Below are 114,871 nucleotides of genomic sequence, written 5' to 3'. Positions count from 1 at the left end.
TCCAGACAGAGGATGAGTGCCTTGAAGTGATGGTTTCACTGTTTGGGGAATTAGAAGCCAGGTTAAAACGGGTATCACCCAATATGGAGATAGCCCGGCAGGGCGTGAAACTTAAGTTTTCGGACTTCCAGCAAACGACTGTGGAACACCGCCAATGGCGTTATGACAATGCCATGTTCCCGGTGTTGTTGCGGGAAGCATTAGCACGGCAGCAAGGGCGGGGAATCCGGTTGATTGGCCTCTCTGTCGGGCTGAAGTCGGAAGAGAAGGACAAGCCATCCCAGCTCAGTTTTGAATGGTAGATAAAGTAAGAGCGCCAGCTGGCGCTCTTACTGATATCACGCTTTTTCCGGAATCGCTTTCAGAATGGCAATCATCTGCTCCCAGAACAGGCCAACTGTGGCAATGTCCACCTTTTCATCCGGCGAGTGTGGGAACTTGATGGTTGGGCCGAAAGAGATCATATCCATGTTCGGATAGGGTTCTTTAAACAGGCCACATTCAAGTCCTGCATGGATCACCATGATGTTAGGGATCCGGCCGTAAATCTTTTCATAGGTTTTTCTGAACACATGCATGATTTCAGAATCAGGGTTCGGCTTCCAGCCCGGGTATGCACCGGAGAACGTCACATCAGCGCCAGCCAGTTCACCTAACGATTCCAACATGCTTTCCACATAGCTGCGACCACTGTCTGCCAGTGAGCGGATAAGGCAAAGCAAGGTCATCTGATCGGCTTCTGTGGTGATAACCCCAAGGTTGAGTGACGTTTCCACTACACCTTCAATATCGTCACTCATGCGGACTACGCCGTTTGGGCAGGCATTGATAGTTGCAATGATACGGCGTTGAACCTCTGGCTTCAGTACTTGTTGCTCTAAGTCTGCATCAAGCACAGAGAGTTCGATCGAGGTTTCAATTGCACTCAGTTCTTCTTTTAGCAAAGATTCGAAATGACTGAACAGGTTGGCAAGCTTTTCTTTATTCGCTGCTGGAACGGCAAGGTGAGCAAAAGCTTCACGTGGGATGGCATTGCGCAGTGTGCCTCCACGAATTGAGAACACACGAAGGCCCAACTCTTCTGCGTGACCAGCCAAGAAACGGCCCAGCAGTTTGTTGGCATTGGCACGGCCTGTGTGAATATCGCAACCCGAGTGTCCACCCTTCAGGCCTTTGATTTGCAGGGTTTTGCCCACGTATCCAGCGCCCAGAATTTCGCGCTCCAGTGAAAAGGTGATTGAAGCATCGACACCACCGGCACAACCCATGTAGATTTCGCCTTCCTGTTCGGAGTCGGTGTTCAGGAGAATCTCGCCTTCCAGCCAACCTTCTTTCAGGCCAAATGCACCGGTCATGCCAGCTTCTTCATCAATGGTCAGCAGCACTTCCAGTGGGCCATGTTCGATGTCGTTAGCGGCCAGTACGGCCAGGCAGGTTGCCATGCCTATGCCGTTATCCGCCCCCAGTGTGGTGCCGTCTGCTGTGACCCAGTCGCCATCAATGTAAGGACGGATAGGATCGGTAGTGAAATCGTGCTCGGTATTTTCGTTTTTCTGCGGCACCATATCGATGTGCGCCTGAAGTACGACTCCTTTACGGTTTTCCATTCCCTCTGTTGCTGGCTTTTTAATGATGACGTTGCCAACCGCGTCACGACAAACAGCAAGACCTTGCTCAGTGGCCCAGTCAACGATGTATTGTGCCAGTTGCTCTTCGTGCTTGGAAGGATGGGGGATAGAACAAATCTTATCGAAAAATTGCCACACAGGTTGTGGCGATAGTTGGCTGATTTCTGACACAGGCTTTCTCCAGAAAACGAGGAATAAAAAGGCATGCAATATTGCATGCTGTTAAATTACCAGAACTTGTGACGTAAAAGTATGCTTAGTTGAACGCATCCTTCTGGTTAGGAGCTGGGGGCTACATATTAGACTGGCCGAGGGCACTTTATCGTGCTTCTTCAAAGAGGAGGTGGTGTCGGACTGTGACTAGGCTTGTTACTTGGTGCAGTAATATTTTTCAAATTAATGAAAGTTGGTAATTTAATTACAGGTTAAGGGCTTAATTCGAACGATTGCTGTATTTATCGCCAGTAATATTGTAATTAAATAACGCTTTGGGTATTATTCCGCCGTCTTCAGAAATGGGCGACCCGTCTGAGACATGGTTGTGCGCTTTCATTGGTTTATGGATAAGCCCGAAATATGTTCGTCTCCACGGAACCGAGCTTTTAACGAAGCTGCATCCTTTTCGAACTTTTTGAGGTATAGATTGATGAAAGGTCGTTCTGCGAGCCGCTACTGGAATCGTGGCTCTGTGTACACCACAAATTTTCGTTATCCGGCTACGTTCGGATACAAGCGTAAGTAATCACGACGTTTGATTTCTCTTGGGCGCTTCGTACCCAAGAGAATTTCTTGTTTTAATAAATGCTTTGACTGCTGTTTGGAAATGTGGCTTGTATTTTGTGCCATGTTGAGCGTGGCGTTTTTTGCCTCTCACTTGGTGAAATACTATGTGCCTCCCCCTTTTTCAGCGTCGTTTTTTATTTATCTCCCAGAATTTGCACGACACAGTTACTTACCGTTGACTGGATCTATCATGGTAGGAAAACGCAACAGGAGGTAGAAGTAGCGTGATTCCGGCCTATTCGCCATTATTTGAAGATCTTACACAGCTATTCGCGCTGGAAATTTTGTTATGTGGCGGGTAATATTCGCGTCAAATTTTTACGCAAACGTTTACGACAAACGATTGCGTAAGCAACCCACACACACTTCCCAAGGAACCGAAAGCCATGCTTGAGCGTCTTTTTAAACTGAAAGAGCAAGGTACAGATATCAGAACTGAAGTCATTGCGGGATTTACCACATTCCTGACCATGGCTTATATCATTTTTGTTAACCCGGCTATTCTGTCAGAAACTGGCATGGATCGCGGTGCAGTTTTTGTTGCAACCTGTTTGGCTGCAGCTATTGGCTGTTTCATCATGGGTCTGGTGGCGAATTACCCGGTGGCCCAGGCACCAGGAATGGGGCTGAATGCCTTCTTTACCTATACCGTGGTATTCCAGATGGGGTACTCTTGGCAGGTTGCTCTGGCTGCGGTATTCCTGTCTGGTCTTTGCTTTGTTGCGCTGAGCCTGTTTAAAGTCCGTGAATGGATCATTCACTCCATCCCATTGTCCCTGCGTACCGGTATTTCTGCCGGTATCGGCATGTTTCTGGCACTGATTGCCCTACAAAATGCCGGTATTGTGGTAGACCACTCTGCAACTTTGGTTTCGATGGGCGATTTGTCTTCTTTTGGTCCTGCAATGGCAGCACTGGGGTTCTTCCTGACCATTGGCCTGGTTAACAGAGGAATAAAAGGTGCAGTGATGATTGCCATCCTTATCGTAACTGCGCTGGGGGTGTTGTTTGGCGATGTGCAATATGGAGGGATCATGTCTGCCCCGCCAAGCCTTGCGCCAACATTTATGCAACTGGATTTCGCCGGTGCCATGGAAGTGGGCTTGATTTCTATCGTCTTTGCATTTTTGTTTGTTGATTTGTTTGACACTGCCGGCACCTTGGTGGGAGTGGCACAAAAAGCTGAGCTTTTGGACAAGGATGGCAAACTGCCACGCCTGAACCGTGCATTACTTGCTGACAGTACAGCGACAACTGTGGGGGCAGTTCTGGGTACGTCAAATACGACCTCATACATCGAGAGTGTGTCGGGGGTTGCTGCTGGTGGTCGTACAGGCCTGACTGCGGTGACCGTAGGCGTAATGTTCATGCTGGCTCTGTTCTTCTCGCCACTGGCTGGTATGGTACCGGCTTACGCGACAGCCGGTGCTTTGTTCTATGTTGCCATCCTGATGATGTCAGGTCTTGTCAGCGTTAACTGGCGTGATCTGACAGAAGCAGCACCTGTGGTCGTGGTGTGTTTGCTGATGCCACTGACGTACTCCATTGCTCATGGTATTGGTCTGGGCTTTATCTCCTACTGCGCTATCAAGGCATTCAGTGGCAAAGGACGTGATATACCTATCAGTATTTGGGTTCTGGCCGCACTGTTCTTGCTGAAATTCGTTATGTAAGACAAAATACGCCGCAATCTTTTGAGTGCGTTAAATTTGGCGTCCATCGCCTGAGGTTTTTTAAAATGAGCAACAAGTTTGTTATCACCTGGGACAACATGCAAATGTACACCCGTCAACTGGCTGAAAAACTGCTTCCGGCAGAGCAGTGGAAAGGCATTATCGCGGTAAGCCGTGGTGGTCTGGTTCCTTCAGCGATTCTGGCGCGTGAACTGGGTATTCGGTATGTTGACACTGTATGTATCTCTAGCTATGACCATAATCACCAGCGTGATATGCAAGTTCTAAAAAAAGCAGAAGGTGATGGCGAAGGTTTTCTGATTGTTGACGATTTAGTGGATACAGGTGGCACAGCGGAAGCTATCCGCCAAATGTACCCGAAAGCGAAATTCGTGACCGTGTGTGCAAAGCCTGCAGGTAAACACCTTGTTGATGATTACATTGTTGATATCGCTCAGGACTGCTGGATTGAACAACCTTGGGATATGGCTGTCACCTATGTTGACCCTATTGCCAAGCGTTAGTATGACATTGTCGAAGAAAAGCCCCTGATGGGGCTTTTTTTTGCAGACTTTGATTTCAGTGAAGAACGTGGTTTTCTGGGTTTCATCATATACACTAAATCGGGTCTAGACTTTACAACAAGGAGAGGTTCTGTGAACGCAGCCGAATCCGAAAACCTTTCAATTAAGCTCTTCAAACAGCATAAACACGCCAAAGAAACATCAACCATTGTAGGTTCAGTTAACCAGCCCCGAAACGGTTTGCACAATGCTATTGATGGCGACAGCCACAGCAACTGGTATCGTATTCTTCGACGTCCGCAATGGATATGGCAAGGCGTCGACCCCCTTGAAATGGAAGCTTTGCTGGCACGTATTGCCGGTTCTCCCAACAACCGCAGCAGCGAAGCCTTGTTGGACACGGTGGTGGGGTATCGTCCGGGAAATTGGTCTTATGAATGGACTCAGGCTGGGATGGTGCATCAAAAGTGTGCGGTTGGGTGTGAAGAAAAGGGCAACCGGATAGAGGCCGTTGAACACTGGTATCGCGCCTGTACTTACTTCAGCATTGCTGCTTACCCTCACTTGAAAGGTGATCCCTTGTCTTTACAGGCTGAAGTGTTGGCAAACAAAGCGTTCCACGCGGCAATTGAAAAATCCCCGTTTAAAGTCAAAAGCCTGGTAACACAAGTGGATGGACGTGCCTTGGAGGGCTTTCTCTATTTACCACACACAGATGCCCCGTTGCCTACGGTGATCATCAGTGGTGGTCTGGATGCACTACAGACTGATATGTGCCGGATCTTTGAAACCTACTTTGCCCCTGCCAATATAGCGATGTTGACGCTAGATATGCCATCTGTTGGCAGAAGCAGTCATTGGGCGTTGACGCAAGACACCAGTAGATTACATCAGGCGATGTTAAACGAGCTTTCCTCTGTGCCCTGGGTAGATCATCACCGTGTGGGGTGCATGGGCGTCAGATTTGGTGGTAATGCGGCCGTTAGAATGGCATTTGTCGAGCAGAACCGGGTGAAATCCTGTGTCTCTATTGGTGGCGTGTTGCACGCGATGTTAAGCGATACGCAGCGTCTCAACCGTATTCCGCCAATGTATCTGGATACCATGGTATCACGGATGGGGAAAATGCAGGCGTCGACATCATTTTTGACTCAACTGCAAGCACTGTCACTGAAAAACCAGGGGCTATTGGCAGGACGTAAAACGAAAGTGCCAATTCTGGCGATGAGCCTGGAAGGAGACCCGGTTTGTCCTGAATCAGATAATCAACTGGCGGCACTTTACAGCCAGGGTGGAAAGGCGAAGACCCTACCGAACAAACCACTTCATGATGGGTATCACAGAATCATGTTAGAAGCAGTGAAATGGTTTAAGGAAACATTGTGATTTAGATCTCCTTAATGTCCAGATTCTGGGTAAAAATCGCGAAAGCGCCATGCATCAGGACGAAATTGCAACGGTTGCATGTTATACAAACAGTGTTTACTGGCTAATAAACTCATAATAAAACAGGGGCTTTAGGATAGAGCGCCGGGTTAGTCAGCAATGTTGATTGATAAAAAACCGATTGAATCTCGTCTCAGGGAGCTTGCTATGACCGACGAAACCAAAACGCTTTCTCATGGACGATTGCTGACGCGCTTCGCCCAGCTCGGTCCTTATTTGCGTCAAAATAAATGCACGGAAGACAGGTATTTCTTCGATTGTCTGTCTGCTTGTGTCAATGCCAAAAAGAGCCCGGATAGCCGAGAGTTCTGGGGATGGTGGATGGAAATTAACCCGAAAGAGGGGGGGTTTGAATATGTCTACACGTTTGGCAAATTCAATACAGAGGGCGAATGGAAAGAGGTGAATGTGCCTAATAAATCCTCTGACGAAGTTAAAGCCTCGTTAGATGCCTTTTACAGTAAGATTACTGAATTTGTAGAAGGCGAGCTTATACTTGAAATTACTGCCAAACCTTCCCTTAAACAGCCCAAACTGGGTTCAGCAGCCTGATTTAACGGAAACAGTGATTATTCACGAACAGATGCTTTAATCACTTGTTATCTTGGTCTGGGATTGATAAAAGAAGGGCTTAATCGCTTTTATATTGTCAATGTCATGTCAGGCCAAGAAAACGTTTCATCTATCAATTCCGGTGCTAGCGATATAGCTAATCGCCAGACCATTGTCGTCAAACTCGGTACCAGTGTACTGACTGGCGGCTCCAGAAAAATCGACCGTGCCCATCTCGTTGAATTGGTACGTCAGTGTGCCATGCTCATTCGTCAGGGACACAAAGTGATCATTGTCACTTCAGGCGCGATAGCAGCCGGTCGTGAACACCTCAACTATCCAGAACTCGCCAACACCATCGCCAACAAGCAGATGCTGGCTGCTGTGGGACAAAGCCGCCTTATCCAGGAATGGGAAAGTATGTTTGCCATTTATGGTATTCATATTGGCCAGATGTTGCTGACCCGTGCAGATCTGGATGATCGTGAACGCTATCTGAATGCACGTGATATGTTGCAGGCACTGCTGGCGAATAATATCGTTCCTGTCGTGAATGAAAATGATGCGGTGGCGACGGCTGAAATCAAGGTGGGGGACAACGATAACCTGTCTGCACTGGTGGCCATTTTGGCGGAAGCCGACAAGCTTTTGCTGCTGACTGACCAACCCGGTCTGTTTACTGCTGATCCACGCAGTAATCCAGACGCGGAGCTTATCCGCGAAGTCCACACCATTGATGAGACCCTGCATAAGCTGGCTGGTGGTAGCGTGAGTGGCTTGGGAACCGGGGGGATGGCAACAAAATTACAGGCTGCAGACGTGGCACGCCGTGCAGGTATTGAAGTCACTATCGCGGCAGGCAGCCGTCCGGAAGTGATCCAGCATTTAGTGGATGGCAAAGAAGCGGGCACCCGTTTTCTGCCGCTTGAATCGCCACTGGAGAGCCGTAAACGCTGGATTCTGGCAGGGCCCCCACCGGCGGGTAACATCATCATTGACGATGGCGCGGCGAAAGCAGTGGTTGAGCGCCACAGCAGTTTGCTATCAAAAGGCATTACCGGTGTAGAAGGCCATTTTGACCGGGGAGCAGTCGCGCGTATTTGCGACCAGAAAGGCAAGTTGCTGGCACGTGGTATTTGCCGCTATTCAAGCAAAGATCTGAGTGCGATTGCAGGCCGGCACAGCCAGGAGATCCAGGATATTCTGGGCTACGCCCATGGCGCGGTTGCGGTACATTGCGACGATTTGGTCGTTATCGATTAATCAGGCAGTGGCATTTGCCACTGTCAATCAGGAAGAGCAATAGAGGCTGAAATGAGTCTTCAACAAATGGGACGCGCAGCGAAGGACGCTGCCTATATTCTGGCAACAGCGCCTACCGCACAGAAAAACAGAGCGCTGGCGGTGATGGCTGATGAGTTAGAAGCAAATGCAGCAACCATTCTTGCTGCCAACGCAAAGGATATTGAAGCAGGTCGCAAGGCGGGGTTGCCGGACGCGATGCTCGACCGTCTTTTACTGAATGAAGCGCGATTGGCTGGTATTGCCGCAGACGTTCGCAATGTGATTTCGCTTTCTGATCCGGTGGGCAGCGAGATCGACTGCAAGGTGCTGGAAAACGGCATGACATTGAGCCGTCGCCGTGAACCTATCGGCGTCATTGGCGTGATTTATGAAGCCCGCCCGAATGTCACCATTGATATCGCCTCTTTGTGCCTGAAAACCGGTAACGCCAGCATTCTGCGCGGTGGTCGCGAGACCTTTCACTCTAACGTTGAGCTGGTCAAGGTGATCCAGACTGCGCTGGAGAAAGCAGACTTGCCTGCGGCATCGGTTCAGTACATTGAAAAGCCGGACCGTGAACTGGTGGGTGAACTACTTCGCCTTGACGAATATGTCGACATGATTATTCCGCGTGGCGGCGCTGGTCTTCATAAAATGTGTAAGGAAAACAGCACAATCCCGGTGATCATTGGCGGTTTTGGTATCAGTCACCTGTTTGTCGATAAAACGGCAGATTTGGAACGCTCACTGGATGTGATCATCAATGCCAAGGTTCAGCGCCCGTCTGCCTGTAATGCGCTGGATACCCTGTTGGTGCATGAAGCGGTGGCTGAAGCTATCCTGCAAAAGCTGACGCCACTGTTCAACGATAACAACCTGGACATTGTGGCGGATAAAACGGCATTACCCCTGCTGGATGGCGTGAACAAACTGCGTGAAGCTGGCGAAGGTGATTTTGATACCGAGTGGTTGGGTTATACCTTAGGTGTTGCCGTGGTGGCGGATGTACATGCTGCGCTTAAACATATGCGTGATCATAACGCGAGCCATTCAGATGCCATCCTGACCAATGACCTGACCTCGGCAGAAGCCTTTATCAATGGTGCGGGTTCTGCGGCGGTTTATGTGAATGCATCGACCCGCTTTACTGATGGTGCACAGTTTGGGCTAGGAGCGGAAGTGGCAGTGTCAACCCAGAAACTCCATGCCCGTGGCCCGATGGGGTTGGAGGAGTTGACCACCTACAAATGGGTGGGCAAGGCAGATTACCTGCCCCGCGCATAACTGATCAATAACAAAAACAAGGCGCTCAATGAGCGCCTTGTTTTTTGATAACAGAATACAGAGTTATCGGTTTTATTTGATTTCTACGCCTTGCGCTTGCAGGTCAGCATGGTAGGACGAGCGCACGAATGGACCGCATGCGGCATGGGTAAACCCTAAATCCAGCGCGATTTGTTTCAGCTCGTCAAACTCTTCTGGCGGCACATAGCGCTCTACCGGCAGGTGATGGCGGCTTGGCGCCAGATACTGGCCAAGAGTCAGCATGGTGACACCGTGTGTACGCAGATCTTTCAACACATCGATGATCTCTTCTTTTGTCTCACCAAGGCCCATCATCAGACCCGATTTGGTTGGGACATCCGGGTGCATTTCGCCAAATCTCTTCAGCAACTCCAGCGACCACTTGTAGTTTGCGCCCGGGCGCGCTTTACGGTATAGACGTGGTGCGGTTTCCAGGTTGTGGTTAAACACATCCGGTGGGTTGTCTCTCAAAATGTCCAGCGCTGTATCCATGCGGCCACGGAAGTCAGGTACCAGGGTTTCGATACGGATATCTGGATTCAGTGCACGGATCTCACGAATACAATCAGCAAAATGTTGAGCACCACCGTCGCGCAGGTCGTCACGGTCTACCGAAGTGACAACAACATACTTGAGTTTCATGTCACGGATAGTCTGGGCCAGCTTCTGCGGCTCCTGTGCATCCGGTGCCAGCGGGCGGCCATGGGCAACGTCACAGAATGGACAGCGGCGGGTACAGATAGCACCCAGAATCATAAAGGTAGCTGTCCCGTGGTTGAAGCATTCTGCCAGATTCGGGCAGGATGCTTCCTCGCACACCGAATGCAGATTGTTCTTACGCATCGCGGATTTGATGTCCTGAATACGTTTGCTGTCCGCAGGCAGCTTGATCTTCATCCACTCAGGTTTGCGCAGCATCTCCTTTTGTTCGGTCGGCATGTTCTTGACCGGGATGAGCGCCATTTTGTCTGCGTCGCGGTACTTAACTCCGCGTTCCATCTGGATCGGTTTGCTCATAGTTGATTGCTTTCTGTTAGGGACTCGACCTGATCATAGCCCAGATGCGAAGTCAGTTTTTCTACTAACACAGGGTATAGCTCGGCAAGTGATGCCGGGCCCCCTAAATCGATGGTTTGTGTCATTGCCATGCCTTCATAACCACAAGGGTTGATACGAAGGAACGGTGACAGGTCCATATTGACGTTAAGCGCCAGCCCATGGAAAGAGCAGCCTCGGCGGATTCGAAGACCCAGCGAGCAGATTTTGTCATCGCCCACGTAAACACCCGGCGCATCAGGACGCGCACGGGATTTGATACCGTAATGGGCGAGGGTATCGATCACAATATTCTCAATCGCGGTGACCAGCTCACGAACGCCCATTTTTTTGCGTTTCAGATCGATCAGGAAATAAGCCACCTGTTGACCCGGTCCATGGTAGGTCACCTGTCCGCCGCGATCACTCTGGACAACGGGAATATCACCGGTTGCCAAAAGGTGCTCTGCCTTTCCAGCTTGCCCCTGAGTAAAGACAGGTTCGTGTTCGACTAACCATACTTCGTCCGTGGTATCGCCTTTACGCTCATCGGTAAAAACATGCATAGCTTTCCATGTTGGCTCGTAGGGGCGCAGTCCAAGTTGTCTGATAATGAGGCGGTTCTGCTGCAATTTACACCTACCAGGATTGAAAAATGATGGGGTGAGCGGTTTCAGTCACGACATTATAATGACAGACGGCTGAAATAACAGCCGTCTGTTTGTATGGGTATTGGCGTTTTGCTGTTAGCGAAAAGGGATGGTTACAGCACCATGCGTACAATGTCTATCTCACCCAGCTCTTTGTACAGGGTTTCAACTTGCTCGATAGACGTGGCTGTAATGGTGACAGAAACGGCGTTATAGGTCCCTTTTCCGCTTGGTTTCACACTTGGGCTATAGTCGCCCGGCGCGTGGCGCTGTATCACTTCCAAAACCAGATCTGTCAGCTCTGGCTTCGCATATCCCATAACCTTATAGGTAAACTTACAGGGGAATTCCAGCAGGTCTTTGAGTTTTGGTTGCTCTTGCATTTGTTACTCCAGAACGGGTCAAAGCTGGGATGCTGTGAACCCAGAATAGTTGTGCGGGTGATCACGCAATTTGTTGGGAATGAATACTAATCGTCCTGTAGGGAGAAAACAAGTTGGCAATGTGATCCCCGAAGTGTAGACCCCTCGTGATAATAAAAAGGGCAGCGACTGGCTGCCCTGATAGCGTCGATTCTGGTTTAAAACAAGCTCTTTAAGAACATCATGATATAGTCCAGAAGACGGCTGAAAAGACCGCCTTCCTGAACATCGATTAAAGCAACCAGCGGGTATTCTGCGATGTCTTCACCGTCAATCTGGTAGTAAAGCTTACCGACAACATCCCCTTTAGCAATAGGCGCTTCCAGGGTTTTCTCAAGTACAAAACTGGCTTCCAGATTTTTTGCTTTACCACGTGGCAGTGTGACATAAGTGTCTTTAGCGACGCCGAGTGCGACCTGATCTGTGTCACCCATCCACACTTTCTCTGTCACAAATGTTTCGCCTGCTTTGTGTGGTGCAACCGTTTCGAAGAAGCGGAAACCGTAGTTCAACAATTTCTTGCTTTCTGCTTTACGTGCATTGGCGCTTTCCGTGCCCATGACCACGGCAATCAAGCGCATGTCGCCTTCAGTGGCAGAGCTGACCAAGCTGTAACCGGCTTTCTCGGTATGGCCAGTTTTGATGCCGTCCACGTTCATGCTTTTATCCCAAAGCAGACCGTTACGGTTGTATTGGGTGATGCCGTTATAGGTGAACGATTTTTCGTTATAGATACGGTATTCTTCCGGTACGTCACGGATCAGTGCCTGACCGAGAAGTGCCATATCATAGGGGGTAGAGTACAGGCCATCGTCATCCAGGCCATGGGAGTTGGAGAACTTGGTGTTGTTCATGCCCAAGGTTTTTGCCCAGCCGTTCATTAGATCAACGAATGAATCTTCAGAGCCAGCAATGTGTTCAGCCATAGCAACACATGCGTCGTTACCGGACTGGATGATGATGCCACGGTTTAGATCTTCCACTTTAACTGTGGTGCCGACCTCGATGAACATTTTTGAGCTGCCCGGAAAGTTTTTCGCCCAGGCGTTTTTGCTGATGACGACATCGTCATCGAGACTGATGTTACCGCGCTCGATTTCCTGGCCGATGACGTAGCTGGTCATCATTTTGGTCAGGCTGGCCGGGTTAAGACGTTCATAGGCGTTGTTTTCGGCCAGGATCTTACCCGAATTGTAATCCATTAAAACGTACCCTTTTGCCGCGATTTGAGGCGCATCTGGTACAACGGTTGGGGCTGCAACAACTGCAGCAGATGAGAAGACAGCAGTCGAGAGGACTAAAGAGCGCAACAATGAGGGTGATTTATTCATAGGTATAAGTACTTACTTGGTATTTCTTCAGTCAAAAACTGTCGACACTATATCAGATAGCCAGTGCAGTGTCAGACGAGGTTACAACAACTTACTAAAGACGATGTTTAGTTACTGACACTGGATTTCTGCGTCGGTTCATCAGAAATCGGTTCAACCACGACAAAGGCCCCGTTTATTTGCTTTTCACGGGCAAGCAAGGCGGCTTGCTGGGTTTTGTCGTAGTCATAAAATGGCCCCAGTCGGACACGGTAAACACTGCCGGATTGACGAATGTCGGTGGGCAGTTCAAATTGCTTGTTGAATGTGTTTGCAGCCTGCTCGGCCTTCTCACGATCGGAGATGGCGGCCAGTTGTATAAAATAGCGGTTTAGCCGCGCACTTTGCCATTCATTATTGTCCTGGGGTTTATCAACCTTGAGTAGCGTCACTTTTACCGGTGCGGTGCCCGTTTTTATGATGTCGAGTTTTGACGCTGCGGCATAGCTGAGATCAATGATACGACCTTCGTGGAATGGCCCCCGATCATTGACACGGACAACCGCTTTTTTGCCATTGGCGGTATTTTCTACTTCTACATAGCTTGGCAGCGGCAGGGTTTTGTGCGCTGCTGACATAGAGTACATGTCATAAATTTCCCCGTTCGAGGTTTTATGACCATGAAACTTTTTGCCATACCAGGATGCGATGCCTTCCTCGGTATAGTTCTCAGGGTGCTTCAGTATCTGATAGTTTTTCCCCCGCACCGTATAATCTTTATTTCCGGCCCGGCTGTAGGGTTCATAGCGTGGTTGTGCATTCTCAACATGGGCGAGCGTTGGCAACGCTTCCGGCGCTTTGTCGTGTTCCAGGCTGTAGCGGTCGTCACTTTGTGTGGCGCAGCCAGCAAGAAAAAGAGCGATGATCACCAGTATTTTTTTCATTACAGAGCCTTAGAAAGCATTTTTCTATGAGTATGGATAGACATTAAGATGCCAAAACCTGCCATTAGAGTCACCATGGATGTGCCACCATAGCTCACCAGTGGCAAGGGGACACCAACAACCGGAAGGATACCGCTGACCATGCCGATGTTGACGAAGACGTAAACGAAAAAGCTCAGCACAATACTGCCTGCCATCATGCGGCCAAAGGGGGTTTGTGCACGGCCAGCGAGTAGTAGGCCACGACCAATAATAAACAGATACAACGCCAGCAGGCAGGCGACACCAATCAGCCCCCATTCTTCTGCGATGACTGCGAAGATAAAGTCTGTGTGCCGCTCTGGCAAAAACTCGAGTTGTGACTGGGTGCCTTGCAGCCAACCCTTACCGGACAGCCCTCCTGAGCCGATGGCAATTTTTGACTGGATGATGTGATAGCCTGCACCCAGAGGGTCTGACTCGGGATCGAACAGGGTACGTACACGTACGCGCTGGTATTCACGCATCAGAAAGAACCAGAGCACAGGCAGGAAAGCGGCGACCAAGGCGGCGGCAGACAGAGTGATCCGCCAGCTGATGCCGGACAAAAATAACACAAAAATACCGGAGGCAGCGATCAGGATAGAAGTCCCCAGATCCGGTTGTTTGGCGATAAGAATGGTGGGAACAAATACCATCACAAGGCCAATCACTAAGGTCTGGAACCTTGGCGGTAATGGCTCTTTACCGATAAACCTGGCAATCATCAATGGTACAGCCAGTTTGATAAGCTCCGACGGCTGGAAAGTGATGATCCCCAAATCCAGCCAGCGTTGCGCCCCTTTGGCGGTTTCACCAAACAGGAGCACGGCAACTAACATCATCAAGCCAGTAACGTACAGATACGGTGCCCAGAACTCATAATGTCTGGGAGAAACCTGGGCGAGGACAAACATCACGCCCAATGAGAGAAAGATGCGGATAACCTGCCGCTCCATCATAGCAACGCTTTGGCCGCTGGCACTCCACATGACTATCAGGCCAAACCCCATCAGGGCAAGGATCCCCAGCAGTAAAGGGAGGTCGATGTGCAAACGTTCGAACAGAGTTTTCTTTTGGCCTGTTGATGCCAATAAGCTCATTGAACCGGCTCCTTTTCTGCTTTCCCTTCGTGTTTTTCAATCAGCATGTGATCGAAGATGCGACGCGCAATAGGAGCACCGTTGCTCGAGCCGCCCCCGGCGTTTTCCAACACCATAGAAACGATGACTTTCGGGTTCTCAAACGGGGCAAAACCGGTGTATAAGGCGTGGTCACGAAGGTGTTCGGCAAGTTCATCGGCATTGTACTTTTCATCCTCACCCAGCCCAAACACCTGTGCGGTCCCAGATTTGCCGCCGGTGTCATATTCGGCGTTGGCAAACGCACGGCGCGCGGTGCCTTTTTTACCATGGTTGACCAGACGCATTCCTTCCAGGGCCGCATCCCAATACTTCGTATTCACACCCGAAATAGGAGGGTAGGGTGTCAGCGCCACTTTTTTCATTACGCCCCCGTCTTCGATACTTTGCAGCAGGTGGGGAGGATTGACCACGCCACGGTTTACCAAAACAGCGGTTGCTTTGGCAAGTTGCATTGGGGTTGCTGTCCAGTAGCCCTGGCCGATACCAACAGGAATGGTGTCCCCTTTGTACCAGGGCTGGCGGTGACGCGCCATTTTCCACTCCCGTGTTGGCATGTTGGCCTGACTTTCTTCATGAATATCAATACCGGTGTAATCACCAAAACCAAAACGACTCATCCAGGTTGATAATTTATCGATCCCCAAATCATAGGCTATTTGGTAGAAGAAAGTATCGACGGATTCTTCTATGGACTGAACAATGTTAACCCGACCATGGCCCCATGGCAGCCAGTCACGGAAAGGACGGGATGTGGAGTTTGGCAGGCGCCAGTAACCCGGATCGTTTCGCGTTGTGTTCAGCGTGATTGTTTTTTCTTCCAGCGCAGCCACAGCAATAAAAGGTTTGACGGTAGACGCGGGGGGATAGATACCCAATGTCGCCCGGTTTACCAGAGGCCGGTTTTTGTCGTTCAGAAGCTCCCGGTAGTCTTTGCTGGAAATGCCATGGACAAACAGGTTTGGGTCATAACTTGGCGTGGACACCATCGCCAGTACTGATGAGTCTTTGGGATCCAGCACCACCACAGCACCGCGACGCTCGCCGAGGATATCGCGGATATAGAGCTGTAGATCGACATCCAGGTTCAGCACCAAATCCTTTCCTGGCTCAGGCGGCACATATTTCAGGGTACGGATAATGCGGCCACGGCTGTTGACCTCCACTTCTTGATAGCCAGCAGTACCGTGCAGCTCAGATTCGTAGAAACGTTCAATCCCAAGTTTGCCGATATCACGTGTCGCCTTGTAATTGTTAATGACCCCCTGGCGTTCCAGACGGTTAATGTCTTTGTCGTTGATTTTTGCAACATAGCCCAGCACGTGTGTCAGTGCATCACCATAGGGGTAATAGCGCTTCAGATAACCTTTGATTTCAACGCCGGGGAATTTGTGCTGGTTGGCGGAGAAAACCGCGACTTCGTCTTCTGTCATCTGGTTTTTCAGCGTAACAGAGTTAAAGCGCCGGGTTCGTTTTTTATCCCGTTCAAAGGCCTGCAGTTCACTCTCTGAGATAGGCAGCAGCTCTTTTAGGCGTGCAATGGTGTCAGGAATATCTTTGACCTGTTCCGGGGTGATTTCCAGTGCGTAGACCGGACGGTTTTCTGCCAGCAGTTTGCCGTTGCGGTCGTAAATAAGGCCGCGGTTTGGTGCGACAGGCACGACTTTGATGCGGTTGTCGTTGGAACGGGTGATGTAATCATCATGGTCTTCCACCTGAATGTTATACAGATTGAGGAGCAGGACACAGACAAGAACGAAAATACCGCCGAAAGCCACAACGGCCCGGCGGAAAAACAGTGAAGACTCGGCTTGGTGATCGCGTATCGGACTACGCTTGCGCTTCATGAATTATTCCCGGTGGTAAGGGTGATTTGCTGTGATGCTCCAGGCGCGATAGAGGCTTTCAGCCATCACCACACGAACCAGCGGGTGAGGGAGTGTCAATGGCGACAGGGACCAACTTTGGTCAGCAGCGGCTTTACAAGCTGGTGCCAGCCCCTCAGGGCCCCCAATCAGAATAGACACGTCACGACCATCCAGTTTCCAGCTTTCCAGCTGTTCCGCCAGTTGCTCGGTGTCCCAGCGCTTGCCCGGAATATCCAGCGTAATGATGCGGTTGCCTTTGGGAATGGCGGCCAACATGGCTTCCCCTTCTTTTTGCAGGATACGTGGAATATCAGCATTTTTTCCACGTTTGCCTGCGGGGATTTCAACCAGCTCCAATGGCATGTCTTTCGGGAAGCGGCGACTGTATTCTTTGTAGCCTTCTTCTACCCATTTTGGCATTTTTGTGCCAACCGCAATCAGTTGTAACTTCATCGTGTCAGTTCCACAGCTTTTCTAGCTGATATAACTGACGCTGCTCTTCTTGCATGATATGCAGCATCACATCGCCAAGATCCAGCACGACCCATTCGCCTTCGTTTTCACCTTCCATGCCCAGCGTATGTATATTGGCAGCACGGGCTTCATCGGCGACATGCTCTGCGATGGAGGAAACATGGCGCTTAGAATTGCCTGTGCAAAGCACCATAAAATCAGTAATGCTGCTCTTGTCGCGGACATCGAGTGTGACGATGTCCATGGCTTTCATATCATCTGCTTTATCGACAACAAAGTGTTGAAGTTGTTCCGGAAGCAATGTGTTCCCCTTATCGGTGTTTGGTACCTTACTCTGCAAACAAATGCAGGATAAACCTCAAAATTATACCATTGGTCATGGCGAAAGAAATCAAGCACAGTCTAGGTTTGACGCATCCCTGACAGGTATTTATGGCGCCAAATGGACGGGATGACCGCACATGTCGAGACAAAACGCTGACAGCGCAGGCCAAGGCTGGCTGTCAAAGTCAGTTTTCACCATGACTTCTATCTCAGCAAGGCGTTGTAGCAGGTGCATCAAGGTCGGTTGCGTCAGCCGGTGTAGGGCTGCAGTCATCACCGGGCGGCGTGCTTGCCAGACCCTGAAGTGATCAAAGATTTTACCCAGCCCCATACCGGATGCCCCGAACTCCTGCATTTTGCAAAGCTGGACCAGCTCTTTTTGGATCACCCGCAGCAGGAGGGTGATTTCCACGCCTTCCGCTTCAAGCTGCCGTAGGATACGCACGGCACGTTTAGCTTTGCCCTCCACCAGTGCGTCAGTTAGCTGGAACGGCGTGTAGTGATTGTGGCGGGAAAGTGCTTCCTGGAGTCGCAGCAACGTCAATTCGCCGTCCGGGTAGAGGAGCTGGAGTTTCATCAGGCTTTGCGAAAGGGCCAGCAGGTTGCCTTCGTGCCATTGCGCCAGCAGCATCACAGATTCGTGATCGGGATGCAGGCCAAGGCGGTGGCAACGGTTCTCAATAAAATGGGGCAATTGACGCGAGTCCGGCGTATTGCAGGGCACATACAGGCCAGTTTGCTGGAAGGCAGTAAACCACGTTGCTGACTCTTGCTTCTTGTTCAGGCGCGGGCCATCCAGTATCAGCACCAAATCAGGGTGAAGCAGACGTTGCAATTCTTTGAGCGCATTCGCTTGTGAGGTGGTCAGCGGGTTGTCCGGTAATGTCAGGATGATCACCTGGCGGCTGGCAAACAGGCTCAGTGCCTGACAAACGTCATACACGTCCTGCCAGTTCAGCTGGTTGTCAACCACAAAGCGGTGTTTTTCATCAAATCCCTGTTTTTGGGCGGTGTCGATAATGGCCTGCTTGGACTCTTCTTTCAGCAGCGGCTCGTTGCCAAAAATCAGGTAGGTTTGATACAGCCCCTGTGAAAGGCGCTGTGCCAGTTGTTCCGGGTAAATCCTCATTGCGGTGCTTCTTCACCGCCGGTGGTAAAACTCGACAAGGGCTTACCTTTTCTTTCGTCATCTTTCCCGTCAAAACGGGTTTCGACACTGATCGCTGACTTGTCGCTTTCCACGCCCTGATAAAGCTCACGCAATGCTTTTTCTTCGGCTTCTTTACGTTCGAAGTTCTCAATGTGTGCAGTCATGCGGGCAAGCTGTCGCATGATTTGTTTCGTGGCTTCCACACGCATTTCCTGTGCCAGCATTTCTTCCTCGACTGACTTTGCCAGGGCCGTCAGTGGGTTGTCGAGGTAAGTACGACTCAGTGACGTTGAAAAGTTATAGCTGCCTTTTTCCGGTACTGTCACAGAATAGCTGACAGTATAAGCAAATTGCTTTTCAGCCACACGGCTGTTCTGGTAAAGCGACAGGGTGTTTTCACCATAGCTTTCGCTTTTTAGGTGTAGGTTGGCTATCGACTGGGCTGGCGGAATGACATCAATGTCATGAAGACGCAGTTGGGTCTTCATTTCCCGGGTGAGCTTACCGTACCTGTCGAAGCTGGTGACGGACAGTTTTTGGATTTCGTCTGGCAGGTTGTAACTACCGCGAAGGTGGAATCCGCAAGACGCGGTGGCCAATGCGGCCACCACGACAAGCAGGGTTCGGAGAGAGCGAAACATCGATTTCACCGAATACTCCCTGTGTTAGTTTGCAACGATATTAACCAGTTTACCCGGCACGTAGACCACTTTACGGATGGTTTTGCCTTCCGTGAACTTCACGACATGCTCGTCATTTTGAGCCATCGCTTCAACGTCCTCTTTGGCTGCATCAGCAGCCACAGTGATTTTCGCGCGAAGTTTGCCGTTCACCTGAACAATAATCAGCTTCTCGTCTTCCACCATGGCGTCTTTGTCAGCCACCGGCCATTCGGTATTGTCAATGTCGGTCTGGCCCAGTGCCGCCCACAGTTCGGTACTGATATGTGGTGTGATTGGGTACAGCATGACCACAATGGCTTTCAGCGCTTCATCCAGGATAGCGCGATCAGTTTCTGTGTCCTGAGGCGCTTTGGTCAGGCGGTTCATCAGCTCCATCACAGCGGCAATCGCGGTGTTGAAGGTCTGGCGGCGGCCGATATCATCGCTTACCTTGGCAATCGTTTTGTGTACTTCACGGCGCAGTGTCTTCTGGTCAGCATTCAGTGCCGTTGTATCCAACGCAGCAACATCACCTTTTGATGTGTGCTCGTAAACCAGTTTCCAGACACGTTTCAGGAAGCGGTTTGCTCCTTCCACGCCGGACTCTTGCCACTCCAGAGTCATGTCCGCCGGAGAGGCAAACATCATAAACAGGCGCACAGTGTCGGCACCGTATTTATCCACCATCTCCTGCGGGTCGATACCGTTGTTCTTTGACTTAGACATTTTTGTCATGCCGGAATGAACCAGCTCATGGCCTTCGCTGTCGACCGCTTTGGTGATGCGGCCTTTCTCATCACGTTCAACGGTCACCTCAGTTGGAGAAACCCATACTTTCGCGCCTTTATCGTTGTTGTAATAGTACGCATCAGCCAGCACCATGCCCTGACACAGCAGGCGTTTGAACGGCTCGTCGCTGTTGACCATGCCTGCGTCGCGCAGCAGTTTGTGGAAGAAGCGCGAGTACAGCAGGTGCATCACAGCGTGCTCGATACCACCGATATACTGGTCAACCGGCAGCCAGTAGTTTGCTGCGTCTGAGTCCAGCATTTCATCGGCTTTTGGCGAGCAGTAACGCGCGTAGTACCAGCTTGACTCCATAAAGGTGTCGAAGGTGTCTGTTTCACGTAGCGCAGGCTGACCCTTGTAGGTGGTCTGAGCCCACGTTTTGTCCGCTTTGATTGGGCTGATCACGCCATCCATCACCACATCTTCTGGCAGGATCACCGGAAGCTGGTCTGCCGGTACCGGATGCACTTCACCGTCTTCAGTAGTCACCATTGGGATTGGCGTGCCCCAGTAACGCTGGCGGGAAACACCCCAGTCACGCAGACGGAAATTCACGGTCTTGCGACCTTTGCCTTCTGCTTCCAGTTTCGCGGCAATCGCGTCAAACGCCTGCTCGAAATTCAGGCCATCAAATTCACCAGAGTTGAACAGCACACCTTTCTCGGTGTAAGCCGCTTCAGAAATATCCGGCGCATTGCCGTCCGCATCTAGGATGACCGCTTCGATACCCAGGCCATACTTGGTCGCAAACTCGAAGTCGCGCTGGTCATGCCCCGGTACCGCCATAACGGCACCTGTGCCGTAATCCATCAGGACGAAGTTGGCGATGAAGACAGGTACTTCGCGGCCATTAAGAGGGTGGATTGCCTTAAGGCCAGTATCCATCCCCTTCTTCTCCATGGTTGCCAGCTCGGCTTCAGCAACTTTGGTGTTTTTACATTCGTCGATAAACGCTGCCAGCGCAGGATTGTTTTGCGCGGCTTTGGTTGCCAGCGGGTGACCGGCTGCGATGCCCACGTAGGTCACGCCCATCAGGGTGTCAGGGCGGGTGGTGTAGACCTCCAGATCGTTTTCGCCAGGCACCTGGAACTTCAGCTCAACACCTTCAGAGCGGCCAATCCAGTTGCGCTGCATGGTTTTCACCTGCTCAGGCCAACCGTCCAGTTTGTCCAGATCGTCCAGCAGCTCCTGCGCATAAGCAGTGATCTTGATGAACCACTGCGGGATCTCTTTTTGCTCTACCGGGGTATCACAGCGCCAGCAGCAGCCGTCTTCGACCTGCTCGTTTGCCAGTACGGTCTGGTCGTTTGGGCACCAGTTCACGGAAGACGTTTTCTTGTAAACCAGGCCTTTTTCGTACAGCTTGGTGAAAAACTCCTGCTCCCAGCGGTAGTATTCTGGCGTACAGGTCGCAAACTCGCGATCCCAGTCATAGCCGAAACCCAGCAGTTTGAGCTGGTTCTTCATGTATTCGATGTTTTCGTAAGTCCAGGGCGCTGGTGCGGTTTTGTTTTTTACCGCGGCATTTTCTGCCGGCAAGCCAAACGCATCCCAGCCAATCGGCTGCATCACGTTTTTCCCTTGCAGGCGCTGGTAGCGGGAAATTACATCACCGATGGTGTAGTTGCGCACGTGACCCATGTGCAGACGACCACTTGGGTATGGGAACATGGAAAGGCAATAAAACTTTTCTTTACTTGGGTCTTCTTTCACCACGAAGGTTTTGTTGTTGTCCCAATTGGCCTGAACTTTAGGCTCAATGTCTTGTGGACGATATTGTTCTTGCATCGATGACATCCGGGAATTTGTGAGATAGGTATAAAATGAACCAAAATAATCGACATAGAATAACTAAAGGTAGAAGACGCAACAACCGTTGAATGCAGAGGTGGCCTATGTCAAAGCAAAAAGCAGAGTACAAGGTGCTGATCGAACGGATCAGCGAAGCACTAAAGCACAGCCCGGAAGCGCTCCAACGTTGGCTGGATGTGTCCGAACGGTATGTAAAAGCGGCGTCAGACATGACAAAGGATGAATTGGCGCTGATTGAAGCCTATTTCCAGCGTGATGTGCAAGAGTTTGGCAATCGCTACAGTGGGCAGGACGCGCGTAACGACGAGGGTGGCCTGTTTCGGGACCTTATCGCCAATACCCTCTGGGAGCAATTGGCGGAGATCACGGACAAAACCCAGTTGGAGTGGCGCGAAGTGCTGCAGGATATCCAGCACCATGGCGTCTATACCGCAGGGGAAGTGGTTGGGCTGGGGATCCTGATTTGTGAAAAATGTGGCAACCAGACTGAGCACAACTATGTAGATGTGCTGCGGCCTTGTATCAAATGTGGCCACAAGCAGTTTAGCCGTAAGCCATTTCCTGCATAGATTGTCGTAAAGGGGGATGCGGGTATTATAGGACCCAGGACCCAGGACCCAGGACCCAGGACCCAGGACCCAGGACCCAGGACCCGCTTTCCCTAATTCCCCAATGGTTCGATATTGAATTTTTGCCCTGCGAGCGCAGCTTCAACCATCAAACCACCTTTGGCCTGAGTGAAGATGGCGATCCCATTAATGTAATAGGCTTTGGATTGGGTATTGCTGGCACTGGCCGAAGTACCTGTGGTGCCTACGTGCGCCGCCGCACCTTCTGTCAGGGCGGTGGCTGATGCCTGTGCACCCAGCTCAAAGCGCCCGGACAAAAAGTTATCGAAAGTGCGCTTATCTTCGAAAAATAGAATTTCGCTGAATGCTTGTCCCCCAAACGTCAGGCCGACAGAAACCTGAATCAGCTCCGCTTGAGCTACCGTCTGGTTTCCCCGATACACTAACCCATTGCCGTAAGCGCCACCGATCCAGAATCCGCCTTTGCCCACGGATGGAAACACCGCGTATCCGTATGCGTTTTCGAAGAAGGGTTTTACCTGCGCATAGCGATTGAAGTTTGCCAGAGCGGCCCGGGCATCTGCGAACAGCTTGACATCCTGTTCAGCGTGAGTGAGGGGGGTAAACAGGGATGCGATGAGGATAACAACAGAAGATACGATTCGGGCGACGGCACGCATAAGACTCTCCATAGCAAAATCAAACAAAATCAGGTCCGGGGAATGGCTCCCCAGACCTGATTAAGACATGACCATATGGCGCTTGTACACTCTTATTATTGCGACGCAGCGACACTTGTTGTGTTTTTACGCCGGGTTAACACAACCAGCACAAACCCTGACAAAACAATCCAGAGGTAAAGCGGCCAGTCACCAAAACGGGTATAGGGCGTTTGCCCTGACGTAGTCGGCACATTGGTGCGCAGGACCTGGGTTTCAAACTGCGGAATCTGTGCAATCAGGTTACCCTGATAACCAATGGCGGCTGTTAAGCCGGTATTGGTGGCACGGAGCACGGGTTTGCCGTTCTCCAGCGCACGCATGCGGGCAATTTCCAAGTGCTGGTGCGGCCCTATCGAGGTGCCAAACCAGGTGTCATTAGATAACGTCAGGATAAAATCGGATGTCTCGGTGAGGTTGTTACGTACCTGATCGTTAAACGCGATTTCGTAGCAAATCGCCGGTGCAAGCTGGTAACCCTTGGCATGGATATTGGGTTGGGTATATTCCCCGCGGCTGAATGATGACATTGGCAGGTTAAACAAGGGCGCGAGTGGGCGCAGAATATCAGCAAAAGGCACAAACTCCCCAAAGACCAGAAGATGGTGCTTGCTGTAACGTTGCGCGGCCGGGTAGTGATAGCCGCCTTCACCGTTGTCACCCAGGGTGATCACGTTGTTGTAGAACTGTCCATCCGCGTTCTGGTCGAGTACGCCAGTAATAACCGCGGTACCGTTGTGGGTGGCTGCGGCATCCAGACGCGCCAGAAAGTCGGGTAAATCGCGCTCCAGTGCAGGGATAGCTGCTTCTGGCCAGATCACAATATCAGCCCCCCAGTTTTGGCGTGTCATGTCCTGGTAAGCCAGCAGGGTCGGCCAGCGCTGGCTGGGCAGCCATTTGAGTTCCTGTGGCACATTGCCCTGAACCATGGCGACATCTGCCTGCTTGCCCGTTTCCTGTACCCAGGGGATAAACGAAGACATTGTGCTGACCAGTGCAACAGCCAGTACAGGCAGCAGCGCCTTGGCGTTTCGGTTAATTAGGGTGATAGCAATAGAGCCTGCAATAATCATCAGCGCAAGCGTAATGCCTTGCACGCCGAACATAGGTGCCAGCGGTGCTAGCGGCCCGTCTATCTGGCTGTAACCCGGCCACAGCCAGGGAAAGCCAGTCAGGAACCAGCCCCGGAACCAGTCAATTAGCAGCCAGAGTGAGGGGGCCAGTAACAGGTAAGCGGGGGCGAGTGGGAGCGTGATCCTGCGCATCATAAAGGTAAACAGTGCAGGAAAGAGCGCCAGGTAAAGCACCAGCAGGCCAATCAATACCAGTCCGACAGCTGTGGGTAAGCCACCGAATTTTTCGATAACCACATACACCCAGCCGACGCCAGTGCCAAACTGGCCGAGACCCCAGCCAAAGCCGATAAAACTGGCGCGTTTGGGTGACTGCCCATGAATGAGCAGGAGCAGTGCCACCAGAGAGACCGGCATTGCCGGCCAGAAAGAATATGGCGCGAATGCCAGGGTGGCAAGCGCACCAGAAAAAGCGGCCCCAAAGATCCGCATGAATACTTGGGGCCGCTTATCTGTTTCTATGTTTAGCATTTGACGTTTAAGCCATTTCCTCTGCAGTCGTATCTGGAATAGTAACCTGCAACTGGATGATGCGTCGACTGTCTGCTGCGGTGACTTTGAAATGGAAGTTGTCGATGTCCACTTCTTCGCCACGCCCTGGCAGGTGACCAAAGCTGGTCATGACCAGGCCGCCAATGGTATCAATGTCGTCATCACGGAACTGGGAACCGAATTTCTCATTGAAGTCCTCCAGCGTGGTCAGCGCTTTTACCGCAAAGGTGTGCTTGCTGAGCTGGCGGATCTCCTGCTCTTCTTCGTCGTCGTATTCGTCTTCGATATCGCCAACGATTTCCTCAAGGATATCTTCAATGGTTACCACGCCAGACACGCCGCCAAACTCGTCGACAACAATCGCCATGTGGTAGCGTTCTTCCTGAAACTCTTTCAGGAGCCGGTCAACACGCTTGCTCTCCGGCACAACCACGGCGGGGCGGATCACTTTGTCGATATCGAACGGTTCGCTGTCAGGCATCAGGTAGCGCAGCAAGTCTTTTGCCAGCAAAATGCCTTCAACATGGTCTTTGTCATCGCTGATCACCGGGTAGCGGGAATGCTGGGCGTCATTGATAATAGTGATGATTTCTTCAAGAGGCTGTGAGCGCTCAATGGTCACCATCTGCGAACGCGGAATCATGATGTCTCGAATACGCATTTCAGAAATCTGCATAACGCCTTCGAGCATATCCCGTGTATCGTGGTCGATCAGATCGTTCTGCTCCGAGTCACGGAATACATCTACCAGTTCCTGACGATCTTTCGGCTCACCCTGAAAAATCTGTCCTAAACGTTCGAAGAAGGTCTTTCTACTCGGACCTTCAGAGCTTTGTGAGTTGTCTTCGTTCATTGTCTCATTATTTACAACGTTGATATTAGATGAAGTCCGCCGCGTAAGGGTTATCAAACCCCAGCGCGTTCATGATAGAAATCTCAAGGGATTCCATCTCTTCGGCTTCTTCATCGTTAATATGGTCATAACCTAGCAGATGGAGACTGCCGTGTACAACCATGTGTGCCCAGTGGGCGAAGAGGTCTTTGTTCTGTTCTTCGGCTTCTTTTTCGACCACCTGACGACAGATGACCAGATCACCGAGCAGATCCAATTCAATTCCCGGCGGTGCATCAAACGGAAATGACAGCACATTGGTCGGCTTGTCTTTTCCCCGGTAGTCGCGGTTAAGGGACTGGCTCTCTTCTTCGTCTACCAGGCGGATCGTCACTTCCGCCTGTTCGCGGAATGATTGTACCGCCTGTTCAAACCACTGCTGGAACTGCGTGTCAGTTGGCAGATTATCAGTGTTTTGTGTTGCAATTTGAAGGTCAACAAAATAGTGCATTTACGATTGCTTCTCTTCTGACAGTGGCGCAGCATTTAGTGCCGCTTCGCGTTCCTGGCGACGGCGCTCTTCCGCTTGTTTACGTGCACGGGCATCTTCCGCTTCCCATGCGTCATAGGCCTGCACAATACGTGCAACCACAGGGTGGCGAACCACATCATCAGCCTGGAAGAAGTTGAAGCTGATTTCGTTGACATCTGCTAACACTTCAATCGCATGGCGAAGGCCTGATCTGGCGTTACGCGGTAAGTCAATCTGCGTCACGTCACCGGTAATCACCGCGCGGCTGTTGAAACCGATACGGGTAAGGAACATTTTCATCTGTTCCACAGTGGTATTTTGGCTCTCATCAAGAATGATGAATGCATCATTTAAGGTACGGCCACGCATATAAGCGAGCGGCGCCACTTCAATCACGTTGCGCTCAATCAGCTTTTCTACCCGCTCAAAGCCGAGCATCTCAAACAGGGCATCGTATAATGGACGCAGGTAAGGGTCGACTTTCTGGCTGAGATCTCCGGGCAGGAAACCCAGTTTCTCGCCAGCTTCAACCGCAGGGCGGGTCAGCAGGATACGACGGATTTCCTGACGCTCCAGAGCATCAACAGCAGCTGCTACTGCCAGGTAGGTTTTACCGGTACCGGCAGGGCCAATCCCGAAGGTAATATCATGGGTGACCATGTTGGCGATGTATTGCGCCTGATTTGGCGTACGTGGTTTGATCACGCCCTTTTTGGTTTTGATATTGATCTCTTTGCCATACGGGATCGAAGACTCAATATTCTGTTCAAGTACCCCGCTTTCTTTGATCGCCAGGTGCACCTGCTCAGGCTCAAGATCAACGAAACGGCCTTTGACTGGTGCGGTATCCACATACAGTCGCTTGAGAATGTCGATGGCTGCCGTGGCAGTGTGGGGTCTGCCAACCACAGAGAAGTGGTGGCTACGGTGATTGATTTCGACACCTAAACGGCGCTCAAGCTGTTTGATGTTGTCATCGAATGGGCCGCAGAGGCTGGCCAGGCGTGTGTTATCAGCTGGTTCCAGTGATACTTCTAACGTAATGACTTTGTTCAATGCTTCCTCGCAATGGTTATCGGCGTCTGTATAGGACGCCGATAACAGTGATTACCCCCGCTCTCGCGGGGCTTGGGATGGCTTATTGGCCTCCGGGTATTTACGGAGTATACACGCCTACGCCAAGATCATCTTCTTTGCGTGTCTTCGCCATCATTTCCGCAGGCGATACCGCCACGCGCAGGTTCATGTCTTTTTCTGTACGTACCAGCTCGCCACGCAGGGAGTTTGGCAGTACTTCTGTGATTTTTACATCAACAAACTGTCCGATCAAATCGACAGCGCCTTCGAAGTTCACTACGCGGTTGTTCTCGGTACGGCCACGCAGCTCCATCAGGTTTTTCTTCGATGGGCCTTCGACCAGAATACGCTGTTCTGTACCCAGCATCTGGCGCGAGTAGATCATTGCCTGGGCGTTGATTTGCTGTTGCAGCTCATATAAGCGCTCTTTCTTCACCTGTTCAGGGGTGTCGTCTGGCATGTCTGCCGCTGGCGTACCCGGACGCGGTGAATAGATAAAGCTGAAGCTCATGTCAAAGTTCACGTCACGGATAAGCTTCATGGTCGCTTCGAAATCTGCGTCAGTTTCACCCGGGAAGCCAACGATGAAGTCAGAACTGATAGCAATACCGGGACGCGCTTCACGCAGCTTGCGGATCTTCGATTTATATTCGATCGCCGTGTGCGGACGTTTCATCATAGTCAGGATGCGGTCAGAGCCGCTCTGAACCGGCAGGTGCAGGAAGCTCACCACTTCTGGGGTGTCTTTGTACACCTCTATGATGTCATCGGTGAATTCAATGGGGTGGCTGGTGGTATAGCGGATACGGTCAATACCATCGATAGCTGCGACATACCGCAGCAGTTCTGCGAACGAGCAAATCTCACCGTCATGCATTTCGCCACGGTAAGCGTTAACGTTCTGGCCCAGCAGGTTAACTTCACGTACGCCTTGCTCTGCCAGTTGCGCGATTTCATACAGCACGTCATCCAATGGGCGGCTGACTTCTTCACCACGGGTGTAAGGCACCACGCAGAAAGTACAGTACTTCGAGCAACCTTCCATGATAGAGACGAAGGCTGTCGGCCCTTCCGCGCGTGGTTCTGGCAAACGGTCGAACTTCTCGATTTCCGGGAAGGAGATATCCATCACCGGCGCGTCGTCCTGCTGGGACTGTTTGATCATTTCTGGCAGGCGATGCAGGGTTTGTGGGCCGAAAATGACATCAACATACGGCGCACGCTCACGGATGTGATCGCCTTCCTGTGTTGCCACGCAACCGCCAACACCGATCACCAGGCCTGGCTTCTGATCCTTGAGGTTTTTCCAGCGGCCCAGCTGGTGGAACACTTTCTCCTGGGCTTTTTCACGGATAGAACAGGTGTTGAGAAGCAGAACATCTGCCTCTTCAGGATCCTCGGTCAGCTCATAGCCGCCGGTCGCATTGAGCAGATCCGCCATTTTTGATGAATCGTATTCGTTCATCTGGCAGCCCCAGGTTTTGATCAGCAGTTTCTTAGCCATGTAACTCATTGCTCATGTTGATGTTTTACGTATTCCGGCAGGGAGAGTGGGGGAACAGTGCGGGCCATTTGCCGCAGAAATCCCAGCCGGAAATCATGGTGTTCTACACAGCAGGGCATGATGAAAAAGGTGGCCCGGCCGTTAATAAGCCGCGTATTGTACTGCTTTAGTCAATCTGTGACCAGATCACGTTCTCCCCAAATTTTTTAGTGGATTTTAGGGCATTGCGCAGGTGGAGAGTCGCAATTGATGGGGTTAACGGTAGAATACGTCCAGCATTGTAAGAGATTGTGTTATGAAACAGTTTGATATTATCGTTGTCGGCGGTGGCATGGTAGGTGCGGCGGTGGCGCTGGGTCTTGCCAGACAGGGAAAACGTATTGCTATGGTTGAGCGACGTGCACCGGAAGCTTTTTCCTCTGACCAGCCCATGGACTTGCGTGTTTCTGCGATTTCACCGGCGTCCGTTTCCCTCCTCCAATCCCTTAAAGTATGGAATGACGTGCTCGCTATGCGTGTCTGCCCGTACCGACGCCTTGAAACCTGGGAACACCCAGAATGCCGTATCCGGTTCAGTGCAGACAGCATGGATCTGCAACAGTTGGGTTTTATCGTTGAAAACCGGATTCTCCAGCTGGCTCTTTGGCATGCCTGTGAAGCCCAGGAAAACCTGGACATCTTTTGCCCGGGTAATATCGTTGCTATGCGCCCTGAGAATCATGGACACAGTGTTGAACTTGATGATGGCTCGATACTTTATGGTCATTGGTTGGTGGGCGCGGACGGGGCAAACTCCCGTGTTCGTGATTACGCCAACATCGGGGTAACCGCCTGGGACTATCGCCAGCATTGTATGTTGGTGAATGTGAAGACTGAGCTGCCGCAGCAGGATATCACCTGGCAGTGGTTTACACCGGAAGGGCCGCGTTCCTTTTTACCATTACCGGGACATCAGGGATCGTTAGTGTGGTATGACAGCCCTGCGCGTATCAACGCCCTGTGTGCCATGTCGCCAACGGCGCTCCGGGATGAGATCCTGACGCATTTTCCCCGCGAGCTGGGTGATATTGAGGTGCTCCAGCAAGGCGCATTCCCATTAACCCGCCGCCACGCCCAGCGTTACTACAACCAACAGATAGTGTTGCTTGGTGATGCCGCCCATACCATTAATCCGCTGGCCGGACAGGGTGTGAACCTTGGATTTAAAGACGTGGACGCATTGCTGGATGTCGTCGCCGATGCAGGGGTGGAATGGGCGAATAACGGCGTGCTGGCAGCTTACGAGCGTAAGCGCAAACCGGATAACCTTATCATGCAGACCGGTATGGATGTGTTCTATGGTGGCTTCAGCAATGACATTGCGCCGCTTAAACTGCTGCGAAATGTGGGACTGAAACTGGCTGAAAACAGCGGTCTGGTTAAGCGGCAGGTACTGAAATACGCCATGGGATTATAGCGAACCAATGGCGATAGAGTGTCTTGTCTATCGCCGTTTATCCTGCGTCAGCGCTACTTCTGTCAACGTGACTAGGTTCCGCAGAACGTTCTCAGGACGCGCTCTTCCGGCGCTGGTGGCGCTTGTAAATCGCGGTTTTCTTCACTCACGGCGTAAGGCGTTTTCAGTGCTTCAGCCAGGCGATGGAATAGGGTGAAGTCATCACGCTCCATCGCATCGTCAATCGCTTTTTCTACCTGATGGTTTCTTGCAATCAGGGCCGGGTTAGCCTGTCGCATTGCATTCAGTGCTTCTTCACTGTCATCTCTCAGCGATTGCCATTCACTGATCCAGCGCTGGCCTTTTTCCCTGTTGTCGAACAGAGACAGCAATTCAGAACCTTCACTTCCGTTTGCGACTCTTGTCAGTGCATCAAAAAACAGGGTGAAATCAATGTGCTCGGATTCCAGCGTTGGCAAGGTGTGATTGACAAACTCCTCCGCGTTTGCAGAACCGGACGTGATCGCCAGTTTGGTCATCAACCCAGTCTGGAAGGTGTCCTGAAAGGTTGATACGTAGGTTTTGAGTTTGTCTTCAGCAACCTCTATCGCCTCGTCTGAGTCATCAGCAAACAGCGGCAGCAAGGTTTCAGCAAGCCTTGACAGGTTCCAGTAGCCGATATTGGCCTGTTGGTCCCAGGCGTACCTGCCATCACGGTCGATAGAGCTGAAGACTTTGCTGGCTTTGAATTCATCCATAAACGCGCACGGGCCGAAATCAATGGTTTCACCCACCAGTGACATATTGTCAGTATTCATCACGCCATGGATAAAACCAACCAGCATCCATTTTGCAATCAGGTGTGCCTGTCTGGTGGCAATCGCCTCGAACAAAGCAGGGTACTGATCTTTCCTACCGGAAAGCTCCTGGAAATGATAGGTGATCAGGTGATCGGCCAGCGCCCGTACGCCACGCTCTCCCAGTTTGGCATACACATACTGAAACGAACCGACACGGATATGGCTGGCGCCGGTGCGCACCTGAATGCCACCCGGCACCATCTGGTAGTCACGCATCACGGATTCGCCGGTGCCTAAAATGGCAAGGGTGCGGGTGGTTGGGATACCCAGACCAGCCATGGCCTCGCTGATAAGATATTCACGGATAACAGCGCCGACAGTTGCGCGTCCATCGCCGCCACGGGAATAAGGTGTTCTGCCCGAGCCTTTCAGCTGGACATCTATATATTCGCCTGCCTTGGTCTGACATTGACCCAGCATATGGGCGCGTCCATCACCCAGTAAGGGAGAGTAGTAGCCAAACTGGTGGCCTGCATACGCCATTGTAATGGGGTGGGTGGCTTTATAGTTGCCGTTGCCCGCCAGAAAGTGAATCCCGGCAGCATCTTCAAACCAGTCGGGGGAAAGCCCGTACTCACCGAGTAAGTCATGGTTGAGGGCAAGCAGGGAAGGGGCGTCTACCCGACTTGGCGCGAGAGGAGTGTACATCTCTTCAGGTAACGAAAGATAGCGTTGGTGTTTGATAGGGTTTTCAATGGTCGCCATGACTGCATCATTCCTTGGTGAGCGAGATCCTAAGCCTACAAGGTTCTGCGTGGCTTTCAACCACGTAAATGTCAGGGAGATAAAAACGAAAAAAGCCCGCGTTAAGCGAGCTCTTGAATATGGCTGGGGTACCTGGATTCGAACCAGGGAATGACGGGATCAAAACCCGTTGCCTTACCGCTTGGCGATACCCCAAGAGGACTTTGCTCTGTGCAAAGATTTTGGTGCGAAGGGAGAGACTTGAACTCTCACGTCCGTAAGGACACTAACACCTGAAGCTAGCGCGTCTACCAATTCCGCCACCATCGCATACCGTATTGTTTGTCAGTTTTTAGCCTTGTCTGACGCTCATATCGAGCAAGGGGATTGGTGCGAAGGGAGAGACTTGAACTCTCACGTCCGTAAGGACACTAACACCTGAAGCTAGCGCGTCTACCAATTCCGCCACCATCGCAATCCATATTGTTGTCAGTTTTTAGCCTTGTCTGACTCTCTATCGAGCAAGGTATTTGGTGCGAAGGGAGAGACTTGAACTCTCACGCCCGTAAGGGCACTAACACCTGAAGCTAGCGCGTCTACCAATTCCGCCACCATCGCAAATTTGTTTCCCAGACTGGAAGCCTTCGCTTCCCGAGATTTGGTAGTTTCTCTTATCTGGCTGAAAGTCTCAAGACCCTCAGGATTAATGGTGGCTACGACGGGATTCGAACCTGTGACCCCATCATTATGAGTGATGTGCTCTAACCAACTGAGCTACGTAGCCAACCCGAAATATGGCTGGGGTACCTGGATTCGAACCAGGGAATGACGGGATCAAAACCCGTTGCCTTACCGCTTGGCGATACCCCAACAGTTACTTTGCTCTGTGCAAAGATTTTGGTGCGAAGGGAGAGACTTGAACTCTCACGTCCGTAAGGACACTAACACCTGAAGCTAGCGCGTCTACCAATTCCGCCACCATCGCATTGTTTTGCACAGGAAAGGAGATGGTGGCTACGACGGGATTTGAACCTGTGACCCCATCATTATGAGTGATGTGCTCTAACCAACTGAGCTACGTAGCCATCTAAACTTTCCGGGGATGTCCCCCAAGTGCGGGGCGCATTATGCGAAGAAGCTCGGATGACGTCAACTTTTTTTCTTGGATTTTTTATCAATTCAGCGACTTCGCTGTGAAAATGAGCAAGGTGGGCGAATTTATAACAGCTCTTGGCGGTAAAAGCGGCTGTTTTTACGCTGTCTAAAGATAAAAAGCTGGCAAAAACCAGCTTTTCGACACGTTGGGGTGCAGGGTGATTACACGTTAAAGCGGAAGTGGATAACGTCACCGTCCTGAACGATGTAGTCTTTGCCCTCCAGACGCCATTTACCCGCCACTTTTGCACCGGCTTCACCGTTATGTTCGATAAAATCGTCATAACCGATAATTTCTGCCCGGATGAAGCCTTTCTCAAAATCAGAGTGGATCTTGCCTGCTGCTTGTGGTGCAGTTGCACCGACAGGGATAGTCCATGCACGCACTTCCTTCACACCCGCAGTAAAGTAAGTTTGCAGGGCCAGCAGTTCATAACCTGCCCGGATAACGCGGTTCAATCCCGGCTCTTCCAGACCCATTTCTTCGAGGAATACCGCTGCTTCTTCTGCGTCCAGTTCAGATAATTCGCCTTCGATTTCCGCGCAAACCGCCACCACCGTTGCGCCTTCTGCTTCTGCAATCTCGCGCACCTGATCCAGATAAGGGTTGTTTTCAAAGCCGTCATCGTTCACGTTGGCGATGTACATGGTTGGCTTCATGGTCAGGAAGTTCAGGTAATCAATGGCTGCTTTTTCTTCTTTGGTCAGCTTCACAGAACGCAGCATTTTGCCTTCTTCCAGCACCGGCAACAGCTTTTCCAGTACCGAGATTTCAAATTTCGCATCTCGGTCACCGCCTTTGGCTTTCTTCGCCTGGCGCTGGATGGCACGTTCACACGCTTCCATGTCAGCCAATGCCAGCTCGGTGTTGATCACTTCGATATCATCGGCTGGGTTAACTTTGCCCGCAACGTGGATAATGTTGTCATTTTCAAAACAACGGACAACGTGGCCGATAGCATCGGTTTCACGGATGTTTGCCAGGAACTTGTTGCCCAGGCCTTCACCTTTGGATGCGCCGGCAACCAGACCCGCGATGTCGACAAATTCCATCGTGGTTGGTAGTACGCGCTGGGGGTTCACGATCTTTGCCAGTGCGTCCAGACGCAGATCTGGCACGGGCACCACACCTGTGTTTGGTTCGATAGTACAGAACGGGAAGTTAGCCGCTTCGATACCGGCTTTGGTCAGAGCGTTGAACAGAGTTGATTTGCCGACGTTTGGCAGACCAACGATACCGCATTTAAAACCCATGAGATGGTAACCTTTCGTTGTAGAAACAGAATGATACCAATCAGATGAATACTCACTCACGAATCTGATTGGTACGCACGCATAGCCTTTGGCTTACTGCGCCTTAAATGTATGCAGGCGATTTTGCGCCTTAGCCAGATCGTCTTTCAGCAAAATGTCGATGCAGCGGACGGCTTCATCAACGGCTTGCTCGATTTGGCTGTGTTCGTGGGCAGGTGCTTTGGTCAGCACATAACCTGCCACTTTGTCTTTGTGTCCCGGATGCCCAATCCCGACACGAAGACGATAGAATTCGTTGTTGTTGCCCAGTTTGCTGATGATATCACGCAGGCCGTTGTGCCCACCGTGCCCACCGCCTTTTTTAAATTTGGCAACCCCTGGAGGCAAGTCAAGTTCATCATGTGCGACCATGATTTGTTCTGGCTTAATTTGGAAAAAGTTCGCCAGTGCCGACACGGATTTGCCTGACAGGTTCATAAAGGTGGTGGGGATAAGCAGGCGCAGGTCTTCACCGCCTACACTGATTCTGGCTGTTAACCCGAAGTACTTTTTGTCTTCTTTGAGTGACACGTTATGAATGCGTGCTAACTCTTCCACTACCCAGGCGCCCGCATTGTGGCGGGTTTTTGCATATTCCGGCCCTGGATTTGCCAGACCCACTAAAAGACGAATTTGATCGCTCACGGTGAGATTCTCGTTGTTCGGTGTAGACAGTCACTGGCACCACGGTAAAACTACCCAGTGCCAAAAGCGGCTTATCCTACCATTATCTGCGTAAAACAAAAATGCCCCGCAAAAGCGAGGCATTTTCGTTGCGAAAAGGAACGATTAAGAATCGAACATTGCAGAGATAGACTCTTCGTTGCTGATGCGGCGGATAGCTTCAGCCAACATGCCAGATAGCGTCAACTGAGATACGCGACCGGTTGCCTGCATTTCTGCAGTCAGTGGGATGGAGTCAGTCACAATCACTTCATCAATCACAGAATCTTTGATGTTCTGTGGCGCGTTACCAGAGAACACGGCGTGCGTTGCGTAGGCAAATACACGTTTCGCGCCACGGTTTTTCAGCGCTTCTGCGGCTTTGCACAGGGTGCCACCAGTGTCGATCATATCATCAACGATGATGCAATCACGGCCTTCAACGTCACCAATAAGGTGCATCACCTGAGAAACGTTCGCACGTGGGCGACGTTTGTCGATGATTGCAATATCAGTGTCGTCCAGCAGTTTTGCGGTTGCACGTGCACGAACAACGCCACCGATGTCTGGAGAAACCACCACAGGATCTTCCAGTTTCTTCGCCAGCATGTCTTCCAGAAGAACTGGTGTGCCGAAGATATTGTCCACAGGCACATCGAAGAAGCCCTGGATTTGCTCGGCGTGCAGATCAACAGTCAGAACGCGGTCAACCCCCACATTTGACAGGAAGTCTGCGATAACTTTCGCAGTGATTGGCACACGCGCTGAACGCACACGGCGATCCTGACGCGCGTAACCGAAGTAAGGAATAACAGCAGTGATTCTGCCAGCTGATGCGCGACGCAGTGCGTCGATCATCACAACCAGTTCCATCAGATTGTCATTGGTTGGCGCACAGGTCGACTGGATAACGAATACGTCGCTACCCCGTACGTTTTCATTGATTTGTACACACACTTCACCATCAGAAAAACGGCTGACGGTAGCGTCACCCAAAGACATGTATAGACGATTCGCGATACGTTGGGCGAGTACAGGCGTTGCATTACCAGCAAACAGCTTCATATCAGGCACGGTGGAAAACCTCGGGGTTGCATCCATTGAGTGTTGTCTGTCTCATTGCGCTTTGAGTGTCGACAGTAGTGGAGAGGTATTCACACCACGTGCGACAAAGCCAGTGAGCCAGTCGGGCAATTTGTTAAACGTGGATCGCGCGTCCTGTTCGTCTTCAAATTCAGCAAAAACGCAGGCGCCGGTCCCGGTCAGTCTCGACGGCGCGTATTCTAGCAGCCACGAAAGAGCCTTATCAACCTCTGGAAACAACTCTCTGACTATCTTTTCGCAATCGTTTTCGTATTTTGTTGACAATAGCGCATTTAATGTGCGCCTGGGCGTATTCCGGGTTAGATCAGGGTGACCAAAAATTTTTGCGGTGGCGATGCTCACATCCGGCTTAGCGACCAGATACCATTTTTCTTCCGCTTCAGTTGGTTGCAGTAATTCGCCAATCCCCTCAGCAAACGCGGTGGTGCCACGCACGAATACCGGCACATCTGCACCGAGCGCCAGGCCCATATCCGCCAGTTCATCAATCGATAACTGGGTTTGCCAGAGGTGGTTCAGGGCCACCAGCGTTGTTGCCGCATTGGATGAGCCACCGCCCAGACCGCCACCCATTGGGAGCACTTTTTCCACGTGGATATGAGCGCCGAGCGGACAGCCTGTTTTGGCTTTGATTGCCATGGCTGCACGGTAGATCAGGTTTTCTTCAACCGATATGCCCCCAATATCGGGGGATAGGGTGATGTCACCGCTGTCATTGGGCGTTATCGTTAGTGTGTCGCCATAATCCAGAAATTGAAAAAGGGTTTGTAGGTCATGGTAGCCGTTGTCACGGCGCCCTGTGATGTAGAGAAACAGGTTGAGTTTGGCGGGGGCTGGCCATGTCGTGGTGTTGTGCGTCATTGCGGATAAACCCATTCAGAGATCACCAGGTTCACTTTTTGTTGGTTAAGTGTCATTTTAATTTTGGATGGCAGCAGGTTGTTGGTGTCCGCATCATAAGCGGTGTAATCCAACTGCCAACCCTTTTGGAGAGTATTGATCTTGTTTTCACTGAGAGACGCCAGCCGGTTATCTGCACCCAGGGTGTATGCGTTTTGCTCTGCAGGCAGGCCTTTTACCCAACGCATCATTTCATCAACAGGTAAGGCAATGCCGGTCAGCCGTTTCAGAAGACTGGCGGCGTTTCGGTCAACGTAGCGTTTGCCGTCACCATCAACCAAGACGGCGGCATCCGGTGTGGCATCAAGCTTGAATAGGGTACTGCCAAGGAAATTGCTCAGGCGCAGTGACAATTTATCCCCCTCCTGTTCCCAGACAAAATGGGCAGATACCCGCTGTTCGGGGCTGATCAGTGCCACTTTGCCTTTGGCAGTAAAACGGGTGATGGCGGATAGCATCGCTTGGTGGGTTTGCCATTCAGTTTGGGGAATCGGTTGGGTGGAACATCCGGTCATCCCCACAAGGGTCAGTAAAAAAAGTACCAAGAGGTGGTGATGTCTGAACATAAGCAAACTCCGTATTTATTTTCTCTGCGCAGAGAAGGGCCATGATTATATCGACGGAACGTGTAAAAATCTCTCTGAACAAGGTCAGTTATTGGGTATAAAGACTCTGAACGTGACTTGTTGAAAATAGGAACGAATAGCTTGTTAAGAAAGTGGGAAAGTCACACTTCTGCTTGTTATCGAGGATAGGAAACTAATGTTATCTTTTATTCGACGGGCCCATAAAGTAAAATCCTCGGCTTGGATTTCACCTGGTGCTGTCGGTAATCTTGCTTAATGAGCTTGTTAGTTCTTGGAATTAATCACAAGACCGCTACGGTCGACTTGCGCGAGAAAGTCGCTTTTTCTCCGCAGCAACTTCGCGATGCCTTGCTCGATCTTAAAGAAAAGCAGGTGGTGCAGAGCGGGGTGATTGTGTCTACCTGTAACCGCACTGAAATCTACTGTGAAATCGACCAGCCCGGCCCCGGTGTGTTGGTCGATTGGCTTTGTGAATTCCATAACCTCGACAGTGAAGCGCTTCTCCCGTGTCTTTATACCCATCATGATCAGGCCGCCGCCCAGCATTTAATGCGTGTAGCCTGCGGGTTGGATTCTCTGGTGTTGGGAGAGCCGCAAATTCTGGGGCAGGTCAAGCAGGCGTATGCAGAGTCTGTCGAGCAAGATGCCGTGAGGGGCTCGCTGGAACGCCTGTTCCAAAAAACGTTTACAGTAGCTAAACGCGTCCGAACGGAAACGGATATTGGTGGTAATGCCGTGTCTGTTGCCTTTGCTGCTTGCTCTCTGGCACGCCAGATTTTCGAATCTCTGGAAACGTCTACAGCCCTGTTGGTGGGGGCGGGCGAAACCATTGAATTGGTCGCCAAGCACCTTTTTGAGCACAAGTGCCAGAATATTATTGTCGCCAACCGAACCCGGGAACGGGCAAAACCGTTTGCCGAAGCATTTGGTGCAGAGATCATTTCGTTGGAAGAAATTCCAGAGTATATGCACAAAGCTGATATTGTGATCAGCTCGACCGCCGCTCCCCTGCCAATCATTGGTAAAGGCATGGTGGAAAAAGCGATTAAAGCACGCCGTCACCAACCGATGCTGCTGATTGATATTGCAGTGCCAAGAGATATCGAAGAAGAAGTAGGCGAGCTGAACGACGCTTACCTGTATACTGTCGATGACTTGCACTCGATTGTTGAACGCAACCGCGACCAACGCAAGGCGGCTGCCATTCAGGCCGAGGCGATTGTTGACGAAGAAAGTGTCGGCTTTATGACATGGATGCGTTCCCGCGGGGCAGTGGACAATATAAAACAATACCGCGCCCAGTCAGAAGCACTCAAAAATGAATTGCTCAGCAAGAGCTTACAAGCCCTCGCCAGTGGTGCAGACCCCAAAAAGGTGGTTATCGAGCTGAGTAATAAATTGACCAATAAACTGATCCATGCGCCAACTCAGGCCATGCAGGAAGCTGCCAGAAATGGCGACGAGCGTATACTGGAAACGCTCCGTCAGAGCTTAGGTCTGGATCCCCTGAAATAGTTTTTAAAATTGATATGAAACCATCTATTCTTGCCAAACTGGAAGCGCTCAGTGAGCGTTACGAAGAAGTGCAGCACTTGCTGGGCGATCCCAGTGTTATCTCTGATCAAGACCGGTTCCGCTCGCTTTCCAAAGAGTACAGCCAGCTGGAAGAAGTGATTAAGTGTTTCTCCGCCTACAAACAGGCGGAGAGCGATCTGGAAGCCGCCCAGGAAATGGCGAATGAAGACGATCCTGAAATGCGCGAAATGGCGCAGGAAGAAGTGAAGGCGGCGAAAGAAGACATCGAACGCCTGACGGATGAGCTTCAGGTGCTGCTGCTGCCCAAAGATCCGAACGATGAGCGTAATTGCTTCCTCGAAATCCGTGCGGGTGCGGGCGGCGATGAAGCGGCGATTTTTGCGGGTGATCTTTTCCGTATGTATAGCCGTTTTGCTGAATCCAAAGGATGGCGCGTGGAAGTGATCAACGCCAACCATGGTGAACACGGCGGCTACAAAGAGATGATTGCCAAAGTGAATGGCGATGGCGCCTATGGCGTGATGAAGTTTGAGTCAGGCGGTCACCGCGTTCAGCGTGTTCCTGCGACTGAATCCCAGGGCCGTGTTCACACTTCAGCGTGTACCGTGGCCATTTTGCCGGAAATTCCGGAAGCTGAAATCCCGGAAATTAACCCGGCTGATCTGAAAATCGACACCTTCCGTTCATCGGGCGCTGGCGGCCAGCACGTTAACACCACTGATTCTGCTATCCGTATTACCCACTTGCCAACGGGCACGGTAGTCGAGTGTCAGGACGAGCGTTCACAGCACAAGAACAAAGCCAAAGCGATGGCCGTTCTTGCCGCCCGCCTGATCAAAGCGGAAGAAGAAAAGCGTGCTGCTGAACAAGCGAGTACCCGCCGCAACCTGCTTGGTTCCGGTGACCGTTCAGACCGCATCCGCACCTACAACTATCCACAGGGCCGGGTGTCTGACCATCGTATTAACCTGACAGTGTATCGCTTGGATGAAGTAATGGAAGGCGATCTGGATTCACTGATCCAACCTATCATCCACGAATTCCAGGCAGACCAACTGGCGGCACTGGCTGAGCAACACTGATGCCTGTCACCATTGAAAATGCGCTGCGTGATGCAGCGCTTTTGTTAGCAGAGCACCAAAGCCTCTCTCCGCGTATTGATGCGTCTGTGCTGCTTTGCCATGTGCTCGATAAACCCAGCAGTTACCTCTACACCTGGTCGGACAAAGCGCTGACGGAAGACGAGGAGGCGGCCTTCAATACGTTGCTGGCGCGCCGAAAAACCGGTGAGCCTGTTGCCTATATCATTGGCTACCGTGATTTCTGGTCACTGCGCCTCAATGTCGAGCCGAGCACCTTAATCCCACGCCCTGACACTGAGCGTTTGGTTGAGCTTGCCCTTGAGCGCTTACCACAAGGTGACGGTGCGGTGCTGGATTTAGGCACTGGCACCGGCGCTATAGCCCTGGCCATCGCCAGTGAGCGAAAAGACATTGCGGTGACTGGCGTGGATCTTCGCGCCGAAGCAGTAGCGCTGGCGATGAAAAATGGGCTTGAAAATGGCATCAATAATGCCCAATTTATGCAAAGCAGTTGGTTTAGCAATGTGCCAGCCCAGCGTTTTTCCATGATAGTCAGCAACCCGCCGTATATCGACCCGGAAGACCCACACCTGTCACAAGGTGATGTGCGATTTGAACCGAAATCGGCATTGGTTTCTGGTGAGCACGGTTTGGCCGATATCCGGGTTATCTGTCAACAAAGCCCGGAATACCTGGTTGATGGTGGCTGGCTACTGATTGAGCATGGATACGATCAGGGGGAAGCGGTACGCACGCTTTTTTGTGGTGCAGGATTCATCGATGTTGAGACGCAGCACGATTATGCTGGTCTCGATCGTGTTACCTTAGGGCGTTTTGTTCGCTAATACCAAAGGTCAACAGACCCATAACAACAAATCTAAAAGAGAGACTTACGGAATTATGTACCTTGCATTGAAGCATACTCACCTGATGTTCATCGCCCTGAGCGTAACCCTTTTCATCATCCGCTTTGCATGGCGGATGATGGACAGCAAAATGCTGGAGAAGAAATGGGTGAACGTTGTTCCACACGTTATTGATACCATTTTATTGGGAACCGGCGTTGCTTTAATATTTATCACTGGTTTCTACCCGTTCACACCACAAGGGGTGTGGATGACTGAAAAACTGACCTGTGTTCTGGCATACATTGCCCTTGGTTTTGTCGCCTTGAAATACAGTCAGGGAACCATGTTCCGGTTGTTTGCTTTCTTTGGTGCTTTAGGTTGGGTCTATGCGGCCGCAAGTCTTGCTATGACCAAAACACCACATCTGTTGGGGTAAAAATGATCGCGTTTACGGACCAGGAATTAGATGAGCTGACGTTGGTAGAGGGTGCCTTGGCACTGAACGCTGCCATTGATCCTGCTACATCCATGCATTGGGTTCGGGCGGAGCTTGAACTGCTGGCGAAGGATGCTGAAAATTTACTGGCAGGGGAAGCCAATGACGAACTGAGGTTGGAAGGCCTGCTGAGACTCTTTTACAAAGAATGGGGCTTTAAAGGTGACTTCGAGCAATACTTTTCCTCTGAAAATGCGTTTGTGGAAAAGGTGCTTAAGCGCCGTAAAGGGATCCCGGTGAGTCTCGGTGCGTTGTTTCTGTTCTTTGCACATCGTCTGGATCTGCCAGTAGAACCTGTCGGGTTTCCGACGCAGTTGATACTCAAAGTCAGCTGGCACCACCGTAACGCGCAGTACATTAACCCGTTTGATGGCGAATTCCTGTCCGACCGGATCTTGCGGGGCTGGCTGGTGGGCAAAGAAGGGCCAACGGCAAAGCTGTATGCTGAGTATCTGGAAGTGACAGACAACCCAACATTGATTGGTCGTTGGCTGGCGGTGATCAAAAGCGCGCTGCTACGTGAAGAAAATTACGCCATGGCGCTGCGTTGCAGCGAGCTTGCGCTTTCCTTCCGCCCGGATGATCCGTATGAAATCCGCGACCGTGGCTATATTTTTCAACAATTGAATTGCGACTGGGTGGCGGCAGAAGACTACGAATATTTTATCGCTCACTGTCCGGACGATCCGGCGGCTGAGCTTTTGAAACTGCAGGTCAAAGTATTGACCGCACAGGCCCCTATTTTCCATTAATCAGGAACTCACCATGACAACACAAAAAACGGTTCAGATTGGCGATATTCAAGTTGCAAATGACAAGCCATTTGTTCTTTTTGCCGGGATGAATGTGTTGGAGTCTCGCGATCTGGCGATGCAGATCTGTGAACACTACGTGGAAGTGACCCAGAAACTGGGCATTCCATACGTGTTTAAGGCGTCTTTTGACAAAGCAAACCGTTCCTCTGTGCACTCTTACCGTGGCCCGGGCATGGAAGAGGGGATGAAGATTTTTCAGGAGTTGAAAGAGACTTTCGGCGTGAAAATCATCACCGACGTACATACCGAAGCACAGGCGCAACCGGTGTCTGAAGTGGTGGATGTGATCCAGCTTCCTGCGTTTCTGGCGCGCCAGACAGATTTGGTTGAAGCCATGGCGAAAACCGGTTCTGTGATCAACGTGAAAAAGCCACAATTCATGAGCCCTGGCCAGGTTGGTAATATCGTTGATAAGTTTGCTGAATGCGGTAACGATAAAGTGATCCTGTGTGAGCGTGGTTCGTGCATGGGTTACGATAACCTGGTTGTCGATATGCTTGGCTTTGATGTGATGAAAAAAGCCAGCAACGGCAGCCCAATCATTTTTGACGTAACTCACTCACTGCAGTGTCGCGATCCGATGGGCGCAGCATCCGGTGGCCGTCGTGAGCAGACCGTCGATTTGGCGCGTGCAGGTCTGGGAACCAAGATTGCGGGCCTGTTCATTGAAGCGCACCCGGAGCCGGATAAAGCGCGTTGCGATGGTCCATCAGCGCTGCCTTTGGATAAACTGGAGCCATTCCTGACGCAAATGAAAGCGCTGGACGATCTGGTGAAAAGTTTCGACGATCTGGATATCCGCTAAGCGTCATCGCAAGGACAAAGGAAAGCCGGCGACAACGCCGGTTTTTTTGTACCTCTAAGATAGGTGGTACGTCGCAAAACCGGTGTATAGGCGGTATATGAATAATAAACTGTAGCTATCGCGATAAATTTAATAGACGTTTAGACGTCTAGATGTTGACGACCTGTCACTTTCGCATTACCCTGCGTTTCACGTCACAAAAAATATGCAATACAACATGACAAAGAAGCAAACAACCATTACGCCATCGGCGATCGCACTCTTGCCCTTCGGGCTTTTCCTGTGCCTGTTTATTGGTACGGGGATTTACTTTTCGGCCCAGAATGTCGATTTTGCCTTTTATCAACTTCCTGCACCGATAGCGGTTTTACCTGCCATCATGCTGGCAATACTGATGAGCAAAGAAAAGCTCAACGGTGCTATTGGCCAGTTTATTGAGGGGGTTTCCCATCGCGATATTACCGCGATGTGTTTGATCTACCTGCTTGCGGGTGCATTTTCTGCCGTGGCGAAAGCGACGGGGGGGGTTGATGCCACGGTGAATCTGGGGTTGGCTATTCTCCCCTCCAGCTTTATTCTGCCAGGCCTGTTTTTAATTTCAGCATTCATTGCGACAGCGATGGGTACTTCTATGGGGACGATTGCTGCTGTGGCGCCGGTTGCGTTGGGTATTGCCGATACCACGGGCATTGATGCCGCTTTAATGGCGGGGGTCGTGCTGAGTGGTGCGATGTTTGGTGACAACCTTTCCATCATTTCAGACACTACCATCGCAGCGACACGATCCCAGGGCTGTCATATGAAGGACAAGTTCCGTGAAAACATCAAGATCGCGTTGCCAGCGGCGCTGGTGGCATTGGTGATTTTTTTCTTTGCCAATGAAGTCACTGACGCCCCTGTTGCCGGTGACATTGACTGGCTGGCGGTATTGCCCTACCTGACTATTCTGGTGCTGGCAGTTTATGGCATGAATGTGTTTGTGGTGCTCACCATTGGTATCGTATTTGCGGGGTTGGTGGGGATGGCACAAACGGCAGACTATGATGTGATGGCATTCAGCCAGGATATCTACAAAGGTTTTGGCAATATGCAGGAGATCTTCCTGTTGTCCTTGCTGATTGGTGGTCTGGCAGAGTTGATGCGTCAGCAAGGGGGCTTAGCCTTCGTTACTGACAAGCTGAGTAAGCTTATCCTTACCCGGGCAGACAAGGAGACAGAAAAAGGTTCTCCGCGTGCCAGCGAAGGCGGCATTGCGGCTCTGGTCAGTATGACTAATCTTTGTACGGCGAATAACACGGTGGCGATTATTGTTGCTGGTGGCGTGGCAAAAGAGCTGGCTACTCAGCATGATGTCGCCCCCAAGCGAAGTGCGAGCCTGCTGGATATTTTCTCTTGCGTGGTTCAGGGTCTGTTGCCGTATGGCGCCCAGGCATTGCTACTGGGATCCATTTTCGAACTGTCGCCACTTAACGTTGTCAGTCAATCCTACTACTGTTTCCTGCTCGCGATTTCAGCAGGGGTGGCGATTATCCGCAGCAAAGGGCAACAGTGATTGGGATAAATGTTGTAAGCACTTCAATTGCGGCTGATTTGTTCGCAGTTAGCGTGTTTTTCAGTGATCCGGATGGCACTTTCTTGAAAGTTCTATGTGATATCCAGTGTAACTATTTAGACTACTTCATGAATTATTAGTAGCTTAGGGGTTGTTAATCGCAACCTCTATATTAACCCCCGGACAAGGCGGAGGCACTGGCTTCCGCCTTGCCGCACAGATAATAGGTATCACCATGAAGGAACGCCTCTCTCTGAAAGCAGTCATCAGTGCTGCATTATTTGCCTCATTGGCAGGCTGTTCAACCACGAGTGAAAAAACAGACGTTGTACCGGGTTGGCAACCCGATACCACTTACAAAGTGACCATACTTCATACCAATGATAACCATGGTCGTTTCTGGCATAACCGTCACGGTGAATACGGTATGGCGGCACGTAAAACGCTGATCGACCGCCTGCGTGCCGAAGCAGAAGCGCAGGGTGCGGCTGTGCTTTTGCTATCTGGTGGTGATATCAACACCGGTGTGCCTGAGTCAGACCTGCTGGACGCAGAGCCTGATTTCAAAGGCATGACCATGATTGGTTATGATGCTATGGCGTTAGGTAACCACGAGTTTGATAACCCACTGGACGTGCTTGATCTGCAGATGGAGTGGGCAGATTTCCCTATGCTGTCTGCCAACATTTATGACAAAGCGACCGGTAAGCGAAAATATCAGGCATACCAGATGTTTGAGCGTAACGGCCTGCGCATTGCGGTCATTGGTTTGACAACGGAAGATACCGCGAAAATCGGTAACCCTGAGTTTATCGGTGAACTGGATTTTCGCGATCCGAAAGAAGAAGCGAAAAAGCTGATTGCTGAACTGGAAGAGACTGAAAAGCCAGACATCATTATCGCAGCGACGCACATGGGCCACTATGAAGATGGCAATCGTGGTGTGAATGCGCCGGGGGATGTTGCGTTGGCCCGTTACCTGAAAGAAGGTTCACTGGACATGATTGTGGGTGGTCACTCACAAGAGCCTGTTTGTATGGAAGGCCCGAACATGTATAACAAGTCGTTCAAACCGGGCGATGAGTGTAAGCCAGATCACCAGAACGGCACCTGGATTGTGCAGGCGCATGAGTGGGGTAAATATGTCGGTAAAGCGGATTTTGAATTCCGCAATGGCGAGCTGAACCTGGTTTCTTATGATCTGATCCCTGTGAACCTGAAGAAGAAAATCGAGGTTAACGGTGACTCAAAACGTGTGTTCATCCAAAACGAAATTCCTAAAGACAAAGCACTGTATGATTTCCTGAAACCGTATCAAGAGAAAGGACAGGAAAAACTGAACGTGAAAATTGCAGAGACCAACGGTCACCTGCAAGGTGAGCGTAATGTGGTGCGTTTCCAGCAAACCAACCTGGGTCGCTTGATTGCAGCAGCACACAAAGAACGTGCGAAAGCAGATTTTGCGGTGATGAACTCAGGCGGTGTCCGCGCCTCGATTGAACAAGGCGATGTGACTTACAAAGATGTGCTGACAGTACAACCGTTTGCAAACATGGTGACATACACTGATATGCGTGGCGCAGAAGTATTGGATTACCTGAATGCAGTGGCGACCAAGCCAGTGGATTCAGGTGCCTATGCGCAGTTTTATGGCATCTCGATGACAGTATCACCTGATGGCGTAAGCGATGTGGTGATTGGCGGTGAGCCTTTGGATCCCAATAAAACCTACCGCTTTACCGTACCTAGCTACAATGCAGCAGGCGGTGACGGTTATCCGAAACTGACCGATCACCCGGGTAACGTAAATACGGGGTTTGTGGATGCAGAAGTGTTGAAGGACTTCATGGAGAAAAACTCTCCTATTGATGTCAACAAATACGCGCCAAACGGCGAGATCACTTACAAGTAAGCACCGCATACACTGGCGTACAACCTCACGTCAGAGACACAAGGCACTGGTGACAGTGCCTTTTTTTATGTCATTATCGGCGGAAGAATCACCCTGATATCCTGATGGTTTCAGGTTGCACCAATACAGAGAGATGGATATGACACCGGCAATAATCCTGGCGGAAAAATCAGGCATCAGTTTTAACGTGCACAGCTATGAACATGATCCCAACAACACCCAGTTTGGATTGGAAGCAGCCAGCGTAATGGGGCAGGATCCTGCCCGTGTTTTTAAAACCCTGTTGTTTGCCATGAATGGCGATCCCAAGAAGCTGGCAGTAGCAATCGTACCGGTTTCAGGGCAATTGGATTTGAAAGCAGCGGCAAAGGCAGCTGGCGCAAAAAAGGCTGAAATGGCGAACCCCGTGATTGCAGAGAAAACCACAGGGTATGTGGTAGGGGGAATCAGCCCACTTGGACAGAGAAAACGCCTTCCGACACTGCTTGATAATAGTGCGCAAGCCTTTGAAACTATTTACGTCAGTGCAGGAAAACGTGGCCTTGAGATTGAACTTTCTCCATTAGATTTACTCTCACTGACACAAGGAAAATTTGCCGCTATCGGCAAGGAGGGGTAATCAATGTGCAAGAGTTGGTGGGGATGCATTTTGTTAGGATTACCTCTGACCGCCTTTGCAGGAAAAGAACATTCTGCATTGATGGCCTGCTACAAAGCATCTGAAACACACGTTGAAGTGACCGCCTGTCTCGATAATCGCTGGAACGTTTCCCAGGATGCACTCAATAAAACAGAAGCGGCACTCAGGGAGCATTTCATCAAGCTGGATGCTCTGTCTTCATTGCAACATGGTGTTCCCGTGGCGGCACAGACATTCTCTGCTTTTCGTAATTGGCGAGAGGCACAATGCAAAATGGTTGAAGCCAGTTATGCTTCAGGTTCTGGCAGCGGGCAGGGATACCTGAACTGTATGATTGAAATAACCAATGAGCAAATCGCGCGCCTTAACAGCCTGATGGGTGTGAAAGGAGAGGCTAAGTGAGTGTTTCCGTCTGGTTGGGGCTTGCGCTGGTATGCCTGCTGGGCGCCATCTCTCCGGGGCCGAGTTTGGTTGTGATGATGCGTCACAGTCTGGCTGGCGGTCGTGTGCACGGTATTGTTGCAGCCTGGGCACACGCGCTGGGAGTTGGTCTCTATGCGCTTCTAACATTGCTTGGCCTTGCTGTCATCCTTAAGGAGTCCCCAACACTGTTTAAGGTGATCACCTACGCCGGTGCTGGTTATCTTGCTTGGTTAGGGGTTAAATCATTGCGTTCGAAAGGTGGTGTCGCCGCCAAGCTGGAAAAAGGCGAAAAAGCAACACTGTGGGAAGCTGCATGCGATGGCGCGATGATTTCCATGCTAAATCCTAAATTGGCGCTGTTCTTCCTTGCATTGTTCAGCCAGTTTGTGGCGATGGGTACTGATATCTTCAGCCGTGCCGTGATTGTGATAACACCGTTTGCGATTGATGGTCTGTGGTACACCCTGCTGGCCCTGATGCTTTCCTCGTCACGTATGCTGGAAAAACTTAAACAAAAAGCAGTCGTTATCGACAGGCTATGTGGTGTGTTGCTGATAGGACTGGCTGTGCGGGTTATTGTCACGCTCTAGCCAAAAGGTGCATTTGGACAAAAACAGGAGCCGATGGCTCCTGTTTTCGATTCCTGTCTTCTTCTCACTCAACCTCGCCGGTTTAAATGGCGTTCACGAGTTTCAAGCTTCTTTTCCTGGCTCTTCTTGATCATCACGTATACCGCACCGGTACCACCCTGGTGGCGCTGCGCTGAATGAAAACACTGAACATCCGTGATCTGCTCCAGCCACTGACACACGTAGCTTTTCATCAGTGCCGGTGGATTAGAGCGTTCGCCTTTGCCGTGCACAATGATCACTGAGCGTATGTCCATACGCTGGCATTGCTTCAGGAAACGAAGCATTTCATCGCGTGCATCTTTCAGGGTGTATTTGTGTAAGTCCAGCCGGGCGTGGATGTCATATTTACCGAGGCGTAATTTGCGAAACACGCCATCCTGAACGCCTGGGCGCTTGAACGCGACAATATCGTCTGGTTTCACCATCTTGGCATAATCTAACGACAGGTATTCAGGATCACTCTCTGAAAGGGATTGTGCCGCCAACTGACGAGCTAGTTGTGCATCCGTAGGTTGGTGTGATTGCTGGGTTCTCTCGACCGTATCGTGTTTGATAGGCGCGACATCTGCCATCATCTCCCGAAATAAGTCGAACTCGTTGTTACCGTTCATAGTTGTTACGGGGTTGTTGGTGCGTTGTCTGAGTATAACGGTAAACTATTCCGAGATCTCGTTTGATGTGATTTCCAAGTCGGCATTAATACGCGAATGATACCCTCTTCAGCGTAGTGAACTGCATAGGGAACGAAAAAAAGCGCAGAGCGTGTAAAACGCTTTGCGCTGTGAATAAAAAGAAGCCGAAATGCGTTGCGGGCTTCCGGCGTAAGCAACCAAGTTTAACGTTAACTGGTTTTAGGAAACTATTGCGTTCCTGGTGTTTTCATCGCCTTGTAGACAAAGAAGCCAGCCATAAAACAGATCATGCCCAAGGCAACAAAAATGACGATCATTGAGGAGAGGCCAATGGCGTTACCGAAAAGTAGGTCTAACCAAAATTCCATTTTTGTGCTTCCTGTGTCTGTGAACGTTAAGACTAGGTTGCCAATGGGTGAATGCGTTAACGATGATCTGGATCAAGTGAACATCTTGTTAGTGGAACGTGATAATTCAAATGTGTTTGCAGTCGCAAAAAACGTTGGGCTGGTGATCCTTTAAGCGAACGGTTCGTAACACGCAAAAATCGCGATAAAATACTTGAGTCTTAAGCGCGGATGCGTAATATAAGCCACCTCTGAGACGTGCAGCGGATCAGCATTGTCGGTGAATAGCGCAGTTTGATGGCGCATCCCGGCTCTTGGGAATAGCGGACCAGAGGGTGACCCTCTGATAACGAAACCTCAAGATAAAAAATACATGCTCGGTGAATAGCGCAGTTTGGTAGCGCATCCCGGCTCTTGGGTATAGCGGACCAGAGGGTGACCCTCTGATAACGAAACCTCAAGACAAAAAATACATGTTCGGTGAATAGCGCAGTTTGGTAGCGCATCTGGTTTGGGACCAGAGGGTCGGGGGTTCGAATCCCTCTTCACCGACCACTTATTTAAATCATCTTGGAATATCTGAGATGAAATGACGGTGAGCCTCTGATAGCGAGCCTCAAGACAAAAAATACATGTTCGGTGAATAGCGCAGTGTGGTAGCGCATCCCGGCTCTTGGGTATAGCGGACCAGAGGGTGACCCTCTGATAACGAAACCTCAAGACAAAAAATACATGTTCGGTGAATAGCGCAGTTTGGTAGCGCATCTGGTTTGGGACCAGAGGGTCGGGGGTTCGAATCCCTCTTCACCGACCACTTATTTACGTCATCTTGGAATATCTGAGATGAAATGACGGTGAGCCTCTGACAGCGAGCCTCAAGACAAAAAACATGCTCGGTGAATAGCGCAGTTTGGTAGCGCATCCCGGCTCTTGGGAATAGCGGACCAGAGGGTGGCCCTCTGACAGCGAAACCTCAAGACAAAAAATACATGTTCGGTGAATAGCGCAGTTTGGTAGCGCATCCCGGCTCTTGGGAATAGCGGACCAGAGGGTGGCCCTCTGTCAGCGAAACCTCAAGACAAAAAATATATGTTCGGTGAATAGCGCAGTTTGGTAGCGCATCTGGTTTGGGACCAGAGGGTCGGGGGTTCGAATCCCTCTTCACCGACCATTATTCGAAGCCTCGCAGCCATGCGGGGCTTCTTTCGTTCTGCTGTTTGTAACAAACTTTCTATCCCCGCTCTTCACTGTCCCTAAATTGCGGTAAACTACGCCATTACTCTGGCTTTATCGCAGTAAGGATTCGTTATGAGAAAGTCCGTCATTATTTGGTTTATTTTGTTGTTTCTTGTCTCAATGATTGTCACCCAAGTGGTAGTGAGCAGTTAATGACTGCCTACCTAGTCAGAGAGTCGGGAGCTCACAACTGACTTCTTTACCCTGAGTCAACAGCGTGACTTCAAACCCGGCGCTTTCCAGCAAAGTCAGTAATCCTTGTTCGCCATAAAGGTGCAGCGCACCGACTACCATGGCATAGTTTCCCATAGAAAAGCGATTTGGATCAGCCAGTGCTTTGAGCCAGTTATGGTTTCGTTCATCGATCAGTTTACGTTCAAACTCCCCGGCTCCGTTTATAAGGTTCACCATTTCGGTCATCTTATCATCGTCGCCAACCTGCCAGGCCTCGATGAGGCAGGGCATAAACGTCTTGGAAAATGTCCAGTAGTCGATAGTGTCTGTCAGCAGTTCCAGGCCATCTTTGGGCGCCTTTGCCAGTAAGTCGACCTGTTGCTGCACCGTTTCAAGAGGGAGTACTGGAATGCCTAATTTCTGGGTATGTGAGAGGAAAAACAGGTCGACCCCCAACGCTTGTTGCAAGCCTATCTGATTGATTTGGTAAAGTTGGAGCGCCATCGCCGCTTGCCAGGGAGGAAGGTTTAGCAGCTTAGTGGCGGGTACATTGGTTCCTGCGGCGATTTTTTCGAGCTTACGGGTTTGGTCTTTGTCGAGGTAGCTGGAGGCTGGATAACCGTTGGGAACAGTAATGGACTTATCGTTAATAATGTCTACTTCCACAATCAGGCCATCACTGGTTTCAAAGCGATCAACCATGACGTTGGGTAAAGGGTAAAACGCGGGCTTACCAGCGTGAACCGAACCCATTATGGTGAACGTGAGATCGCCTTTTTGTGCTTGCCAGACCTGAGGGGAGGCAACAGAAAAAGCGCTGAAGAAAAGGGAAAAAAGCAGGGTGAGAATGCGATTCATGAAGCCTCCATACTGTCGAAGCAACAGTATGGAGGTTCAGTGGTGAATTGTCAGTCTTTGTTGTGGCTGTTAAACACCATGGTCATGCCGCTTTTGGTGAAACCAATCACGTCATAAGGGTCTTTCTGGTCGCCATATTCCATACCCGGTGAGCCGACAGGCATGCCAGGAACGGCCAGACCTGCCAGTTTTGGTTTTTGCTCAAGGAAGGCTTTTACATCGCTGGCTGGAATATGGCCTTCAAACAGGTATCCATCAATCACGGTGGTGTGGCAAGACGCCAGTTGCGGTTTGATGCCCAGTTTCATCTTGATGGGGTTCATATTGACATGGTCTTCCGACGTCATTTCAAAGCCGTTCTCTTCCATGTGTTTTACCCACTCTTTACAGCAGCCACAGTAAGGGGATTTGTAGGTCACACCTGACGCAGCGAAGACGCTGGTCGACAGTAGCGCAAAAGACAATGCAGCAAGTTTCGGGATGGATTTCATCATTCTCTCCTCGGTGTTTGTATCTTGTTGCAACAATGGGGCTCATGACGGGCACCATCGGCAATATTTTGATCCTTAAAGGCATAGAGCTTGCGTAGAGCCCTTTGCCAAAGCGAGTCAGTCAGCGGCATCTCCACGGCACTCAATATTGATGTCAGGCTATGTTGGCTGGCATCGTAAGTGAGTATCAGTTGGTTACCGCATTGTTTCAGTTTGAGAATTCCATGCTCATAAAGCGCCGTCTCCAACTCCTTGCTGAGCGGCGTTATCAGTGTGAGCTTTCGTTGCACAATAAACGCGTTGGCGTTCATTGTCCGCCCTTTGTGCCAGACAGCCAGAACCACCATACGATGGCAGCAATCAACCCAAACCCAATGATATTAACCAGCATGGTTTCCTCCTTTAGGTGGTTTGAACCAGCGCAGGCGGTTTGCGTTACTGACCACTGTGATGGACGATAACGCCATGGCAGCTCCCGCAACAACTGGGCTCAGCAGCGCGCCGGTGAGGGGGTATAACACACCAGCAGCGATGGGGATACCCAGGGAATTGTAAATAAATGCACCAAACAGGTTCTCTTTCATATTACGAAGCGTTGCTTTGGCAAGGGTTAACCCGTCTGTCGCGGCATCAATAGAATGGCGCATCAATGTCATCTGGGCGCTCTCAATCGCCACATCACTGCCTGAGCCAATGGCAATACCTACTTCAGCTTTGGCAAGAGCCGGCGCGTCATTGATACCGTCACCAATCATAGCGACCCGTTTACCTTCGCGTTGTAAACGATTGACCACATCGGCTTTGCCGTCGGGTAATACGCCGGCGATAACATTCTCAATGCCAGCTTGTTTGGCAATAGCCCTCGCGGTATCCGGGTGATCACCGGTCAGCATGACTACGTGATAGCCCAATGCTTTCAACCGCTTAATCGCGTTGGCTGAATCAGCGCGAAGTGGGTCACTGATCCCAATCAGGCCAAGCAATTCCTTCTCATTGGCCAGGTAGATGGCGGTTTCACCACGTTCAGCATGTTGTCTGGCAGCATCTTGTCCTGATGTCAGGGAAATTCCGCGCTCTTCCATCAGCCGGGCATTCCCGAGCAAATAGGTGCTGCCGTCAATCTGTGCGCTAAGGCCTTTACCGGGGATCCCTTCGAATTTTGAGAGCGGTGACAGTGTCAGTACTTTTTCTCTGGCGGCATCAAGCACAGCTCTGGCCAGCGGATGCTCTGAGCCCTGTTCCAGGCTTGCCGCAATCTGAAGCAGTTCAGTTTCTGGCATCGAAAGACTGACAATGGATGTCACCTGAGGTTTGCCTTCGGTCAGTGTTCCTGTTTTGTCCAGCACCACCGTATCGACACTTGCTGCGTGTTGCAGGGCTTCAGCATCGCGGATCAGTACGCCAAGCTCGGCAGCGCGGCCAACCCCGGTAGTGACAGACATAGGCGTTGCCAAGCCGAGTGCACAGGGGCAGGCGATGATAAGAACCGTCGTGGCGGTTACCAACATAAAACTGAGTTTCGGATCTGGCCCAAAGTTATACCAGCCAAGTGCAGTAAGGATGGCGATGATCATCACTGTAGGCACAAAAATCGCCGAGATAGAATCGGCCATTTTAGCCAGCGCCGGTTTGCTGCTTTGCGCCTGACGTACCAACTGGATAATCCGTGACAACATGGTGTCACTGCCGATACCGGTGGCTTTAAACAACAGGCTGCCGTTCTGGTTCACTGTACCGGCATGCAAGGTGTCACCCTGTTCTTTTCGCACCGCCAGGGGTTCACCAGTCAGCATGGATTCATCGACGAAACTTTCGCCATCTTCCACAACGCCGTCCACCGGGATTTTGGAGCCGGGTTTAACACGGAGCATCATGCCAGCCTGTACCTGTCCAAGCGGCACTTCACGCTCTTGATCTTTTTCAACAACCAATGCGGTTGGCGGTTGCAGATCGAGAAGTCTATCCAATGCTTTTGACGTTGATGCCCGGGCTTTGGCTTCGATGGCATGGCCGAGGGTCACCAAACCCAGAATCATCGCGGTGGCTTCAAAGTAAACATGCCGTGCCTGGGCCGGGAAAAGCTCGGGTGCTATGACCACCGCCACAGAATAGAGCCATGCTGAGCCGGTACCCAGTGCAACCAGGGTATCCATGGTTGCGCGGTGGTGCCGGGCTGCCTTGATGGCATTAACGAAGAAATGTTTCCCTGCTGTGCAAAGCAGGGCAAACGTCAGCAGCGCGACAATGCCCCAGCCAACCTGACTGGTGGTGCTGTCGATGGTCATGGAGCCGCCTAGCAAGCCCCAAAGCATCAGCGGTGCACCCAAACCGAGTGACAACCAGGTATGACGTTTGTGCTCAGCCAGTTGTTCAGCATGCATAGCAGCTTGCCGCTCACGGCGGGTTTCTTCGCTTTCACTGATTTCTGCACCGTAACCGGCATCGGTGACGGCGTTGATGATGCTTTCTGTCTCTGCATTGCCAACAACCAATGCAGTACGCTCAGCGAGGTTAACGTTGACGGACTCAACACCCGGCACCTGTTTCAGGGCACGCTCAACCGATGCCACGCAACTTGCACACGTCATGCCTGAAAGAATAAATTGCCGTGATTCCGTCCCCTTTTTAGAGGCGGAGGTAGAGGCGGAGGCTGGCGTTTCTGCGTCAAGCTCTTTGGCGTCTTGCGGTTGGGAGGGCTCATCAGTCCCGGTTTCTGCCTGTGAAGGAACCTGATAGCCGGCTTGTTTGACGATAGCAACCAGGGCGTCACGTTCCAGACGGCTGGTGATGGTCGCTTCCGTTTTACTGATGTTGACCTGATACACATCTGGCGAGGATTCAAATGCGGCGGTTAGCTTGGCCACGCATTTGCCACAGCTGAGCCCTGCCAGTGGCAGTGTGTCGATGTGGCCAACCAGGTAACCCAGTGACTGAACGGCCAATATCACGTCAGTGACAGGTGCATCCGCATTGATAGTCAGGCTGGTTTTATCCGCCTCCGCCAGTTTCACGCCTTCTACTGCTTCTACCGCCGTCATGACTTTGCGTGCACAACCCATACAGTTTAACCCTGAAAGGGGAAGGGTGATTCGCATAGTATGTGTCGAGCCTTCCTGGGGAATGTCCAACTCTGTCTCTGTCATCACGATACCTTTAAATCTGCTTGAAGTTCCCGGTGGGGAATGTTCATAATTCAGGAGAATAAACCTTCCATCAACTGTAAGGTCAAGCATGTTTTCAAGGCCAAGACGTTTTCAAGACAATGGGGTGTAAATGAAGATCAATGACATTGCGAAAGTAACAGGACTGACACCGAAGACAATCCGTTTCTATGAGCAGAAAGGGATCATCAGTGAGCCTGCGCGCCTTGAAAACGGTTACCGTGCCTACAGTCAGCAGCACATCAACGAGCTTCAGATGATCCGCCGTTCAAGGCTGGTGGGGTTTAGTCTTGAAGAGTGCCGGACACTGTTGGATATGTCGCGAAACCCAAACCGTCGCAGTGCTGATGTGAAACAAAAAGCGCTGGATAAAATCGCAGAAATAGATGAAAAGATACAGGAGCTTCAGGCGATGAAAACGTCGTTGAAATCCCTTGCCAGTGCGTGCCCTGGCGACGACAGCGCCTGTTGCCCTATCATTGAGGCGTTATCGTCAGGCGAAGACTAATAAAAAAGCGCCGGAGCGCTTTTTAGATAGGGTATTAGTAAAGCAGCGAATACAACTGGCGACGATAGCGGCTAGCCAGTTCGTTGCCTTGGCCCAGTGCCGCCAGGATATCCATCATGGTTTTTTTCGCGTCACCGTCTGCAAAGTTCAGGTCTTTGCGCAACAGGCCAATCAACAGCTCCAGAGCTTCTTCCTGCTTATTTACTTGGCTGAGCTTGATTGCCAGTTCGAAGGCAAGATCGTTGTTGTCAGGGGCAGCATCGAAGGCGGCTTGTAGCTCACGAATCTCTGGTGTGTCGGCAGCCTGTTTGTGTAGTTCCACTTTTGCTACCAGCGCTTTATATTGTGCATCCTGATCTTGCATCAATACCGTTGCCAGCAAGGTTTCAGCAGCATCGAACTGTTGTGCTTCCACATAACACTCTGCCAGTGCGAGCTTGTGTGCGCCTGTTTCTCCCAACGTGGCTTCAACTGATTTCAGCAATGGCAACGCTTCAGCATGATGGCCTTCTGCCATCAATGCCTGTGCCTGTTTGAAGGTCATTTCATCCTGACTTGGTAAGTGGCGGTCCAGCATTTCACGCACGGTATCTTCGGTTTGTGGGCCAGCAATGCCGTCAACCGGCTGGCCTTTGCTGAACAATGCGATAGTTGGCAAAGCGCGCACGCCAAACTGTGCCGCCAACATTTGTTGCTGCTCGCAATCCAGCAGTGCCAGGGTGAACGCGCCTGCATACTCATGTGCCAGCTTTTCCAGTGCAGGGATAATTTCTGTACTTTCCGGGCTCATTTGTGCCCAGAAATGAATGAGTACCGGTGTCTCTACTGAACCTTCCAGGATCTGTTGGAAGTTCTGCTCATTAAGTTGAACAATGTGATTTGGTTGCATAGCGTCGCCTGAGCTTGAAAAGTCATTTGGTGTAAAGGTGGGGGGGATGCTATGAAAATTCAAGGCATTGTTCGGTAAAGCAGTGACAATTATTGAATCTTGCTGGCTCAACTCACTGATCTGAACAGAAACCTGACGAAAAAGGCCACAGGAATACCCGTGGCCTTCATTCATTTGCGCTCGCTGATGTGAAACGCTGGGTTAGAACACAAGCAATATTGCCAGCGTTACACTCAAACAGAGCCAGTTCAGTTGACTTAAGGACATAGTCCGGCTCCTTTGGGATATTTATTCTTTTTTGTCTCCCCGTTCACGGCCTGATCCGACACGCATCACATCAAAGTGGAAGTTGGGGGCAGGTGTTTCACGGTACAGGAGAAATATTAGCGGGGCTTTGTGACAAAAAAATGAACAAAAAAATTACTTTGAGTGTCACATTTTGTAGATAATCGGGCAAAAACAGTCTGGTGCGAAAGAAAGTGACAATATAAACAAAGAGTTATTCACCTTGCCAACACATGAATAGTAGCCGGTGATCAACATTGCCTTGGCTACCCATCGTTTTATCCTTGTTTTTTGAGGTATGGGCGCATCTGTTCTGCCATAAAACCGGCAATCCATGGCTGGGCAATATCTTTTGGGTGCAGGCCATCTGACATCATCCAATCTTCGGTTAAAACAACCTTTTCCATGAAGAATGGAATGAGTGGAATTTGCATTTCTTTACTCAATGCCGGATAGATATCTGCAAACGCCTTGCTGTATCGTTGACCATAGTTAGGTGGGATCTGTATCTGCATTAACATCACCTGTGCGCCACTTTCCCGGCTTAAACTGATCAATTGAGCCAGGTTATTGCGTATCTGGTTGGGTGGAAAGCCCCGCAAACCATCATTGGCCCCGAGTTCAATCAATACATAGTCGGGCGAATGCTGCTCAAGCAATGCGGGCAACCTTGCCAGGCTGTTGCCAGACGTATCACCGGAAATGCTGGCATTGATGACAGACGTAATGTCACTGGTTTCAGTCAGTTTGGGGGCTATCAGACTGGGCCAGCTTTTCTCCAACGCCATTTGGTAGCCAGCGCTAAGGCTATCACCAAGTACAAGCAGTGTCTGCGCCGCAGCGCTATGACTGATAATCAAAAGACAAAAAGAAAGGATGCGAATCATGACAACTCCAGTGATCAGGGCCAGTAACGTGTCGAAAACCGTGACGACGAATGCGCAGTCTCTGACCATTCTGCAGGATGTTTCCCTTCAGGTCGAGCAGGGGGAAAGTATTGCTTTAGTTGGGGTTTCCGGTGCAGGCAAATCCACCCTGATGACCTTACTTGCAGGGCTGGATACGCCTTCAATGGGTGAAATAGAGCTTTTGGGCAAGCCTTTAAGTCAGTTGGATGACGATGCGAGGGCGGCACTTCGCGCTGAATCCATTGGCTTTGTGTTCCAAAGCTTCCTTCTGGTGCCATCACTGACCGCGCTGGAAAACGTGTTGCTGCCATGCACTATTCGTGGTGATGACGAAGATGAAGAAAGGGCGCTGGAACTTTTGGCATCTGTTGGCCTGAAAGGGCGCGAAACGCATTTACCTTCCCAGCTTTCAGGTGGTGAACAACAGCGTGTCGCCATTGCCCGGGCTTTTATGACGCGCCCGAATGTACTGTTTGCAGATGAACCTACCGGCAACCTTGACCAACATACGGCTGCCACGGTTATCGATCTTCTGTTCTCATTAAACCGCGATCACGGCACCACGCTGATCCTGGTCACCCATGATCCGGCACTGGCTGAGAAGTGTCACCGAACCCTGCACCTCAATGCGGGCGAACTGGTGGGGGCAGCATGAGGAAGAACCTTGTCTGGCGCTGGGCATGGCGCGAACTCTTTCATGGTCAACTGTGGCCGGTGGTGGCAGCTCTTGCCCTCATCATTGCCTGTGTGTTTGCCTTGTCAGCACTGGCGGGACGTATCGAATCCGTATTGACCCAGCAAGGCCGCTCCATGCTGGCCGCCGATTTGGTACTGCGAAGCAACCAGCCGCTCTCGCCGCAAACATTGCAGGGTTTTGAGACGATGAATGTTGAGCGTTCAGACCAGACCCGGTTTGGCACCATGGCGTTCAGTGAAAACAACATGCAACTTATCAGCGTGAAGGCAGTAGAAAGTAACTACCCCTTGCGCGGTGCATTGGAGCTGGAAAGTGCCAATGTCATGCATGACCGCGTCCAACCCGGCGAGCTTTGGCTGGAAGAGCGGCTGTTTACCCTGCTTGATGTAGGGTTGGGAGACAAGGTTGATGTGGGTGACCTGACTCTGACAGTCAGCGGGAAAATCGTCTCTGAACCTGAACTGTCCTTCAATCCTTTCAGCCAGATGCCAGCTGCCATGATGCACATGAGTGACGTTTCGGCCGCAGGGGTTGTCCGTCCCGGCAGCCGTGTCAGCTATCGTTATTTCTTCCGCGGCGGCGACAGTGAGTTAGAGGCAGTGAAAGGGGCCTATACCCCGATAGAAGGACAACGCTGGATAGATGAAAATACCGGCGATCGCACGGGTGATATGCTGGACAGGAGCCGGGGATACCTTTCCCTGACCGTTGTGCTGGTGATCATCATGGCGGCGGCAACTTTGTTGCTCACCTGCCAGCATTATGTGGACAGCCGTACCCAGACCCTGGCGATGGTGAAAAGCCTTGGCGCGCAGCGCAGCTGGGTAAGGCGCTGGCTCGGTAGGCAGCTGTTGATGCTGATGTTGATGGCAACTGTGCTCGGCCTTGGCTTTGGTGCGCTCCTTGAATACCTGCTTCGCCTGCCGCTGGCGGATGTGTTGCCCTCGCCGCTGCCAAGCTATGGCTATCTGCCGTGGGTACTTGGGCCTTTGGTCGCCTTGCTGGTGGCATTGCCAGCACTTGGCATTCCGCTTATCAGGCTGATCGAAGCGCCAGCCATGAGCGTGCTTCAGGAGCAAAGCGCAGTGCGGGCAAGAAAGAATCCGTGGAGCTGGCTGCTGGCGTCGGTGCCTGTGCTTGCCCTGATTGCCTGGTCTTATGATAACCGCCTGCTTTGGCTGGTATTGGCCGCGTTGGTGGTCATGCTTAGCCTGCTGGCGGCGATTGGCGTGATGGTGTTGAAAGTGGCGCAAAAACGGGTGCGACAACCGGCGTTCAAACTGGCGCTCAGCCGTATTACCCGTAATCCTGCGTCAAGCGGCGCGCAGTTGGGGGCGTTGGCTACGTCCTTTATGTTGCTTTCCATTATCTGGCTGCTTCGTACTGACTTGCTGGAGGATTGGCAACAAACCCTGCCGCCGGATGCGCCGAATGTATTTGCACTGAATATTGCCAAACACGAGTTGGATGGCTACGTCGGCAGGCTGGATGCCAACAAGCTTGAGCGTTCAGAAGCGTATCCGATTGTGCGCGGCCGCTTGGTGGCATTGAATGGACAACGCTATGCGGCGTTAACGCCAGACAGGGAAGAGCGTGATGAAGCGCTGCGCCGCGAGCTCAACTTTACCTGGCGTGATGAGCTGCCAAGTCACAATGAACTGTTGGAAGGGGTATGGCCCAGTGACGGTGGCGTGTCGGTGGAATCCGGGATTGCAGAGAGACTTGGCTTACGTCTTGGGGATCGGTTGACGTTTAACGTCAACAGTCAGGAGTTTGATGCGGAAGTGAACTCCATCCGGGAGGTGGAATGGCGCAATATGAAGCCGAATTTCTACTTCATATTCGATCCGGCGCTGGTGGAAGAATTACCTGCCAACTGGTTGGTCAGTTTCCGTCTGGAAGACAGCCAGAGTGATATCCTCAACCAGCTGGGACGTGACTACCAAACCGTGACGTTATTGGATTTGCGTACCATGAGCGGACGGATACAGGTGATCCTGAAGCAAATCAGCCTGTCGTTGTCTGTGTTGGCCGGATTGGCGGTTGCCAGTGGCTTATTGCTATTACTGACTTTGCTGCGGATCACGCTGGCAGAGCGGCAACGGGAGATCATGCTTTACCGGACACTGGGTGCGAGTAAAAAACGCATCAATACCACGCTTTGGGCGGAGTACGGCATCATGGCGCTGGTGTCAGGCTGTATGGCGGTCGGTGGTGCAGAGCTGGCGATGGCAGGATTGCTGAAATGGGGCGTTGAGCTGCCGGTGCGTTTGCATCCGGAAGTGTGGTTAAGCCTGCCAACACTTGCGGTAGGACTGGTGTTCCTGACGGTTGCCTGGATGTTGCGCGGATTGCTTGAACCGCTCAAGCGGTAATGTTTTTCCAGACGAGACGTGAAAGGCACGCTGTGATGCGTGCCTTTGTTTTTGCGTCACTTTTTATCCGCGAAGCAGGTTTTCTAATGCAGGCTCCACGGTAGGAAACTCAAACGCGTAACCGCTGTTTTCAAGCGCCCTTGGCACCGCACGCTGGCTGTCGAAAAGGAGCTGGCCTGCCTCGCCCAACATCAGGGTAATGGCAAATTTGGGCGTAAACAGGAAGTGGGGGCGTCGCAATGTGGCGGCCAGAGCTTGGCTGAATACCTTATTGGTAACCGGATGTGGCGCAGTCATATTGAAAGGGCCTCGGGTCTCTGCGTGTTCCAACAAATGGATGATGCCGCCCACCATATCGTTGATATGGATCCAGGGGAAATACTGGTTACCTTCCCCGATAGGGCCGCCCATGCCGAACTGGTAAGGTAATAACATTTTTTTCAATGCCCCGCCGTGCTTGCTGAGCACAATACCGGTTCGCAGCAGGCAGACACGGGTTTTATCTGAGTCGGCACGCAGGGCGGTTTTTTCCCAGTTTGCGCAGACAGAATGGGCAAAATCGGTAGCATCGACAGTGAGCGACTCATCGATAATTTTGTCACCCTGATCGCTGTAATAACCGACTGCCGATCCGCTGATAAAGGTGTGGGGAGGATTGTCAGCCTCTAAAATCCGCTGCACCAGCTTTTCGGTGATCCCCCACCGGCTGGCACAGATAATACCTTTCTGCTTTTCGCTCCAGCGCTTGTCGACAATCGGTTCACCGGCCAGGTTAATGATGGCGTCAAACTGGCTGATATCGGTAATGTCGTCGATGTCTTTGATCAAATGCACTTTGGTGGGCAACACCTCCCGCGCGTTGTCTGGCGAGCGGGTCAGTACCGTAATTTCATGGTGCTCAAGTTTGGCTATCAGAGCACGTCCAATCAGGCCAGTTCCACCTGTCACGAGAATTTGCATATGAAAAATCCAATATCGGCTTGTTACTCATCAGTATGCATTCAATCGGTTATTTGATCAGCCTACAGATGATGCCGGTGCCGTTATTCTTTAAAACCTTGTTAGCTTTATCACTCTATCGGCATTGTGAATTGGCAAATCTCCCTACACTGGCCCAAGGTTATCGGGGGCTTGACCACAAAAGGTCAACAATCCCAGTTGAAGCAGGATGCGTTATTCCCTGCCTCCGACGCCTATGGCGGTCAGGGCTGTCACCTGGATATCACACTAATTTGTCTATTTTACTGTCCTATCAGGCAACCCGGAGTGCCTGTAGCCTTTCTCTGGAGAGAGTGTGAAGGGAATTACTGCATTGTTGGGTGCGATGCTGGGAAGCCTGAAGGATTTGCTTCCTATCATTCTTGTTATCGGCTTTTTTCAACTGATTGTATTGCAGCAACCGCTGCCGGACTGGATCTCCATCATGATTGGCCTCGTTCTTGTAGTAATGGGGCTGACCTTTTTCGTCTTTGGACTCGAGATGGGACTGTTTCCTATTGGTGAATCCATGGCGCACTCCCTGGCGCAAAAAGGGAGTGTATTTTGGCTGGTGGTGTTTGCTTTCCTGCTCGGTTTTGGCACCACGATAGCCGAGCCTGCGTTGACTGCCGTCGCTGCCGAAGCGGCCGAAGTCGCTGCTGAAGGCGGAATGATTGCGATGTCTGAGGAAGCGCAGTCTTCTTATGCCAACGGCCTTCGGATCACGGTTGCACTTTCCGTGGGCGTTGCAATAGTGCTCGGTGTGTTGCGTATCCTCAAAGGCTGGCCTATCCACCGCCTTATTATCGGGGGCTACATTCTGGTGGTGATCATGACAGCGTTTGCGCCACGTTACATCATCGGCATCGCTTATGACTCCGGCGGTGTGACGACATCTACCATCACAGTGCCACTGGTAACCGCACTTGGTGTGGGGTTGGCAACGGTGATCAAAGGTCGTAACCCCATGGTAGATGGCTTTGGTTTGATTGCCTTTGCGTCGCTGTCGCCAATGATCTTTGTGATGGTATACGGGATGGTAGTGACATGAATGTCCTGACTACCCTGCTCCCCACCTTTTTTGACACCCTGTTGTCGACAGTCAGGGATGTGATCCCGATTGTCTGCATTATCTTTGGCTTTCAATTTGCTGTACTCAGAAAGCCGATAGCCAACATCAAGCGAATTATTTTCGGGTTTATTTACGTCATCATCGGCTTGTCCTTGTTTCTGATGGGACTTGAAATGGCACTGTTTCCGCTGGGCGAATCGATGGCTACCCAGTTAACCGCGCCCGCTTTCCTGTTTGGGGAAGGAGAACAGATCCCGGCTAACTTCACCTGGGATCATTACTACTGGGTTTACATCTTCGCCGCTGCGATTGGTTTCAGTACCACAGTGGCAGAGCCTTCTCTCATTGCCGTTGCCATCAAAGCTGCGCAGGTGTCCGGTGGTGCAATCAGTGTCAATGGTCTGCGTTTTTCAGTCGCGATTGGTGTGGCGATAGGTATCTCTCTTGGCTGTTATCGCATCGTGGTTGGGGATCCCATTCACTATTACATTATCGCGGGTTATATCGTCGTGGTGACCCAAACCTTCTATGCGCCCAAGTTTATTGTCCCGCTGGCCTATGACTCTGGCGGGGTAACAACATCAACGGTAACCGTCCCCTTGGTGACAGCACTTGGCCTGGGGCTGGCCTCAACCGTACCCGGCAGGAGCCCTTTGATTGATGGCTTTGGCTTGATTGCCTTTGCCAGTCTGTTCCCCATGATCTCTGTGATGGGGTATGCACAATTAACTGCGTTGGCAGCCAAACGGAGTACCACCCAAGAAAATACGAGGGGATCATAATGCGATTCAAACTGATTGTTGCTTTTATTGAAGACGCGAAAACTGATGCCGTTTTGGATGCGGCCAGAACGGCGGGAGCGACCGGTGCCACAGTGATTAACAATGCGCGGGGCGAAGGACTCACGAAAAAGAAAACCTTCTTTGGCCTGACGCTTGATGTCCAGCGTGACGTTGTACTGTTTTTGGTGGAAGAGCATCTTGCCCGTTCTATTCTTGAAACCATCAATGTGGTAGGGGAGTTTGATGCGACATCGGGCAAGGGCATAGCGGTGCAACTGGATGTGGAAGATGCCGTGGGTGTGGCGCATCAGGTTCAGGAATTAAGCAGTAAGATTGAGGATGAGTTATGAAAGTGACCAAAAGGGTCCGTGATGTCATGAAGGACGACTATGCGTTAATCGATGGGCTGACCACAGTAGCAGAAGCCATTCGCATTGCCAGGGACAAGGAAGTGAAAGCGCTCATTGTGAAAAAACGCGACGAAGATGATGAGTTTGGTCTGGTGCTGATGAATGATATTGCCAAGAAAGTGCTGTCACAAAACCGCTCACCGGAGCGTGTGAATGTGTATGAAATAATGACCAAGCCTGCGCTGTCTGTTTCGCCGGAGATGAATGTGAAGTATTGTGCCCGCCTGTTTGAACGCTTTGGCATCAGCCGTGCTCCTGTGATTGACGGTGGCGAGATACTTGGCGTGGTGAGCTATAACAGCATTGTGATGTATGGCATGTTGTCAGATTGATAAAAATGGCAGACCTGACTTCCTGATGATTGGATGGTATGGCATTCAGAAAGTAGAGTGCTTTCTATTGCCTTACATTTAACTGGGTGATTTGTTTTAGGAATATTGGTGAATTTCAAATCACCTCTTTTCATTTTTCTATGTTGTGTGGATATGGCATGCTGACTTCAAGTACAACAATAAACACACATTGGATGAGGTTATTTCTATGAGCGCAGCCATCGCACCATCAACGCTGGTTTCTGTTTTGGTACAGTCAATTTCGACACCTGAAGTACCGGAAGGTAAGCGCGTTGAAATTCGTTCAATTTCACAGCAGGCACCATCCAGCCGATTGCATACATTGCTAAATAAATTTGGAGACATATTCCAAAAACTGGCAATGCACAAATAATCAAACGGTAGAGAGGGCGGGGAGACCCGCCCTCACCGTATGTGCATTATTTAACGGCGCTATATTTGCTAAACACATCAAACGCTTTACGGCTTGAAAGATAGTCATAAAACGCGCGGGTTTCTTCATCAGCATCATCACGCACAATGACATTGATCCCGCGATAGGTGACGCGATCAGGTTCGATAGGCACTAAATCAACAAGATTCTGATTCGCGTGATACCATTCCGGCCATGTAATCCAGGCATCTGCTTTTTCGCCCCCGTTACTGCCAAGAAGCACTTTTGCAGCGGCGCCACTGCCAGGTGCTTGGTAAACTATTTTTGAACGGAATTTTTCCAGATCCTGAATATTGCCCTTTCTGCCGACAATGTCCTCCCACAGAGCGGTAGACGAGGTCACGCTGTTAAGTAACTGGTTGTTGACAACAATACGAGATACGTCCGGGTTATTGATGAGATCGTCAATGCCCCGAATGTTTTTAGGGTTTCCTTTCTGAACCAGGATCACAGCAGGCCGTAAGAAAATGACCTTGGAATGATGCTGGTTGAAGCCGAAATCTTTAAACTCATCCAATAAAACAGCAGAATAGTTTTCTGATGTTCCCCATAGAATATCTGCTTTTCCTTTTGTGCAGTTTTTCCCTGTTCCTTTTGCACAAGCTTGCCAGGTATTATATGGTCCAGGGTTGATATTTATCTCTAGATCTTTAAATTTGCTGTCTTTTTTGAAGTTTTCAACGATTTCTTTTAATGCATGGTGCGGTCCTCCCGCGCCATACAAATTTATTTCTTTTGCGTGTGAAAGGTTGCTGATGAATAGGCTGGATATTGCCAAAGCAATGAGTTTTTTATTTTTCATTTCACTTTCCCTTTTAACATGGATTGAAAATAAAAATTAAGCCAGTGTATCTACTGGCTTAAATATGATTTCAATGTGTATCCCTTTGAAACGATAAAGTCTTAAAGATTAAATCTTACAGACTTCCCTGATTGGCTATTTTTATTTCCAAGTTGTTGCTCACTCAGTTCTTGATTATAAATTGTTAATAGCAGTCTATCCCGGCATCGCATTCCATGCTTTAACTTGCTAATTTTATGGTGTTTTTCTATTAAATCATCAACATATTGTTCACGACAAATGAATGGTATTGTCGTTTGTTTTATTCTTTCTATTTTGCTTGAATCACGTTCATGTTTTATATTGATGAATGTTTTGGCGAGTTCTGTAGCGCCAAGCTTAAACGCAGACCGTGCAGACATGCAATGTTGCACTTTTATTTGATGATATAAAAGGCTGACTTTGTTCATGGTTGTCTCCTGGTATTTTTATGGCCTTTATAATTTCACGATCTGGTTAATGTGAGAAGTGAAAAAATAAGAAAGTGGCTATAGTTTTTTTCAAGAAGACTTTTATTATGTAGGAATCACCAATGCTATGAAATTCTGCATAGCATTGAATGCATTGATGACTTATTTTTTTTAGGTATATCGAATCTTACGGTTGTCTTTCTTTCACAATCAAATGATTGCAGGCTGAGTTCATGGTTGAAAATTCGAATTAACTGCTTATTTCTTTCTCTCATGTCATCTTTGGTTATTATAATTTGTCTGAATGTGTTTAGTTCATTCTCATACAGTCCCTTTAAATAAAATAAATCTTGCATGTCCTTTAGTTTCTCTAAATTTTTCTTATCATGTTCTTGTTTTATGCGTAGGATATTTTTTGCCAGATCAAAATTACCAGATTTAAGCGCAGACTGGCATTCTTTATCTTTGATTTTATAGCATAATCTCTCTATCGGCTTCATTGTTTATTTATCCTAAGTGGTTATAACACAATTATTTTCTCATTTTTGATATATAAATTGAAAGTGAAAATAAATAGACAGTTATTGTATGTTTTTTCATGCTTCATGTGTTCGCTGCGTGTAAAAAATAAAAAGCCTGTGGCATTGCACAGGCTTTATGTTGGCATATTTGTTTTAGCAAAGAACTGATCTGTTACCAGCCTTTAACCGCACCCCCATCGAAAATTTCCGAGGCGGCGTTGTAGACTGTGTCTGTTTGGTATGACTGAACGAATTGTTTTACGTTCTGTGCATCCACGTTATCTTTACGGGCAACAATCAGATTCACATACGGTGATTCTTTGTCTTCGACGAATATGCCATCTTTTTCTGGAGAAAGATTAATCGCACTGGCATAGGTGGTGTTAATGACTGCCAGTGTTACGTCGTCCAGGGAACGTGGCAATTGTGCGGCTTCCAATTCAACAATCTTCAGGTTTTTCGGGTTGCTGATAATGTCGAGGACTGTGGCTTTCAGGCCCGCTTCGTCTTTCACATCAATCAGTCCCTGTTTCTCAAGCAGCAACAGTGAACGGCCAAGGTTGGTTGGATCGTTGGGTACCGCGATTTGTGCACCGTCTTCAATTTGCTCAACAGATGTAATTTTGCTTGAGTAACCAGCGATAGGGTAAACCAGCGTGTTGCCAGCAATTGCAAACTTATAGCCGCGGTCACTGATTTGCTGATCCAGATAAGGTTTGTGCTGGAAGGCGTTGGCATCAATAGCGCCTTCTTCCAGTGCTGCGTTTGGCGATACATAATCTGTGAACGTAACCAGTTCAACATCAAGGCCGTATTTCTCTTTTGCGACTTTTGCAGCGACTTCTGCCACTTGTTCTTCAGCGCCGGCCATCACACCGATTTTCACCTTGGTCAGGTCAACGGTTTCTTCCTGTCCACAGCCGGTCAGTACCAGTGTAGAAGCCAGGCCAACGGCGGCGGCGATTTTCTTAAGCGTAAACGTCATCACATCTCTCCTTAACTATTTATATCCATGTAGGCGCGGGAAGCGCCTTGTTATCTGTGGTCAACCCGTTTTACCAGATAATCTCCGGCTGACTGGATCAGTTGCACCATGATCACCAGCATTACCACCGTGATCAGCATGACTGTGCCGTCAAAGCGCTGGTAACCATAGCGAATACCGACATCCCCAAGGCCACCGCCACCGACGGCGCCCGCCATCGCTGAATAGCTCACCAATGTCACCAGGGTGATCGTTGCACCATTCAAAATACCCGGCAGTGCCTCAGGCAACAGCACCTTGTGGATGATTTGCAGTGGGGTTGCCCCCATTGCCTGTGCGGCTTCCACCAAGCCGGATGGCACTTCCAGTAATGCGCCTTCAACCAGACGGGCGATAAAAGGAATGGCGCCGACGGTCAGGGGCACGATAGCGGCGCCTGTACCGATAGAGCTGCCCACCACAAAACGGGTAAATGGAATAATGGCGACCAGCAGAATAATGAAAGGGATCGAGCGGCCAATATTGACAAGGGTGCCGATTGATTTGTTCAGCACGGTATTTTCAAGCAGGCCACGCGGTTTAGTCAGGTGTAGCAGCACACCCAGCGGAATACCAAACAGGAAACCAATGGCGCCAGAAACCAACACCATGGTCAGGGTTTGGCCCAACGCCTCAGCCAACAGGCCAACAAGACGTTCGTTTTCGACAAACCAGCCTGAAACAGCAGCAATATTAAGCGACATAGCCCAGCACCTCGACGTTGATATTGTGTTCCCTGAGATCAGTCAGCGCCTTGCTGACGTTGTCTTCCTCACCAAAAAATTCTGCCAGCATCAGGCCAAACTTCACGCCACCGGCATAATCCATATCTGAACTTAAGATACTGATGTCAATATTGAATTTTCTCGATACCTGACTGATCACCGGGGCGTCGACACTGGCGCCGGTAAATTCAAGGCGAACCAAAGGCGGTAAACCTCCGCTGTTTTCCGGTGTGAGGCGTTCGGCGTAGTCGCGGGGAATGGATAAATCCAGGGTAGAACGGATAAAGGTGCGTGCCAGTTCAGATGTAGGGTGGGCAAAAATATCGCCGACCGGCCCTTTTTCAACCAGCTCACCGTCACCGATGATTGCCACTTCATGGCAAATGCGCTTCACCACATCCATTTCATGGGTGATCAGCAAAATAGTTAATCCCAGTTTCTGGTTGATGGTTTCCAGAAGCGTCAGGATCGATTGTGTGGTGGCAGGGTCTAGAGCGCTGGTGGCTTCGTCACACAGCAGCACTTTGGGGTCGCTCGCGAGCGCACGGGCGATCGCCACACGTTGTTTTTGGCCACCGCTAAGGTTTGACGGATAGCTCTGGTGTTTGTCATTAAGGCCCACCAAATCCAGCAACTCGGTCACTTTGGCCTGGATATATGTGCGATCCTTGCCAGCCAGTTCCAGCGGTAAGGCCACGTTGTCAAACACGGTGCGGGAAGACAGCAGATTGAAATGCTGGAAGATCATCCCGATTTTCTGGCGCTCCCGCGTCAGGTCAGATTGGGAAAGGGCGGTCAGCTCAACACCATCAACCAAAACCTGGCCGGATGTTGGACGTTCTAAGAGGTTAACGATGCGGATCAGCGTACTCTTGCCCGCGCCCGAGGCGCCAATCACGCCGAAAATCCTGCCCTGTGGAATGTGGAGGTTAATGTCGCGCAGGGCGTGGATCGTCACATCCCCCTGTTTGAACGCCTTATTAACCTGTTTTATTTCGATCATACGCCTTCCTGGACAAAATCGTGTTAATGAGAGGTGAGATATGCAGCGATTATTATTAGGTTTTTGTTTGCTTCCGGTATTTACTGCTATCTGATGCTATTTATTGTTGCATACTAAGTCAATAGATATTTTTACGGCTAGACGTCTAAACGTATATTTAGTAATGACAAACAGGTTAATAAGTGAATGCCTATTCCTATTAAGTAAGGCAGAAATAGCTGATCTCTGTATGTTTGTAACTAAATTTGATTTCTATTGTGTCAATTGTTGGTTTTTTTGTTGTGAAACACTAAAGCAAGGAATGCCGTAGGGTATAGTCTGCTATTCGGTATTACGGTCAGGAAAGAGCTTTGAGAGCGTCATTGAAAAGAATGATGTTATGCGCGAGTGCCTTAAGTTGGGTGCTTGTTTCGCTCATGCCTGTCATCAATGCACACGGAAGTAACGCCGGAGTGTGGGAAACCCTGTGTACCGTTAACGGCTTCGAACGTGTCCTGATTGAAGACGGCGATGAGGCCGCGGGCACCGAAAAGCGCCATGGCAAGCCCTGTCCCTTCAGTCATTTTTCTACCTTTCAATACGTCACACTCACTGCAACTGACACTCACACTTACGTTAAATTTGCGGGGAACCAGGATTACACTTTATTGGCTCAAAGGGTAAGATTTGGGTCCCCGATCGCCCGTGCGCCACCTGCCCCTGCCTCTTTTTACACCTAAAGAACAACAGTAACCACACACATAACCCACTCTAAATGCACTGGATACTTGCGGTGTGTTTGTTTATGAGAAAGGAAATTGACTATGGTTAGTCAAACAGGGACGCAGTCAGCTGCTAAAGCTGCCCACAAGTCGCGTTATTTCACTGCCTGGCGCTGGCATTTCTATGCAGGCCTTTTTGTTATTCCATTTATGGCGATGCTGAGTTTCACGGGCGTTATTATGCTCTTTGACGATGAGATCGAATCGGTGCGCTACGGTGAACTGCTAACCGTGACGGCACAAAACGAAACCCGGCTTCCTTCTGCACAACTGGCGGCGGTAAACGCCGCGTTCCCAGATGCAATCGTGACGCAGTTTATGCCAGCCGGTTCACCGGAGACAGTAAACCGCTTCTCAGTTCGCCTGCCAGATAATGAAACCCGCTTTGTGTTGGTGAATCCCTACACAGCTGAGGTTGTGGGCAGCATCGACCGTAGCGACAGTTGGTATGCACTTGCCAATGATATTCACGGCACTCTGCTACTGGGTGATATGGGTGACCGACTGATTGAAACTGCCGCGAGTTTCACTATTTTGCTTCTGGTGTCAGGCCTGTATCTCTGGTGGCCGAAAGATGCAGCAAGCCGTGCCTGCTTTCTAAAGATTCGCACCGACAGTGGTTCGCGCATCTTTATGCGGGATCTTCATACCAATCTGGGAGGGATTTTGTCGGTCGCTTTGCTTTTTTTTGTCATTTCAGGTCTGGCCTGGACAGGGATTTGGGGCGGCAAAATTGTCCAGCCATGGGGAAGCTTCCCGGCAGAGCGTTCAAAACAACTCCCTGAATCGGTGATTACCCATCAGGCGCTGAACCATGGTGCTGAAGAGGAAATGCCATGGAATCTGGAGCAGACGCCGGTGCCCGTCTCACACCACGGCAGTCATAACGTGGAGAATACCTCGGCAGATAAACGTTCGTTGGCTGCGGCCATCAGCATTGATGACGTCGTGAGTAAAGCCCGTGATGTTGGTTTTACCCAATACAGGCTGCGATTCCCGACATCGGACACCGGTGTTTATACCCTGTCAGCGAATACCATGAGTGGTGACATTACTGACCCTACCAAAGACAGAACCCTGCATATCGACCAGTACAGTGGTGAGGTGCTGGCAGATATTACCTTTTCTGATTACAACTGGATGGCGAAGGCCATGGCTGCGGGTATTGCGTTGCACCAGGGAGATATCAGTGTGATCAACAAAGTCTTCAACCTCTTTGTCTGCCTGGTGTTTCTCGTGATTTCGATCACCGGCGCTATCATGTGGTGGAAGCGTCGACCACAAGGCTCGAAGCGTCTGGGGGCTCCCTCCGCCCAGAGAGACAGTGGTTTGTGGTTGAGCGGCATTGTCACACTGGCGGCAATTTGCCTCTTTCTCCCTTTGGCTGGGATCTCAGTCATCGCAATTTTATGCATTGACTGGCTGATTTTGCGCAAACTCCCTATTGTCAGACAGGCCATTCGTTAACAAATAAAGCCCTGTTTTCGGGGCTTTATTGTTTTTACTTCAATGCGGGTTGGCAACGTATCCTTCACATCGGGGTAGCACGCGAATTCAAAGCCACAGAGGCGTATATCAATCAGAAACTTAATGAATACCTGATCATTGTTTGACCAACTTCAAACAACCTTGAGTTGCTGCTATTTGCGAGGGCGCAGAATGAGTAGAGTTATTGCAACATCTTATTAACCGTATGGTTAGTGAGAGTGACAAGGACTGAACAGGCAGCATGCACTTATTTTAGGCGATCTTTCCTGCTGCTTGTTGTTATCGCTATTTCAAGCAAGGAGACTGAAATCATGTTGAAACGTCGTTCGTTCCTCGCCACTGCTGCCGTCGCACTGAGTGTGTTTCTGGCAGGGTGTGGTGAGCAGAAACAGGAAACGGCTGCAGAAGCTGCCCCCGCCGCGCAGGAAAAAATCAGCTGGAAAATGGTCACAACCTGGCCGAAGAACTTCCCTGGTCTGGGAACCGGTGCCAATAACCTGGCTGAGTTGATCACAGAAATGACCGATGGCCGTCTGGAAGTAAAAGTGTACGGTGCCGGTGAGCTGGTTGGGGCGCTTGATGTGTTTGATGCGGTTTCCCGCGGTACTGCCGAAATGGGTCATGGTGCAGGTTATTACTGGAAAGGGAAAGCACCGGCAGGACAATTCTTTGCAGCAGTGCCTTTCGGCCTGACCGCGCAGGAAATGAACGGCTGGATTTATAACGGTGGCGGTCTGGCGCTGTGGGCGGAAGCCTATGAACCTTTCGGTATCATTCCTATGCCTGCCGGTAACACCGGTGTACAAATGGGCGGTTGGTTTAACAAAGAAATCAATGACGTCAGTGACCTTGAAGGCCTGAAAATGCGTATCCCCGGGTTGGGTGGCGAAGTGCTGAAACGTGTTGGTGGTACACCGGTACTGTTACCGGGTGGTGAAATCTTCCCATCACTGCAATCCGGTGCGATTGATGCCACAGAGTGGGTTGGTCCGTACAACGATTTAGCGTTTGGTCTGCACAAAGCCGCGAAATACTACTACTACCCAGGATGGCACGAGCCAGGAACAACGCTGGAAGCGCTGATCAACAAAAATGCGTTTGAAGCCCTGCCGAAAGATCTGCAAGCTATTGTGCTGGCCGCAACCCGTGTCGCTAACGCTGACATGTTGGCTGAGTTTACCGCACGTAACAACGCGGCACTGGAAAGTCTGATTAACGAACACAAAGTAGAACTGCGTCCTTACCCGAAAGCCGTATTGAGCCAACTTCAGGCTGTCGCGGATGACGTGGTGGCAGAGCAGGCCGAAGTGGATGAGATCAGTAAGAAAGTCTACGACTCTTACAAATCATTCCGCGATCAGGCGATTGACTGGCATGCCATCTCTGAGCAAGCCATGCTGAACGCCCGTAACCCGCAATAAGGTTGATAAGGCAGCGCCATTCAGGTGCTGCCTTTCACTCTCCCCATAAAAAACAGCCCCCGTGCTGAAATAAGAGTTGTCGTATGGAAACCGCTTCTCCTTTTTTGATTGCCCTCGTCCGTGGGATCAATCGTTTTAGTGATTGGACGGGTCGCTTCGTTTCCTGGTTCGTGTTGGCCATTGTACTTATCACCTTCGTGGTGGTGGTGATGCGTTATGTGTTCAACACGGGCTCGGTGTTTATGCAAGAGTCCGTTCTCTATTTTCATAACTATGTGATTATGCTTGGTGCAGCTTATGCACTGCTGAAAGGTGCTCATGTCCGCGTGGATATTTTTTACCGCCCCATGTCTGACAGGAAAAAAGCCTGGGTGGATTTGATGGGCTTTCTGCTCCTGTTGTTGCCGACCTGTGCCTTTATTTTCTATATCGCGTGGGACTATGTCGCTGCGTCGTGGGCCATTATGGAAGGCTCGCAGGAAGCCGGGGGCGTCGATGCCCGCTATATCTTCAAAACCAGCATTTTGTTGATGCCGGCACTGGTGATCATCCAGGGATTGGCTGAAGCACTGAAAGCCCTGTTGATGTTGACCGGCTATCAGGCACTGGCAAAACAGCTGGAAGACCATGATGAGGAGCACGCGCTATGACCGAGTTCTTTGCATTGTTCCTGTTTCTGTTCACTTTCGGCGTGTTGTTGCTCGGCTACCCAGTGGCATTTTCGCTCAGCGGTTCAGCGCTGCTATTCGCCTTTATTGGTTCGGTAACCGGTACGTTTGATCCGGCATTCCTGGAAGCGATTCCCAACCGTATTTCCGGCACCTTGTCTAACGAGCTGTTAGTGGCCATTCCGCTGTTCGTTTTTATGGGCGTGATGCTGGAAAAATCGAAAATTGCGGAAGACCTGCTCGATACCATGGGGCAGGTGTTTGGCGGGCTTGCTGGTGGCCTTGGTATTTCGGTGACTATCGTTGGCATGCTACTGGCAGCCAGTACCGGTATTGTGGGCGCGACAGTGGTCACCATGGGCTTGCTGTCGTTACCTTCTATGATGAAGCGTGGTTATTGTCCACGCATTGCGACGGGAACGATTTGCGCGTCGGGGACGTTGGGGCAAATCATCCCGCCATCGATCGTGCTGGTGTTGCTGGGGGATGTGATTTCATCGGCTTACCAGCAGGCGCAGCTCGATCAGGGGATTTACTCGCCGGAAAGCATTACCGTGGGTGACCTGTTTCTGGGCGCGCTGGTGCCGGGCTTTGTGCTGGTGGGGCTGTATATTGTGTACCTGATTGGTATTGCGATGTTTCGGCCGTACCGCGTACCACCAATTCCGGCAGAAGACCGTAAAGTCAGCAAAGAGCTGTTTCTTCAGGTACTGACGGTGCTTATCCCGCCGGTTCTGCTCATTGTGCTGGTATTGGGTTCCATCCTTACCGGTATTGCCACGCCAACCGAGGCGGCATCTGTCGGTTCTGTCGGTGCGATCATCCTTGCTGCCAGCAAGCGGATGTTTAACATCACTATTTTGAAAAACGTGATGCGCACGACCACGGAAGTGACCGCCATGGTCTTTTTGATCCTGATTGGTGCTTCGCTGTTTGCCCTTGTATTCCGTGGGTTTGGCGGTGACGATATTGTCCGTGACTTCCTGACCAGTTTGCCGGGTGGTGTCTTTGGTGCCATGTTATTGGTGATGCTGGTATTGTTCCTGTTGGGCTTTTTCCTCGATTTTATTGAAATCACCTTTGTGGTGATCCCGATTGTTGCGCCAATCCTGCTGACCATGGGGGTCGATCCTGTCTGGCTTGGGATCATGATAGCCCTTAACCTGCAAACCTCTTTCCTGACGCCACCATTTGGTTTCTCGTTGTTTTACCTGCGGGGGGTAGCGCCAGGTTCCATTTCAACCCTCGATATCTACCGGGGAGTCACGCCATTTATTGCTATTCAAATTCTGGTGCTGGTGATGCTGGCTTACTGGCCGTCAATGGCGACCTGGTTGCCGGCATGGGTTTATGGTTAAGTGACATTGAACATTTGGGTGCTAAGCCTCCGGATTCGGAGGCTTTTTTCGTTTTCGGATTACCGCTTGACGGGATGCCTCTGTCGGTTTTAACTACGTTTCTTCGCGCTTGATTTGTCTGGAGATGATGTGGCACCTGCAATTGATTTCGCCATGCTGGCGGTGTTTATACCCACTTTCTTTTTCGTGTCGGTCACCCCGGGGATGTGTATGACACTGGCGATGACGCTCGGCATGAGTATCGGCGTTCGCCGGAGTTTGCACATGATGTGGGGAGAGCTCATTGGCGTGGGGCTGGTTTCGCTGGCGTCGGTGATTGGCGTAGCAGCAATCATGCTGAATTATCCTGAGCTGTTTCTGTTCCTTAAGTATGTTGGTGGGGCTTACCTGTTTTACCTGGGTGTGCAGATGTGGTTATCGAGAGGGAAGATGGCAATCCCGGCAGACTTATCTTCCAGTGCAGATACATCGCCGCTGACGCTTGCTATGCAAGGGTTTGTGACTGCCATTGCCAACCCGAAAGGGTGGGCGTTTATGATCTCACTGCTGCCACCGTTTATTAACCCGTCTCTGGCATTGCCTCCCCAGCTTTCGGTGCTGATTGGTATTATCCTGCTGACGGAATTTGGCTGTTTGTTGCTTTATGCCAGTGGTGGCCGCACGCTGCGCCATTTCCTGCAAAAAAGTGGCAATGTGCGCATGATGAACCGCATTGCAGGCTCGCTGATGATGGGGGTCGGGGTTTGGCTGGCGGTTGGCTAAGGTTAACTGACCCTAATCTTTGTATGTCTCAGCAATCCGAATAAATGCGTTTTTGGCATTAAACATAATGTCGACCAGCTGGGGGTCAAAGTGTGACCCCCTGCCTTCCCGAATAATATCAAACGCTTCATCATGGGTCATCGCGGCTTTGTACACGCGCTTACTGACCAAGGCATCAAAAACGTCGGCCACCGCCATCAAGCGTGCACTCAAGGGAATCTCCTCTCCGGACAGGCCTTGCGGGTATCCCGACCCATCCCATTTTTCATGGTGACCGTAAACAATTTCCTTGGCAGTGCTTAGGAAAGGGTAGTGTGCGCCCACTTCTTCTTCTGCTTTGACGATCGCTTTATAACCCAGTTTGGCGTGGGTTTTCATGATGTCGAACTCTTCTGAGGTCAGCTTGCCGGGTTTGAGTAGGATGGAATCGGGGATCCCCACTTTACCAATGTCATGAAGCGGCGCAGTTTTGAATACCATGGTGATGTATTCCGGTGTCACCAGAGCGGGATATTTGCCACGAAGATAGAGTTGGTCGGCGAGGATCTTCACGTAATACTGGGTACGGATAATGTGGTTTCCTGTGTCCTGATCGCGCGTTTCGGCGAGGCTTGCCAGTGCGTTGATGGTAACATCCTGTATGACGCTTAACTCTTCCACGCGGCGTTGCACTTCAGCTTCGAGATACTCGTTTTGGTTATGCAGGAAATCTTTGGACGCTTTGTTTTCTAAGTGAATTTTGATGCGCGCCAGGGTAATGGGGGGGCTGAGCGGCTTTTTGATGTAATCTGCCGCACCAACAGAAAACCCGTATTCTTGATCTTCGGATTTGTATTTTGAGGTGAGGAAAATCACCGGAATGTCACTCGCCCCTTTTTTGGCTTTTATTTGCCGGCACACTTCATACCCGTCCATCCCGGGCATGACAACATCCAGCAAAATCAAATCAATCGTAAACTTCTCGACAATCGCCAGGGCGGTTTGGCCATTGGTTGCCGCTTTGACGTCGTAGTTGTCTTTGAGCATTTCACTGACAAACACAAGGTTTTCAGGCGTATCGTCGACGACCAAAATGGTTGCCCGTTTTTTGGGGGTATTCTCCGGTGATGCCATCAAGAGGATCCTGAATCACTTTCCACTTATTCAATCCTAGGTCTACTCTTAATAATGTTCCAATTGTGAGCGGAATTATTTTATATGAGACATACGCTTAGGTAATAAGGCAGGTTCTAACATGCCCCTAAGTGCATCACTAAATGGTGGGGAAACCGATAGACTTTGGATTGCTGCGGGTAAAAGTGATTGAATGGCTAACAAAAACGTATCCGCGACCGATATCGCTGAAGCTGAATGGATTCAGAGGAGAGCCAACATGGAATACGACGACACAATGTTTGATCTGATGGTCGATAACATCCCGGGTATCAATCTCGGGGAAGGCGTTCAACGCCTTGGTGGTAACAAGGCCAAGTACCTGAAAATTCTCTCCTTGTTCTTAACGTCCCAAAGGACTGCCATGGAACAGCTCCTGTCAGATATCGATAACAGTGAAAAGGTGATTGTGGCGCATTCATGCAAAGGTGCCGGCAGCAATATTGGTGCTGATGCCATCTCGAAGGTTGCTTCCGGGCTGGAAGATAAATACAACGCAGGTGATGTTGTCAGAGAGGCGGAAGTGAATGCACTGAAGAACCTGATCATTGAGGCGATGGATAAGTTTGATGAAATCGCACTGAGTGCCGTATCGACGGATATGGAACCTGCTGTTAAGGAGGAAATCAAACCACTGAATGCGTACCTGATGGAACAAATTAATGTGCTGCAAATCAGCTTGCAGGAATTTGATATTGAAGTGCAGGATAAATTCTCCTCGCTGTCCAAGGAGTTACCGCAATGGTGTAACCAACTTGATGAGTTCAAACGCCTTCAGGAGGCCATCAGCCAGTTTGATTTCCTGATGGCAGAAGAGCACCTCAAAGCGTTGAAGAAAAAAACCGGATGACCGGGAAATTTGCCTCTGGATAAACAGAAAAAAGCCGACGCATTATGCGTCGGCTTTTCAGTGCAGGAGACGGGCTTATTGTGCCGCTTCTGCTTCTTCGGCTTGTTTTGCCTGAATGGCTGTCAGTGCAACGGTGTAAACGATGTCGTCTACCAGTGCACCGCGGGACAAGTCGTTAACAGGCTTGCGCATACCTTGCAGCATTGGACCGATGGAAACCAGATCTGCTGAACGCTGTACCGCTTTGTACGTGGTGTTACCGGTGTTCAGGTCTGGGAACACGAATACGGTCGCTTTACCTGCCACTGGGGAGTTAGGCGCTTTAGATGCTGCCACGTTCTCCATGATAGCGGCATCGTACTGCAGAGGACCGTCGATCATCAGATCAGGACGTTTCTGCTGGGCAATCCGTGTCGCTTCACGCACTTTCTCAACATCTGCACCCTGGCCGGATGTACCGGTAGAGTAAGAGATCATGGCAACGCGAGGCTCAATGCCGAATGCTTTCGCCGAATCTGCAGACTGGATAGCGATTTCCGCCAGCTGTTCTGCGTTTGGATCTGGGTTGATTGCGCAGTCACCGTATACCAGAACCTGATCAGGCAACAGCATGAAGAACACAGAAGACACCAGAGACGCGTTTGGTGCTGTCTTGATGATTTGCAGCGGCGGACGGATGGTGTTCGCCGTAGTGTGAACAGCACCGGAAACCAAGCCATCAACTTCGTTTGCTTCCAGCATCATGGTACCCAGTACCACGGTGTCTTCCAGTTGCTCACGGGCCACAACTTCAGTCATGCCTTTGTTCTTACGCAGCTCAACCAGACGTGCAACGTATTTCTCACGCACGGTGTCTGGATCGATGATTTCTACACCTGCGCCCAGTGTCACGCCCTGTTGCTCAGCAACACGTCTGATTTCGTCTGGGTTACCCAGCAGCACACATTCCGCAATTTTACGCTCAGCACAGATGGCTGCCGCTTTCACGGTGCGTGGTTCATCACCTTCAGGCAGCACGATACGTTTGGCCGCTTTACGTGCCAGCTCAGTCAACTGGTAACGGAATGCCGGTGGGCTCAGGCGACGTTCACGTGCAGAGCCTTCAGACAGTGATTCAATCCAGTTGCCGTCAACGTGTGCTGCAACGTGGTTTTGAACGAATTCAACACGCTCTTTATCGTCAGCCGGTACTTCCAGGCTGAAGCTTTGCAGGTTCAGTGACGTCTGCCAGGTGTTACCCGCAGTCGTGAACACGGGCAGGCCAGCTGCGAACGCGCGCTCACACAGGCTGTGCAGCTGTTCTGGGATGCTGTAGCCGCCGGTTAGCAGCAGGGCACCGATTTCCAGACCATTCATTGCTGCCAGACAGGCTGCGACGATAACGTCAGGACGGTCAGCAGAGGTTACCAGCAGGGAGCCTGCGCGGAAGTGTTCAATCATGTTAGGGATTGAGCGCGCGCAGAATGTGATGCTCTTGATGCGACGGGTATTGATATCCCCTTTGTTGATGATTTCAGCATTCAGGTGTTTCGCCAGATCGCTTGCACGGGTGGCGATCAGGTCAATGCTCCAAGGCACACAACCCAGAACGCGGATAGGGCTGGAGTTGAAAATCTCCATCACTTCAACATTGCTGCCTTTGGCAGTATTGTTGTCATCGAAGATATCAGACAGGTCAGGGCGGGTACGGCCTTGTTCGTCAACCGGTGCGCCATGTTTGTTGATCATCACACCCGCAATGTTCGGGTTCTTGATACCACCGAAGTTAGAGACAGCAACCTCGATACGCTCTTTCAGTTGCGCAGGGTTATCGGTACCAGGGGTGGTGACGAACACGATTTCCGCGTCCAGTGTTTTTGCGATTTCGTAGTTGACCTGATTCGCAAATGGGTGGTTGCGGGTTGGTACCAGACCTTCAATCAGCGCCACTTCTGCTTCTGCAGTTGCTTCTTTAAAGCGGGCAATGATCTCTTCCATCAACACATCTGTCTGATCAGTACGGATCAGCGCTTCAGCGTTTGCCATGGTCAGTGGCTCTGCCACTTTCATGTCGCTGTTGGCTTCGATGATGGTGGTTGTCAGGTCAGGTTGGTCGCCGCCGTGGCGAGGTTGGGCAATGGGTTTGAAAAATGAAACTCGAAGGCCCTTTTGTTCCATCGCACGCAGTACGCCCAGGCTAACGCTGGTCAGACCGACACCTGTGCCGATGGGAATGAGCATAATAGTACGGGACACGCTTGATTCCTCTTTACTATGTAGGAAGCAAAACCCACATGATGCAGGTTTTGTTAATTATTCAGTTTGGCAGAGCATCAGCTCACTTTGCCAAATTGAAACGGCTGATCACCTTGATCAGCCGCATGTTTGCATCGAATGGTGATTAGATTTCAGCCAGACGTGCAGTGTCTTGTGCGATAACCAGCTCTTCGTTGGTTGAAATAACCATGGCTGGAACACGGCTGCTGTCAGTTGTGATAACACCTTCACCGCCGAAACGGGCTTTCAGGTTGCGCTCTTGGTCAACTTCAACGCCCAGCAGGCCCAGACGGTTCAGTACTTGCTCACGGATTGGGCCAGAGTTCTCGCCGATACCGCCAGTGAACACGATCGCATCCAGACGGCCATCCAGACAGGCAGTGTAACCTGCCACGTATTTCGCCAGACGGTGACAGAATACGTCCATTGCGCGGGTTGCTTCTTCTTTAGAACCGTAGTTATCTTCAACAAAACGACAGTCAGACGTCACTTCAGTCAGACCCATCAGGCCAGACTCTTTGGTCAGCATGTTGTTGATTTGCTCAACGCTGTAGCCCAGTGCATCGTGCAGGTGGAAGATGATTGCAGGATCCAGGTCACCAGAACGGGTACCCATTACCAGACCTTCCAGTGGGGTCATACCCATAGAGGTGTCAACAGATTTACCGTTCTTGATGGCACAAACAGACGCACCGTTACCCAGGTGGCAGTTGATGATGTTCAGTTCTTCAACAGGCTTGCCCAGACGCGCTGCTGCTTCTTGCGCGATGAAGTAGTGAGAGGTACCGTGCATGCCGTAGCGGCGGATACCGTGCTCTTTGTACATCTTGTATGGCAGTGCGTACAGGTATGCTTCTTCAGGCATAGTCTGGTGGAACGCGGTGTCGAAAACGGCGACGTTTTTCAGGTTAGGGAACGCCGCTTTCGCTGCTTCAATACCCACCAGGTGTGCTGGGTTGTGCAGAGGTGCGAAGCTTGCTGCGTTTTCGATACCTTTCAGTACGTCGTCGGTGATCAGTGCAGACTGAGTGAACTGCTCGCCGCCGTGTACAACTCGGTGGCCGATCGCGCCCAGGTTTTCTGCCAGTTCTGGTTTAGAAGCCAGAATCGTTTCAACGATGAAGCTCAGTGCTTCTTTGTGCGCTGCGCCTTCGCCCAGCTGCGCTTCGTGTTTACCGTCCAATTTCCACTTAATACGTGCTTCTGGCAGGTGTAGGCACTCAGCCAGACCAGACAGGTGTTCATCACCTGTTTGCGCGTCAACGATAGCGAATTTCAGCGAAGAGCTGCCGCAGTTAAGAACAAGAACCAGCTTAGACATTTGAGACTACCTATTCGTGTAAAGTAGATGATGTTTACTCATCGGAGAAGGATAGTTGATTAAGGTCACATTCACCTTCCCAGAAAAACGTTTAGCAAAATTTGTCGCGGAATAGACACATCGCTCATCAGTCCATGATAGATACCCTTTGTATTGTGATACGGCCGCTTCAAAAACAAAGCCAGAAATCTCTTTCTGCCGTTTCGTGTAACATCAACGGGTATGCAACGAAAAACGCCAGACAGACTTACCCGCAGGCTCACCATCATTGGTGATTTGTTGCGCTGCCGGCCATCCATTTGGCGTTTCAGTGGTTGCGAGATAATCAAATCCGAGCAACAATTGATTTAGGTCGGCTAAGTCTAGCGATACTTGCGACAGATAACAAAAATTTTTGAGTCATTCTTGATTTGAATTAAGGTTTATCAACTTTCTTTTAAAAATTGCAGCAAGTTTTTAGCCGATAATACAGTGACATCGCTTGAGAGGTATGCGCCGTATGAGTAATAAGACGATGTGGGACGCTTTCCGTGATGGTCAGAAGTACATGACGGAATGGCCGGTCCGAAAAGAGTTGGCACCGATGTTCCCGGAAAATCGGGTGATCCGTGCCACCCAGTTTGCGATCAAAGTGATGCCGGCTGTTGCTGTAATCAGTGTATTGATGCAAATGGCCTTCAATAACTATTCGGGCCTGCCTCAAGCCATGATTATGGCGTTGTTTGCATTGAGCCTGCCGCTACAGGGGTTGTGGTGGCTGGGGAAACGACGCGAAACACAACTGCCTCCTGCATTGGCCGGTTGGTATCGTGAACTGCATGAAAAAATTGTCAGCGAAGGTGGGGTCGTCCAGCCCATGAGAAGCCGCCCCCGTTATAAAGAGCTGGCCCACACCCTGAACCGTGCGTTTAAGCTGCTTGATAAGGCATCGCTGGAACGTTGGTTCTGATATACAACGAGGGAAAAACGCCCCAGTTTTGCGCTGGGGCGTTTTTGTTTGTGTATTGGATTGTCAGCCTTGGAATAGCCCTTATTCACAAGTGGCTGCTTTCGCTGCGTTTGTGTGGCGCATGGTTTTTAGTGCCGCATGCATTTCTTCATCTGTCAGCCACTGCGGCGGCAGTGGGTGCACCACTAAACGGTAATCGTTCACGTCACTCCCAAGTGGCGCGTCTTCAGATTGAGGGGAGATAATGGCAATCTTCAGGTCAGGATTTCTGGCCGAGATACGTGCAGCGATGCCAAGCCCCCCTTCAACGTGGAAAGCACCAGCAATGTGCATCACCTTGTAACCGGGGTTGTCAGCAAGAAAGTGCACAATACTTTCCGCCATGGTGTCGTCCCATGCCAGCTGCGCCAGATACTGATTTCCGTTTTTTTCTTCATCGCCATGGAACAGGGTCGCAAGAAACTTCTCTTTGTACGGGGAATCACCGTCATGAAGCGTGTCTGCCACCAGCCGCCGTTTTTCAGCAGGTAAGCGCTCAAGGTAGCCTTTGCCTTCCCTGGCGATGCAGCGAACAATTTCAGCCGGTGCGTTAGCTGCAACCACTGGCAGGGAGTGGGCTTTGGCGTATTCCACTAATGGGCGGTAACTTCCCTCATAGTTTGACCATTGACGGGTGCTGCCCAGCAGGCTGCTTTCACCAAACTCACCGGCAAGGTAACCGTCAATCACGCTTTGGTCCTGACGCGTGAACTGTTCCATGGAAAGGGCGGTGTTGGAATGGCGGGAGGCGAGCGCTGCCAGAAACTGGGTTTGGAACAGGTGCACGCCGGGGTGGGAGTGCCATTCCCCGACCAGCACAACGTCGGCGTCAGTAACTGCATCGGCAAGTGCTTTGAGTGAATAAGGGACGCCTGCGGAGGATTCAATGTGGTAATCGTAAAGAGTACCTGCGGGGGGCGATATTTCCTGCGTTGAAAGTGGATAGGCACACCCCGTCAGGGATAGGATGAGAAGTGCGGTGGACAGGGAGCGTATCGGCATGAGAGATCCCGTGAGATAAATCCTTATATACGCTCCATTATGGTGTAACGGCTCCGTTATGCAATGCGACTAGCTGGCTTTTCTATAAACCCGCAACGTGAAATCTGCCTCACATTCAAACTGTTTGGCGTCTTTCAGGGATTGCCACAGGCTGTCCGGTGCGCGCCAGGCAAACGGCGTCATTTGCAGCAGGGTCGTTGCGTCATTGCTGTTCAGCGCCATCAGGTAGGCAACGCTCTGCTCGGTATCGAGTTCAAATCCTGGCAAGTTTTCAACCGGCACATCATGCAGCCTTACGTCGTCGTAAATACCAGCCTTTAACTGGTAAAGGTGACGTGGTCCCGGTGTTACCGTCACGACTACACCTTGGCTTTTCACTGTACGCGCCAGTTCATCGCCATTGCAGGGGGCATAAATACGCACGACCGCATCCAGTTGATTGTCTGCAAAGGGCAGGCGCTGGCTGGAGGCGACCAGAAAATCTACATTCGGGTAGCGCTTGGCACCATAGCGGACCATCACCTTGGAGATATCGAGACCATAAACTTGACTTCCCGTCAGTTGTCCGGCAAAGAAACTGGTGTAATAGCCTTCCCCGCAGCCGATATCCAGAAGCTCGGCACCGGTTTTGCCCGCAAGCAGGGATGTCAGCATTCCGCCGACAGCATCACGCATAGGCTGGTAGTGGCCACCATCAAGGAACTGGCGACGCGCCTGCATCATCTCTTTGTTGTCACCGGGATCTTTTGAACGTTTGTGTTGCACAGGCAATAGGTTCACATAGCCTTCTTTGGCCAGATCGAACTGGTGGTTACTGGCACACTTGTAAGTGCGGCCGGAAAGATTCAGTGGCTGTTGGCACAGCGGACAAAGGTAAGATGGCATAGCGGTGTGTCGACAAGGATCAATGAGCGCAAAGGATACGGGGACAGACACCGCGTATCAAGTGCGTATAAAGCGATTATAGCCTGATGGGACCTGTACTCCGGTTACTGGCTCTCTCCGGGGGAATGATTTCCTTTAAAAAGCTGAACAGGACGTTGAGCTTTTTTGTGCAGAGTAGGTTTCCCCGTCCCCTTAGGCGGACGGGGAAAGCGCAAACCGGCTATTTATTTTTTCGGTTTGCTGCCCAGACATACAACAGTTCAGTGGCAATTGTAGCGGCCGCCAGCGAGGTTAACTCTGCGTGATCGTAGGCCGGCGCTACTTCTACCACATCCATCCCAATCAGGTTGATGCCTTGCAGAGAACGGAGCACCTTCAGGATTTTGTCCGTGCTCAGGCCGCCACATACCGGTGTGCCGGTGCCCGGCGCATAGGCAGGATCCAGACAGTCAATGTCAAAGGTCAAGTAAACCGGGCGGTCGCCAACGCGGGTTTTGATTGCCTCGACAATTTGTTCCACTGTCCAATCGTTTGCTGTTGCGGCATCTACCACCTGATACCCTAATTTATCGCTGTGTTCGGTGCGGATACCAATCTGGATAGAATGTGCAGGGTCAATCAGCCCTTCGTTTGGCGCGTGATAGAACATGGTGCCGTGATCGTACTGGCTGCCCATGTCATAGGTGTCGGTATGGGCATCAAAATGCACCAGTGCCATCTTGCCGAATTGCTTGGCGTGTGCACGCAACAATGGCAGGGTCACAAAGTGATCGCCACCAAATGTCAGCAGGGTTTTTCCCTCAGAAAGCAGGCTGGTTGCGTGCGCTTCGAGGCGCTTACACATTTGCGCCGCATCACCACAATCAAACACCAGATCACCACAATCAGCGATCTTGATTGCTTTGGTCAGGGAGAAGTCCCAGGGCCATTTTTTACTTTCCCACGCCAGGTTGGTGGATGCCTGGCGAATAGCACCCGGCCCCATACGCGCGCCAGAACGGCCTGTTGTCGCCATATCAAAAGGGACACCGGTGATCACAACGTCTGCATCACAGCCTTGTGGGTTAAACACCAAAGGCTGTCGCAGGAAACCAAACGCATTGGCGTACAGAGAATAATCGGGATGGTTGGCGAGGGTTGCCATAGTGAAAATCCTTATAAAAAATGGCAGTCTGCCGTGCAGCCTGCCGGAATGTTTAACAGTTGTGGCTGATGTCTTCGAGGTAGGTGTAGCCTTTCAGACCTTCTGACAGCTCAAGCAGGATGGCATCCTGTTCCTGCATCGGAAGGGTTTTTACCATTTCCTGATACTGGTTTAAGAATGTATCAGCTTCCAGGTGCACATAGCGCAGCACATCACCCACGGTGTCGCCATGATGGATGGATTCAATCTCATAGCCGCCTTCTTTTTTGCAGCGGACCACGGCGGAATCGGTATCCCCGAACAGGTTATGCATATCCCCCAGAATTTCCTGATATGCGCCTACCATGAAGAAACCGAGGCGGTAGGGCGATTCATTGTTCCAGGTTGGCACGGCCAATGTACTTTCAATGCCCTGACCTTCCACATATTGCTCGACTGCCCCGTCAGAGTCACAGGTGATATCAAGCAACACGGCGCGGCTTTGTGGCTCTTTGTCGAGTCTGGACAGCGGCAGGATAGGGAACACCTGCTCAATTCCCCAGGCGTCTGGCAGTGATTGGAACAATGAGAAATTGACGAAGAACTTGTCCGCCAGACGGCTGTTCAGTTCGTCCAATACCGGGCGGTGTGCGCGGTTCTTGTGTGACATTTTGCGGGACAGTTCATAGCAGATACGCAGGCTGATCTGCTCTGCCCATGCACGCTCCGCGAAGTTCACCAGCCCCATCGCGAACTGCATGTGCACTTCCGCCAGATCGTTCTGGTTATCGTGGTAGATCTCAACCAGTGATCGCTGATCTGTCGACTGGCTGAGGTCTTTGAATGAACGCCACATGTTATGAAGGATTTGCGACGCGTTTTCAGCTGGCGCAAACACCTCTTCCCGCTTGTAGCTTTCCACGCCCATCACATCGGTGATCAGCACAGCATGGTGTGCCGTAAGGTTACGGCCGGATTCAGAGATAATGCGTGGCATTTTGATATTGAATGCCTTACACACGTCGCCGATGGTAAACACCACATTGTTGGCATATTCGCGCTGGCTGTAGTTCATCGAACAACTGCTTTGGCTGCGGGTGCCTTCATAGTCAACCGCGAGACCACCACCGACATCCAGCGTGGTGATGCCTGCCCCCATTTGATAGAGCTCAGCAAACACTCGTGCCGCCTCGTTCACGCCGGATCGTACATCGCGGATATTGGCGATTTGGGAGCCCAGGTGGAAGTGCAGCAGTTGTAGAGTGTCCAGCATGTCCAGCTCACGCAGACGGTTCATCACCGTCATTACCTGAGAGGCTGAGAGGCCAAATTTTGACTTTTCACCGCCGCTGGCCTGCCATTTCCCTTTGCCTTGGGACGCCAGTCGCGCACGCAAGCCCAGACGTGGTTTCACGCCCAGCGCCTTGGCTTCTGTCAGCACGGTATCAAGCTCTGAAAGCTTTTCCAGCACGATATAGACTTCGTGGCCCAGCTTTTCACCAATTAATGCTAAGCGGATGTATTCGCGGTCTTTGTAGCCGTTGCAGACAATCACTGAACTTGCCTGTTGTGCCATGGCAAGTACAGCCATCAATTCTGGCTTGCTACCCGCTTCCAGACCTAACTGGCGTTTTTGGCTTGCATACTGGCTTTTCAGGATTTCGCCAACCACTTCTTTTTGTTGGTTCACTTTGATGGGGTAAACCAGCAGGTATTCACCTTCGTAACCGTATTCAGCAATGGCGTCATTGAAATGGGCGCATAGACTATCAACACGGTGGTGCAGGATTTCAGGGAAACGCACCAGCACAGGCAACGACGCCCCTTTCGCGATCAGCTCATCAGCCAGTGCCGTCAGGGAGATCGTGGTTTCTGGCTGGTTGGTATCCGGGCGGGCAACGACTTGACCTTGTGAATTAATATCAAAATATCCCTGACCCCAATAAGATGTATTGTAGACATCACGGGCATCATTAATAGACCAATCACTCATGTTCATTCCTCAGTGGTGATTGGGTACAGGGCACCCCGGTGAGACAGGTAATAGAGATCGCCACCGGTGCACTGTACCAAATAAAAATAAAGGATAGTGCAGGTAGACCTTATTCAGGCATGTGTAGCGATAAATCGAGAAGCACGGCGTCCGCGCTGCGTGTTCGCTTGAGTGATGCCCGTTTCCTGCGGGAGGGTACCGACAGGGGTTGAGGGTTGTCTTGTGGATGGATGTTCGCTGTGGTGTCGCAAAGGGTAGTCAAGCCGGAAGCCTGAGTGTCGTGGTTTGCGATAGATTTCATTGCCATTCCTAAAAAGGCCGTGCTCATTACTGCACGGTATGACATAAAAACCGGCGGATTTTGACCTGCCGTGAGGTAGGTAATCGCCCGTATACACCTCGACGGCATTATTAAAACCGGTGGGTGCGAGGTGATTAGACAACCGATTATTCTTAGGTGCAAATAAATTGATTTTATTGTGATAAATGAAATCTTTCATCAAGAACCAGGCGCCATATTGTCTGGTCTTTTTCAGGAATAGTGAGAAAAAACAAAGCCGCTTTGGTTTGGGGCTGTTTATCTTTTGAACTTATTTTTGCAGCCCCTGGCGGCTTTTATCAAGGCGTCAATAACATTATGCGTTAAAGAGTTGGCACAGCTCGTTAGCACTCAGGTGGTACTGACGGGGACAGTTACGCCATACTTGTAGCATACGTTGGTATTTTTCCAGCATCGGTGTCTGGCTGTTGAAGTGATGTGAACCTTTGTCGAATTGTGGGTACAGGCCTTCCACCTCCGTCAGGAAGCGTACGTAGTTCACCAAATGAGCTTCTGTTGCAGCATCAAAGCCCCAGAACTGCAGGCGGCGAGCATCCACATTGCACTCACAGCGCGTGTCATTCTCCAGCATGCGGTAAGATTCCTGCAGTGCGTGGTACATTTCCATGATATCAACAACCTGGCGGCAAAGTGCTTCTGACATGTCGCCAAAGTCCTTATTCAGTTCGCGCATTTGCAGGGCATAGCCACGCTCTACAATAATTTGTAGGCGGCGATATTTTTCTGCGTTTTGTGGATCAAGTTGGGACATTAGTGTGTATTGATTAGATAGGATAAGACGCTGAGCGTGTGTCATTTCCATAGTCGTGACCTCGAAAGATAGAAAATTATTATCCAAACAAACTCTTAGTTGTATTTTTAGGTGAGTGGGACTGGCAATTCATGTGCCACAGATTAGCAGTTGGAGCCCGCCATTTTTTTGATCTGGATATAGATTTGTCACGTTTTTTTAACTTGAAAATTTACGCATTTTTATCGCGTAGAACCCAAAGAGAACAGGACGAGGATGATTTACTGGCAAGGGGTTGGATGGGGGTGTTTTCTGGTATCGCTTTGGCTTTGCTGGACGCCTCTTGGTTGGCAGAAAATGCGTTCAGAAAAAGAATACCAACATTTGGTGTTTGCCAGTGGGATCGTTTTGTTTTGTCTGTGGGCGTTAAAGGCCGGGATCAGTGAGGGGCTGGATATCCACTTTCTGGGCATGACGGTTCTGACGCTCTGCCACGGCCCACGCATCGCTATCTGGATTTCCCTTATTCCGCTCACCCTGATGGTGGCCTTCGGCTTGTTGCCGTTTGCGGATGTCGGGTTGTATGCCTTGACCACAGCAGTGATACCGGCTCTGGTCAGTTATATGGTGTTTTACCTTTCCTATCGCTATTTCAGCCATCACCTGTTTGTCTATATCTTTATTGCGGGCTTTTTTAATGCCGTCTTCACGATTATTTTCCATCTTTGCGTGGTTTCTACAGGCTACTGGGTGTCAGGACTTTATGGGTGGGAAACGATTTTCGACAACTACCTGTCACTGGCGCTGCTGATTGGATTTCCGGAAGGATTATTGAACGGGATGGCTGTGACTTTGATGGCGGTATACCGGCCACATTGGCTAAGAACGTTTTACGACCGTGAGTATTTATCGCCAGACCGATAAAGGCGCAAAAAACCGGCGTGAAGTCAGCCGGTTTTTGTTTGTTCTTCAGTAAACCACCTTGTGTCCGTAGCCTTCGAGGAGGGTTTTCAGCCTCTCCATCGTCTCTTTTTTTGGAGGTTTGACATCTTTCAGCGCATACTCGAGGCCGAGTGCTTCCCATTTGTGAGCCCCCAGTTGGTGATACGGCAGCATTTCCACTTTTTCGATGTTATCCATGTCTTTGATAAACTCGCCAAGACGGTGCGCGGACTCATCGTCGTCGGTGTAGCCAGGGACAACCACATAGCGAATCCAGGTTTTCTGGCCTCGTTGGTGAAGGTAGCGGGCAAAATCCAGTGTCCGGTGGTTGGACACTCCCACCAGATCTTTATGAATGTCATCATTCAGTTGTTTGAGGTCAAGCATGACCAGATCGGTAGCATCCAGTACTTCATCAATCACATCAGTGTGTTTGCGAATATAACCATTGGTATCCAGGCAGGTGTGGATCCCTTCTGCTTTGGCGGCGCGGAAAAAGTCGCGTACAAATTCCGGCTGGAGCATGGCTTCTCCCCCGGATGCCGTCACGCCGCCACCTGACGCATTGATAAAGTGACGGTAGGTGACCACCTCTTTCATGATTTCTTCGACGGTCACCTCTCGGCCATCATGTAGATCCCACGTGTCACGGTTGTGGCAGTATTTGCAGCGCATCAGGCACCCTTGCATGAACACGATAAATCGAATGCCTGGACCATCAACGGTTCCACATGACTCAAAAGAGTGAATACGGCCAATCACCGACATGATCATCTCCAAAATACTGTAAAAAGGAAGGAGAGTTATTTTATGACAGAAATGAGGTGACCTAAAGGAATTCCGGTGTATTAACTATTTGGTTTGGGATAAAAAAAACACCTCCACAAGGGAGGTGCTTTGGGCCATGAATCGACTACAGGGATTCAGTGAACGTACGTGCGATGACGTCTTTTTGCTGCTCTGCAGTCAGTGAGTTAAAACGTACTGCATAGCCAGAGACACGGATTGTCAGCTGAGGATATTTCTCTGGATGCTTAACCGCATCTTCCAGTGTTTCACGGTTCAGCACGTTAACGTTCAGGTGTTGGCCGCCTTCAATACCTGATTCATGGTGGAAATAACCATCCATCAGGCCTGCCAGGTTCGCTTTCTGGGTTTCTGCATCTTTACCCAGTGCGTTTGGCACGATAGAGAAGGTGTAAGAGATACCGTCTTTCGCGTGAGCGAATGGCAGTTTACCGACAGACGTCAGAGACGCGACAGCCCCTTTCTCGTCACGGCCGTGCATTGGGTTTGCACCCGGCGCAAATGGTGCTCCGGCACGACGACCGTCAGGCGTGTTACCTGTCTTCTTACCATACACAACGTTAGAGGTGATGGTCAGGATAGACTGGGTTGGGATCGCGTCGCGGTAAGTTTTCAGCTTACGAATCTTGTTCATGAAGCGTTCAACCAGCTCGCAGGCGATGTCATCCACACGCGCGTCGTTGTTACCAAATTTCGGATAGTCACCTTCGATGTCGAAGTCGATGGCGATGCCGTCTTCATCGCGGATAGGTTTCACTTTTGCGTACTTGATCGCAGACAGAGAGTCAGCGGCAACAGACAGACCTGCGATACCACACGCCATGGTGCGGCGAACATCGCGATCGTGCAGTGCCATCAGCGCGGCTTCGTAGCTGTATTTGTCGTGAGAATAGTGAATCGCGTTCAGTGCAGTGACGTACTGTTTCGCCAGCCAATCCATGAAGCTGTCCAGACCTGCCCAGACTTTGTCGAAGTCCAGTACCTCGTCGGTCATTGGTGCCTGTTTAGGACCCACCTGCATCTTCAGTTTTTCGTCCACACCGCCGTTAATCACGTACAACAGGGTTTTCGCCAGGTTCGCACGCGCACCGAAGAACTGCATGTGCTTACCGACAACCATGGGCGACACGCAACATGCGATAGCGTAGTCATCGTTGTTGAAGTCTGGACGCATCAGGTCGTCGTTTTCGTACTGGATTGAAGATGTATCAATAGACACTTTCGCACAGAACTTCTTGAAGCCTTCCGGCAGTTGTTCAGACCACAGAACCGTGATGTTCGGCTCTGGAGAAGGCCCCATGGTGTAAAGGGTGTTCAGGAAGCGGAAGTTAGTACGGGTAACCAGTGTACGGCCATCAACGCCCATACCACCCATAGACTCTGTCGCCCAGATTGGGTCGCCAGAGAACAGCTCATCGTACTCTGGGGTACGCAGGAAGCGAACCATACGCAGCTTCATGACGAAGTGGTCGATGAGTTCCTGTGCGTCTTCTTCGGTGATCTTGCCAGCAGCCAGGTCACGTTCAATGTAAATGTCCAGGAACGTAGAGGTACGGCCTAGGGACATTGCTGCACCGTTCTGGGATTTAACCGCAGCCAGGTAACCGAAGTACAGCCACTGAACCGCTTCTTGCGCTGTTTCTGCAGGACGGGAGATGTCGAAGCCGTATTTGGCCGCCATCTCTTTCATTTGCTCAAGGGCACGGTATTGCTCTTGAAGCTCTTCACGAAGCTGCATCGTCATTTGCAGGTCTTCACCTGATTCCAGTTTCTCTTGCAGAGAGTGGAATTGCTTCGCTTTGTCCTGCATCAGGAAATCGATACCGTACAGGGCAACACGACGGTAGTCACCGATGATACGGCCACGGCCATAGGCGTCAGGCAGGCCAGTCAAAATACCAGACTTGCGGCACTTCAGGATATCAGGGGTGTAGATATCGAATACGCCTTGGTTGTGGGTTTTGCGGTATTCCGAGTAGATTTTTTTAACCGTTGGATCCAGCTCACGACCATAAGCCTTACAAGAACCTTCAATCATGCGGACGCCACCGTTAGGCATGATTGCGCGCTTCAGGGGCGCTTCAGTTTGCAGACCGACGATCTTTTCCAGATCTTTGCTGATGTAACCCGCGTCATGAGCAGTAATGGTAGAGATAACAGAGGTATCGAAATCTAGAGGGGCATGCGTGGCATTCTCAATCTTGATGCCTTCCATGACTTTATCCCAAAGCTGTTTGGTTGCTTCAGTACCTTCCGTCACCAGGAAAGACTCATCGCCCTCATAAGGGGTATAGTTCTTCTGAATAAAATCACGAACGTTAACTTCGTTCTGCCATTCGCCGTCAGCGAAACCTTCCCATGCTTTAGCAAATTGCTCAGACATGTTGTACCTACCTTTTTAGTAGAAGAAAACAAGTACTTAGCGACTTTCTTGTCGCCCCACCGTTGAGCCAGTGGCCGTACACGATCATTAGAAAAAAACAGTAAAAGCAAAAACGGTCTTCCAAGCGCGTTTGATTTTACGCTTTCTCTTCCCAAGATGAACCGTTTTTCGGACAGCTAAAAATAGCTGCCCTGTTTGAACGTTACATCAGCGCAGGGATACCAAACTTACTCTCAAGCATACCCACTGCCAGCATGGCAACCAGGCAGATAAGCAAGACTGATCCTGGAATCACAATACGGTCTACAAAAGACAGTTTTTTTGCACGCGCTTTGTTACCAATAAGGCCATTGTTATCAAGCAGCATTGCCAGCGCCCAAGCCAGTACAGGGTTAGCAACCATGGAGGCAAAGATACAGATACCGGCAGACTGCGAGTCTTTGGTTTCACGTACCATTTGTACACCCGCTTCCAGCAGTGGCAGGAATACACCTACCAGCAGGGCAATACGCATCACTGGTGGCCATACCGCTACGTCCATAGGAAAACCCAGGATTGCAATGAACATCACCAAAGAGCCTAACAGGATGGCACCGGCAGGAATGGGACGCTTTGCAATCGCGGCAGGAATCATATAAGTGCCCCAGGAAGAGGTGATGTTACCACCACCCACCGCAGTACCTACCATTTGGCGGACAGAGCACATGGTCATGGTGTCATCCACGTCCATCAGCACTTTTTCTGTTTTCGGTGGGTAGTTCAGTTCCTGGAAAATACGGTGGCCGAGAAAATCCGGTGACCACATGGCAACCGCCAGAATCGCAAACGGCAGCGATGCAATAAAGTGCTGCAAGTTTGGCAGACCCAGCATCCACCCTTGTTCAGTGCTGCCCCACCAGTAAACCGGATTCAGGTTTGGCAGGCCCATTTCAGTGGTGAAGGTCAGGTCAAAGCCTGCGCCCAGGGCAAGGGCTGACATCAGACCGGTAAATGCACAGGCAGGAATGGCCAGCCAGCGCTTGCCGATACGAGCAAGGTAGGCGTAAAGGATGACGTTAATTGCCAATACAACCAAACCGACGTACCCCATGTTGCCTTTGGCAATGGTGGCTGACTCCAGGCCTTTCGCCCAAGTCTGGATGTCTGAGATTTGACTCATGGCACCGGTAAAACCCAGAAAAATAAGTAAGCCTCCGGCAACCCCTTCACTGGTGAGGTTGACAAGCTTGGAACCGCCTTTGAAGTAACTGAGCATCAGGCCGAACATACCCAGCAGAAGGGCAAGGGCAAGAGGGTGAGCACCGGCCAGGGCAATCGTGCCAATCAGGGGGATCATTGGGCCGTGGTTACCGGCAAGGTTGGCGCGGGGATTGATAAAGCCAGAAGCAAGAACACAGAACAGCAGGGCGGGGATAAGCATTTCTACCCGGGCGACTTCGATCGCAAACTCTTTGCCGAGGTTGATGTGATCCCAGGATTGGGTCAGGCCATCAGCCCAGGACATCATCACTGCTGAGTACATGGCGATGATGCCAATGGTTCCTGCCAGGGCGGGGACGAGGTCTTCGAGTTCAAACCGAAAGTCACGGCCTGGCAGATTGAGTTTCCAACGTCGTGGATTCATGATCTGAAGTTCATGATTCAGATACTCTGAGCGGGTGGCGAACGCGGAGGCAGGTTGATGCTTCGCTTGGTATTCGCTTTGCACCTCCTCGCCGATATGCTCTAGGGGAGCTTGTGTTGACATAAGGTCCTCTTCATATAAAAGCAAACAGATTTGTTTACGCCCCCCGCTTGTTGACGCTTTTATTCAGCAATAATGTGCTGCTGAGAGGAATGTTGCCGGGAGCCAAAATTTATTATCAGCATACTAACAAACCTCTTTTAGGTAGATTTGATTTAGATCATTTTCATGAAATTAAATTACAGAATGAGACAGAGATCAGAAACTAAAATCCACTTTATTGGCGAGTGCATTGCCAGTTTTATCGAATTTAATTCATATTTTGAAATAAAATTACCAGTGATGGTGCGAGATGTGTGCCACAAACGGCACTGAATGGTTAATAAAAAGTGGCGCTTGTCGCTTTTTTTTGCACCGTGCTATTTAACTCAAAAAAGAAGCCTGCACGACTGATCGGGCAGGCTTGTAGTTGAGGTAGGTATCGAAAAAATCAGGTGACTGGGTGAGCTTTCGCTCGTTGCAGCTTTTCATAGGAGGCCAACAGTTTTTGATGGGCACTGAATGCCGTCAAATCCGCATTTTCCAGCTCCAGGCCATAGAAACGGATATCGCCACATATGGATGCCCAAACTGCGTCAGTGATCGTCTCGCCATATACAAAACCAAAGGCACGACGGTATTCAGCCGCATCGCGGTTGTTGTCCTGGGCCAGTTCAAGGCTCGCAATCAGGCAACGCATAAACAGGGTACGGGCTGGGCTGTAAATGGTGGCGTTGTATTCCAGACTCCAGGTTGCCAGATCCTGAGCGGTTTCCAGATCGCCCATCGCCAGTGCCAGCAGACATTTCAGCTCGCCGATAGTGAGTGTTTTCCACGCGGTGTCGGCATCCGGCAAAATACCCATCAGTTCACATACCATGTAGCTGTCATCGAAGTCTGATATTTCCAGCACATCAAACAGGGACTCAACGGCTTCATCGCTGAATCCTGTGGCCAGTAGCATCGCCATGGCGTTACGCAGTTCTGTGCCACGGTTGTTGTTACAAAGTTGCACTTCTTCCGGTGGGTAGATTTCTGACCAGCCTGGCACAATCACACGGCAGCAATTCACGCCAAGGTGCTGGTAATCGGCGATGTAGGCATCAGCATCTTCAGCGTGCAGTTTGCCTAAAAGCCATGCTACCTCTTCTTCTGAGGTGCCTTCAAAGTTCCACTCGGTAAATGCGTAGTCCGGTGTTGCTTTGAACATATCCCAGGAAACTGTACCGGAAGAGTCAATGAAATGGGTTTCCAGATTATGGTGGTCAGCCACCTCTTCATCATGGAACGACGGCGCTTCAAACACATCGAGATCTTTCAGGCTACGCCCCTGGAGCAGTTCAGTCACTGTGCGTTCAAGCGCAACCTGAAAGCGTGGATGTGCGCCCCAAGAGGTAAAACAGGTACCGTTGTGGGGGTTAAACAGGGTGACACATACCACAGGATACTGACCGCCCATCGAGGCATCGTAAACCGTGATAGGGAAGCCTTCTGCTATCAGAGCATCTATTGATGCTTTGATGCTGGGATAACGGGCGATCACCTCCTGCGGAATTTCCGGCATGCTGATGCGCCCGGCGATGATACGGTTTTTTATGGCGCGCTCAAAGACCTCAGACAGCGCCTGGCTACGTGCTTCCGTCACTGTGTTGCCTGCTGACATCCCATTAGAGACATACAGGTTGCCGATAATATTCATCGGTATATAAACGGTCTGTTGATCTTTTTGGCGGACAAATGGCAGGGCGCAAATCCCCCGTGTTTCATTACCCGACTGCAGATCAATCAGATCGCTCGCCATCAGGGTCTCATCCTGATCGTAAAACGCACGCATCCTGTCATCGAGCAAGCCTTCGGGCAGGGTGTCGTCATCGGTGAGCGGAAACCATTTTTCATCAGGGTAATGCACAAAGGGCGACTCTGCCATTTCTTGACCGAGGTAGAAGTCAGCATAGAAATAGTTGCAGGAGAGGCGCTCAAAATATTCACCCAGTGCAGATGCCAACGCGGCTTTTTGGCTTGCCCCTTTACCATTGGTAAAGTTCATGGGGGCATCCACATCACGGATGTGTACAGACCAGACGTTGGGGACAGGGTTTAACCAGGAAATGGGTTGAACGTTAAAGCCAGCTGCCTTCAGTTTGGTTTCAAAATGGTTGATAGACTCTTCAAGGGCAGCGTCTTTACCGGGGATATAGGTTTTCATGGCATTCTCAGTCTCGTTGGAAGGCTCGGAGTATATACCGAAACGACCCTAAACCTGCACTTTGGGTGTTTTCCCCTTTGCGCAGGAAAGTCAGGCAATGTTTGGGAGATAAGGATATGCTGCTTGTCTGCAAAAAATAGACGCTTTTGCAAGCGAAGGATGACTAATCTGCGTTATAGTCGAGATATCAAACCGTTATTGGCTGAAGGATATGAACGTTTTTGGTGTTGGCATCGTGTTGTTTTGTGCAAGTTTACCGGTGTATGCCAGTGATCCGGATTTTGCCCGACATCTCAACAGAATTGAATCCCTGTTGTCTGAAGATGCCCTAGATGAAGCCTCGGAGCTAGCCAAGACCATTGTGGCGGACAACGAAGAACAAGCCGCCCTGCACCAGAGGTTGCTCGGTTATATTTATCTTCATGAAGGGGATTATGACCGGGCCTATGTCGCTTATACCCAAGCCCTTTCCTACCGCAAGCTACCCCAAAGCCTGAGGCAGGATGTGTTGGGTGCATTGGTCTCTCTTTCCATGAAGCGGGGCAAGCCGGATGTGGCTGTCCGTTATGGCAAAAAATACATCGACGAGTTTCCGCCCTTCCAACCGGTTGAACAGCTTTACACACGTGCACTTTTCAGTGAAAAACACTATACCGACGCGTTGGCGCAGGCGAATGCCATGATTGCCCGTTATGCCAACGTGCCAGAGTTTATCTGGCAAATTAAGCTACTCAGTGAAGAACAATTGCAACAAGACCGTGCCTTGATAAATACCACGCGCGTGCTGCAACAGAAATTTGGCCATGATATCCGCTGGCAACGAAAAAAAGCGGCCGCTTATGCCAGACTGGGAGAGGTCCGGCAGGCACTGAAAATCCTTCAGGACGAAGCGAAAGCCGGGGCGGCGCTGACCGGGCAGGATTATCTAGATATGTCTCAATACGCTAGCATGCTTGGAAACACAGAGCAGGCAATGGCGCTGTTAAACCGGGGCATTAAGGATGAAAAGATTGCCGTCGACCGTGAGGTGCTGAAACGTAAATTACAATACCATATGCAAGCGATGCAATGGTCGGACGCCTGGGAAGTGGCATCTGTTTTGAACAAAGAGCCCGAGCTTTCCCTGTTGAAAGTGCAAACCCGCATTGCTTCCCAGCTCCAGCGCTGGTCGGACGCTGCTAAACTGGCGCAACAGGCTATTGATATGGGCGGGAGCCGAGATACCTTTCTGTGGGAAATTCTGGGGTTCAGCGCCATGAAAACCAACCAGTTTGAACGTGCCCGTTCAGCGTATGAACGCCTGAAAATGCTCGACCCTTCCAGTGATGCAGACGTTTGGCTGAACACACTGGAACTGATGCAAAAGGACAAGCCCTAATCCGTACTTTCAGTTGGTGTGAGTTCCAATAATTGCATTAACCTTGGCCGCTCAGTGTTCCAAATTGGCGGGACATTTGGGCTGCCGTCAGCATGTTTTCTCCATCCTTTAAAACGTGTGGTCGTGAACTCGACCATTTCCAGCTTGTAATAGAGTGGGACGGTGACTTGTTGCTCTGATATACGCAGATGGAGCTGGTTTATCAGTTTCCGCTGCTTTTGGGGATCGGTTTGCAGCAAAAACTCCGACAGCAAGTTGTCGATACGACGGTCCTTAAAATAATGCTTGGCATAGCGCGGTGAGGTAGGTTGTTGGTAGTGGCTGTTGAACGCGGTATTCAGGTAATTAAACGGTGTCAGACCCGAAAAATAGTTAGTAATGCTGATGTCATATTCAGCCTTTGTCATTCTTGATTCATACTCTGGGAAAGGAATGTCTTCGGTGCTGACGCGCAAACCCACCTTGGCCAACATTTCTGCCACCATATTGGCGGCAGAGGTAAAATCACTCCATCCTATCGGGGCAATGATCCGCAAGGTCAAACGCTTACCAGAAGGCAATTCGCGGTATCCATCACCATCTATGTCTTTTAAGTCCAGAGTGTCTAAAAGGCGTGATGCTGCCTTGGGATGAAAACGAATATAGTAAAGATGCTGTTCTGCGGCCGAATTGTCTATCCAATCCTCAAATTTCGATTCCAGTCCACTGGCAAAGGTGGGCTTTTCGCCTTGTCCAAAAACGGCAACATCAATCAAGGTTTTCCGTGTGATTCCCATGGAAACCGCACGGCGAAAGCGCACATCCTGAATAATTTTGCGCATTTCTTCATTCGGGTGCCTGAAGTTGAACATCAGGCTGACGATAGTCGATGGTTTATGGTGATAATGGTAGTCGCGTGAGTAGGCGGCATAATTCCGTTCGATGTCAGGAATAAATGCACTGGCCCAGTCAAACTCCCCATTGCTGAGGCGGGAGATCAGTTCGTCATTACTTTTCACCTGAGGGAAACGGATACAATCGACATTCAGCGTGTTTTGCTGCCAGTAATGGGGATTACGGCACTGGACAATATTATTGCTGCTGAAGGCTTTAATGTCAGTAAACGGTCCGGTGCCAACTGGATTAGGGTTGAGAAAGAAACGCTTGTTGGAAATCCCCTGCCACTGGTGCATAGGGACAATGATCGCTTGTTGTAAATAGTGGGCAATTTGTGCGTTAGGACGGGTTAACGAGATGTATACCTCATTTTTACCCTGTTTTTCGATGTGCTTAATCCAGTCGCCGAGTGAATTGTAATCCAGTTCAGGTTCTTTTTTGAGCAGTAATAGGCTGTAGACAACATCATCTGCACTAAAGGGGGTACCGTCAGACCACATAATGCCATCACGCAGGGTCAATATGATGCCTTTCAGATCCGGGGTGAGCGTGTAACTCTCAGCAAGACGGAAATGCACACCATCGTCTTCAAACACCATCAGGGGTTCGAAGATAAAATCACGCGTGGTGGCTAAACGGTCTACTCGGAAGGGATTGTAGTTCCTGACAAAACCGCTCGACAGATCTGGAATGATGGTTAATGTGTGGGGTGATGCTGTGCCGGCGAAAGAGACAAGCGCAATACACAGGGTCAGCAATCGTGACAACATAGCTCTCTCAATATTGATCTATAAGCATATTTTTATCGAAATACACCCTACACTAAGCCTCACCAACCATCAATCAATTCAAGCGATTGATAAGTGTCCCAATCTGTTTAATTATGCATTAAAAATGACTTACTTTTTACCCACTTAAAGGTTAACAAATTGTTGCTGAGTGAACTAATGGATGTTATTTTTACATAAAACGGGCAACTGTAGTGAATTGTGTTGTGGCACGGCAAAAAATCACAATTTATGTCAAAACCATGCTGGGCTTTGACATTCCCAAAAGGTAGACATAAGGCACGACGTGCTGACAGAAAGACAGGAGTCAAGCGCATGACGGAAGCAGTAGCGCTACAAGTCAAAGATCTTCACAAGACCTTTGGTCAACACGAGGTGCTAAAAGGGATTTCACTGGACGCACACCGTGGCGATGTCATCTCTATCATTGGTTCATCCGGTTCAGGAAAAAGTACTTTCCTTCGCTGTGTCAATTTGTTGGAGACACCAACGGCAGGCGAGATTCTGGTAAATGGTGAGCTGATTGAAATGAAAAATGGCCGCAACGGTGAAGCCATGCCTGTCAGTGACAAGCAGGTTCAACGTATCCGCTCACGCCTTGCCATGGTATTCCAGGGCTTTAACCTCTGGTCCCACATGACAGTTATCGAAAACGTGATTGAAGCACCTATTCACGTTTTGGGTGTGTCCAAAAAAGAAGCGTTGGAGCGCGCAGAAGCGTACCTGCAGCGTGTTGGTCTTTGGGAGCGCCGTGATTATTACCCCGGTCACCTTTCCGGTGGCCAGCAACAACGTGCCGCCATTGCCCGTGCACTGGCCGTTGAACCAGAAGTACTGCTGTTTGATGAACCCACCTCTGCCCTCGACCCTGAACTGGTTGGGGAAGTGCTGAACGTGATGAAAAGCCTCGCCGAAGAAGGACGCACTATGTTAGTGGTGACACACGAAATGGCTTTTGCGCGTGATGTATCTAACCACGTAATGTTTTTACACCAGGGATTAGTGGAAGAGCAGGGTGATCCTGCCAAGCTGTTTACGGATCCTGAATCGGAGCGGTTACAGCAGTTTATTTCTTCAATTTACTAACAAACCCTCAATGCGTTTAAACGCATACAGCAGATGGCAAGGGAGTACCGCCATCTGGATGCAATATCCATAAGGAGATAGAAAGATGAAAAAATGGTTAGTGGCTGCTGCAGTTACTGCTGCACTGGGTGCAACAGCTGTTCAGGCAAAAGAGTGGAAAGATGTGCGCATCGCTGTGGATGTACCTTATGAACCTTTCGAATATAAAGCGCCGGACGGCACGCTGACAGGTTTCGAAGTGGATCTGGGTAATGCTGTATGTGAAAACGCAAAACTGAACTGTAGCTGGGTTGTTCAGGCGTGGGATGGCATCATTCCAGGTCTTCAGGCCCGCAAATACGACGTGATCTTCTCATCAATGTCCGTAACCGAAGAGCGTGCTAAACAGGTGCTGTTTTCTGAACCCTACTACAACACCCCAAGCGGCTTCTTCGCACCAAAAGGCTCAGGCCTGAACCCGGCGGATGTTGATTCCCTGAAAGGGAAGCGTATTGGCGTTCAGCGCGGCACTGTTCAGGACAATCACGCCACAGACACCTACGGTAAGGTTGCCGAAGTGAAGCGTTATACTACCAGTGATGATCTGGTGCTTGACCTTCAAGGTGGTCGTCTGGATATCGTACTGCTTGACTTCCCTGTCGGTGAGTCTGCCATCCTTGCCGGTAAAGACGGTGACCGTTTTGAAGTGGCTGGCGATAACGTGCAACTGGGCAACGGTATCGCAGCCGCATTCCGTAAGCGTGATAAAGCGCTGGCCGCGATCTTCAATAAAGCGCTGGCGGAAGTCAAAGCTGACGGTACGTATGATGAGATACGTAAGAAGTATTTTGCCTACGACATCAAAATGTAAATCTGCTGTGCTGTTGGGGTGATAACTGCGTTGTCTCCGCTAACTCACCACGGTCACATAGAAACTATGCTCCCGTGGATTCGTTAGCTTGACGCCTTGTTCTGACCCCAACATCTTTGCAGATTGCAGCAATCTTTAGTAGACGGGGTGATAGCTCCAACTACTTTGCAGTATCTGCTAGCCGTAATTGACGGTTATTAGCAGATAGTACGGCCTTGATTCGTTAAGGTTCAAGGCTGATAAAGCGTTAGGGGGAGCAGGATTCGCTCCCTTTTGGCTGATACGCGAAGGCTGGATACAAAAATCCATAAAGCGGTAGTGTCGCTATCGGTTTATTCGTGCAGGAGGAAAGGATGTTAGATCTGCATGGTTACGGCCCGTCTATTTTTATGGGCGCAATTCTTACCGTCGAACTGGCGGTGCTTTCTGCAGTGATTGCCGTATTACTTGGATTGGTAACGGCAATGGCCCGTCTTTCAAAGAACCGTGTTGCCCGTGGCGTGGCGACGCTTTATTCCACCGTCGTGAGGGGAGTGCCTGATCTGGTGTTGATGCTGCTGATCTTCTTCGGCGCACAAATCATGATGAACAATATCTCTGACTGGCTGTATGAGCATTATGAGATTGACGTATTTTTCAATATCGATGAATTCACAGCCGGTGTCTCGACGATTGGCTTTATTTTTGGCGCCTACATGGCCGAAACCTTCCGTGGTGCGTTTCTGGCTGTTGACCGCGGTCAGCTTGAAGCTGGAACGGCGTATGGCATGAGTCCGTGGATGATCTTCCGTCGCGTGATGTTCCCGCAAATGATGCGGCATGCCCTGCCAGGCATTGGCAATAACTGGCTGGTGTTGGTGAAAACCACGGCACTGGTGTCCGTGATTGGGCTGGCAGACATGACCCGCCTTGCCAAGGAAGCGGCTGGCGCGGTGAACGAACCGTTTAAATTCTTTATTCCGGTAGCGATTGTCTACCTGCTGATCACCTCGGTGTCTGAGCTTGGTCTCAAACGCCTGGAGCGTAAGTTCAGCGCCGGTGTAGTTAGGGGCTGAGGAGACGCGGAATGTTAGAATCTATCTATGCTTATCTCGATCAAAACGAAATCTTTACTTCGACCACCATTCTCCATTACTGGAGCGGTCTGACCGTTACTGTACAACTGGTGTTCCTGTCACTGGTACTGGGACTTATTGTCGCCGTGCCGCTGGCAATAGCAAGAGCGTCAAAGAATCCCTGGGTTAACCGTCCCGTCTGGTTCTTCGTGTATATCTTCCGTGGCACTCCACTGCTTATTCAGCTCTATCTTATCTACTATGGTGTGGCGACAATTGAAGGCATCCAGCAGTCAATGTTCTGGGCGGTGGTCGAAGATGCGTTTTATCCCTGTCTGCTGGCGTTTGTACTTAATACCGCAGCTTACACCACAGAAATACTGCGTGGCGCGATGGTCGCGACCCCGGCTGGGGAAATTGAAGCAGGCAAGGCGTATGGTATGTCGCGCTTTACCATCTTACGCCGCATTATCCTGCCGTCTTCCTTTCGCCGGGCATTGCCAGCGTACAGTAATGAAGTGATTTTCATGCTGCATGCCAGCTCGATTGCTTCTGTCGTGACCATTATCGACCTGACGGGCGCTGCGCGTGACATCTATGCGCGTTTCTACGCGCCGTTTGATGCTTTCCTGTTCGTGGCTGCCATTTACCTGTGCCTGACATTTGCCATTGTTTACGGCTTTAAGCGCTTAGAGCATCGCTGGCACAGGCACCTGAGACCGTTAGTTAATTAAGAGCAGGCCCTGGATCCTAGGAAAAAAGGTCCTAGGAAGAGCAAGAGCCTCAGAGTAAGTAAATTCTTTTCGTTTCTAGCTTTTAAGCTCTACGCCTCTCTAGGACCCAGGACCATCTCTTCCTAGGTTCCGCTCTACTTGAATGTGGCCCAGATCGGTGCATGGTCAGACGGTTTTTCAATACCACGCAATTCGTAATCAATACCGGTATCGATGCAATCGACAGCCAGGGAAGGCGTTGCCAGGATTACGTCAATACGCAGGCCACGGTTGTCATCAAAGCCGCGTGAGCGGTAATCAAACCACGAAAACTTGTTATCTACATCCGGATATTGCTGGCGGAAGGTGTCAACGAATCCCCAGTTCATCAAAGTTGCCAGCATTTCGCGTTCTTCCGGCTGGAACGAACACTTGCCGGTTTTCAGCCAGCGCTTGCGGTTGACTTCACCAATACCGATATCCAGATCGAGGGGGCTGATGTTAATGTCGCCCATCACAATCAGTTTCTCGTCGTTGGTGTGCGAGGCGTTCAGGTATGTCATCAGATCCTGATAGAACTTGCGCTTGGCCGGGAACTTGGTTTCGTGTTCGATGTTCTCACCTTGTGGGAAGTAACCGTTCAGCACGGTCACCTCACTGCCGTCTTCTTGCTTGAAGGTTGCCATGATCATACGGCGCTGGGCATCTTCCCCATCGGTCGGGAAACCTTTTTGCACCCGTACTGGCGTTTGTTTACACAGCATCGCCACGCCATAGTGGGCTTTCTGGCCGTGGAAGTAGACCTTATAACCCATGGCTTCGACGTCCTCGACCGGAAAGGCTTCGTCATGCACCTTGATTTCCTGCAGGCCAATCACATCGGGTTGGTGTTTTTCAATCAGCGCCTGAAGTTGATGAAGGCGGGCGCGCAGTCCATTGATATTAAAAGAAATGACTTTCATGCTGCTGTACTTCTCTGTTGTCTGACGTGCGTTGAGTTGCACCAGTTTATCTGAAATCTTCCGCCGACGCAGGACATTAGCGCCCAGCGCTGTCACCTTCGGATCACTGCGTTCATTCGAATTTTTAGAATAACTCTGACAACGGACGCCCGCCGACATCCCGGTATAGCTTACATATACTGGAGTTAAATGCTTAGAGGAGATGGATATGGGCAAGCTAGTGGAAGGCATCTGGCATGATGTCTGGTATGACACAGCGTCATCCGGCGGAAAGTTTGTGCGTGAGGACGCCGGTTTTCGCTCTTGGGTGACCGAGAATGGTGAGCCGGGACCTGGCGGAGAGGACGGCTTCAAAGCCGAGTCAGGCCGTTACCACCTTTATGTGTCGATGGCTTGTCCCTGGGCGCACCGCACCCTGATTTTCCGTAAGCTTAAAGGACTCGACTCCCACATTACTGTGTCTGTCGTGAGTCCGGATATGCTGGAAAATGGCTGGGAGTTCAGCGAGCCTGAACCACTATATGGTTTCCGCTACATGTATCAGGTGTACACCAAAGCCAAACCGGATTACAGCGGTCGCGTGACGGTGCCTGTGCTGTGGGACAAGAAAACAGAAACCATCGTCAGCAATGAATCGTCTGAAATCATCCGGATGTTTAACTCTGCATTCAATGCACTGACAGGTAACAACGATGATTATTACCCGAAAGCGCTGCGTGGTGAGATTGATGCCTGGAATGACGACATCTATTCCAATATCAACAACGGTGTTTACCGCTGTGGTTTTGCTACTACTCAGGACGCGTATGAAGAAGCGTATAACAACCTGTTTGCCGCTCTGGACAAAGTAGACGAGCACCTTGCGACCCACCGCTATTTGGTTGGCGATCAGATCACCGAGGCGGACTGGCGCCTGTTTTCGACATTAGTCCGTTTTGACGCAGTGTATGTGGGACACTTCAAGTGTAACCGCCAGCAGATTGCGCAGTATGACAATCTCCTTGGTTACCTGAAAGAGTTATATCAGGTTACTGGCGTGGCAGAGACAGTAGATATTCACCATATCAAACGTCATTACTATTACAGCCACGCTACTATCAACCCCACACAAGTGGTGCCAAAAGGGCCGGTGCAGGATTTAACCGCGCCGCATGGCCGGGAAAGTATTGGTCGTTAACGTGATGTTCTTTAAACAAAAAATCCAGCTCAATGAGCTGGATTTTTGAATGATGGTGGTGGGAGAAGGATTCGAACCTTCGAAGGCTGAGCCGTCAGATTTACAGTCTGATCCCTTTGGCCACTCGGGAATCCCACCACGAATTTTGTTTGCCTGACCGCGGAAATCTTATTGAACATCGCCGCCGGGCTGAATAATGGTGGTGGGAGAAGGATTCGAACCTTCGAAGGCTGAGCCGTCAGATTTACAGTCTGATCCCTTTGGCCGCTCGGGAATCCCACCACGTTTGCGGGGCGCATATTATCAGACAAGAGAGGGCTGTAAAGCATTTTTCTTTAAAAGACCGCACGTTTGCTGGTTTTTTCGGCGCTAAAACTGATCATGGAAGGGAGAACGGAGATAATATTTGGATATACACCGTTAACAGATGCGTAGCGGCACAAATCTTTTATCTCATTTACATTTCTTTACCGTACACAGGATAAGCATGGAGTAGACTACCCCAGGTTGTTATTCATGGTTAATAAAATGAAAAATAAAGTGCTTTTCACTGTCGTTGCGCTTCTTGGCACTGCAAGCTTTTTTGCTTTTCAGGGTCAAAGTGGTGCAGCAGATAAATCTTCATCGCGCCCGGCAAGACCAGCGATTGCTGTTGCCACCGCTGAGGTGGAATCCCGCCCGGTAGCGCGAAGCCTCTCGTTGATAGGAAACCTTAAATCTGAAAACTCGGTGATCATTGCTTCTGAAGTGGTGGGCAAGATAGACGCTATCTACGTTGAAGCTGGTCAGCAGGTCAAAAAGGGCGATCCTCTGCTGACGCTCGACAGTGCCAAATCTGAAGCGGCAGTGGCTGAAGCAAAGGCGTTTTACGACGACGAAGTGCGCAAACTCGGTGAGTTTTCCAAGCTGCATAAACGCGGTGCGTTAACCAAAACGGAGCTTGATGCCCAACAGGCGAGTGTTGACGTTGCCAAAGCCCGTCTGGATGCTGCCAAGGCAGAGCTTGACGATCGCTTTATCAAAGCCCCGTTTAGTGGCACGGTGGGCCTTGTTGATATCACCCGTGGACAACTGGTATCTATCGGCGAAGCCCTGCTTCATCTTGATGATCTGTCGAAAATGCAGTTGGACGTCAATGTGCCTGAGCAGTACCTGCCTGAACTCAGTAAAGACATTGAGGTTGTTGCCCATGCCAAAGCATGGCGTGGGAAAGCGTTTGAAGGCCAATTGACCGCCGTTGACTCTCGCGTGAATGATGACTCACTTAACCTTCGTGCCCGGATTGATATTAACAACGATGAACGCCTGCTGCGTCCCGGTATGCTGATGGAAGCCACCATGGGCTTTGCGCCTGCGGTGAGCGCGGTGATACCTGTTCAGGCCATTGAATATTCCGGCACCAAGCGTTTTGTCTACCGGGTGGATGAGCAAGGCGTTGCTCACCGCACAGAGGTGAAACTGGGGGCCCGTATCGACAATTTGGTTACGGTGGAAAGTGGCCTTGAGATTGGCGATCGCATTGTGGTGCAGGGGCTGGTCAGCATGCGTGATGGCATCAAAGTGGATGATTTAACCACGAAGGGTGAGGGCAAATAAATGTGGCTCTCAGATGTCTCTGTTAAGCGGCCGGTCGTCGCGATTGTCCTGAGCTTGCTGCTGCTGGTGTTTGGTATTGTCTCTTTCAGCAAGCTTGCGGTGCGCGAATACCCGGATATCGACAGCCCGGTGGTGTCAGTGATGACCCGCTATGCCGGTGCCTCAGCCAGTATCATGGAAAGCCAGATCACCCAAGTGCTGGAAGATGAACTTTCCGGTATCAGCGGCATTGAGGAAATCACCTCGGTGAGCCGCAATGGCATGTCGCGCATTACGGTGGAATTTGACATTGACTGGGACCTGACCGAAGGGGTCAGTGACGTGCGTGATGCGGTGGCGCGTGCACAGCGGCGCCTGCCCGATGAAGCCGACGAACCTATCGTGTCTAAATCCAATGGCTCTGGCGAAGCCTCTATTTATATCAACCTTGCGTCACCGGAAATGGATCGTACCCAGCTCACTGAATATGCCCAGCGGGTATTGGAAGACAAATTCAGCCTGCTTAGCGGGGTCAGTTCGGTGGAGCTTTATGGCGCGCTTTATAAAGTGATGTATGTGCGCCTTGACCCGGTATTGATGGCTGGCCGCGGCGTAACCACTTCTGATATCACCGATGCACTTCGCCGTGAGAACCTGGAAAGTCCGGGCGGTGAAATCCGCAACGATGTGACCAAAATGACGGTGCGCACCGAGCGTCTCTACCAGACCCCGGAAGATTTTAATTATCTGGTGGTGCGGACTGCAAATGACGGCAGCCCGATTTACCTCAAAGATGTGGCGGATGTTTATATTGGTTCGCAGAACGAGAACGCGACCTATAAAAACAATGGCGTGAACAACCTCAGCCTTGGGATTGTGCCTCAGTCAGACGCCAACCCGCTGGATGTGGCTGTCGCGGTTCGACAATTGGTGGATGAGTTCCAGCCTTTCTTGCCACAGGGGACATCGCTCTGGATTGATTATGACTCTACCGTGTTTATCGAACGCTCAATCGATGAGGTTTACAGCACCCTGTTTGTGACCGGCGCGCTGGTGGTATTGGTGCTGTATATCTTTATCGGGCAGGCAAGGGCGACCTTAATTCCTGCGGTGACCGTGCCGGTATCTCTGATCTCCGCGTTTATCGCAGCGTACTTCTTTGGTTTCTCCATTAACCTGTTGACCCTGATGGCGCTGATCCTGGCTATCGGGCTGGTGGTGGATGATGCCATTGTGGTGGTGGAAAACATGTTCCACCATATCGAGAAGGGCGAGACCCCGCTGGTGGCTGCATTCAATGGTACGCGCGAAGTTGGCTTTGCGGTTGTGGCCACCACTGCCGTGCTGGTGATGGTGTTCCTGCCTATCTCTTTTATGGAAGGCATGGTCGGTAAATTGTTTACCGAGTTCTCCGTGCTGCTGGCGATGTCGGTGATTTTCTCCTCGGTGGTGGCGCTTACGCTCACTCCGGTGCTGGGCAGCAAAATCCTCAAGGCCAATGTAAAACAAGGTGCGTTCAACCGACTGATTGACAACGTCTTTGACCGTCTCGAGAAGAGGTATCGCTCTCTGGTGACGGTAGCGGTGAATGCGAGGTTTGTTGCGCCGCTGATCATCCTTGCCTGTATTGGCGGCAGCGCCTACTTGATGAAAAACCTGCCTGCGCAGCTGGTGCCTCAGGAAGACAGGGGGGTGCTGATGGCCTTTGTCAAAGGGGCGGAAGGCACGGCTTACAACCGCATGGTCGGTAACATGGAAGAGATAGAACGCCGGTTGATGCCGTTGGTGGAAAAAGGGCTCCTGACATCCATCAGCATGCAGGCTCCGGCGTTTGGTGGCATGGCTGGCGATCAGACCGGTTTTGTCATCATGCAGCTTGAAGACTGGGACAACCGTGACCAGACCGCAGAGCAAGTATTGGGGGAAGTGCGTAACGCCTTGGGCGGTATTCCTGATATCTTTATGCGTGCCTTTATGCCGGGCTTCCGTGGTGGTTCGAGCGAGCCAGTCCAGTTTATTCTGGGGGGGGCTGACTACCAGGAGCTGAACAAATGGGCCCAGGTGATGCTGGATGAAGCTAAAGCCAGCCCTATCTTTCAGGGCGCGGATCTGGATTACGCCGAAACCACCCCGGAACTGGTGGTCCGTGTTGACCGCAAGCGTGCTGCGGAGCTTGGTATCAGCGCCGATGAAGTGTCCAACACCATGGAAATCATGCTGGGCGGCAAAAGCGAGACCACCTTTGTCGATCGGGGTGAAGAGTTTGATGTCTACCTGCGGGGTGATGAAACGCGCTTCAACAGCAAAGACGACATCAGCCAGATTTACATGCGTACCCGAAACGGCGATCTGGTGAGCCTTGATACTCTGGCCGATGTGCAGGAAATTGCCTCAGCGCAAACGCTGCGCCACTTCAACAAGCAAAAGTCTATTACGCTGACGGCGAACCTCGGCGAGGGCTACACGCTTGGCGACGCGCTGAACTTCCTTGATGCCAAGGCGATTGAACGGCTGCCTGCTGATATTTCGATTAGCTACAGCGGTGAATCGGCAGAGTTTAAAGATAACCAGAGCAGTATCCTGATTGTATTTGGTCTGGCATTGCTGGTTGCCTATCTGGTGTTGGCGGCGCAGTTTGAAAGCTTCGTCAACCCGCTGGTGGTGATGCTGACAGTACCGATGGGGATCTTTGGCGGCTTTGTCGGCCTGTGGCTGACCAATCAGGGGCTCAATATCTACTCGCAAATTGGCATGATCATGTTGATTGGTATGGTGACCAAAAACGGCATTCTTATCGTCGAATTCGCCAACCAGCTCCGTGACCGTGGCGAACCGTTTGAGAAGGCGATTATCGACGCCTCTGTGCGCCGCCTTCGCCCCATCATGATGACAGCGTTTACCACCATTATCGGTGCAATCCCGCTGATTATCTCAACCGGGGCAGGTTATGAAAGCCGCGTGGCAGTAGGTACGGTGATTTTTGCCGGGATGACATTTGCGACCACAGTAACCCTGTTTGTGATTCCGGCGATGTACCGCCTGTTGTCTGTGAAGACCCACTCACCGGGCTATGTGGAAGCGCAGCTCAATGCCGAGCTTGAGAAATGTAAACCTCACCGCCCGGGGCATGGTGATTTTGAACCGCATTAATGAAAACACAGGAAGAGCAGGCCCTAGGTCCTATAATCCTAGGCCTGCTCTTTTGTTTTCAGGCATCCGTTGGTATGTTTTATAACTATAATCACCGAACAAAGAACGAAGACAAAGGAAGCCAGTCATGTCGGATAAACTGACCCCGGAACAACAAGACCAGTTGGATGCAGCGACGTTTCGCCGTTTACTGTCTCACCTTGATAACCACAAAGAAGTGCAGAACATCGATTTGATGATCCTGGCGGATTTTTGCCGTAACTGTCTGGGTAAGTGGTACAAGGCTGAAGCCGATAAGCTGGGGGTGGATGTCAGTGATGAAGAAGCCCGCGAGCGTGTTTATGGTATGCCTTACAGCGAGTGGAAAGAAAAATACCAGTTGCCAGCGACTGACGAGCAAATGGCTGCCTATAATGCACGCCAGAAAGCCAAAGAGGGCAAGTAAGCCATTACTCTCACAGCAGAAAGCGCCGTTTGGCGCTTTTTTATGCTGCTTCATCAGGAAAGCATCCAGGTTTAACCGTTGCGGATACCGTTATTTAAGCATGTCCAGTTTTGGTGTGATCACCTGGCGACAAAAAGGCTTTTGTGGTTCAGTGATGCCGTCACATTCTCTTTGTCACTGAGATAGTCATCCAAGCCTTTCTGGCGAAGGTCACAGGCAGGGCAATCGCCACAGCCTCTGCCAATTACGCCGTTGTAGCAGGTCAGGGTGTTGTCCCGCACATATTCCAGCTTGCCGTATTTATCTGCCAGCGCCCAGGTTTCTGCCTTGTTCAGCCACATCAGAGGTGTGCGGATTTCAAGCTCTCGGTCCATACCAAGCACCAGTGATTTGTTCATTGACTGCACAAAGTCATTGCGGCAATCCGGATAGCCAGAAAAATCGGTCTCACACACGCCGGTGATCACTGTCTGCGCGCCTAATTGGTAAGCATAAATACCCGCCAGTGTCAGGAACAGGATGTTGCGTCCCGGTACAAACGAGTTCGGCAGTCCGTTTTCCTGGAGTTCATGGGAAACCGGAATATTGTCCCGGGTCAGCGAACTGATTGCCAGTTCGTTCAACAGGCCCACATCCATCACTTTGTGCGATGTAACGCCCAGGGTTTTGGCAACGTCACACGCAACCTCGATTTCCTGTTTGTGGCGCTGGTTATAATCAAACGTTATGCAATGCACTTCGTCAAACTCGGACAGCGCCTGAATCAGGCAGGTGGTTGAATCTTGTCCGCCGCTGAAGACGACAACCGCTTTTTTCATGGCAACATCCTTTTCCGGAATTCTGTATCTTGGGCGGGGAGTTTAATACCAATCACTGCAATAGAAAAATGAGTAATGATCTCTCGAGTGGGCTTTTATTGTGTGTGGAGGTGTTTCAGCGTTTCCTGATGGGGCGCCGGAATCTTGTCGTGAGTGACCCCATACTTATCTCGCATACTTTTGCTTTTTTGGTTACAGTCCCAACCTCTAAAGAGTCACGTTTATCATCAATCAAAACAACCACCCAGTGTTATGGAGAGTGGCTGTTCTGAGGCATCAATTCGAGGAACTCAGAGGCCAGATATCTATCAACCAAACCTTTTCAGGTACGCCAGCGTTGGTGTGATATCACCAATATTGGCCTTCACCCATTCCCCATCAAAATAGGTATCAAGGTAACGCTCACCGCTGTCGCAAAGCAGAGTGACAATAGAGCCTTTCTCGCCGCGTGATTGCATTTCTTCTGCCAGCTTCAGTGCGCCATAAAGGTTAGTACCTGTCGAGGCCCCCGCTTTGCGCCCCAATATGTTTTCCAGCCAGTGGATGGTGGCAATGCTGTCGATATCTCTGATGGTTTCCATACGGTCAATCACGCCCGGAATGAAACTGGGCTCAACGCGCGGACGGCCTATGCCTTCAATGTTTCCGCCGCGATTGAGAGTGATTGCGCTGTCGCCGGTTTTGTAGAAATCGTGGAACACCGAGTTTTCCGGGTCTACCACCATCAGTTGGGTCTGGTGGCAGCGGTAGCGGATAAAGCGGCCAATGGTGGCAGATGTCCCGCCTGTGCCGGGGCTCATCACAATCCAGCTTGGCACCGCGTAACGCTCATACTTCATCTGGCTGAAAATGCTGTTGGCAATGTTGTTGTTGCTGCGCCAGTCTGTTGCGCGTTCAGCGTAGGTGAACTGGTCCATGTAATGGCCGTTCAGCTCCTGTGCAAGGCGACGGGATTCGGCGTAAATCTCATCAGAACGCTCAACAAAGTGTGCTTCGCCGCCGTAAAACTGGATTTGTTCGATTTTCTTCTTCGCGGTTGAGCGTGGCACCACGGCAATAAAGCGAAGACCAAGCAGACGGGCAAAGTAGGCTTCTGAAATGGCTGTGCTGCCGGAAGATGCCTCGATAATGGTGGTGTCTTCTTTAATCCAGCCGTTACACAGGGCGTAGAGGAAAAGTGAGCGTGCAAGGCGGTGTTTCAGGCTCCCCGTTGGGTGGGTGCTTTCATCTTTCAGGTAGATGTCGATCTCCGGGAAGTAGGGAAGATCAAGCTTGATCAGATGGGTGTCCGCAGAGCGCTGGAAGTCAGTTTCGATTTTTCGAATTGCCTCGCAAACCCAATGTGAAGAACGAGCAGGGACATTTACTTCAGTCATGATTGCCACACTTTTTGATTTGGATACCCATAGGATGCCGTGTTCAGGCTTCTCCAATGGGTATAGTTACCTGATTACTGACAATATAATCGGTAGCTGGAAGGAAAGTTTTGCCATTTTTTGTCTATTTATCGTCTATCTTAGAAAATAATTCTATTATCAACGGCATTGAGAAAAATAATTCTCCCATTCTTAGTGTGGGAGAATGTTTAACCTGATTTTGCGAAAATGGTAAAAAATTCATGACAATTTCACTGGATAATATCGATCGCCAATTGTTAGATTGGCTACAGCGTGATGCATCGTTGTCACTGTCTGATCTGGCAGAGCGGGTTAACCTCACCACCACACCTTGTTGGAAGCGTCTGAAACGTCTTGAAGACGGTGGTATTTTGCGAAAGCGCGTTGCCCTGCTAGACCCTGAAGCGCTGGGACTCTCGTTCACTGCCTTTGTCCAAATTAAAACCGCTAACCACTCTGAAGCCTGGTACCGCAAGTTTGTGGATGTTGTCACCCCGTTTGCTGAAGTGATGGAGTGCTATCGCCTGGCGGGAGAGTATGACTACATGCTGAAAGTGCAGGTTGCGGATATGGCCGCCTTTGACCGCTTCTATAAAAAACTGGTGAACAGTATCGATGGCCTCACCAATGTGACCTCAACTTTTGCCATGGAGCCGTTGAAATACACCACCGCTTTACCGCTTTAAACAACTCCCAACGGCCTGTATCCACAGGTTATAGGGAAGATAATGTTGGCTCGCGCAAGGGAGGATGAATGCGCATATTCCTGGAACTCGGTTGGTTTTTCCGCATGTGCTGTCAGATTCATTCCGCGCCAACATCAGCCTTGGCCGTGATGTTTCCGATGATGCTATCTGGCAGGCACTGGCGCGTATGCTGGTGGAGAGGCCGTGCGCACCTCGAAGATCTGGAGCAAATAGCCTGTGGCGAGACAGAAATCCATGAAGGGATAGCCTAAACTTTTCTTCACGGGACAAGGCAGGAAAGTGAATGGAAAGCGTTATCGATATCTGGACATCCCACCCGGTAAAAACGGGCACGGCGTATGTGGTGCCAGACGGTTGCCGTGATGTCATTGTGGCTGAAACAGAGGGTGTTAAGCAGGTGTATGTTTCCCCGCTGTTTGATGCCACTTTTGCGGTTGGGGTATCGCCAGATATGGTGATGACAGGCTATCGTTTAGCGCCGGGAACATGGGTGGACGAAAGCGCCTTGCTGGCAGCCATTGGAAAAGACACCGATGATCTTATCGATAAAATCGCTGCGTTTTCACACCGCTGCGACAATGTGGAGGACGTGCTCCTGTGCATTGGTGATCGCCTTGGCTCGGTCGCAGGTATTGCCCGCTCCCTCGGTGTCAGTGAACGCACACTGCAACGCCTTCTGGTGAAAAGCAGTGGCCGTTCGCCACAGTTCTGGTTGCAACTGGCTCGGGTAAGGCAAAGCGCCCGGGCCATTGCAGAGGGCGCGCCGTTTATCGACACTGCGTTTGATGCCGGCTATGCCGATCAGGCGCATTTCAGCCGGGAAATCAAACGCTGGTTTGGTGTAACACCCAGCGAACTGGTGCAAAGGAAAGACCTGACCTGCCAGCTCTATGCGCCGGGGTACTAGGGGCTGTTGGCCCCTTGTTTGCGAGGCAGAGGTATCTGGAGGTTCGTCAGCCACCTACCGGCGTGCAAATCTCGACCAGATAGCCATTCAGGTCACGTACATACGCGGTGGTTTGCCCCCACGGCATGTGCTCAGTGTCTTGTACCAACTCAGCGCCGGCTTCAAGTGCCCTGGCAAGGTGTCCGGCGACGTCCCCGGTTTCAAACGCGATTTCGAAATTCGGCGATTGTGCGTTGCCGGAACTTGGGTGTTTGCCAAGCGAGGTCATCAGTTCAAGGGAAGAAAATGCTAGCTTGGTTTCGCCGGTATCCAGCTCACCATAATCACCGCTTTCGTGCAGGAAAGCCCGCGTGCACCCAAACGCTTTCTCGTAAAACGCCAGCGTTTGTTCCACGCTGGGCACATAGAGAATGGTGTATCGAAACTTCATCGTCTGCTCTCCTTATCAGTGTTGAATCCAAACCAGTGTGAACCAAAGGTGGGGAAGGGTCTTGAAGATTCCCGACAGCCAACCCCACTGCAACGGCGGGTTACCCTTTCGGGGTCTGGCGCATCAGGCCTTCCTGAATGGCGGAGGCCACCAGTTCGCCTTTCTGGTTATAGATCTCACCGCGCACCAAACCGCGTGAACCACTGGCAG

109 protein-coding genes and 13 tRNA genes (2 of these 122 only partly in view) are annotated in these 114,871 nt (G+C 50.7%); 52 read left to right on the top strand and 70 right to left on the bottom strand.

The features are described 5' to 3' along the window. Positions 1–302: the 3' end of a DNA polymerase IV gene (dinB, locus tag VHA_RS08970; RefSeq protein ID WP_040528738.1), read on the top strand. 757 nt of this gene lie to the left of the window's left edge; only the last 302 of its 1,059 coding nucleotides appear in the window; its start codon lies off the left edge, out of view; it ends in the stop codon at positions 300–302. Positions 303–338: 36 nt separating this feature from the next. Here dinB and VHA_RS08965 read toward each other — a convergent pair whose 3' ends face one another. Continuing rightward, complete coding sequence (locus tag VHA_RS08965) at positions 339–1,799, bottom strand: aminoacyl-histidine dipeptidase (RefSeq protein WP_005503692.1); 1,461 nt, start codon at positions 1,797–1,799, stop codon at positions 339–341. Positions 1,800–2,797: 998 nt separating this feature from the next. On the opposite strand from VHA_RS08965, the gene VHA_RS08960 reads away from it, so the two are divergent. From VHA_RS08960 to VHA_RS08935, 6 genes are all read left to right on the top strand, one after another. Then, the gene (locus tag VHA_RS08960) at positions 2,798–4,084 is read left to right on the top strand and encodes an NCS2 family permease (RefSeq protein WP_005503691.1); all 1,287 of its coding nucleotides are present in this window, start codon (positions 2,798–2,800) and stop codon (positions 4,082–4,084) included. Between the two features lie 65 nt (positions 4,085–4,149). Next, positions 4,150–4,608 (top strand): xanthine phosphoribosyltransferase, encoded by a 459-nt coding sequence (gpt, locus tag VHA_RS08955; protein ID WP_005503690.1) that lies wholly within the window; start codon positions 4,150–4,152, stop codon positions 4,606–4,608. Positions 4,609–4,740: 132 nt separating this feature from the next. Continuing rightward, positions 4,741–5,994: an esterase FrsA gene (frsA, locus tag VHA_RS08950; protein ID WP_005503689.1), complete on the top strand. Its 1,254-nt coding sequence runs from the start codon at positions 4,741–4,743 to the stop codon at positions 5,992–5,994. A gap of 207 nt (positions 5,995–6,201) precedes the next feature. Next, positions 6,202–6,606 carry a sigma factor-binding protein Crl gene (gene crl, locus VHA_RS08945; RefSeq protein ID WP_040528736.1) on the top strand — a complete coding sequence of 135 codons (405 nt, stop codon included), beginning with the start codon at positions 6,202–6,204 and terminating at the stop codon, positions 6,604–6,606. 105 nt (positions 6,607–6,711) lie between these two features. Next, positions 6,712–7,869: a glutamate 5-kinase gene (gene proB / locus VHA_RS08940; RefSeq protein ID WP_040528555.1), complete on the top strand. Its 1,158-nt coding sequence runs from the start codon at positions 6,712–6,714 to the stop codon at positions 7,867–7,869. Between the two features lie 51 nt (positions 7,870–7,920). Further along, positions 7,921–9,174: a glutamate-5-semialdehyde dehydrogenase gene (locus VHA_RS08935; protein ID WP_040528553.1), complete on the top strand. Its 1,254-nt coding sequence runs from the start codon at positions 7,921–7,923 to the stop codon at positions 9,172–9,174. A gap of 72 nt (positions 9,175–9,246) precedes the next feature. Here the strand turns inward: VHA_RS08935 and lipA are convergent, their stop codons facing one another. The 12 genes from lipA to leuS form a co-directional block, all read right to left on the bottom strand. Beyond that, positions 9,247–10,212 (bottom strand): lipoyl synthase, encoded by a 966-nt coding sequence (gene lipA, locus VHA_RS08930; protein WP_005503681.1) that lies wholly within the window; start codon positions 10,210–10,212, stop codon positions 9,247–9,249. Continuing rightward, on the bottom strand, positions 10,209–10,862 hold the full coding sequence (lipB, locus tag VHA_RS08925) for a lipoyl(octanoyl) transferase LipB (RefSeq protein ID WP_040528551.1): 654 nt from the start codon (positions 10,860–10,862) through the stop codon (positions 10,209–10,211). Before lipB ends, lipA begins: the two co-directional genes overlap by 4 nt. A 131-nt stretch (positions 10,863–10,993) precedes the next feature. Continuing rightward, the gene (gene ybeD / locus VHA_RS08920; protein WP_005503678.1) at positions 10,994–11,263 is read right to left on the bottom strand and encodes a DUF493 family protein YbeD; all 270 of its coding nucleotides are present in this window, start codon (positions 11,261–11,263) and stop codon (positions 10,994–10,996) included. Positions 11,264–11,460: 197 nt separating this feature from the next. Beyond that, on the bottom strand, positions 11,461–12,633 hold the full coding sequence (locus VHA_RS08915) for a serine hydrolase (protein WP_040528549.1): 1,173 nt from the start codon (positions 12,631–12,633) through the stop codon (positions 11,461–11,463). 107 nt (positions 12,634–12,740) lie between these two features. Further along, positions 12,741–13,556 (bottom strand): septal ring lytic transglycosylase RlpA family protein, encoded by an 816-nt coding sequence (locus VHA_RS08910; RefSeq protein ID WP_005503674.1) that lies wholly within the window; start codon positions 13,554–13,556, stop codon positions 12,741–12,743. Further along, on the bottom strand, positions 13,556–14,677 hold the full coding sequence (mrdB, locus tag VHA_RS08905) for a peptidoglycan glycosyltransferase MrdB (RefSeq protein ID WP_005503672.1): 1,122 nt from the start codon (positions 14,675–14,677) through the stop codon (positions 13,556–13,558). The genes VHA_RS08910 and mrdB overlap by 1 nt, the downstream gene beginning before the upstream one ends. Then, entirely contained in the window at positions 14,674–16,563 is a 1,890-nt protein-coding gene (mrdA, locus tag VHA_RS08900; RefSeq protein ID WP_005503671.1) for a penicillin-binding protein 2, read from the bottom strand. Before mrdA ends, mrdB begins: the two co-directional genes overlap by 4 nt. Positions 16,564–16,566: 3 nt before the next feature. Continuing rightward, positions 16,567–17,037, bottom strand: a complete 471-nt coding sequence (gene rlmH / locus VHA_RS08895; protein ID WP_005503670.1) for a 23S rRNA (pseudouridine(1915)-N(3))-methyltransferase RlmH — start codon at positions 17,035–17,037, stop codon at positions 16,567–16,569. Positions 17,038–17,041: 4 nt separating this feature from the next. Next, positions 17,042–17,359, bottom strand: a complete 318-nt coding sequence (gene rsfS, locus VHA_RS08890; RefSeq protein WP_040528546.1) for a ribosome silencing factor — start codon at positions 17,357–17,359, stop codon at positions 17,042–17,044. Positions 17,360–17,488: 129 nt separating this feature from the next. Next, positions 17,489–18,511, bottom strand: coding sequence for a DNA polymerase III subunit delta (gene holA, locus VHA_RS08885; RefSeq protein ID WP_005503667.1), 1,023 nt, complete (start codon positions 18,509–18,511; stop codon positions 17,489–17,491). Next, on the bottom strand, positions 18,508–19,182 hold the full coding sequence (locus VHA_RS08880; protein ID WP_005503666.1) for an LPS-assembly lipoprotein LptE: 675 nt from the start codon (positions 19,180–19,182) through the stop codon (positions 18,508–18,510). Before VHA_RS08880 ends, holA begins: the two co-directional genes overlap by 4 nt. Positions 19,183–19,197: 15 nt before the next feature. After that, the gene (gene leuS / locus VHA_RS08875; RefSeq protein ID WP_005503665.1) at positions 19,198–21,771 is read right to left on the bottom strand and encodes a leucine--tRNA ligase; all 2,574 of its coding nucleotides are present in this window, start codon (positions 21,769–21,771) and stop codon (positions 19,198–19,200) included. Positions 21,772–21,878: 107 nt separating this feature from the next. On the opposite strand from leuS, the gene VHA_RS08870 reads away from it, so the two are divergent. Continuing rightward, the gene (locus tag VHA_RS08870; RefSeq protein WP_005503664.1) at positions 21,879–22,364 is read left to right on the top strand and encodes a zinc ribbon-containing protein; all 486 of its coding nucleotides are present in this window, start codon (positions 21,879–21,881) and stop codon (positions 22,362–22,364) included. A 92-nt stretch (positions 22,365–22,456) separates the two neighbouring features. Here the strand turns inward: VHA_RS08870 and VHA_RS08865 are convergent, their stop codons facing one another. The 6 genes from VHA_RS08865 to miaB all read right to left on the bottom strand — a co-directional run bounded on the left by VHA_RS08865 (position 22,457) and on the right by miaB (position 28,653). Next, positions 22,457–23,044, bottom strand: a complete 588-nt coding sequence (locus tag VHA_RS08865; RefSeq protein WP_005503663.1) for a lipid-binding SYLF domain-containing protein — start codon at positions 23,042–23,044, stop codon at positions 22,457–22,459. A gap of 95 nt (positions 23,045–23,139) precedes the next feature. Then, positions 23,140–24,687 (bottom strand): apolipoprotein N-acyltransferase, encoded by a 1,548-nt coding sequence (gene lnt, locus VHA_RS08860; RefSeq protein ID WP_040528544.1) that lies wholly within the window; start codon positions 24,685–24,687, stop codon positions 23,140–23,142. A 7-nt stretch (positions 24,688–24,694) separates the two neighbouring features. Next, entirely contained in the window at positions 24,695–25,561 is an 867-nt protein-coding gene (gene corC / locus VHA_RS08855; protein WP_005503656.1) for a CNNM family magnesium/cobalt transport protein CorC, read from the bottom strand. Positions 25,562–25,586: 25 nt separating this feature from the next. After that, positions 25,587–26,051 (bottom strand): rRNA maturation RNase YbeY, encoded by a 465-nt coding sequence (gene ybeY / locus VHA_RS08850; protein ID WP_005503655.1) that lies wholly within the window; start codon positions 26,049–26,051, stop codon positions 25,587–25,589. Next, complete coding sequence (locus VHA_RS08845) at positions 26,052–27,128, bottom strand: PhoH family protein (protein WP_005503654.1); 1,077 nt, start codon at positions 27,126–27,128, stop codon at positions 26,052–26,054. A 100-nt stretch (positions 27,129–27,228) separates the two neighbouring features. After that, positions 27,229–28,653: a tRNA (N6-isopentenyl adenosine(37)-C2)-methylthiotransferase MiaB gene (gene miaB, locus VHA_RS08840; protein WP_005503653.1), complete on the bottom strand. Its 1,425-nt coding sequence runs from the start codon at positions 28,651–28,653 to the stop codon at positions 27,229–27,231. Between the two features lie 14 nt (positions 28,654–28,667). On the opposite strand from miaB, the gene VHA_RS18870 reads away from it, so the two are divergent. Both VHA_RS18870 and VHA_RS08835 read left to right on the top strand, forming a co-directional pair. Next, entirely contained in the window at positions 28,668–28,823 is a 156-nt protein-coding gene (locus tag VHA_RS18870) for a hypothetical protein (RefSeq protein ID WP_005503652.1), read from the top strand. 125 nt (positions 28,824–28,948) lie between these two features. Continuing rightward, positions 28,949–30,109 carry a 2-octaprenyl-3-methyl-6-methoxy-1,4-benzoquinol hydroxylase gene (locus VHA_RS08835; RefSeq protein ID WP_005503651.1) on the top strand — a complete coding sequence of 387 codons (1,161 nt, stop codon included), beginning with the start codon at positions 28,949–28,951 and terminating at the stop codon, positions 30,107–30,109. Positions 30,110–30,180: 71 nt separating this feature from the next. On the opposite strand, the gene VHA_RS08830 is transcribed toward VHA_RS08835, so the two are convergent. The 14 genes from VHA_RS08830 to lolB form a co-directional block, all read right to left on the bottom strand. Then, positions 30,181–31,653 carry a protein adenylyltransferase SelO gene (locus VHA_RS08830; protein WP_005503645.1) on the bottom strand — a complete coding sequence of 491 codons (1,473 nt, stop codon included), beginning with the start codon at positions 31,651–31,653 and terminating at the stop codon, positions 30,181–30,183. A gap of 120 nt (positions 31,654–31,773) precedes the next feature. Continuing rightward, positions 31,774–31,848, bottom strand: a tRNA-Gln gene (locus VHA_RS08825). Between the two features lie 27 nt (positions 31,849–31,875). After that, positions 31,876–31,962: transfer RNA gene (locus VHA_RS08820), tRNA-Leu, on the bottom strand. A gap of 58 nt (positions 31,963–32,020) precedes the next feature. Beyond that, a tRNA-Leu gene (locus VHA_RS08815) sits at positions 32,021–32,107 on the bottom strand. A gap of 56 nt (positions 32,108–32,163) precedes the next feature. Next, positions 32,164–32,250 (bottom strand) — tRNA-Leu (locus VHA_RS08810). An 89-nt stretch (positions 32,251–32,339) separates the two neighbouring features. Further along, positions 32,340–32,416: transfer RNA gene (locus tag VHA_RS08805), tRNA-Met, on the bottom strand. Positions 32,417–32,427: 11 nt separating this feature from the next. Beyond that, positions 32,428–32,502 (bottom strand) — tRNA-Gln (locus VHA_RS08800). A 28-nt stretch (positions 32,503–32,530) separates the two neighbouring features. Then, positions 32,531–32,617 (bottom strand) — tRNA-Leu (locus VHA_RS08795). A gap of 23 nt (positions 32,618–32,640) precedes the next feature. After that, positions 32,641–32,717 (bottom strand) — tRNA-Met (locus tag VHA_RS08790). A 232-nt stretch (positions 32,718–32,949) separates the two neighbouring features. Next, positions 32,950–34,041: a redox-regulated ATPase YchF gene (gene ychF / locus VHA_RS08785; protein ID WP_005503643.1), complete on the bottom strand. Its 1,092-nt coding sequence runs from the start codon at positions 34,039–34,041 to the stop codon at positions 32,950–32,952. Positions 34,042–34,134: 93 nt separating this feature from the next. After that, positions 34,135–34,725, bottom strand: coding sequence for an aminoacyl-tRNA hydrolase (pth, locus tag VHA_RS08780; RefSeq protein ID WP_005503642.1), 591 nt, complete (start codon positions 34,723–34,725; stop codon positions 34,135–34,137). A gap of 144 nt (positions 34,726–34,869) precedes the next feature. Further along, positions 34,870–35,817 carry a ribose-phosphate pyrophosphokinase gene (locus VHA_RS08775; RefSeq protein WP_005503641.1) on the bottom strand — a complete coding sequence of 316 codons (948 nt, stop codon included), beginning with the start codon at positions 35,815–35,817 and terminating at the stop codon, positions 34,870–34,872. 42 nt (positions 35,818–35,859) lie between these two features. Then, on the bottom strand, positions 35,860–36,723 hold the full coding sequence (gene ispE / locus VHA_RS08770; protein WP_005503640.1) for a 4-(cytidine 5'-diphospho)-2-C-methyl-D-erythritol kinase: 864 nt from the start codon (positions 36,721–36,723) through the stop codon (positions 35,860–35,862). After that, entirely contained in the window at positions 36,705–37,313 is a 609-nt protein-coding gene (lolB, locus tag VHA_RS08765) for a lipoprotein insertase outer membrane protein LolB (RefSeq protein ID WP_005503639.1), read from the bottom strand. The genes ispE and lolB overlap by 19 nt, the downstream gene beginning before the upstream one ends. Positions 37,314–37,589: 276 nt before the next feature. Here lolB and hemA point away from each other — a divergent pair, with 276 nt between their 5' ends. From hemA to VHA_RS08710, 11 genes are all read left to right on the top strand, one after another. Further along, positions 37,590–38,849: a glutamyl-tRNA reductase gene (gene hemA / locus VHA_RS08760; protein WP_040528542.1), complete on the top strand. Its 1,260-nt coding sequence runs from the start codon at positions 37,590–37,592 to the stop codon at positions 38,847–38,849. A 14-nt stretch (positions 38,850–38,863) separates the two neighbouring features. Continuing rightward, entirely contained in the window at positions 38,864–39,952 is a 1,089-nt protein-coding gene (gene prfA, locus VHA_RS08755; RefSeq protein WP_005503637.1) for a peptide chain release factor 1, read from the top strand. Then, positions 39,952–40,797, top strand: a complete 846-nt coding sequence (gene prmC / locus VHA_RS08750) for a peptide chain release factor N(5)-glutamine methyltransferase (RefSeq protein WP_005503636.1) — start codon at positions 39,952–39,954, stop codon at positions 40,795–40,797. The genes prfA and prmC overlap by 1 nt, the downstream gene beginning before the upstream one ends. A 55-nt stretch (positions 40,798–40,852) precedes the next feature. After that, positions 40,853–41,236 (top strand): SirB2 family protein, encoded by a 384-nt coding sequence (locus VHA_RS08745; protein WP_005503635.1) that lies wholly within the window; start codon positions 40,853–40,855, stop codon positions 41,234–41,236. 2 nt (positions 41,237–41,238) lie between these two features. Next, a complete protein-coding gene (locus VHA_RS08740) occupies positions 41,239–42,048 on the top strand; it encodes a SirB1 family protein (protein WP_005503634.1) in 810 nt (269 codons plus the stop codon). Positions 42,049–42,061: 13 nt separating this feature from the next. Next, positions 42,062–42,916 (top strand): 3-deoxy-8-phosphooctulonate synthase, encoded by an 855-nt coding sequence (gene kdsA / locus VHA_RS08735; protein ID WP_005503633.1) that lies wholly within the window; start codon positions 42,062–42,064, stop codon positions 42,914–42,916. 217 nt (positions 42,917–43,133) lie between these two features. Beyond that, entirely contained in the window at positions 43,134–44,468 is a 1,335-nt protein-coding gene (locus tag VHA_RS08730) for a Na+/H+ antiporter NhaC family protein (protein ID WP_040528541.1), read from the top strand. 235 nt (positions 44,469–44,703) lie between these two features. Further along, positions 44,704–46,380, top strand: a complete 1,677-nt coding sequence (gene ushA / locus VHA_RS08725; protein WP_005503631.1) for a bifunctional UDP-sugar hydrolase/5'-nucleotidase UshA — start codon at positions 44,704–44,706, stop codon at positions 46,378–46,380. Between the two features lie 139 nt (positions 46,381–46,519). Beyond that, positions 46,520–46,999: a Cys-tRNA(Pro) deacylase gene (ybaK, locus tag VHA_RS08720; RefSeq protein ID WP_040528539.1), complete on the top strand. Its 480-nt coding sequence runs from the start codon at positions 46,520–46,522 to the stop codon at positions 46,997–46,999. Between the two features lie 30 nt (positions 47,000–47,029). Beyond that, positions 47,030–47,422 (top strand): lysozyme inhibitor LprI family protein, encoded by a 393-nt coding sequence (locus tag VHA_RS08715; RefSeq protein WP_226926516.1) that lies wholly within the window; start codon positions 47,030–47,032, stop codon positions 47,420–47,422. Further along, positions 47,419–48,033 (top strand): LysE family translocator, encoded by a 615-nt coding sequence (locus VHA_RS08710; RefSeq protein WP_005503626.1) that lies wholly within the window; start codon positions 47,419–47,421, stop codon positions 48,031–48,033. Before VHA_RS08715 ends, VHA_RS08710 begins: the two co-directional genes overlap by 4 nt. 68 nt (positions 48,034–48,101) lie before the next feature. Here the strand turns inward: VHA_RS08710 and smrA are convergent, their stop codons facing one another. Together smrA and VHA_RS18650 are read right to left on the bottom strand one after the other, a co-directional pair. Next, the gene (gene smrA / locus VHA_RS08705) at positions 48,102–48,686 is read right to left on the bottom strand and encodes a DNA endonuclease SmrA (RefSeq protein WP_005503624.1); all 585 of its coding nucleotides are present in this window, start codon (positions 48,684–48,686) and stop codon (positions 48,102–48,104) included. Positions 48,687–48,934: 248 nt separating this feature from the next. Then, positions 48,935–49,075 carry a DUF3149 domain-containing protein gene (locus tag VHA_RS18650; protein WP_005503623.1) on the bottom strand — a complete coding sequence of 47 codons (141 nt, stop codon included), beginning with the start codon at positions 49,073–49,075 and terminating at the stop codon, positions 48,935–48,937. Positions 49,076–49,532: 457 nt separating this feature from the next. Between VHA_RS18650 and VHA_RS08695 the strand changes: the two genes are divergently transcribed. The 3 genes from VHA_RS08695 (at position 49,533) to VHA_RS08685 (ending at position 50,225) form a co-directional block, all read left to right on the top strand. Then, positions 49,533–49,609: transfer RNA gene (locus VHA_RS08695), tRNA-Pro, on the top strand. A gap of 182 nt (positions 49,610–49,791) precedes the next feature. After that, positions 49,792–49,868: transfer RNA gene (locus VHA_RS08690), tRNA-Pro, on the top strand. Between the two features lie 280 nt (positions 49,869–50,148). Continuing rightward, positions 50,149–50,225, top strand: a tRNA-Pro gene (locus VHA_RS08685). A gap of 233 nt (positions 50,226–50,458) precedes the next feature. Here VHA_RS08685 and VHA_RS08680 read toward each other — a convergent pair. From VHA_RS08680 to VHA_RS08665, 4 genes are all read right to left on the bottom strand, one after another. After that, a complete protein-coding gene (locus VHA_RS08680; protein ID WP_005503621.1) occupies positions 50,459–51,322 on the bottom strand; it encodes a TraB/GumN family protein in 864 nt (287 codons plus the stop codon). Positions 51,323–51,372: 50 nt separating this feature from the next. After that, complete coding sequence (locus VHA_RS08675) at positions 51,373–51,813, bottom strand: DUF411 domain-containing protein (protein WP_005503620.1); 441 nt, start codon at positions 51,811–51,813, stop codon at positions 51,373–51,375. Next, positions 51,813–52,124 (bottom strand): hypothetical protein, encoded by a 312-nt coding sequence (locus VHA_RS08670; RefSeq protein WP_005503619.1) that lies wholly within the window; start codon positions 52,122–52,124, stop codon positions 51,813–51,815. The genes VHA_RS08675 and VHA_RS08670 overlap by 1 nt, the downstream gene beginning before the upstream one ends. Before the next feature lie 69 nt (positions 52,125–52,193). Next, entirely contained in the window at positions 52,194–54,956 is a 2,763-nt protein-coding gene (locus tag VHA_RS08665) for a cation transporter (protein ID WP_081456010.1), read from the bottom strand. A 130-nt stretch (positions 54,957–55,086) separates the two neighbouring features. Between VHA_RS08665 and cueR the strand changes: the two genes are divergently transcribed. Continuing rightward, positions 55,087–55,482: a Cu(I)-responsive transcriptional regulator gene (cueR, locus tag VHA_RS08660; protein WP_005503617.1), complete on the top strand. Its 396-nt coding sequence runs from the start codon at positions 55,087–55,089 to the stop codon at positions 55,480–55,482. A gap of 34 nt (positions 55,483–55,516) precedes the next feature. On the opposite strand, the gene VHA_RS08655 is transcribed toward cueR, so the two are convergent. Then, the gene (locus VHA_RS08655) at positions 55,517–56,371 is read right to left on the bottom strand and encodes a co-chaperone YbbN (RefSeq protein WP_040528734.1); all 855 of its coding nucleotides are present in this window, start codon (positions 56,369–56,371) and stop codon (positions 55,517–55,519) included. Positions 56,372–56,934: 563 nt separating this feature from the next. Further along, positions 56,935–57,543: a multifunctional acyl-CoA thioesterase I/protease I/lysophospholipase L1 gene (gene tesA, locus VHA_RS08650; protein WP_005503615.1), complete on the bottom strand. Its 609-nt coding sequence runs from the start codon at positions 57,541–57,543 to the stop codon at positions 56,935–56,937. Between tesA and VHA_RS08645 the strand changes: the two genes are divergently transcribed. Both VHA_RS08645 and VHA_RS08640 read left to right on the top strand, forming a co-directional pair. Further along, on the top strand, positions 57,542–58,219 hold the full coding sequence (locus VHA_RS08645; RefSeq protein WP_005503611.1) for an ABC transporter ATP-binding protein: 678 nt from the start codon (positions 57,542–57,544) through the stop codon (positions 58,217–58,219). The two genes, tesA and VHA_RS08645, sit on opposite strands and share 2 nt — an antisense overlap. Further along, positions 58,216–60,636, top strand: a complete 2,421-nt coding sequence (locus VHA_RS08640) for an ABC transporter permease (protein WP_005503609.1) — start codon at positions 58,216–58,218, stop codon at positions 60,634–60,636. Before VHA_RS08645 ends, VHA_RS08640 begins: the two co-directional genes overlap by 4 nt. 63 nt (positions 60,637–60,699) lie before the next feature. On the opposite strand, the gene VHA_RS08635 is transcribed toward VHA_RS08640, so the two are convergent. Continuing rightward, a complete protein-coding gene (locus VHA_RS08635) occupies positions 60,700–61,596 on the bottom strand; it encodes a TIGR01777 family oxidoreductase (protein ID WP_005503608.1) in 897 nt (298 codons plus the stop codon). A gap of 364 nt (positions 61,597–61,960) precedes the next feature. Here VHA_RS08635 and VHA_RS08630 point away from each other — a divergent pair, with 364 nt between their 5' ends. From VHA_RS08630 to VHA_RS18865, 5 genes are all read left to right on the top strand, one after another. Then, the gene (locus VHA_RS08630) at positions 61,961–62,665 is read left to right on the top strand and encodes a DUF1538 family protein (RefSeq protein ID WP_081456024.1); all 705 of its coding nucleotides are present in this window, start codon (positions 61,961–61,963) and stop codon (positions 62,663–62,665) included. Next, positions 62,662–63,468 (top strand): DUF1538 domain-containing protein, encoded by an 807-nt coding sequence (locus VHA_RS08625; protein WP_040528531.1) that lies wholly within the window; start codon positions 62,662–62,664, stop codon positions 63,466–63,468. The genes VHA_RS08630 and VHA_RS08625 overlap by 4 nt, the downstream gene beginning before the upstream one ends. Beyond that, positions 63,468–63,818, top strand: coding sequence for a P-II family nitrogen regulator (locus VHA_RS08620; RefSeq protein WP_005503606.1), 351 nt, complete (start codon positions 63,468–63,470; stop codon positions 63,816–63,818). Before VHA_RS08625 ends, VHA_RS08620 begins: the two co-directional genes overlap by 1 nt. Then, a complete protein-coding gene (locus tag VHA_RS08615; protein WP_005503604.1) occupies positions 63,815–64,210 on the top strand; it encodes a CBS domain-containing protein in 396 nt (131 codons plus the stop codon). Before VHA_RS08620 ends, VHA_RS08615 begins: the two co-directional genes overlap by 4 nt. A gap of 208 nt (positions 64,211–64,418) precedes the next feature. After that, positions 64,419–64,604 (top strand): hypothetical protein, encoded by a 186-nt coding sequence (locus VHA_RS18865; protein ID WP_005503601.1) that lies wholly within the window; start codon positions 64,419–64,421, stop codon positions 64,602–64,604. A 46-nt stretch (positions 64,605–64,650) separates the two neighbouring features. Here the strand turns inward: VHA_RS18865 and VHA_RS08610 are convergent, their stop codons facing one another. The 7 genes from VHA_RS08610 to VHA_RS19245 all read right to left on the bottom strand — a co-directional run bounded on the left by VHA_RS08610 (position 64,651) and on the right by VHA_RS19245 (position 69,751). Further along, positions 64,651–65,466, bottom strand: coding sequence for a substrate-binding domain-containing protein (locus tag VHA_RS08610; protein WP_005503599.1), 816 nt, complete (start codon positions 65,464–65,466; stop codon positions 64,651–64,653). A gap of 101 nt (positions 65,467–65,567) precedes the next feature. Beyond that, on the bottom strand, positions 65,568–65,915 hold the full coding sequence (locus tag VHA_RS08605; RefSeq protein ID WP_040528529.1) for a hypothetical protein: 348 nt from the start codon (positions 65,913–65,915) through the stop codon (positions 65,568–65,570). 125 nt (positions 65,916–66,040) lie between these two features. Continuing rightward, positions 66,041–66,415, bottom strand: coding sequence for a hypothetical protein (locus tag VHA_RS08600; RefSeq protein WP_040528527.1), 375 nt, complete (start codon positions 66,413–66,415; stop codon positions 66,041–66,043). 193 nt (positions 66,416–66,608) lie between these two features. Continuing rightward, complete coding sequence (locus VHA_RS08595; RefSeq protein WP_005503597.1) at positions 66,609–67,421, bottom strand: MetQ/NlpA family lipoprotein; 813 nt, start codon at positions 67,419–67,421, stop codon at positions 66,609–66,611. 50 nt (positions 67,422–67,471) lie between these two features. Then, positions 67,472–68,164 (bottom strand): methionine ABC transporter permease, encoded by a 693-nt coding sequence (locus VHA_RS08590; RefSeq protein ID WP_005503596.1) that lies wholly within the window; start codon positions 68,162–68,164, stop codon positions 67,472–67,474. Then, the gene (gene metN / locus VHA_RS08585; RefSeq protein WP_005503595.1) at positions 68,154–69,188 is read right to left on the bottom strand and encodes a methionine ABC transporter ATP-binding protein MetN; all 1,035 of its coding nucleotides are present in this window, start codon (positions 69,186–69,188) and stop codon (positions 68,154–68,156) included. The genes VHA_RS08590 and metN overlap by 11 nt, the downstream gene beginning before the upstream one ends. 392 nt (positions 69,189–69,580) lie before the next feature. Next, on the bottom strand, positions 69,581–69,751 hold the full coding sequence (locus VHA_RS19245; protein WP_154124017.1) for a hypothetical protein: 171 nt from the start codon (positions 69,749–69,751) through the stop codon (positions 69,581–69,583). 240 nt (positions 69,752–69,991) lie between these two features. Between VHA_RS19245 and VHA_RS08575 the strand changes: the two genes are divergently transcribed. The 5 genes from VHA_RS08575 to VHA_RS08555 all read left to right on the top strand — a co-directional run bounded on the left by VHA_RS08575 (position 69,992) and on the right by VHA_RS08555 (position 75,646). Beyond that, the gene (locus tag VHA_RS08575; RefSeq protein WP_005503593.1) at positions 69,992–71,416 is read left to right on the top strand and encodes a PepSY-associated TM helix domain-containing protein; all 1,425 of its coding nucleotides are present in this window, start codon (positions 69,992–69,994) and stop codon (positions 71,414–71,416) included. 332 nt (positions 71,417–71,748) lie between these two features. Then, complete coding sequence (locus tag VHA_RS08570) at positions 71,749–72,858, top strand: TRAP transporter substrate-binding protein (protein ID WP_005503592.1); 1,110 nt, start codon at positions 71,749–71,751, stop codon at positions 72,856–72,858. Between the two features lie 83 nt (positions 72,859–72,941). Beyond that, on the top strand, positions 72,942–73,508 hold the full coding sequence (locus VHA_RS08565) for a TRAP transporter small permease subunit (RefSeq protein ID WP_005503591.1): 567 nt from the start codon (positions 72,942–72,944) through the stop codon (positions 73,506–73,508). Beyond that, positions 73,505–74,884, top strand: coding sequence for a TRAP transporter large permease (locus tag VHA_RS08560; protein WP_005503589.1), 1,380 nt, complete (start codon positions 73,505–73,507; stop codon positions 74,882–74,884). Before VHA_RS08565 ends, VHA_RS08560 begins: the two co-directional genes overlap by 4 nt. 141 nt (positions 74,885–75,025) lie before the next feature. Further along, complete coding sequence (locus VHA_RS08555) at positions 75,026–75,646, top strand: LysE family translocator (RefSeq protein WP_199249694.1); 621 nt, start codon at positions 75,026–75,028, stop codon at positions 75,644–75,646. 12 nt (positions 75,647–75,658) lie between these two features. On the opposite strand, the gene VHA_RS08550 is transcribed toward VHA_RS08555, so the two are convergent. Then, positions 75,659–76,759 (bottom strand): response regulator, encoded by a 1,101-nt coding sequence (locus VHA_RS08550; protein WP_005503585.1) that lies wholly within the window; start codon positions 76,757–76,759, stop codon positions 75,659–75,661. A 193-nt stretch (positions 76,760–76,952) separates the two neighbouring features. Between VHA_RS08550 and VHA_RS08545 the strand changes: the two genes are divergently transcribed. Further along, positions 76,953–77,648: an Hpt domain-containing protein gene (locus VHA_RS08545; protein WP_104439918.1), complete on the top strand. Its 696-nt coding sequence runs from the start codon at positions 76,953–76,955 to the stop codon at positions 77,646–77,648. A 75-nt stretch (positions 77,649–77,723) separates the two neighbouring features. On the opposite strand, the gene pta is transcribed toward VHA_RS08545, so the two are convergent. Next, positions 77,724–79,868, bottom strand: coding sequence for a phosphate acetyltransferase (gene pta, locus VHA_RS08540; protein WP_040528522.1), 2,145 nt, complete (start codon positions 79,866–79,868; stop codon positions 77,724–77,726). A 160-nt stretch (positions 79,869–80,028) separates the two neighbouring features. After that, positions 80,029–81,225: an acetate kinase gene (locus VHA_RS08535; RefSeq protein WP_005503580.1), complete on the bottom strand. Its 1,197-nt coding sequence runs from the start codon at positions 81,223–81,225 to the stop codon at positions 80,029–80,031. A 499-nt stretch (positions 81,226–81,724) separates the two neighbouring features. On the opposite strand from VHA_RS08535, the gene yfbV reads away from it, so the two are divergent. Beyond that, a complete protein-coding gene (gene yfbV, locus VHA_RS08530) occupies positions 81,725–82,174 on the top strand; it encodes a terminus macrodomain insulation protein YfbV (RefSeq protein WP_040528732.1) in 450 nt (149 codons plus the stop codon). Between the two features lie 81 nt (positions 82,175–82,255). On the opposite strand, the gene VHA_RS08525 is transcribed toward yfbV, so the two are convergent. The 6 genes from VHA_RS08525 to VHA_RS08505 form a co-directional block, all read right to left on the bottom strand. Continuing rightward, a complete protein-coding gene (locus VHA_RS08525) occupies positions 82,256–83,215 on the bottom strand; it encodes a ChaN family lipoprotein (protein ID WP_005503577.1) in 960 nt (319 codons plus the stop codon). A 69-nt stretch (positions 83,216–83,284) separates the two neighbouring features. Then, positions 83,285–84,100, bottom strand: coding sequence for a 23S rRNA (guanine(745)-N(1))-methyltransferase (gene rlmA, locus VHA_RS08520; protein ID WP_005503575.1), 816 nt, complete (start codon positions 84,098–84,100; stop codon positions 83,285–83,287). 220 nt (positions 84,101–84,320) lie between these two features. After that, positions 84,321–85,244, bottom strand: coding sequence for an agmatinase (gene speB / locus VHA_RS08515; protein WP_005503573.1), 924 nt, complete (start codon positions 85,242–85,244; stop codon positions 84,321–84,323). Between the two features lie 52 nt (positions 85,245–85,296). Continuing rightward, positions 85,297–87,216, bottom strand: a complete 1,920-nt coding sequence (gene speA / locus VHA_RS08510) for a biosynthetic arginine decarboxylase (protein WP_005503570.1) — start codon at positions 87,214–87,216, stop codon at positions 85,297–85,299. Between the two features lie 109 nt (positions 87,217–87,325). After that, positions 87,326–87,517, bottom strand: coding sequence for a hypothetical protein (locus VHA_RS18855; protein ID WP_123912583.1), 192 nt, complete (start codon positions 87,515–87,517; stop codon positions 87,326–87,328). Positions 87,518–87,851: 334 nt separating this feature from the next. Continuing rightward, positions 87,852–88,358 carry a YfbU family protein gene (locus VHA_RS08505; protein WP_040528520.1) on the bottom strand — a complete coding sequence of 169 codons (507 nt, stop codon included), beginning with the start codon at positions 88,356–88,358 and terminating at the stop codon, positions 87,852–87,854. Between the two features lie 204 nt (positions 88,359–88,562). Here VHA_RS08505 and VHA_RS08500 point away from each other — a divergent pair, with 204 nt between their 5' ends. Then, the gene (locus VHA_RS08500; protein ID WP_040528518.1) at positions 88,563–89,210 is read left to right on the top strand and encodes an energy-coupling factor ABC transporter permease; all 648 of its coding nucleotides are present in this window, start codon (positions 88,563–88,565) and stop codon (positions 89,208–89,210) included. Positions 89,211–89,255: 45 nt separating this feature from the next. Here VHA_RS08500 and pflA read toward each other — a convergent pair whose 3' ends face one another. The 4 genes from pflA to ycaO all read right to left on the bottom strand — a co-directional run bounded on the left by pflA (position 89,256) and on the right by ycaO (position 96,347). Beyond that, a complete protein-coding gene (pflA, locus tag VHA_RS08495) occupies positions 89,256–89,996 on the bottom strand; it encodes a pyruvate formate lyase 1-activating protein (RefSeq protein WP_005503564.1) in 741 nt (246 codons plus the stop codon). 145 nt (positions 89,997–90,141) lie between these two features. Beyond that, positions 90,142–92,418, bottom strand: a complete 2,277-nt coding sequence (gene pflB / locus VHA_RS08490; RefSeq protein WP_005503563.1) for a formate C-acetyltransferase — start codon at positions 92,416–92,418, stop codon at positions 90,142–90,144. 202 nt (positions 92,419–92,620) lie between these two features. After that, positions 92,621–94,165 (bottom strand): DUF3360 family protein, encoded by a 1,545-nt coding sequence (locus VHA_RS08485; RefSeq protein ID WP_040528517.1) that lies wholly within the window; start codon positions 94,163–94,165, stop codon positions 92,621–92,623. A gap of 427 nt (positions 94,166–94,592) precedes the next feature. Then, entirely contained in the window at positions 94,593–96,347 is a 1,755-nt protein-coding gene (gene ycaO / locus VHA_RS08480; protein WP_005503561.1) for a 30S ribosomal protein S12 methylthiotransferase accessory factor YcaO, read from the bottom strand. A 211-nt stretch (positions 96,348–96,558) separates the two neighbouring features. Between ycaO and VHA_RS08475 the strand changes: the two genes are divergently transcribed. Then, positions 96,559–97,725 (top strand): tetratricopeptide repeat protein, encoded by a 1,167-nt coding sequence (locus tag VHA_RS08475; protein ID WP_005503560.1) that lies wholly within the window; start codon positions 96,559–96,561, stop codon positions 97,723–97,725. Here VHA_RS08475 and VHA_RS08470 read toward each other — a convergent pair. Further along, entirely contained in the window at positions 97,722–99,371 is a 1,650-nt protein-coding gene (locus tag VHA_RS08470; protein ID WP_005503559.1) for an ABC transporter substrate-binding protein, read from the bottom strand. The genes VHA_RS08475 and VHA_RS08470 overlap by 4 nt on opposite strands. Positions 99,372–99,704: 333 nt before the next feature. Here VHA_RS08470 and VHA_RS08465 point away from each other — a divergent pair, with 333 nt between their 5' ends. The 4 genes from VHA_RS08465 (at position 99,705) to VHA_RS08450 (ending at position 103,114) form a co-directional block, all read left to right on the top strand. After that, the gene (locus VHA_RS08465) at positions 99,705–100,475 is read left to right on the top strand and encodes an ABC transporter ATP-binding protein (RefSeq protein ID WP_005503553.1); all 771 of its coding nucleotides are present in this window, start codon (positions 99,705–99,707) and stop codon (positions 100,473–100,475) included. Between the two features lie 85 nt (positions 100,476–100,560). Beyond that, entirely contained in the window at positions 100,561–101,325 is a 765-nt protein-coding gene (locus VHA_RS08460) for a transporter substrate-binding domain-containing protein (RefSeq protein WP_005503552.1), read from the top strand. 353 nt (positions 101,326–101,678) lie between these two features. Then, entirely contained in the window at positions 101,679–102,380 is a 702-nt protein-coding gene (locus VHA_RS08455) for an ABC transporter permease (RefSeq protein ID WP_005503546.1), read from the top strand. An 11-nt stretch (positions 102,381–102,391) separates the two neighbouring features. Continuing rightward, positions 102,392–103,114, top strand: coding sequence for an ABC transporter permease (locus VHA_RS08450; RefSeq protein ID WP_005503545.1), 723 nt, complete (start codon positions 102,392–102,394; stop codon positions 103,112–103,114). A gap of 134 nt (positions 103,115–103,248) precedes the next feature. Here VHA_RS08450 and xthA read toward each other — a convergent pair whose 3' ends face one another. After that, the gene (gene xthA, locus VHA_RS08445; protein ID WP_040528729.1) at positions 103,249–104,055 is read right to left on the bottom strand and encodes an exodeoxyribonuclease III; all 807 of its coding nucleotides are present in this window, start codon (positions 104,053–104,055) and stop codon (positions 103,249–103,251) included. A gap of 208 nt (positions 104,056–104,263) precedes the next feature. On the opposite strand from xthA, the gene VHA_RS08440 reads away from it, so the two are divergent. Further along, positions 104,264–105,232: a glutathione S-transferase family protein gene (locus tag VHA_RS08440; protein ID WP_005503543.1), complete on the top strand. Its 969-nt coding sequence runs from the start codon at positions 104,264–104,266 to the stop codon at positions 105,230–105,232. Between the two features lie 53 nt (positions 105,233–105,285). Here the strand turns inward: VHA_RS08440 and VHA_RS08435 are convergent. Both VHA_RS08435 and VHA_RS08430 read right to left on the bottom strand, forming a co-directional pair. Then, positions 105,286–105,370, bottom strand: a tRNA-Tyr gene (locus tag VHA_RS08435). A 59-nt stretch (positions 105,371–105,429) separates the two neighbouring features. After that, positions 105,430–105,514: transfer RNA gene (locus tag VHA_RS08430), tRNA-Tyr, on the bottom strand. A gap of 246 nt (positions 105,515–105,760) precedes the next feature. On the opposite strand from VHA_RS08430, the gene VHA_RS08425 reads away from it, so the two are divergent. The 3 genes from VHA_RS08425 to VHA_RS08415 all read left to right on the top strand — a co-directional run bounded on the left by VHA_RS08425 (position 105,761) and on the right by VHA_RS08415 (position 110,402). After that, positions 105,761–106,828 (top strand): efflux RND transporter periplasmic adaptor subunit, encoded by a 1,068-nt coding sequence (locus VHA_RS08425; protein ID WP_040528727.1) that lies wholly within the window; start codon positions 105,761–105,763, stop codon positions 106,826–106,828. Continuing rightward, positions 106,829–109,957 carry a multidrug efflux RND transporter permease subunit gene (locus VHA_RS08420; RefSeq protein WP_040528516.1) on the top strand — a complete coding sequence of 1,043 codons (3,129 nt, stop codon included), beginning with the start codon at positions 106,829–106,831 and terminating at the stop codon, positions 109,955–109,957. 127 nt (positions 109,958–110,084) lie between these two features. After that, positions 110,085–110,402: a DUF1244 domain-containing protein gene (locus tag VHA_RS08415; RefSeq protein ID WP_005503540.1), complete on the top strand. Its 318-nt coding sequence runs from the start codon at positions 110,085–110,087 to the stop codon at positions 110,400–110,402. 119 nt (positions 110,403–110,521) lie between these two features. Here VHA_RS08415 and queC read toward each other — a convergent pair whose 3' ends face one another. Together queC and VHA_RS08405 are read right to left on the bottom strand one after the other, a co-directional pair. Further along, positions 110,522–111,220, bottom strand: a complete 699-nt coding sequence (gene queC, locus VHA_RS08410) for a 7-cyano-7-deazaguanine synthase QueC (RefSeq protein ID WP_005503538.1) — start codon at positions 111,218–111,220, stop codon at positions 110,522–110,524. A 308-nt stretch (positions 111,221–111,528) separates the two neighbouring features. Continuing rightward, complete coding sequence (locus tag VHA_RS08405) at positions 111,529–112,596, bottom strand: PLP-dependent cysteine synthase family protein (protein ID WP_040528725.1); 1,068 nt, start codon at positions 112,594–112,596, stop codon at positions 111,529–111,531. A 242-nt stretch (positions 112,597–112,838) separates the two neighbouring features. Between VHA_RS08405 and VHA_RS08400 the strand changes: the two genes are divergently transcribed. The 3 genes from VHA_RS08400 (at position 112,839) to VHA_RS08390 (ending at position 114,231) form a co-directional block, all read left to right on the top strand. Beyond that, positions 112,839–113,303 carry an Lrp/AsnC family transcriptional regulator gene (locus VHA_RS08400; protein WP_005503534.1) on the top strand — a complete coding sequence of 155 codons (465 nt, stop codon included), beginning with the start codon at positions 112,839–112,841 and terminating at the stop codon, positions 113,301–113,303. 68 nt (positions 113,304–113,371) lie between these two features. After that, on the top strand, positions 113,372–113,575 hold the full coding sequence (locus VHA_RS08395; protein ID WP_005503532.1) for a hypothetical protein: 204 nt from the start codon (positions 113,372–113,374) through the stop codon (positions 113,573–113,575). Between the two features lie 32 nt (positions 113,576–113,607). Next, positions 113,608–114,231: a helix-turn-helix transcriptional regulator gene (locus VHA_RS08390; RefSeq protein ID WP_005503529.1), complete on the top strand. Its 624-nt coding sequence runs from the start codon at positions 113,608–113,610 to the stop codon at positions 114,229–114,231. Positions 114,232–114,277: 46 nt separating this feature from the next. Here the strand turns inward: VHA_RS08390 and VHA_RS08385 are convergent, their stop codons facing one another. Both VHA_RS08385 and tesB read right to left on the bottom strand, forming a co-directional pair. Continuing rightward, positions 114,278–114,661, bottom strand: a complete 384-nt coding sequence (locus tag VHA_RS08385; RefSeq protein WP_005503528.1) for a VOC family protein — start codon at positions 114,659–114,661, stop codon at positions 114,278–114,280. Positions 114,662–114,761: 100 nt separating this feature from the next. Continuing rightward, positions 114,762–114,871, bottom strand: the end of a protein-coding gene (tesB, locus tag VHA_RS08380) for an acyl-CoA thioesterase II (RefSeq protein ID WP_005503527.1). It continues 757 nt past the right edge of the window; the window shows 110 of its 867 coding nt (coding positions 758–867); the start codon falls outside the window, past its right edge — the gene reads right to left on this strand; the stop codon is at positions 114,762–114,764.

It is taken from the genome of Grimontia hollisae CIP 101886 (genome assembly GCF_000176515.1).
Lineage (GTDB): Bacteria > Pseudomonadota > Gammaproteobacteria > Enterobacterales > Vibrionaceae > Enterovibrio > Enterovibrio hollisae.
This window is presented reverse-complemented; position numbering and strand designations above follow the sequence as displayed.

Excerpts from the sequence above, each read along its gene's own strand:
- VHA_RS08865 (WP_005503663.1), bottom strand. The coding sequence starts at position 23,044 with ATGCGTGCCGTCGCCCGAATCGTATCTTCTGTTGTTATCCTCATCGCA.
- lnt (WP_040528544.1), bottom strand. The coding sequence starts at position 24,687 with ATGCTAAACATAGAAACAGATAAGCGGCCCCAAGTATTCATGCGGATC.
- VHA_RS08675 (WP_005503620.1), bottom strand. The coding sequence starts at position 51,813 with ATGAAATCCATCCCGAAACTTGCTGCATTGTCTTTTGCGCTACTGTCG.
- VHA_RS08485 (WP_040528517.1), bottom strand. The coding sequence starts at position 94,165 with ATGTCAACACAAGCTCCCCTAGAGCATATCGGCGAGGAGGTGCAAAGC.
- VHA_RS08560 (WP_005503589.1), top strand. The coding sequence starts at position 73,505 with ATGACCGAGTTCTTTGCATTGTTCCTGTTTCTGTTCACTTTCGGCGTG.
- VHA_RS08610 (WP_005503599.1), bottom strand. The coding sequence starts at position 65,466 with ATGAAAAATAAAAAACTCATTGCTTTGGCAATATCCAGCCTATTCATC.
- metN (WP_005503595.1), bottom strand. The coding sequence starts at position 69,188 with ATGATCGAAATAAAACAGGTTAATAAGGCGTTCAAACAGGGGGATGTG.
- VHA_RS08440 (WP_005503543.1), top strand. The coding sequence starts at position 104,264 with ATGGGCAAGCTAGTGGAAGGCATCTGGCATGATGTCTGGTATGACACA.
- VHA_RS08535 (WP_005503580.1), bottom strand. The coding sequence starts at position 81,225 with ATGTCTAAGCTGGTTCTTGTTCTTAACTGCGGCAGCTCTTCGCTGAAA.
- speA (WP_005503570.1), bottom strand. The coding sequence starts at position 87,216 with ATGAGTGATTGGTCTATTAATGATGCCCGTGATGTCTACAATACATCT.
- smrA (WP_005503624.1), bottom strand. The coding sequence starts at position 48,686 with ATGAACGGTAACAACGAGTTCGACTTATTTCGGGAGATGATGGCAGAT.
- VHA_RS08425 (WP_040528727.1), top strand. The coding sequence starts at position 105,761 with ATGAAAAATAAAGTGCTTTTCACTGTCGTTGCGCTTCTTGGCACTGCA.
- VHA_RS18870 (WP_005503652.1), top strand. The coding sequence starts at position 28,668 with ATGTTGATGTTTTACGTATTCCGGCAGGGAGAGTGGGGGAACAGTGCG.
- ispE (WP_005503640.1), bottom strand. The coding sequence starts at position 36,723 with ATGGGTTTATCCGCAATGACGCACAACACCACGACATGGCCAGCCCCC.
- VHA_RS08645 (WP_005503611.1), top strand. The coding sequence starts at position 57,542 with ATGACAACTCCAGTGATCAGGGCCAGTAACGTGTCGAAAACCGTGACG.
- VHA_RS18865 (WP_005503601.1), top strand. The coding sequence starts at position 64,419 with ATGAGCGCAGCCATCGCACCATCAACGCTGGTTTCTGTTTTGGTACAG.
- lipA (WP_005503681.1), bottom strand. The coding sequence starts at position 10,212 with ATGAGCAAACCGATCCAGATGGAACGCGGAGTTAAGTACCGCGACGCA.
- VHA_RS08615 (WP_005503604.1), top strand. The coding sequence starts at position 63,815 with ATGAAAGTGACCAAAAGGGTCCGTGATGTCATGAAGGACGACTATGCG.
- VHA_RS08545 (WP_104439918.1), top strand. The coding sequence starts at position 76,953 with ATGGCTAACAAAAACGTATCCGCGACCGATATCGCTGAAGCTGAATGG.
- mrdB (WP_005503672.1), bottom strand. The coding sequence starts at position 14,677 with ATGAGCTTATTGGCATCAACAGGCCAAAAGAAAACTCTGTTCGAACGT.
- VHA_RS08730 (WP_040528541.1), top strand. The coding sequence starts at position 43,134 with ATGACAAAGAAGCAAACAACCATTACGCCATCGGCGATCGCACTCTTG.
- VHA_RS08475 (WP_005503560.1), top strand. The coding sequence starts at position 96,559 with ATGAACGTTTTTGGTGTTGGCATCGTGTTGTTTTGTGCAAGTTTACCG.
- ybeY (WP_005503655.1), bottom strand. The coding sequence starts at position 26,051 with ATGCACTATTTTGTTGACCTTCAAATTGCAACACAAAACACTGATAAT.
- prfA (WP_005503637.1), top strand. The coding sequence starts at position 38,864 with ATGAAACCATCTATTCTTGCCAAACTGGAAGCGCTCAGTGAGCGTTAC.
- VHA_RS08395 (WP_005503532.1), top strand. The coding sequence starts at position 113,372 with ATGCGCATATTCCTGGAACTCGGTTGGTTTTTCCGCATGTGCTGTCAG.
- VHA_RS08465 (WP_005503553.1), top strand. The coding sequence starts at position 99,705 with ATGACGGAAGCAGTAGCGCTACAAGTCAAAGATCTTCACAAGACCTTT.
- holA (WP_005503667.1), bottom strand. The coding sequence starts at position 18,511 with ATGAGGATTTACCCGGAACAACTGGCACAGCGCCTTTCACAGGGGCTG.
- VHA_RS08830 (WP_005503645.1), bottom strand. The coding sequence starts at position 31,653 with ATGGCGACCATTGAAAACCCTATCAAACACCAACGCTATCTTTCGTTA.
- ychF (WP_005503643.1), bottom strand. The coding sequence starts at position 34,041 with ATGGGTTTTAAATGCGGTATCGTTGGTCTGCCAAACGTCGGCAAATCA.
- VHA_RS08565 (WP_005503591.1), top strand. The coding sequence starts at position 72,942 with ATGGAAACCGCTTCTCCTTTTTTGATTGCCCTCGTCCGTGGGATCAAT.
- VHA_RS18855 (WP_123912583.1), bottom strand. The coding sequence starts at position 87,517 with ATGAAATCTATCGCAAACCACGACACTCAGGCTTCCGGCTTGACTACC.
- VHA_RS08550 (WP_005503585.1), bottom strand. The coding sequence starts at position 76,759 with ATGGCATCACCGGAGAATACCCCCAAAAAACGGGCAACCATTTTGGTC.
- VHA_RS08630 (WP_081456024.1), top strand. The coding sequence starts at position 61,961 with ATGCTGGGAAGCCTGAAGGATTTGCTTCCTATCATTCTTGTTATCGGC.
- gpt (WP_005503690.1), top strand. The coding sequence starts at position 4,150 with ATGAGCAACAAGTTTGTTATCACCTGGGACAACATGCAAATGTACACC.
- lolB (WP_005503639.1), bottom strand. The coding sequence starts at position 37,313 with ATGTTCAGACATCACCACCTCTTGGTACTTTTTTTACTGACCCTTGTG.
- VHA_RS08590 (WP_005503596.1), bottom strand. The coding sequence starts at position 68,164 with ATGTCGCTTAATATTGCTGCTGTTTCAGGCTGGTTTGTCGAAAACGAA.
- mrdA (WP_005503671.1), bottom strand. The coding sequence starts at position 16,563 with ATGAAGCGCAAGCGTAGTCCGATACGCGATCACCAAGCCGAGTCTTCA.
- tesA (WP_005503615.1), bottom strand. The coding sequence starts at position 57,543 with ATGATTCGCATCCTTTCTTTTTGTCTTTTGATTATCAGTCATAGCGCT.
- prmC (WP_005503636.1), top strand. The coding sequence starts at position 39,952 with ATGCCTGTCACCATTGAAAATGCGCTGCGTGATGCAGCGCTTTTGTTA.
- VHA_RS08420 (WP_040528516.1), top strand. The coding sequence starts at position 106,829 with ATGTGGCTCTCAGATGTCTCTGTTAAGCGGCCGGTCGTCGCGATTGTC.
- VHA_RS08665 (WP_081456010.1), bottom strand. The coding sequence starts at position 54,956 with ATGACAGAGACAGAGTTGGACATTCCCCAGGAAGGCTCGACACATACT.
- ybeD (WP_005503678.1), bottom strand. The coding sequence starts at position 11,263 with ATGCAAGAGCAACCAAAACTCAAAGACCTGCTGGAATTCCCCTGTAAG.
- VHA_RS18650 (WP_005503623.1), bottom strand. The coding sequence starts at position 49,075 with ATGGAATTTTGGTTAGACCTACTTTTCGGTAACGCCATTGGCCTCTCC.
- VHA_RS08450 (WP_005503545.1), top strand. The coding sequence starts at position 102,392 with ATGTTAGAATCTATCTATGCTTATCTCGATCAAAACGAAATCTTTACT.
- VHA_RS08640 (WP_005503609.1), top strand. The coding sequence starts at position 58,216 with ATGAGGAAGAACCTTGTCTGGCGCTGGGCATGGCGCGAACTCTTTCAT.
- VHA_RS08500 (WP_040528518.1), top strand. The coding sequence starts at position 88,563 with ATGATTTACTGGCAAGGGGTTGGATGGGGGTGTTTTCTGGTATCGCTT.
- VHA_RS08960 (WP_005503691.1), top strand. The coding sequence starts at position 2,798 with ATGCTTGAGCGTCTTTTTAAACTGAAAGAGCAAGGTACAGATATCAGA.
- VHA_RS08835 (WP_005503651.1), top strand. The coding sequence starts at position 28,949 with ATGAAACAGTTTGATATTATCGTTGTCGGCGGTGGCATGGTAGGTGCG.
- VHA_RS08400 (WP_005503534.1), top strand. The coding sequence starts at position 112,839 with ATGACAATTTCACTGGATAATATCGATCGCCAATTGTTAGATTGGCTA.
- VHA_RS08670 (WP_005503619.1), bottom strand. The coding sequence starts at position 52,124 with ATGAACGCCAACGCGTTTATTGTGCAACGAAAGCTCACACTGATAACG.
- VHA_RS08745 (WP_005503635.1), top strand. The coding sequence starts at position 40,853 with ATGTACCTTGCATTGAAGCATACTCACCTGATGTTCATCGCCCTGAGC.
- VHA_RS08570 (WP_005503592.1), top strand. The coding sequence starts at position 71,749 with ATGTTGAAACGTCGTTCGTTCCTCGCCACTGCTGCCGTCGCACTGAGT.
- ycaO (WP_005503561.1), bottom strand. The coding sequence starts at position 96,347 with ATGAAAACCTATATCCCCGGTAAAGACGCTGCCCTTGAAGAGTCTATC.
- VHA_RS08525 (WP_005503577.1), bottom strand. The coding sequence starts at position 83,215 with ATGCCGATACGCTCCCTGTCCACCGCACTTCTCATCCTATCCCTGACG.
- VHA_RS08460 (WP_005503552.1), top strand. The coding sequence starts at position 100,561 with ATGAAAAAATGGTTAGTGGCTGCTGCAGTTACTGCTGCACTGGGTGCA.
- proB (WP_040528555.1), top strand. The coding sequence starts at position 6,712 with ATGTCAGGCCAAGAAAACGTTTCATCTATCAATTCCGGTGCTAGCGAT.
- VHA_RS08935 (WP_040528553.1), top strand. The coding sequence starts at position 7,921 with ATGAGTCTTCAACAAATGGGACGCGCAGCGAAGGACGCTGCCTATATT.
- corC (WP_005503656.1), bottom strand. The coding sequence starts at position 25,561 with ATGAACGAAGACAACTCACAAAGCTCTGAAGGTCCGAGTAGAAAGACC.
- VHA_RS08635 (WP_005503608.1), bottom strand. The coding sequence starts at position 61,596 with ATGCAAATTCTCGTGACAGGTGGAACTGGCCTGATTGGACGTGCTCTG.
- leuS (WP_005503665.1), bottom strand. The coding sequence starts at position 21,771 with ATGCAAGAACAATATCGTCCACAAGACATTGAGCCTAAAGTTCAGGCC.
- VHA_RS08740 (WP_005503634.1), top strand. The coding sequence starts at position 41,239 with ATGATCGCGTTTACGGACCAGGAATTAGATGAGCTGACGTTGGTAGAG.
- VHA_RS08910 (WP_005503674.1), bottom strand. The coding sequence starts at position 13,556 with ATGAAAAAAATACTGGTGATCATCGCTCTTTTTCTTGCTGGCTGCGCC.
- VHA_RS08620 (WP_005503606.1), top strand. The coding sequence starts at position 63,468 with ATGCGATTCAAACTGATTGTTGCTTTTATTGAAGACGCGAAAACTGAT.
- cueR (WP_005503617.1), top strand. The coding sequence starts at position 55,087 with ATGAAGATCAATGACATTGCGAAAGTAACAGGACTGACACCGAAGACA.
- xthA (WP_040528729.1), bottom strand. The coding sequence starts at position 104,055 with ATGAAAGTCATTTCTTTTAATATCAATGGACTGCGCGCCCGCCTTCAT.
- ybaK (WP_040528539.1), top strand. The coding sequence starts at position 46,520 with ATGACACCGGCAATAATCCTGGCGGAAAAATCAGGCATCAGTTTTAAC.
- crl (WP_040528736.1), top strand. The coding sequence starts at position 6,202 with ATGACCGACGAAACCAAAACGCTTTCTCATGGACGATTGCTGACGCGC.
- VHA_RS08575 (WP_005503593.1), top strand. The coding sequence starts at position 69,992 with ATGGTTAGTCAAACAGGGACGCAGTCAGCTGCTAAAGCTGCCCACAAG.
- rlmH (WP_005503670.1), bottom strand. The coding sequence starts at position 17,037 with ATGAAGTTACAACTGATTGCGGTTGGCACAAAAATGCCAAAATGGGTA.
- VHA_RS08405 (WP_040528725.1), bottom strand. The coding sequence starts at position 112,596 with ATGACTGAAGTAAATGTCCCTGCTCGTTCTTCACATTGGGTTTGCGAG.
- queC (WP_005503538.1), bottom strand. The coding sequence starts at position 111,220 with ATGAAAAAAGCGGTTGTCGTCTTCAGCGGCGGACAAGATTCAACCACC.
- VHA_RS08455 (WP_005503546.1), top strand. The coding sequence starts at position 101,679 with ATGTTAGATCTGCATGGTTACGGCCCGTCTATTTTTATGGGCGCAATT.
- rlmA (WP_005503575.1), bottom strand. The coding sequence starts at position 84,100 with ATGCCATCTTACCTTTGTCCGCTGTGCCAACAGCCACTGAATCTTTCC.
- miaB (WP_005503653.1), bottom strand. The coding sequence starts at position 28,653 with ATGGCTAAGAAACTGCTGATCAAAACCTGGGGCTGCCAGATGAACGAA.
- VHA_RS08605 (WP_040528529.1), bottom strand. The coding sequence starts at position 65,915 with ATGAACAAAGTCAGCCTTTTATATCATCAAATAAAAGTGCAACATTGC.
- VHA_RS08870 (WP_005503664.1), top strand. The coding sequence starts at position 21,879 with ATGTCAAAGCAAAAAGCAGAGTACAAGGTGCTGATCGAACGGATCAGC.
- VHA_RS08915 (WP_040528549.1), bottom strand. The coding sequence starts at position 12,633 with ATGAATAAATCACCCTCATTGTTGCGCTCTTTAGTCCTCTCGACTGCT.
- kdsA (WP_005503633.1), top strand. The coding sequence starts at position 42,062 with ATGACAACACAAAAAACGGTTCAGATTGGCGATATTCAAGTTGCAAAT.
- VHA_RS08595 (WP_005503597.1), bottom strand. The coding sequence starts at position 67,421 with ATGACGTTTACGCTTAAGAAAATCGCCGCCGCCGTTGGCCTGGCTTCT.
- yfbV (WP_040528732.1), top strand. The coding sequence starts at position 81,725 with ATGAGTAATAAGACGATGTGGGACGCTTTCCGTGATGGTCAGAAGTAC.
- speB (WP_005503573.1), bottom strand. The coding sequence starts at position 85,244 with ATGGCAACCCTCGCCAACCATCCCGATTATTCTCTGTACGCCAATGCG.
- hemA (WP_040528542.1), top strand. The coding sequence starts at position 37,590 with ATGAGCTTGTTAGTTCTTGGAATTAATCACAAGACCGCTACGGTCGAC.
- VHA_RS08470 (WP_005503559.1), bottom strand. The coding sequence starts at position 99,371 with ATGTTGTCACGATTGCTGACCCTGTGTATTGCGCTTGTCTCTTTCGCC.
- pflB (WP_005503563.1), bottom strand. The coding sequence starts at position 92,418 with ATGTCTGAGCAATTTGCTAAAGCATGGGAAGGTTTCGCTGACGGCGAA.
- ushA (WP_005503631.1), top strand. The coding sequence starts at position 44,704 with ATGAAGGAACGCCTCTCTCTGAAAGCAGTCATCAGTGCTGCATTATTT.
- VHA_RS08600 (WP_040528527.1), bottom strand. The coding sequence starts at position 66,415 with ATGAAGCCGATAGAGAGATTATGCTATAAAATCAAAGATAAAGAATGC.
- pflA (WP_005503564.1), bottom strand. The coding sequence starts at position 89,996 with ATGTCGGTGATTGGCCGTATTCACTCTTTTGAGTCATGTGGAACCGTT.
- VHA_RS08655 (WP_040528734.1), bottom strand. The coding sequence starts at position 56,371 with ATGCAACCAAATCACATTGTTCAACTTAATGAGCAGAACTTCCAACAG.
- VHA_RS08680 (WP_005503621.1), bottom strand. The coding sequence starts at position 51,322 with ATGAATCGCATTCTCACCCTGCTTTTTTCCCTTTTCTTCAGCGCTTTT.
- VHA_RS08625 (WP_040528531.1), top strand. The coding sequence starts at position 62,662 with ATGAATGTCCTGACTACCCTGCTCCCCACCTTTTTTGACACCCTGTTG.
- VHA_RS08385 (WP_005503528.1), bottom strand. The coding sequence starts at position 114,661 with ATGAAGTTTCGATACACCATTCTCTATGTGCCCAGCGTGGAACAAACG.
- VHA_RS08415 (WP_005503540.1), top strand. The coding sequence starts at position 110,085 with ATGTCGGATAAACTGACCCCGGAACAACAAGACCAGTTGGATGCAGCG.
- VHA_RS08390 (WP_005503529.1), top strand. The coding sequence starts at position 113,608 with ATGGAAAGCGTTATCGATATCTGGACATCCCACCCGGTAAAAACGGGC.
- VHA_RS19245 (WP_154124017.1), bottom strand. The coding sequence starts at position 69,751 with ATGACTGAAGGGACAGGGCTTGCCATGGCGCTTTTCGGTGCCCGCGGC.
- pta (WP_040528522.1), bottom strand. The coding sequence starts at position 79,868 with ATGCTCATTCCCATCGGCACAGGTGTCGGTCTGACCAGCGTTAGCCTG.
- VHA_RS08505 (WP_040528520.1), bottom strand. The coding sequence starts at position 88,358 with ATGGAAATGACACACGCTCAGCGTCTTATCCTATCTAATCAATACACA.